Source organism: Streptomyces sp. NBC_00448 (assembly GCF_036014115.1).
GTDB lineage: Bacteria > Actinomycetota > Actinomycetes > Streptomycetales > Streptomycetaceae > Actinacidiphila.
This window is the reverse complement of record NZ_CP107913.1, coordinates 4739933-4852137: the sequence shown is the minus strand read 5'-3', so window position 1 is coordinate 4852137 and position 112205 is coordinate 4739933. Positions and strand designations below refer to the sequence as shown.

General features: G+C 73.4%; 107 protein-coding genes, 1 tRNA gene, 2 pseudogenes and 1 riboswitch (2 of these 111 running past the window's edge). Of the genes and pseudogenes, 52 read left to right on the top strand and 58 right to left on the bottom strand.

What is annotated here, in order from left to right; translation table 11 throughout:
• The 3 genes in view from OG370_RS20640 to OG370_RS20630 are tightly spaced (at most 55 nt apart) and all read left to right on the top strand, a layout consistent with a single transcriptional unit that may run on beyond the window.
• Positions 1-1368: the 3' portion of a sensor histidine kinase gene (locus OG370_RS20640; RefSeq protein ID WP_443060716.1), read on the top strand. Its footprint begins 543 nt before the window's first position; 1368 of the gene's 1911 nt are visible here — the last part of the coding sequence; its start codon lies off the left edge, out of view; its stop codon occupies positions 1366-1368.
• 55 nt (positions 1369-1423) lie between these two features.
• On the top strand, positions 1424-2872 hold the full coding sequence (locus OG370_RS20635; RefSeq protein WP_328466395.1) for a bifunctional glycosyltransferase family 2/GtrA family protein: 1449 nt from the start codon (positions 1424-1426) through the stop codon (positions 2870-2872).
• Positions 2869-5274: an ArnT family glycosyltransferase gene (locus OG370_RS20630; RefSeq protein WP_328466393.1), complete on the top strand. Its 2406-nt coding sequence runs from the start codon at positions 2869-2871 to the stop codon at positions 5272-5274. Before OG370_RS20635 ends, OG370_RS20630 begins: the two co-directional genes overlap by 4 nt.
• Before the next feature lie 98 nt (positions 5275-5372).
• Here OG370_RS20630 and OG370_RS20625 read toward each other — a convergent pair whose 3' ends face one another.
• The 3 genes from OG370_RS20625 to OG370_RS20615 all read right to left on the bottom strand — a co-directional run bounded on the left by OG370_RS20625 (position 5373) and on the right by OG370_RS20615 (position 8799).
• Positions 5373-5834 (bottom strand): PPOX class F420-dependent oxidoreductase, encoded by a 462-nt coding sequence (locus OG370_RS20625; protein ID WP_328466391.1) that lies wholly within the window; start codon positions 5832-5834, stop codon positions 5373-5375.
• Positions 5835-6035: 201 nt separating this feature from the next.
• Positions 6036-7625: an MDR family MFS transporter gene (locus OG370_RS20620; protein ID WP_443060715.1), complete on the bottom strand. Its 1590-nt coding sequence runs from the start codon at positions 7623-7625 to the stop codon at positions 6036-6038.
• Between the two features lie 235 nt (positions 7626-7860).
• Positions 7861-8799 (bottom strand): aldo/keto reductase, encoded by a 939-nt coding sequence (locus tag OG370_RS20615; protein ID WP_328466389.1) that lies wholly within the window; start codon positions 8797-8799, stop codon positions 7861-7863.
• A 60-nt stretch (positions 8800-8859) separates the two neighbouring features.
• On the opposite strand from OG370_RS20615, the gene OG370_RS20610 reads away from it, so the two are divergent.
• Complete coding sequence (locus OG370_RS20610; protein WP_328466387.1) at positions 8860-9057, top strand: hypothetical protein; 198 nt, start codon at positions 8860-8862, stop codon at positions 9055-9057.
• A 127-nt stretch (positions 9058-9184) separates the two neighbouring features.
• Here OG370_RS20610 and OG370_RS20605 read toward each other — a convergent pair whose 3' ends face one another.
• From OG370_RS20605 to OG370_RS20565, 8 genes are all read right to left on the bottom strand, one after another.
• Positions 9185-10045: an RNA polymerase sigma factor SigF gene (locus OG370_RS20605; RefSeq protein ID WP_328466385.1), complete on the bottom strand. Its 861-nt coding sequence runs from the start codon at positions 10043-10045 to the stop codon at positions 9185-9187.
• 167 nt (positions 10046-10212) lie between these two features.
• On the bottom strand, positions 10213-11049 hold the full coding sequence (locus tag OG370_RS20600) for an RNA polymerase sigma factor SigF (RefSeq protein ID WP_443060714.1): 837 nt from the start codon (positions 11047-11049) through the stop codon (positions 10213-10215).
• Positions 11050-11265: 216 nt separating this feature from the next.
• Positions 11266-11559, bottom strand: a complete 294-nt coding sequence (locus tag OG370_RS20595) for a Dabb family protein (RefSeq protein WP_328466381.1) — start codon at positions 11557-11559, stop codon at positions 11266-11268.
• Positions 11560-11587: 28 nt separating this feature from the next.
• A complete protein-coding gene (locus tag OG370_RS20590) occupies positions 11588-11929 on the bottom strand; it encodes a hypothetical protein (protein ID WP_328474904.1) in 342 nt (113 codons plus the stop codon).
• Positions 11930-12199: 270 nt separating this feature from the next.
• Positions 12200-12289 (bottom strand) — tRNA-Ser (locus tag OG370_RS20580).
• A 31-nt stretch (positions 12290-12320) separates the two neighbouring features.
• Complete coding sequence (locus OG370_RS20575) at positions 12321-12755, bottom strand: nucleoside deaminase (protein ID WP_328466379.1); 435 nt, start codon at positions 12753-12755, stop codon at positions 12321-12323.
• 50 nt (positions 12756-12805) lie between these two features.
• Positions 12806-13348, bottom strand: a complete 543-nt coding sequence (locus tag OG370_RS20570; RefSeq protein ID WP_328466377.1) for a tRNA adenosine deaminase-associated protein — start codon at positions 13346-13348, stop codon at positions 12806-12808.
• Positions 13349-13648: 300 nt separating this feature from the next.
• On the bottom strand, positions 13649-13864 hold the full coding sequence (locus OG370_RS20565; protein ID WP_328466375.1) for a hypothetical protein: 216 nt from the start codon (positions 13862-13864) through the stop codon (positions 13649-13651).
• Between the two features lie 139 nt (positions 13865-14003).
• On the opposite strand from OG370_RS20565, the gene upp reads away from it, so the two are divergent.
• Positions 14004-14639: a uracil phosphoribosyltransferase gene (gene upp, locus OG370_RS20560; protein WP_328466373.1), complete on the top strand. Its 636-nt coding sequence runs from the start codon at positions 14004-14006 to the stop codon at positions 14637-14639.
• A 284-nt stretch (positions 14640-14923) separates the two neighbouring features.
• On the opposite strand, the gene OG370_RS20555 is transcribed toward upp, so the two are convergent.
• Both OG370_RS20555 and OG370_RS20550 read right to left on the bottom strand, forming a co-directional pair.
• Positions 14924-15571 (bottom strand): LytR C-terminal domain-containing protein, encoded by a 648-nt coding sequence (locus tag OG370_RS20555; RefSeq protein WP_328466371.1) that lies wholly within the window; start codon positions 15569-15571, stop codon positions 14924-14926.
• 21 nt (positions 15572-15592) lie between these two features.
• Complete coding sequence (locus OG370_RS20550) at positions 15593-15889, bottom strand: type II toxin-antitoxin system VapB family antitoxin (RefSeq protein ID WP_328466369.1); 297 nt, start codon at positions 15887-15889, stop codon at positions 15593-15595.
• A gap of 184 nt (positions 15890-16073) precedes the next feature.
• On the opposite strand from OG370_RS20550, the gene OG370_RS20545 reads away from it, so the two are divergent.
• Positions 16074-17765 carry an FUSC family protein gene (locus OG370_RS20545; protein WP_443060713.1) on the top strand — a complete coding sequence of 564 codons (1692 nt, stop codon included), beginning with the start codon at positions 16074-16076 and terminating at the stop codon, positions 17763-17765.
• The gene (locus OG370_RS20540) at positions 17762-18292 is read left to right on the top strand and encodes a MarR family winged helix-turn-helix transcriptional regulator (protein ID WP_329367239.1); all 531 of its coding nucleotides are present in this window, start codon (positions 17762-17764) and stop codon (positions 18290-18292) included. The genes OG370_RS20545 and OG370_RS20540 overlap by 4 nt, the downstream gene beginning before the upstream one ends.
• A 48-nt stretch (positions 18293-18340) precedes the next feature.
• On the opposite strand, the gene OG370_RS20535 is transcribed toward OG370_RS20540, so the two are convergent.
• On the bottom strand, positions 18341-18733 hold the full coding sequence (locus tag OG370_RS20535) for a VOC family protein (RefSeq protein WP_328466366.1): 393 nt from the start codon (positions 18731-18733) through the stop codon (positions 18341-18343).
• Positions 18734-18906: 173 nt separating this feature from the next.
• On the opposite strand from OG370_RS20535, the gene OG370_RS20530 reads away from it, so the two are divergent.
• From OG370_RS20530 to OG370_RS20520, 3 genes are all read left to right on the top strand, one after another.
• The gene (locus tag OG370_RS20530; RefSeq protein ID WP_328466364.1) at positions 18907-20640 is read left to right on the top strand and encodes a SpoIIE family protein phosphatase; all 1734 of its coding nucleotides are present in this window, start codon (positions 18907-18909) and stop codon (positions 20638-20640) included.
• 117 nt (positions 20641-20757) lie between these two features.
• Positions 20758-21210, top strand: coding sequence for a J-domain-containing protein (locus OG370_RS20525; RefSeq protein WP_328466362.1), 453 nt, complete (start codon positions 20758-20760; stop codon positions 21208-21210).
• Positions 21211-21263: 53 nt separating this feature from the next.
• Positions 21264-21845, top strand: a complete 582-nt coding sequence (locus OG370_RS20520; protein WP_328466360.1) for a hypothetical protein — start codon at positions 21264-21266, stop codon at positions 21843-21845.
• Here OG370_RS20520 and OG370_RS20515 read toward each other — a convergent pair.
• Positions 21842-22879 carry a hypothetical protein gene (locus tag OG370_RS20515; RefSeq protein WP_328466358.1) on the bottom strand — a complete coding sequence of 346 codons (1038 nt, stop codon included), beginning with the start codon at positions 22877-22879 and terminating at the stop codon, positions 21842-21844. The genes OG370_RS20520 and OG370_RS20515 overlap by 4 nt on opposite strands.
• A gap of 318 nt (positions 22880-23197) precedes the next feature.
• On the opposite strand from OG370_RS20515, the gene OG370_RS20510 reads away from it, so the two are divergent.
• Positions 23198-23464, top strand: a complete 267-nt coding sequence (locus OG370_RS20510) for a hypothetical protein (protein WP_328466356.1) — start codon at positions 23198-23200, stop codon at positions 23462-23464.
• A gap of 124 nt (positions 23465-23588) precedes the next feature.
• On the opposite strand, the gene OG370_RS20505 is transcribed toward OG370_RS20510, so the two are convergent.
• A complete protein-coding gene (locus OG370_RS20505) occupies positions 23589-24089 on the bottom strand; it encodes a DUF5949 family protein (RefSeq protein ID WP_328466354.1) in 501 nt (166 codons plus the stop codon).
• Between the two features lie 294 nt (positions 24090-24383).
• On the opposite strand from OG370_RS20505, the gene OG370_RS20500 reads away from it, so the two are divergent.
• Together OG370_RS20500 and OG370_RS20495 are read left to right on the top strand one after the other, a co-directional pair.
• Entirely contained in the window at positions 24384-25040 is a 657-nt protein-coding gene (locus OG370_RS20500) for a hypothetical protein (protein WP_328466352.1), read from the top strand.
• 299 nt (positions 25041-25339) lie between these two features.
• Positions 25340-25624, top strand: coding sequence for a chaplin (locus OG370_RS20495; RefSeq protein WP_328466350.1), 285 nt, complete (start codon positions 25340-25342; stop codon positions 25622-25624).
• Between the two features lie 120 nt (positions 25625-25744).
• Here the strand turns inward: OG370_RS20495 and OG370_RS20490 are convergent, their stop codons facing one another.
• Both OG370_RS20490 and OG370_RS20485 read right to left on the bottom strand, forming a co-directional pair.
• Positions 25745-26596 (bottom strand): tyrosinase family protein, encoded by an 852-nt coding sequence (locus OG370_RS20490; RefSeq protein ID WP_328466348.1) that lies wholly within the window; start codon positions 26594-26596, stop codon positions 25745-25747.
• Between the two features lie 38 nt (positions 26597-26634).
• Positions 26635-27087 (bottom strand): tyrosinase family oxidase copper chaperone, encoded by a 453-nt coding sequence (locus OG370_RS20485; protein ID WP_328466346.1) that lies wholly within the window; start codon positions 27085-27087, stop codon positions 26635-26637.
• Between the two features lie 331 nt (positions 27088-27418).
• Here OG370_RS20485 and OG370_RS20480 point away from each other — a divergent pair, with 331 nt between their 5' ends.
• Positions 27419-28759 (top strand): glycoside hydrolase family 26 protein, encoded by a 1341-nt coding sequence (locus OG370_RS20480; protein WP_328466344.1) that lies wholly within the window; start codon positions 27419-27421, stop codon positions 28757-28759.
• 18 nt (positions 28760-28777) lie between these two features.
• Here OG370_RS20480 and OG370_RS20475 read toward each other — a convergent pair whose 3' ends face one another.
• The 8 genes and pseudogenes from OG370_RS20475 to OG370_RS20440 form a co-directional block, all read right to left on the bottom strand.
• On the bottom strand, positions 28778-30061 hold the full coding sequence (locus OG370_RS20475; RefSeq protein ID WP_328466342.1) for a GNAT family N-acetyltransferase: 1284 nt from the start codon (positions 30059-30061) through the stop codon (positions 28778-28780).
• Between the two features lie 2 nt (positions 30062-30063).
• Complete coding sequence (locus OG370_RS20470) at positions 30064-30762, bottom strand: lipopolysaccharide biosynthesis protein (RefSeq protein WP_328466340.1); 699 nt, start codon at positions 30760-30762, stop codon at positions 30064-30066.
• An 8-nt stretch (positions 30763-30770) separates the two neighbouring features.
• Positions 30771-32096 carry a glycosyltransferase gene (locus OG370_RS20465; protein WP_328466339.1) on the bottom strand — a complete coding sequence of 442 codons (1326 nt, stop codon included), beginning with the start codon at positions 32094-32096 and terminating at the stop codon, positions 30771-30773.
• Positions 32093-32875, bottom strand: coding sequence for a polysaccharide deacetylase family protein (locus tag OG370_RS20460; RefSeq protein ID WP_328466337.1), 783 nt, complete (start codon positions 32873-32875; stop codon positions 32093-32095). The genes OG370_RS20465 and OG370_RS20460 overlap by 4 nt, the downstream gene beginning before the upstream one ends.
• Positions 32872-34590 (bottom strand): lipid II flippase MurJ, encoded by a 1719-nt coding sequence (locus OG370_RS20455; RefSeq protein ID WP_328466335.1) that lies wholly within the window; start codon positions 34588-34590, stop codon positions 32872-32874. The genes OG370_RS20460 and OG370_RS20455 overlap by 4 nt, the downstream gene beginning before the upstream one ends.
• Positions 34587-35990 carry an O-antigen ligase family protein gene (locus OG370_RS20450; RefSeq protein ID WP_443060712.1) on the bottom strand — a complete coding sequence of 468 codons (1404 nt, stop codon included), beginning with the start codon at positions 35988-35990 and terminating at the stop codon, positions 34587-34589. The genes OG370_RS20455 and OG370_RS20450 overlap by 4 nt, the downstream gene beginning before the upstream one ends.
• Positions 35990-36796, bottom strand: a pseudogene (locus tag OG370_RS41515) (sugar transferase); the annotation flags it as partial. The gene OG370_RS20450 and the pseudogene OG370_RS41515, both read right to left, overlap by 1 nt.
• Before the next feature lie 1283 nt (positions 36797-38079).
• Positions 38080-39330: a glycosyltransferase gene (locus OG370_RS20440; RefSeq protein ID WP_328466331.1), complete on the bottom strand. Its 1251-nt coding sequence runs from the start codon at positions 39328-39330 to the stop codon at positions 38080-38082.
• Between the two features lie 443 nt (positions 39331-39773).
• Between OG370_RS20440 and OG370_RS20435 the strand changes: the two genes are divergently transcribed.
• From OG370_RS20435 to OG370_RS20395, 9 genes are all read left to right on the top strand, one after another.
• Positions 39774-40184, top strand: a complete 411-nt coding sequence (locus OG370_RS20435) for a rodlin (RefSeq protein WP_328466329.1) — start codon at positions 39774-39776, stop codon at positions 40182-40184.
• A gap of 369 nt (positions 40185-40553) precedes the next feature.
• The gene (locus OG370_RS20430; RefSeq protein ID WP_328466327.1) at positions 40554-40796 is read left to right on the top strand and encodes a chaplin; all 243 of its coding nucleotides are present in this window, start codon (positions 40554-40556) and stop codon (positions 40794-40796) included.
• Positions 40797-40933: 137 nt separating this feature from the next.
• Positions 40934-41413, top strand: a complete 480-nt coding sequence (locus OG370_RS20425; protein ID WP_328466325.1) for a chaplin — start codon at positions 40934-40936, stop codon at positions 41411-41413.
• Positions 41414-41767: 354 nt separating this feature from the next.
• The gene (locus tag OG370_RS20420; protein ID WP_328466323.1) at positions 41768-41986 is read left to right on the top strand and encodes a hypothetical protein; all 219 of its coding nucleotides are present in this window, start codon (positions 41768-41770) and stop codon (positions 41984-41986) included.
• A gap of 160 nt (positions 41987-42146) precedes the next feature.
• Entirely contained in the window at positions 42147-42557 is a 411-nt protein-coding gene (locus OG370_RS20415; RefSeq protein WP_328466321.1) for a rodlin, read from the top strand.
• A 153-nt stretch (positions 42558-42710) separates the two neighbouring features.
• Entirely contained in the window at positions 42711-43283 is a 573-nt protein-coding gene (locus OG370_RS20410) for a dihydrofolate reductase family protein (RefSeq protein ID WP_328466319.1), read from the top strand.
• Positions 43284-43461: 178 nt separating this feature from the next.
• Positions 43462-44691 (top strand): precorrin-6y C5,15-methyltransferase (decarboxylating) subunit CbiE, encoded by a 1230-nt coding sequence (cbiE, locus tag OG370_RS20405; protein ID WP_328474269.1) that lies wholly within the window; start codon positions 43462-43464, stop codon positions 44689-44691.
• Positions 44688-45431 (top strand): precorrin-4 C(11)-methyltransferase, encoded by a 744-nt coding sequence (gene cobM, locus OG370_RS20400; RefSeq protein WP_328466317.1) that lies wholly within the window; start codon positions 44688-44690, stop codon positions 45429-45431. Before cbiE ends, cobM begins: the two co-directional genes overlap by 4 nt.
• A gap of 393 nt (positions 45432-45824) precedes the next feature.
• Positions 45825-46685 (top strand): alpha/beta fold hydrolase, encoded by an 861-nt coding sequence (locus tag OG370_RS20395; RefSeq protein WP_328466315.1) that lies wholly within the window; start codon positions 45825-45827, stop codon positions 46683-46685.
• A 177-nt stretch (positions 46686-46862) separates the two neighbouring features.
• Here the strand turns inward: OG370_RS20395 and OG370_RS20390 are convergent, their stop codons facing one another.
• The 4 genes from OG370_RS20390 to OG370_RS20375 form a co-directional block, all read right to left on the bottom strand.
• Complete coding sequence (locus OG370_RS20390; protein WP_328466313.1) at positions 46863-47210, bottom strand: hypothetical protein; 348 nt, start codon at positions 47208-47210, stop codon at positions 46863-46865.
• A 152-nt stretch (positions 47211-47362) separates the two neighbouring features.
• On the bottom strand, positions 47363-47641 hold the full coding sequence (locus OG370_RS20385) for a hypothetical protein (protein ID WP_328466311.1): 279 nt from the start codon (positions 47639-47641) through the stop codon (positions 47363-47365).
• Positions 47642-47803: 162 nt separating this feature from the next.
• Positions 47804-48079, bottom strand: a complete 276-nt coding sequence (locus OG370_RS20380; RefSeq protein ID WP_328466309.1) for a hypothetical protein — start codon at positions 48077-48079, stop codon at positions 47804-47806.
• A 299-nt stretch (positions 48080-48378) separates the two neighbouring features.
• Positions 48379-48864: a hypothetical protein gene (locus OG370_RS20375; protein WP_328466307.1), complete on the bottom strand. Its 486-nt coding sequence runs from the start codon at positions 48862-48864 to the stop codon at positions 48379-48381.
• 988 nt (positions 48865-49852) lie between these two features.
• On the opposite strand from OG370_RS20375, the gene OG370_RS20370 reads away from it, so the two are divergent.
• On the top strand, positions 49853-50596 hold the full coding sequence (locus OG370_RS20370) for a cobalt-precorrin-6A reductase (protein WP_328466305.1): 744 nt from the start codon (positions 49853-49855) through the stop codon (positions 50594-50596).
• 27 nt (positions 50597-50623) lie between these two features.
• On the opposite strand, the gene OG370_RS20365 is transcribed toward OG370_RS20370, so the two are convergent.
• Genes OG370_RS20365 through cobG form a run of 3 tightly spaced genes read right to left on the bottom strand, consistent with a single transcriptional unit; the run spans position 50624 to position 54374 of the window.
• Positions 50624-52216, bottom strand: coding sequence for a precorrin-2 C(20)-methyltransferase (locus OG370_RS20365; protein WP_328466304.1), 1593 nt, complete (start codon positions 52214-52216; stop codon positions 50624-50626).
• On the bottom strand, positions 52213-52875 hold the full coding sequence (locus OG370_RS20360; protein ID WP_328466302.1) for a precorrin-8X methylmutase: 663 nt from the start codon (positions 52873-52875) through the stop codon (positions 52213-52215). The genes OG370_RS20365 and OG370_RS20360 overlap by 4 nt, the downstream gene beginning before the upstream one ends.
• 20 nt (positions 52876-52895) lie before the next feature.
• Positions 52896-54374: a precorrin-3B synthase gene (cobG, locus tag OG370_RS20355; RefSeq protein WP_328466300.1), complete on the bottom strand. Its 1479-nt coding sequence runs from the start codon at positions 54372-54374 to the stop codon at positions 52896-52898.
• Between the two features lie 94 nt (positions 54375-54468).
• A riboswitch (cobalamin riboswitch) is annotated at positions 54469-54576 on the top strand.
• A gap of 176 nt (positions 54577-54752) precedes the next feature.
• On the opposite strand from cobG, the gene cobN reads away from it, so the two are divergent.
• Complete coding sequence (gene cobN / locus OG370_RS20350) at positions 54753-58517, top strand: cobaltochelatase subunit CobN (RefSeq protein WP_328466298.1); 3765 nt, start codon at positions 54753-54755, stop codon at positions 58515-58517.
• A 77-nt stretch (positions 58518-58594) separates the two neighbouring features.
• On the top strand, positions 58595-59539 hold the full coding sequence (locus OG370_RS20345; protein WP_328474267.1) for a D-2-hydroxyacid dehydrogenase family protein: 945 nt from the start codon (positions 58595-58597) through the stop codon (positions 59537-59539).
• Between the two features lie 117 nt (positions 59540-59656).
• On the opposite strand, the gene OG370_RS20340 is transcribed toward OG370_RS20345, so the two are convergent.
• The 3 genes from OG370_RS20340 to OG370_RS20330 all read right to left on the bottom strand — a co-directional run bounded on the left by OG370_RS20340 (position 59657) and on the right by OG370_RS20330 (position 63830).
• A complete protein-coding gene (locus OG370_RS20340; protein ID WP_328466296.1) occupies positions 59657-60859 on the bottom strand; it encodes a S8 family peptidase in 1203 nt (400 codons plus the stop codon).
• A 280-nt stretch (positions 60860-61139) separates the two neighbouring features.
• Positions 61140-61697 (bottom strand): hypothetical protein, encoded by a 558-nt coding sequence (locus tag OG370_RS20335; protein ID WP_328466294.1) that lies wholly within the window; start codon positions 61695-61697, stop codon positions 61140-61142.
• Between the two features lie 246 nt (positions 61698-61943).
• A complete protein-coding gene (locus tag OG370_RS20330) occupies positions 61944-63830 on the bottom strand; it encodes a discoidin domain-containing protein (RefSeq protein WP_328466292.1) in 1887 nt (628 codons plus the stop codon).
• Between the two features lie 367 nt (positions 63831-64197).
• Between OG370_RS20330 and OG370_RS20325 the strand changes: the two genes are divergently transcribed.
• Positions 64198-64377: a hypothetical protein gene (locus OG370_RS20325; RefSeq protein ID WP_328466291.1), complete on the top strand. Its 180-nt coding sequence runs from the start codon at positions 64198-64200 to the stop codon at positions 64375-64377.
• Positions 64378-64449: 72 nt separating this feature from the next.
• On the opposite strand, the gene OG370_RS20320 is transcribed toward OG370_RS20325, so the two are convergent.
• A complete protein-coding gene (locus OG370_RS20320; RefSeq protein WP_328466290.1) occupies positions 64450-65445 on the bottom strand; it encodes an ArsR family transcriptional regulator in 996 nt (331 codons plus the stop codon).
• A 225-nt stretch (positions 65446-65670) separates the two neighbouring features.
• Here OG370_RS20320 and OG370_RS20315 point away from each other — a divergent pair, with 225 nt between their 5' ends.
• Positions 65671-66327: a hypothetical protein gene (locus tag OG370_RS20315; RefSeq protein ID WP_328466288.1), complete on the top strand. Its 657-nt coding sequence runs from the start codon at positions 65671-65673 to the stop codon at positions 66325-66327.
• 259 nt (positions 66328-66586) lie between these two features.
• Here the strand turns inward: OG370_RS20315 and OG370_RS20310 are convergent, their stop codons facing one another.
• Positions 66587-67231: an FMN-dependent NADH-azoreductase gene (locus tag OG370_RS20310; protein ID WP_328466286.1), complete on the bottom strand. Its 645-nt coding sequence runs from the start codon at positions 67229-67231 to the stop codon at positions 66587-66589.
• Positions 67232-67316: 85 nt separating this feature from the next.
• Here OG370_RS20310 and OG370_RS20305 point away from each other — a divergent pair.
• Positions 67317-67616 (top strand): annotated as a pseudogene (locus tag OG370_RS20305) (MarR family winged helix-turn-helix transcriptional regulator); the annotation flags it as partial.
• A 194-nt stretch (positions 67617-67810) separates the two neighbouring features.
• On the opposite strand, the gene OG370_RS20300 reads toward OG370_RS20305, so the two are convergent.
• Complete coding sequence (locus OG370_RS20300; protein WP_328466284.1) at positions 67811-68569, bottom strand: class I SAM-dependent methyltransferase; 759 nt, start codon at positions 68567-68569, stop codon at positions 67811-67813.
• 221 nt (positions 68570-68790) lie between these two features.
• Here OG370_RS20300 and OG370_RS20295 point away from each other — a divergent pair, with 221 nt between their 5' ends.
• Complete coding sequence (locus OG370_RS20295) at positions 68791-69948, top strand: glutathione-independent formaldehyde dehydrogenase (protein ID WP_328466282.1); 1158 nt, start codon at positions 68791-68793, stop codon at positions 69946-69948.
• A 657-nt stretch (positions 69949-70605) separates the two neighbouring features.
• Entirely contained in the window at positions 70606-71058 is a 453-nt protein-coding gene (locus tag OG370_RS20290) for a hypothetical protein (protein ID WP_328466280.1), read from the top strand.
• On the opposite strand, the gene OG370_RS20285 is transcribed toward OG370_RS20290, so the two are convergent.
• From OG370_RS20285 to OG370_RS20260, 6 genes are all read right to left on the bottom strand, one after another.
• Positions 71041-72126, bottom strand: coding sequence for an S-(hydroxymethyl)mycothiol dehydrogenase (locus OG370_RS20285; protein WP_328466278.1), 1086 nt, complete (start codon positions 72124-72126; stop codon positions 71041-71043). The genes OG370_RS20290 and OG370_RS20285 overlap by 18 nt on opposite strands.
• A 185-nt stretch (positions 72127-72311) precedes the next feature.
• A complete protein-coding gene (locus tag OG370_RS20280; RefSeq protein WP_328466276.1) occupies positions 72312-72557 on the bottom strand; it encodes an SCO5918 family protein in 246 nt (81 codons plus the stop codon).
• Between the two features lie 159 nt (positions 72558-72716).
• Positions 72717-73796 (bottom strand): fatty acid desaturase family protein, encoded by a 1080-nt coding sequence (locus tag OG370_RS20275; RefSeq protein ID WP_328466274.1) that lies wholly within the window; start codon positions 73794-73796, stop codon positions 72717-72719.
• Positions 73793-75442: a DEAD/DEAH box helicase gene (locus OG370_RS20270; protein WP_328466272.1), complete on the bottom strand. Its 1650-nt coding sequence runs from the start codon at positions 75440-75442 to the stop codon at positions 73793-73795. Before OG370_RS20270 ends, OG370_RS20275 begins: the two co-directional genes overlap by 4 nt.
• A 219-nt stretch (positions 75443-75661) precedes the next feature.
• Positions 75662-75865 carry a cold-shock protein gene (locus OG370_RS20265; RefSeq protein ID WP_010986199.1) on the bottom strand — a complete coding sequence of 68 codons (204 nt, stop codon included), beginning with the start codon at positions 75863-75865 and terminating at the stop codon, positions 75662-75664.
• A 302-nt stretch (positions 75866-76167) separates the two neighbouring features.
• Positions 76168-76938 carry a hypothetical protein gene (locus tag OG370_RS20260; protein WP_328466270.1) on the bottom strand — a complete coding sequence of 257 codons (771 nt, stop codon included), beginning with the start codon at positions 76936-76938 and terminating at the stop codon, positions 76168-76170.
• Positions 76939-77291: 353 nt separating this feature from the next.
• Between OG370_RS20260 and OG370_RS20255 the strand changes: the two genes are divergently transcribed.
• Together OG370_RS20255 and OG370_RS20250 are read left to right on the top strand one after the other, a co-directional pair.
• Entirely contained in the window at positions 77292-78092 is an 801-nt protein-coding gene (locus OG370_RS20255) for a hypothetical protein (protein ID WP_328466268.1), read from the top strand.
• The gene (locus OG370_RS20250) at positions 78089-78934 is read left to right on the top strand and encodes a class F sortase (RefSeq protein ID WP_328466266.1); all 846 of its coding nucleotides are present in this window, start codon (positions 78089-78091) and stop codon (positions 78932-78934) included. The genes OG370_RS20255 and OG370_RS20250 overlap by 4 nt, the downstream gene beginning before the upstream one ends.
• Positions 78935-78976: 42 nt before the next feature.
• On the opposite strand, the gene OG370_RS20245 is transcribed toward OG370_RS20250, so the two are convergent.
• Positions 78977-79954, bottom strand: a complete 978-nt coding sequence (locus tag OG370_RS20245; protein WP_328466264.1) for a D-alanyl-D-alanine carboxypeptidase family protein — start codon at positions 79952-79954, stop codon at positions 78977-78979.
• A gap of 209 nt (positions 79955-80163) precedes the next feature.
• Here OG370_RS20245 and OG370_RS20240 point away from each other — a divergent pair, with 209 nt between their 5' ends.
• The 3 genes from OG370_RS20240 (at position 80164) to OG370_RS20230 (ending at position 83109) form a co-directional block, all read left to right on the top strand.
• Positions 80164-80898 (top strand): alpha/beta fold hydrolase, encoded by a 735-nt coding sequence (locus OG370_RS20240; RefSeq protein ID WP_328466262.1) that lies wholly within the window; start codon positions 80164-80166, stop codon positions 80896-80898.
• 259 nt (positions 80899-81157) lie between these two features.
• Positions 81158-82249, top strand: a complete 1092-nt coding sequence (locus OG370_RS20235; protein WP_328466260.1) for an ATP-binding cassette domain-containing protein — start codon at positions 81158-81160, stop codon at positions 82247-82249.
• Positions 82246-83109, top strand: a complete 864-nt coding sequence (locus OG370_RS20230) for an ABC transporter permease (RefSeq protein ID WP_328466258.1) — start codon at positions 82246-82248, stop codon at positions 83107-83109. The genes OG370_RS20235 and OG370_RS20230 overlap by 4 nt, the downstream gene beginning before the upstream one ends.
• 92 nt (positions 83110-83201) lie before the next feature.
• Here the strand turns inward: OG370_RS20230 and OG370_RS20225 are convergent, their stop codons facing one another.
• Positions 83202-83570, bottom strand: a complete 369-nt coding sequence (locus OG370_RS20225) for a fluoride efflux transporter FluC (RefSeq protein WP_328474265.1) — start codon at positions 83568-83570, stop codon at positions 83202-83204.
• 2 nt (positions 83571-83572) lie between these two features.
• Positions 83573-84046 carry a fluoride efflux transporter FluC gene (locus OG370_RS20220; protein ID WP_328466256.1) on the bottom strand — a complete coding sequence of 158 codons (474 nt, stop codon included), beginning with the start codon at positions 84044-84046 and terminating at the stop codon, positions 83573-83575.
• Positions 84047-84257: 211 nt separating this feature from the next.
• Here OG370_RS20220 and OG370_RS20215 point away from each other — a divergent pair, with 211 nt between their 5' ends.
• The 11 genes from OG370_RS20215 (at position 84258) to OG370_RS20165 (ending at position 93993) form a co-directional block, all read left to right on the top strand.
• Positions 84258-85217: an urea transporter gene (locus tag OG370_RS20215; RefSeq protein WP_328466254.1), complete on the top strand. Its 960-nt coding sequence runs from the start codon at positions 84258-84260 to the stop codon at positions 85215-85217.
• Positions 85218-85268: 51 nt separating this feature from the next.
• Complete coding sequence (locus OG370_RS20210) at positions 85269-85574, top strand: urease subunit gamma (RefSeq protein WP_328466252.1); 306 nt, start codon at positions 85269-85271, stop codon at positions 85572-85574.
• A gap of 5 nt (positions 85575-85579) precedes the next feature.
• Positions 85580-86479, top strand: a complete 900-nt coding sequence (locus tag OG370_RS20205) for a sirohydrochlorin chelatase (RefSeq protein ID WP_328466250.1) — start codon at positions 85580-85582, stop codon at positions 86477-86479.
• Positions 86476-86931 carry an urease subunit beta gene (locus OG370_RS20200; protein WP_328466248.1) on the top strand — a complete coding sequence of 152 codons (456 nt, stop codon included), beginning with the start codon at positions 86476-86478 and terminating at the stop codon, positions 86929-86931. Before OG370_RS20205 ends, OG370_RS20200 begins: the two co-directional genes overlap by 4 nt.
• The gene (ureC, locus tag OG370_RS20195; protein WP_328466246.1) at positions 86931-88655 is read left to right on the top strand and encodes an urease subunit alpha; all 1725 of its coding nucleotides are present in this window, start codon (positions 86931-86933) and stop codon (positions 88653-88655) included. Before OG370_RS20200 ends, ureC begins: the two co-directional genes overlap by 1 nt.
• A 3-nt stretch (positions 88656-88658) precedes the next feature.
• Positions 88659-89477: an urease accessory protein UreF gene (locus tag OG370_RS20190; protein ID WP_328466244.1), complete on the top strand. Its 819-nt coding sequence runs from the start codon at positions 88659-88661 to the stop codon at positions 89475-89477.
• 61 nt (positions 89478-89538) lie between these two features.
• Positions 89539-90159 carry an urease accessory protein UreG gene (gene ureG, locus OG370_RS20185; protein WP_328466242.1) on the top strand — a complete coding sequence of 207 codons (621 nt, stop codon included), beginning with the start codon at positions 89539-89541 and terminating at the stop codon, positions 90157-90159.
• 1 nt (position 90160) lies between these two features.
• The gene (locus OG370_RS20180; protein ID WP_328466241.1) at positions 90161-91123 is read left to right on the top strand and encodes an urease accessory protein UreD; all 963 of its coding nucleotides are present in this window, start codon (positions 90161-90163) and stop codon (positions 91121-91123) included.
• 99 nt (positions 91124-91222) lie between these two features.
• Positions 91223-92572: an ammonium transporter gene (locus tag OG370_RS20175; RefSeq protein WP_328466239.1), complete on the top strand. Its 1350-nt coding sequence runs from the start codon at positions 91223-91225 to the stop codon at positions 92570-92572.
• A 160-nt stretch (positions 92573-92732) separates the two neighbouring features.
• Positions 92733-93275, top strand: a complete 543-nt coding sequence (locus OG370_RS20170; protein ID WP_328466237.1) for a hypothetical protein — start codon at positions 92733-92735, stop codon at positions 93273-93275.
• A 118-nt stretch (positions 93276-93393) separates the two neighbouring features.
• A complete protein-coding gene (locus tag OG370_RS20165; RefSeq protein ID WP_328466235.1) occupies positions 93394-93993 on the top strand; it encodes a hypothetical protein in 600 nt (199 codons plus the stop codon).
• A gap of 48 nt (positions 93994-94041) precedes the next feature.
• On the opposite strand, the gene OG370_RS20160 is transcribed toward OG370_RS20165, so the two are convergent.
• Complete coding sequence (locus OG370_RS20160) at positions 94042-94965, bottom strand: quinone oxidoreductase family protein (protein WP_328466233.1); 924 nt, start codon at positions 94963-94965, stop codon at positions 94042-94044.
• An 86-nt stretch (positions 94966-95051) separates the two neighbouring features.
• Between OG370_RS20160 and OG370_RS20155 the strand changes: the two genes are divergently transcribed.
• Positions 95052-95483, top strand: coding sequence for a MarR family winged helix-turn-helix transcriptional regulator (locus OG370_RS20155; protein ID WP_328466231.1), 432 nt, complete (start codon positions 95052-95054; stop codon positions 95481-95483).
• 433 nt (positions 95484-95916) lie between these two features.
• Entirely contained in the window at positions 95917-97839 is a 1923-nt protein-coding gene (locus OG370_RS20150; protein WP_443060876.1) for an ABC transporter ATP-binding protein, read from the top strand.
• Here OG370_RS20150 and OG370_RS20145 read toward each other — a convergent pair.
• A complete protein-coding gene (locus OG370_RS20145; protein ID WP_328466227.1) occupies positions 97818-99263 on the bottom strand; it encodes a hypothetical protein in 1446 nt (481 codons plus the stop codon). The two genes, OG370_RS20150 and OG370_RS20145, sit on opposite strands and share 22 nt — an antisense overlap.
• 148 nt (positions 99264-99411) lie before the next feature.
• The gene (locus OG370_RS20140; protein ID WP_328474263.1) at positions 99412-100269 is read right to left on the bottom strand and encodes an aldo/keto reductase; all 858 of its coding nucleotides are present in this window, start codon (positions 100267-100269) and stop codon (positions 99412-99414) included.
• A 420-nt stretch (positions 100270-100689) separates the two neighbouring features.
• Here OG370_RS20140 and OG370_RS20135 point away from each other — a divergent pair, with 420 nt between their 5' ends.
• Positions 100690-101616: a DUF5937 family protein gene (locus OG370_RS20135; protein ID WP_328466225.1), complete on the top strand. Its 927-nt coding sequence runs from the start codon at positions 100690-100692 to the stop codon at positions 101614-101616.
• A 111-nt stretch (positions 101617-101727) separates the two neighbouring features.
• Here the strand turns inward: OG370_RS20135 and katG are convergent, their stop codons facing one another.
• Positions 101728-103965: a catalase/peroxidase HPI gene (gene katG, locus OG370_RS20130; RefSeq protein WP_328466223.1), complete on the bottom strand. Its 2238-nt coding sequence runs from the start codon at positions 103963-103965 to the stop codon at positions 101728-101730.
• A 345-nt stretch (positions 103966-104310) separates the two neighbouring features.
• Between katG and OG370_RS20125 the strand changes: the two genes are divergently transcribed.
• A complete protein-coding gene (locus OG370_RS20125; protein ID WP_328466221.1) occupies positions 104311-104721 on the top strand; it encodes a Fur family transcriptional regulator in 411 nt (136 codons plus the stop codon).
• A 64-nt stretch (positions 104722-104785) separates the two neighbouring features.
• Here OG370_RS20125 and OG370_RS20120 read toward each other — a convergent pair whose 3' ends face one another.
• Both OG370_RS20120 and OG370_RS20115 read right to left on the bottom strand, forming a co-directional pair.
• Positions 104786-105895 carry a DNA polymerase III subunit beta family protein gene (locus OG370_RS20120; protein ID WP_328466219.1) on the bottom strand — a complete coding sequence of 370 codons (1110 nt, stop codon included), beginning with the start codon at positions 105893-105895 and terminating at the stop codon, positions 104786-104788.
• A gap of 82 nt (positions 105896-105977) precedes the next feature.
• Positions 105978-106751: a DUF4232 domain-containing protein gene (locus OG370_RS20115; protein WP_328466217.1), complete on the bottom strand. Its 774-nt coding sequence runs from the start codon at positions 106749-106751 to the stop codon at positions 105978-105980.
• Positions 106752-106926: 175 nt separating this feature from the next.
• Between OG370_RS20115 and OG370_RS20110 the strand changes: the two genes are divergently transcribed.
• Complete coding sequence (locus tag OG370_RS20110; protein ID WP_328466215.1) at positions 106927-108462, top strand: helix-turn-helix domain-containing protein; 1536 nt, start codon at positions 106927-106929, stop codon at positions 108460-108462.
• A 99-nt stretch (positions 108463-108561) separates the two neighbouring features.
• Here OG370_RS20110 and OG370_RS20105 read toward each other — a convergent pair whose 3' ends face one another.
• From OG370_RS20105 to OG370_RS20090, 4 genes are all read right to left on the bottom strand, one after another.
• Positions 108562-110742, bottom strand: coding sequence for an alpha-L-rhamnosidase-related protein (locus OG370_RS20105; protein ID WP_328466213.1), 2181 nt, complete (start codon positions 110740-110742; stop codon positions 108562-108564).
• 341 nt (positions 110743-111083) lie between these two features.
• On the bottom strand, positions 111084-111506 hold the full coding sequence (locus OG370_RS20100; protein WP_328466211.1) for a PIN domain nuclease: 423 nt from the start codon (positions 111504-111506) through the stop codon (positions 111084-111086).
• Positions 111503-111718: a type II toxin-antitoxin system VapB family antitoxin gene (locus OG370_RS20095; RefSeq protein ID WP_328466209.1), complete on the bottom strand. Its 216-nt coding sequence runs from the start codon at positions 111716-111718 to the stop codon at positions 111503-111505. The genes OG370_RS20100 and OG370_RS20095 overlap by 4 nt, the downstream gene beginning before the upstream one ends.
• A 93-nt stretch (positions 111719-111811) precedes the next feature.
• Positions 111812-112205, bottom strand: the final stretch of a protein-coding gene (locus tag OG370_RS20090) for a helix-turn-helix transcriptional regulator (protein WP_328466207.1). It continues 473 nt past the right edge of the window; 394 of the gene's 867 nt are visible here — the last part of the coding sequence; its start codon lies off the right edge, out of view; the stop codon is at positions 111812-111814.

The window sequence follows — 112205 nt, the reverse complement described above, 5'->3', positions numbered from 1 at the left end:
GTCAGCGCCACCAGCCCCAGCACCGGCCAGCTCGTCGCCGACGACCTCACCGCGAAGCAGGCCGCGGCCTTCGCCGGCGTGCCGCGCGACGGCAAGCCGCACAACGTGACCGTCCCCGGCCTCGGGGACTACCGGGTCGAGTCGGCCGCGCCCGCCGACGACGGCAGCACCATCCTGGTCGGCCTGAGCACCGCGGGCACCGAGGACACCCTGTCCACCCTCCTGTGGGTGGAGGTCTCGGTCGCCGCCGCCGGGCTCGTCGCGGCCGGGCTGGCCGGCGCCGCGCTGATGCGGATCGCCCTGCAACCCCTGCGCCGGGTCGCCGCCACGGCCACCCGGGTCTCCGAACTGCCGCTGCACCGCGGTGAGGTGGCCCCGCTGAGCCGGGTGCCGGAGTCGGACACCGACCCGCGCACCGAGTTCGGCCAGGTCGGCGCCGCCCTCAACCGGATGCTCGGGCACGTCGGTTCCGCGCTGCACGCCCGCCAGGAGAGCGAGACCCGGGTCCGGCGCTTCGTCGCCGACGCCAGCCACGAACTGCGCACCCCGCTCGCCTCCATCCGCGGCTACGCCGAGCTGACCCGCCGCGGCCAGGAGCCGGTCGGGCCCGACACCCGGCACGCGCTCGGCCGGATCGAGTCCGAGGCGGCCCGGATGACCACGCTCGTCGAGGACCTGCTGCTGCTGGCCCGGCTCGACGCGGGCCGCCCGGTCGACCGCACCGAGACCGACCTGTCCCCGCTGGTGGTGGACGCGGTCAGCGATGCCCGCGCGGCCGGCCGCGACCACGACTGGCGGCTGGAACTGCCCGACGAGCCCGCGACCGTGCACGGCGACGCGCCGCGCCTGCAGCAGGTGCTCACCAACCTCCTCGCCAACGCCCGCACCCACACCCCGCCCGGCACGACCATCACCGCGCGGGTGTCGCGCCGCCCGTCCGACGTCGTGCTCCAGGTCCAGGACGACGGCCCCGGCATCCCGCCCGAACTGCGCCGGCACGTCTTCGAGCGGTTCGCCCGCGGCGACGCCTCCCGCTCCCGCTCGGCGGGCAGCACGGGACTGGGCCTGGCCATCGTGCACTCGGTGGTCGCCGCGCACGGCGGCACCGTGGAGGTCGCGTCCGTCCCGGGCCGTACGGTCTTCACCGTCACGCTGCCCGCCACCGAGGTGCCCGCGAAGGGCGGAGCGCCGGGTTCGGGCGGACCGGAAGCGGGTGGGCCGGGTTCAGGTGTGCCGGGATCAGCCGTGCCCGGTCCGGCCGTATCGGCGCCGCCCGCAGCGGCCGTGCGGGGTGCCGTCGGGCCGCCCGCGCGCGCCTCACGGGGGACGCATGGCACGCACATCCCACCCGCACCAACGGACTCATAGGTGCCGCTCAGCCTCGACACATCACCATGACAGGACCGTTGTCGAGGCTCGTGGCATGCGAACCACTCTCGGCAATCTGCCCGCCCGTCGGCACCTGCCGGTCACGGGCGCAGTACATCCGTCCGACGCCGCGACCCGCCCGACCACCGGCGCACCACGCGTGCCCCCCGTGCCCGTCGCGCCGGTGCTCGACGTCGTCGTCCCCGTCTACAACGAGGAGGCCGGCCTCGGCCCCGGCGTGCGCCGGCTGCACGCGCACCTCGTCGACACGTTCCCGTACCCGTTCCGGATCACCATCGCGGACAACGCCAGCACCGACCGGACCCCCGCGATCGCCGCGCGGCTCGCCGCCGAGCTGCCCGAGGTCGAGTCGTTCCGGCTGGAGCAGAAGGGGCGCGGGCTGGCGCTGCGCACCGTGTGGACCGCCTCGGACGCGCCGGTGCTGGCGTACATGGACGTGGACCTGTCCACCGACCTCAACGCCCTGCTGCCGCTGGTCGCCCCGCTGATCTCCGGCCACTCCGACCTCGCGATCGGCTCGCGCCTCGCGCAGTCCTCGCGGGTGGTGCGCGGCGCCAAGCGGGAGTTCATCTCGCGTACCTACAACCTGATCCTGCGCGGCTCGCTCGCCGCGCACTTCTCCGACGCGCAGTGCGGCTTCAAGGCGATCCGCGCGGACGTCGCGCAGCGGCTGCTGCCGATGGTGGAGGACGCCGGCTGGTTCTTCGACACGGAGATGCTGGTGCTCGCCGAACGCGCCGGGCTGCGCATCCACGAGGTGCCGGTGGACTGGATCGACGACCCGAACAGCAGCGTGGACCTGGTGCGGACCGCCACCGCCGACCTGCGCGGCGTCTGGCGGGTCGGCCGGGCACTGGCCACCGGGCGGCTCGCGCTCGACCGGCTGCGCAGGCCGTTCGGGGAGGACCCGCGCGACCGCGAACTGCCGGGTGTGCCGCCCGGGTTGGCCCGCCAGCTGGTCGGGTTCTGCGCGATCGGCGTGCTGAGCACGGTCGTCTACCTCGCGCTGTACTTCCTCTTCCGCGGCGCGATGGACTCCCAACTCGCCAACGCGCTGGCCCTGTTGCTGTCCGCACTCGGCAACACCGCCGCCAACCGGCGGCTCACCTTCGGGGTGCGCGGCCCGGCCCGGGCGGTCCGCCACCAGGCCCAGGGGCTGGTGGTGTTCGCCATCGGCCTCGCGCTGACCAGCGGTTCGCTCGCCGCCCTGCACACCGCGGCGCCGCACCCCGCGCACCGCACCGAACTCGCCGTCCTGGTCGCGGCGAACCTCGCCGCCACCGTGCTGCGGTTCCTGCTCTTCCGCGCCTGGCTCTTCCCCGACCGCACCGACCAGTACGGCCGCGACGCCGGCACCGTCCCCGAGAGCCGCGCCGACTTGGCCGCCCCCGGCGACCACGATGGACGTGCCGACCGTGCAGGCCAGGCGGACTTCGACGACTTCGACGACCGCGACGACCACGACCTGAGGAGCGCCCGATGACCTCCCCGAGCGACGCACACGCGCTGGACGGCGTGGCCGGCCTGCCCGGTCCCGCACCCGGTCCTGTCGCCGCCCCCGGCGGCCCGCCTCACGCCATCGACGGACCCCCGGCCGACGGTCCGGCCGCCGACGGTCCGGTCACCGCGCAGCCGGCCCGCTCCACCGGCCGCCTGCTGCACCGCACTTGGCGCGGCCGCCCGGAGGACCCGACCTGGGCCCGCCCGGCCTTCCTCGCCCTGCTGGCCGCCACCCTGGTGCTCTACCTCTACGACCTGGGCGCCTCCGGATACGCCAACTCCTTCTACTCCGCCGCCGTCCAGGCGGGCAGCCAGAGCTGGAAGGCGTTCTTCTTCGGCTCCTCCGACGCGGCGAACTCGATCACCGTCGACAAGCCCCCCGCCGCGCTGTGGCCGATGGGCCTGTCGGTACGGCTGTTCGGCCTCGGCTCGTGGCAGATCCTCGTCCCCGAGGCGCTGATGGGCGTGGCCACCGTCGGCGTCCTGTACGCGGCGGTACGGCGGCGGTTCGGGCCCGGCGCGGGCCTGACCGCGGGCGCGGTGCTCGCGCTCACCCCGGTCGCCGCGCTGATGTTCCGCTTCAACAACCCTGACGCGCTGCTCGCGTTGCTCATGGTCACGGCGATCTACTGCGTGCTGCGCGCCATCGAGGACGCCCGTACCAAGTGGCTGCTGCTGGCCGGCGCCGTCTTCGGCTTCGCCTTCCTCACCAAGACCCTCCAGGCGTGGCTGATCCTGCCGCCGCTCGCCGTGGTCTACGCGGTCTGCGCGCCCACCCCGCTGCGCCGGCGCCTGCTCCAACTGCTGTACGCCGGGGGTGCGATGGTGCTCGCGGGCGGCTGGTGGGTGGCGATCGTCGAGCTGTGGCCGAAGTCCTCGCGGCCGTACATCGGCGGCTCCCAGGACAACAGCTTCCTGTCGCTGACCTTCGGGTACAACGGCTTCGGCCGGATCACCGGCGACGAGACCGGCAGCGTCGGCGGCGGCGGGGGAGGCGGCGCCGGCAACGGCGGCGGCATGTGGGGCGCGACCGGGATCGGCCGGCTCTTCAACTCCGAGATGGGCGGGCAGATCTCCTGGCTGCTGCCGGCCGCGTTCGTGATGCTGATCGCGGGGGTGTGGATCACCCGGAAGGCCCGCCGCACCTCGGCGACCCGGGCGGCGTTCCTGCTCTGGGGCGGCGCGCTGCTGATGACCTTCGCGACGTTCAGCTACATGTCCGGCATCTTCCACCAGTACTACAACATCGCGCTCGCGCCGTACATCGCGGCGCTGGTCGGGATGGGCGCCTCACTGCTGTGGCAGCGGCGGACCCACATCGCGGCCGCCTCGGTCCTGGCGGTCACGGTCGCGGGCACGTCCGTGTGGGCGTACACCCTGCTGCACCGCAGCCCCGACTGGCACCCGTGGCTGCGTACCGCGCTGGTCGTGGCCGGAGCGGTGGCCGCGCTGGCGCTGCTCGCGGGCGCGCTCCCGGGGATGGCCACCGCGCGGGCCGGCGCCCGGTTGACGGTGCTGTCGGCCGTGGTCGGTATCGCCGCGGTCCTGTGCGGACCGGTGGCGTACACCCTCGACACCGTGAGCACCGGGCACCAGGGGTCCATCGTGACCGCGGGGCCCTCCGTGCAGGGCGGCATGGGCGGGTTCCCCGGCGGGGGCGGCGGCGGCCGTGGCGGCATGGGCCGGATGGGCGGCACCCCGCCGACCGGCCCGCTCCCCGGCGGCGGTACGGGCGGTACGGGCGGTACGGGCGGTACGGGCGGTACGGGCGGTACGGGCGGTACGGGCGGCACCGGCGGAACCGGTGGGTTCGGCCAGGGTCAGGCGCCCGGTCAGGGCCAGGGTCAGGGCCAGGCGCCCGGCCAGGGGCAGAGCCAGGGCGGCCAGGGCCAGACACCCGGACAGGGCGGGTCCCAGGGCCAGTTGCCCGGGCAGGGCACGAACGGCTTCCCGGGCGGCATTACCGGCGAGTCCCGCTTCGGCGGCGGGAACGGCCGGGGCGGCGGAGGCGGCATGGGCGGCCTGCTCGACGGCGCCCAGGTCAGCTCCGCCATGAAGTCCCTGCTGCTGAAGAACGCCGGCGACTACACCTGGGTCGCGGCCGCCATCGGCTCGCAGAACCAGGCGAGCTACCAACTGGCCACCCAGAAGCCGGTGATGTCCATCGGCGGCTTCAACGGCTCCGACCCGTCACCCACCCTCGCCCAGTTCGAGAAGTACGTGGCCCAGGGCCGTATCCACTACTTCATCGGCGGCGGCGGCATGGGCGGTGGCTCGATGGGCGGCAGCAACGCGTCCTCCGCCATCAGCTCGTGGGTCGAGTCCCACTTCACCGCCAAGACCGTGGGCAGCACGACCGTCTACGACCTCACGGCGCCGAAGTAGGACGCCCGCAAGCCCGAGCCCGCGGACCGGTCCAGCCGGTCCGCGGGCTCACTGGTGCTGGTGCGTGCTCGTGCGCGTCCCTCGTCCTCGCCTCGTCCTCAGGCGAGGCGGGCCGGGAAGCCACCGGTCGCGATCGGCCCCCACCGCTCGGGGGTGATGCGGATGATGGACTTGCCCTGCCGGACCATGGCCTCGCGGTACTCCGCCCAGTCGGGGTGCTCGCCGGAGATGTTCCGGAAGTACTCCACCAGGGGTTCCACGGACTCGGGGATGTCCAGCACTTCGGCGCTGCCGTCGACCTGGACCCACGCGTCGCCGAAGGAGTCGGACAGCACGATCACGCTGACCCGCGGGTCGCGCTTGACGTTGCGGGCCTTGGCCCGCTCGGGGTAGGTCGAGATCACGATCCGCCCGGAGTCGTCGACCCCGCAGGTGAGCGGCGAGCCCTGCGGGCGGCCGTCCGCGCGGGTGGTGAGCAGGATGGCCTGGTGCCGCGGCCGGATGAACTCCAGCAGTTCGTCGAGGCCGACTTTGGTGGTGGTGGCGATGTTGGGAGCCATGACGGCACCTTACGTCGCCGCGCGGTGCGGTCCGTGAAGGAAGTGCGGGTCCCGGCGGCGGCCTCGGCCGTCCCCTGCTCCGGTCGCCGCCGGAACCCTGACCCGTGTCGTGCGTACCGGACCTCTCCGCTGCGGGTGCGGGCCGTACGACCGGGAGTTGTCGCCCCTGCCGGGGCGCTGTGCTGTGCGCTACCTGCTCGGTTACCCCGCCTGGCCGTCGCCCACCCGCGCCGGGGCGTCGGCGGTCTTCACGGCCTGCTGCAACCCGCTGCGGTCGCGCAGCGCCACCTCCTTGACGAAGACCACCAGCAGGAAGGCGATCAGCGCGAACGGGGCCGCGTACAGGAAGACGTCGCCGACGCCGTGGCCGTAGGCGCCCTCCACCACGCCGCGCACCGGCGCGGGCAGCTTGTCGACGTCGGGGATGCCACCGGAGCCGTCGGCCCCGGTGGCCTTGATGTGCAGCGCGGCCAGGCCGGTGGAGGTGAAGTGGGTGACCCGGTTGCCGAGCACCGCGCCGAGCGCGGTGACGCCGATCGCGCCGCCCAGCGAGCGGAAGAAGGTGACCAGCGAACTGGCCGAGCCGAGGTCGGCCGCCGTCACCTGGTTCTGCACGGCGAGCACCAGGTTCTGCATCATCATGCCGATGCCCAGGCCCAGCAGCGCCATGTAGAGCGCCACTTCGGGATACGCGGTGTCGTGGCGGATCGTGCCGAGCAGGGCGCAGCCCGCGGTGACCAGCAGGCCGCCGGCGACCAGGAAGACCTTCCAGCGGCCGGTGCGGGTGATGATCCGGCCGCTGACCATCGAGGCCACGAACAGCCCGCCGATCAGCGGGATGGTCATCAGCCCGGACACGGTCGGGGTCTTGCCGCGGGCGAGTTGGAAGTACTGGCTGAGGAACACGGTGCCCGCGAACATCGCCACGCCGACGAAGAGGCTGGCGAAGGAGGTGAGGGTGATCGTCGCGCTGCGGAACAGCCGCAGCGGCACGATCGGCTGGGCGGCCCGGGTCTCGACGAGGATGAAGACCAGGCCGAGCAGCAGCGCGAGCGGCACCATCACATAGGTCTGGGTGGACATCCACGGGTAGTTCTGGCCGCCCAGCGAGACCCACACCATCAGCAGCGACACGGCCGCGGTGATGAAGAAGGCGCCCGCCCAGTCGATCCGCACCTCCCGCTTGACCACCGGCAGGTGCAGCGTCTTCTGCAGTACCACCAGCGCGATGATCGCGAACGGCACCCCGACGTAGAAGCACCAGCGCCAGCCCAGTGCGGAGTCGACGATCACCCCGCCGACCAGCGGCCCGCCGACGGTGGCGACCGCGAAGGTGGCGCCGAGGTAGCCGCTGTACCGGCCGCGCTGCCGGGGCGAGATCATCGCCGCCATGATCACCTGGGTGAGCGCGGACAGCCCGCCCGCGCCGATGCCCTGCACCAGCCGGCAGGCGATCAGCATGCCCGGGCTGTTCGACAGCCCCGCGACCATCGACCCGGCCACGTAGATCACCAGCGCGAGCTGGATCAGCAGCTTCTTGCTGAACAGGTCGGAGAGCTTGCCCCAGATCGGCGTGGTCGCGGTGACCGCGAGCAGCGAGGCGGTGACCACCCAGGTGTACGCGCTCTGGCCGCCGCCGATGTCGGAGAGGATGCGCGGCAGGGCGTTGGAGACGATCGTCGACGACAGGATCGCCACGAACAGGCCGATCAGCAGACCGGACAGCGCCTCCATGATCTGGCGGTGCGACATGGGTGCGGACGTCTCGGCGGTCGGGGTGGGTGTCGCCATCGGCTCGGTTCGCCAGCCTTCCTCTTGGTTGCCTGAAGCAACCATAAGAGGAAATGGTTGTATGACACAAGTGCTGTGAGGCGACTGAGAGCAAGGTCACGACAGAGCAATCGCCCGCCCCCGTTGCGGGAGCGGGCGAAGGCTGGTGCGGGAAAGGCGTGCGGGAAGAGAAGGGCGCGGGAAGGCGTGCCTAAGGAGCGGCCGCCGTCAGAGGGTGGTCAGGACGACGTGGCGGTCAGGACGCGGCGGCGGTCAGCGCCGCCACCTCCGCGTCGGTGAGCTTCAACTCGGCCACGGCGGTCAGCGCCGGCACCTGCTCGGCCGTACGCGCGCTGGCGATCGGCGCGACCACCGTCGGCTGCGCGGCCAGCCAGGCCAGCGCGACCGTGCCGACCTCGGCGTCGTGGGCGGCGGCGATCTCGTCCAGCGCGGCCAGCACCTTCGGGCCGCTCTCCGTGTCGAGGAAGCCCGCGGCGCGCTCGGCGCGGGCGCTGTAGACCTCGGTGGCGCCCGAGCGGTACTTGCCGGTGAGGAAGCCGGAGGCGAGCCCGTAGTAAGGGGCGGTGGACAGGCCGCGAGCCGCCACCAGGTCGGCCAGCGGGCCCTCGAACTCGTCGCGCTCGACCAGGTTGTACTTGGGCTGGATGATTTCGTACCGCGCCAGGCCCTCGCGCTCGGAGAAGTCCAGCGAGGCGGCCAGCCGCTCGGCCGAGATGTTGGAGGCGCCGATCGCCCGGACCTTGCCCTCCTGCACGAGGGCGTCCAGCGCGGTGATGATCTCCTCGACCGGGACCTCGGGGTCGTCGCGGTGCGTGTAGTAGAGGTCGATGTGGTCGACGCCGAGTCGGCGCAGCGACGCCTCGGCGCCCTGCTTGATCGTGTCGGCCCGCAGCCCCTTGAAGTCCTGGTGGCTGCCGACCTTCGTGGCGATCACCACGTCGTCGCGGCGGCCGCGGCGGGCCAGCCACGCGCCGATGATCGTCTCCGACTCGCCACCGGAGTTGCCCGGCACCCAGGCCGAGTACACGTCCGCGGTGTCGATGAAGTCGCCGCCGTGCGCGGTGTACGCGTCGAGGACGGCGAAGGACTGCGCCTCGTCGGCCGTCCAGCCGAAGACATTGCCGCCGAGGGACAGGGGGAAGACGTCGAGCGCCGAGTTGCCGATGCGTGCCATGTGCTGATGCAACAGCCGGGGGGTGCGGGTTATTCCGCCGACACGCTAGGGTCAGGCGGCATGTCGAACTCCTCGCCCAACCCTGACAACAACTACGACCCGGCCGGCAGCACCCAGATGTTCCGCGCCTTCGTCGACGAGCAGCCGCCCGCCGTGCAGGTGCAGCGTGCCCAGGGCCGTAGCCGCGCGGGCCTGATCATCGGTGTGATCGTGGTCCTGGTGGTGATCGTGGGAGTGGTCGCACTCGCGATGAAGTAGCGGCGGGTCCGCCGGACATCCGGCGACCACTCCCCCTCCTACGCCTCGAATCCTCTGGTCGGCGTTCCTCCTCGCTCCCTGCGCGGTCGACCTCGTGCCGCGGTCGGCCACTCCGGGAGCTCGCTCGTCACGCCTCAGCGGTCAGTCCGACCCGCAGTTGGGCCAGCGTCCTCGTCAGCAGCCGGGAGACGTGCATCTGGGAGATCCCGACCTCCTCGCCGATCTGCGACTGCGTCATGTTCGCGAAGAACCGCAGCATGATGATCTGGCGTTCGCGCGGCGGCAGTTGGGCCAGCAGGGGCTTCAGCGACTCGCGGTACTCGACGCCTTCGAGGGCGCTGTCCTCGTATCCCAGCCGGTCGGCCAGGGTGCCCTCGCCGCCGTCGTCCTCGGGCGGCGGGGAGTCCAGGGAGCTGGCGGTGTAGGCGTTGCCGACCGCGAGCCCGTCGACCACGTCCTCCTCGGAGACGCCGAGGCAGCCGGCCAGTTCGGCGACGGTCGGCGAGCGGTCCAGCTTCTGGGACAGCTCGTCGCTCGCCTTGGTCAGCGCCAGCCGCAGCTCCTGCAACCGGCGCGGGACCCGCACCGACCACGACGTGTCGCGGAAGAACCGCTTCACCTCGCCGACGATGGTGGGCATCGCGAAGGTCGGGAACTCCACCCCGCGCTCGCAGTCGAACCGGTCGATCGCCTTGATCAGGCCGATCGTGCCGACCTGGACGATGTCCTCCATCGGTTCGTTGCGGCTGCGGAACCGGGCGGCGGCGTACCGCACCAGCGGGAGGTTCAGCTCGATGAGCGTGTCACGGACGTAGGTGCGGTCCGGACTGTCGACCGGTAGCTCCGCCAGCCGCAGGAAGAGCGAACGGGACAGCGTGCGGGTGTCGATGGCATCGCTGCGCACCGTGTCGTGCACAGCGTCATGCGGTACGTCAGCGTCGGTTGCGTCGGTACGAAGCACCTTGGGACTGCCCAACTGTACGGACATGCCACCCCCTTGAGGTCGCGGACGGGCGTCGCGAGCGACGGTTGTTCCTCCACTGGAATACCGGAGGTCCGGCCGTCACAAACGCGCTATCCGCAGAATGTCACATGTCGGCAACACGCTGTAGCGTCATGTCGACTTATCTGTGCAGGTGGCTTAATCCCGTTGGGTTACGCTTCGAGCTGGTTTGCGGACCGCAGTCGGGCGAAGCTGCGGGAGAGCAGACGGGACACGTGCATCTGCGAAACCCCCAGCTCCGCACTGATCTGCGACTGCGTCAGGTTGCCGAAGTAGCGCAGCAGCAGGATGCGCCGTTCGCGTTCGGGGAGTTGCACCAGCAGATGCCGGACCAGGTCGCGGTGCTCGACGCCGTTGAGCGCCGGGTCCTCGTAGCCGAGCCGGTCCAGCAGCCCGGGGGCGCCGTCGCCCTCCTGCGCGGCCTCCAGCGAGGTGGCGTGATAGGCGCGGCCCGCCTCCAGGCAGGCCAGCACCTCCTCCTCGGACAGCCGCAGCCGCTCGGCGATCTCCGCGGTGGTCGGGGAGCGGCCGTGCAGCACCGTCAGGTCCTCGATGGCGCCGCTGACCTGCACCCACAGCTCGTGCAGCCGGCGGGGCACATGCACGGTGCGCACGTTGTCGCGGAAGTAGCGCTTGATCTCGCCGACCACGGTGGGCATCGCGAAGGTCGGGAACTGCACCCCGCGCTCCGGGTCGAACCGGTCGATCGCGTTGATCAGGCCGATCGTGCCGACCTGGACCACGTCCTCCATGGGCTCGTTGCGGCTGCGGAAGCGGGCGGCGGCGTACCGCACCAGCGGCAGGTTCACCTCGATCAGCGCGGCCCGCACCCTGCTGTGCTCGGGCGTGCCCGGCTCCAGGTCCACGATCTGCTCGAAGAGCACCTGGGTCAGCGCCCGCGCGTCGGCCGCGTTGCTGTTCGGCGTCCGCGTCCTGGCACGCGGATACGTCGTCGCTGGCGTTGACGCCGTTCGGGCCGACACCGGCACACCACACCCCTTATCGGTCCACTCCAGCCTGCTGCGACTGCAGCATCCGGCGAACATCCGTCAAAACGTCGGGCAAAGCGGTCATAGCATCACAATTCATGTGTGCTTTGTGCAAGCACCGCATATTGCCGTGTTGTACGAACGGGCCGCGCGTGGACCGGCACGGCGAAGCCCCCCACCGCGGACGGCGAGGGGCTGCTGCGAATGGGTGTGCGATCAGATCTCGTAGTCGGCGACGACCCAGGTGGCGAAGCTCGACCACGGCGCGACCGCTGCCTTGTGCGCGGGGTGTTCGAGATAGCGCACCAGCGCGTCGGGGTCCGGGACGGAGGAGTTGATCGCGAAGTCGTAGGCGATCGGCCGGTCCGACACGTTCCAGCCGCACTCCCAGGAGGCCACCTCGGGTATCCGGCCGCCGAGTTCGGCGAACCCGCGAGCGCCCGCGGCCACCCGCTCCTCGTCCCGGCTGACGCCCTCGTTCAGCTTGAACAGCACCAGATGACGGATCATCGCCACTCCTCGCCTTGCCCCACGGCCGTCAGTTGGCCAGGTCGTGCATGAACTGCCCGATGCTCTTGGCAGCGTTCGAAATCCCGACGAACCCTACCTGCACAAGGTCGGCCGCCCGAGCCGGCTGGTCGATGATCGTATAGAGCACGAAGATCACCAGCACGATGGTGGCGATCTTCCTCGCCTGCGCCATGCTCCTTGGCCTCCCCAGCAGCGACTCGGCACCAGCGGTCACAAGTGTGCAATCGCCGAATTCTATCCGCCGTACGGAGTAACCAGACGACCGGACAGCATCATCATCCGCAAAAACGATGATGATTGCGAGGCTTTGACGGCCGTGCGGACGGGAGGTCTTGCGATGGCCGGACACGCGGGAACGGGACCGGGGGAGAACGCGAGGGGCGGGGGCGTGGCGCTCACCAGGGCCGCGCAGCGCGGTGAGGTGACCGCGCCGGGGCTTTTGCCGGAACGGCGTCAGGTCGGCATGCGAGCCGCGGCGTTGAGCCTGCTGGGCTCCGGCCCCGACGTGGACGACGTGGTGCAGGACGCGGCTGGGGCGGAGCGGCCACTTCGGGCACCTGGGGGAACACGGCGAACGGGACCGCCTCCACAAGGGAGGCGGTCCCGTTCGTCCAGCTCATGGCGGTAGCGGTGGGATTTGAACCCACGGAGGAGTTGCCCCCTCACACGCTTTCGAGGCGTGCTCCTTAGGCCGCTCGGACACGCTACCGAGAGAGAGCTTAGCCCACGGGGAGCCGTGGTCAGAAATCGTTTGGGCGGAAGAAGCGGGTGAGGAGGGTCGCGCTCGGGGCGGGCAGCACCTCGGCGATCACCTCGGGGCGGTGGTTGAGGCGGCGGTCGCGGACCATGTCCCACAGGGAACCGGCCGCGCCCGCCTTCGGATCGGGGGCGCCGTAGACCACCCGCTCCAGCCGGGCCAGCACGATGGCGCCCGCGCACATGGTGCACGGCTCCAAGGTCACCACCAGGGTGCAGTCGGTCAGCCGCCACCGGCCCAGCGCGGCCGCCGCGCGGCGGACGGCGAGCACCTCGGCGTGGGCGGTCGGATCGCCGGTCGCCTCGCGCTCGTTGTGCGCACGGGACAGCACCGAGCCGTCGGGGGCCAGCACGACCGCGCCCACCGGTACGTCACCGGTGAGCGGGGCGTGCTCGGCCTCCGCCAGGGCGATCCGCATGGCGGGCGCCCAGGGGTCGCGCAGGACGTCGGGTTCGGCGCCGGTGTCGGTCAGCGGACGGCCTCCAGCACGTCGGCCGCCCCCAGCGCGTCGGCGATCTCGCCCAGGGCCTCGCCGGTCAGGGCGCCGTCCCCGCTCAACGCGAGCAGTTCGGTGGCGCTCATTCCCAGGTCGGCCAGCAGGTCGGTCTCGCCGAGCGGGCCGGTCGGCACATGGTCCTCGGAGGAGCCGACCACGGCGTCCTCGTCGGTGTCGCCGTCCTCGGTGCCGTCGAGGTCGACAAGGTCGTCGAGGTCGTCCGCGTTCTCCGGGTCACGGCCCAGCACCTCGTCGGTGAGCAGGATCTCTCCGTACGAGCTGCGGGCAGCGGCCGCCGCGTCTGACACATAGATTCTGGGGTCCTCTTCACCGTCGACGCGGATGACGCCGAACCAGGCGTCCTCCTGCTCGATGAAGACCAGAACCGTTTCCTCCTCGTCGCCGGCCGTACGAGCCAGGTCGCTCAGGTCGGCGAGGGTTTCCACATCGTCGAGATCGGGTTCGCTCGCTTGCCAACCGTCCTCGGTGCGCGCGAGCAGTGCGGCGAAGTACACCGTGACTCTCCCACAGGTCTCAGGCCGTCCGGACCGGGTGGGCCCACTTGCGGTTCATGAGGGTTCATGACGGTCCCACCCACTCGGCATCGTGGCAGAAACAAGGGCGTCGCGAAGGGTCTTCGACACCGCGACGTGCCAGGACTTGGTCACTTCTCGGGAAAAACGCGATCTTGGCGGACCCCCGACCGGCCGCAGCGGTCACCCGACCGCTCCACATGGTGACGTTGCGCACATCGAGCCAGCGGGCGCGGGGCGCCTCGGCGGACGCCCGCGGACCACCCTCCGGCCACGCGCGGATCACCAACGGAAGGTGCGCATCCGCATCTGCTGGCGCATCCGCGCCGCCCGGGCCCGCCGGGGCTGGACCCGGTCGCGCAGTTCCTTCGCCTCGTCCAGCTCGCGCAGGAACGCGGCCCGCTTGTGGCGCCGTTCCCGCTCCCGTTCGTGCTGGGCCTGCGGAACGGTCCGCTCACCGCGTGCGCCGCCGCTGCCGCGGCCCGTCGTGTCCGGCATGGGTGCCACCGTCCCCGCGTCTGTGTCGCGATTCCTCGGGAACCTTCCCCCGAAGGTGCGGTTTACCCGTGCCCGCGCGCAGAGGGCGAGGGTGAGGAAGGCGGGGCGCCGGTCGGAGGGCGCCGGATACAGTCCTCCCATGCGTCTCCATGTTGTCGACCATCCGCTGGTCGCGCACAAGCTCACCGCGCTGCGCGACGAGCGCACCGACTCGCCCACCTTCCGCCGGCTCGCCGACGAACTCGTCACCCTGCTCGCTTACGAGGCGACCCGTGACGTGCGCACCGAACAGGTCGACATCGTCACTCCGGTCGCGCCCACCACCGGGGTGCGGCTGTCCCACCCCCGGCCCCTGGTGGTGCCGATCCTGCGCGCGGGGCTCGGCATGCTCGACGGCATGGTCCGGCTGCTGCCCACCGCGGAGGTCGGCTTCCTCGGCATGGTCCGCGACGAGAACACCCTCCAGGCCCAGACGTACGCCACCCGCCTGCCCGAGGACCTGTCCGGCCGTCAGGCGTACGTAGTCGACCCGATGCTGGCCACCGGCGGCACCCTGGTCGCCGCGATACGGCTGCTGATCGAGCGCGGGGCCGACGACGTCACCGCCCTCTGCCTGCTCGCCGCCCCCGAGGGCGTCGAACTGATGGAGCGTGAACTCGCGGGCAAGCCCGTCACCGTGGTCACCGCCGCGGTCGACGAGCGGCTCAACGACCAAGGGTTCATCGTCCCCGGCCTCGGCGACGCGGGCGACCGCCTCTACGGCACGATCGGCTAGCCGCCGCGGCCGAGCGGACCCTCCCGGGTGCCCCAGTCCTGCCGGTTCAGGGACCACCTGCCGGAGGGGGCTGGTTGCGCCGTGCCGTCGTGGTGTCGGTCTGTTCCCGGCCGCAGGCCGGTGGCGCGCCGCTGGATTTTGCCCGGGTGCTCCCGGGGCAAGCACGGTGGGAGCAGCACATACTCAGGGGCGCGGGGAACTCCCCCAGAGGGGGTGCCCCCAGCGACCAGCCCCGGACCGCAAGGTCCCGCGAACGGCAGGACGGGGCAGCCGGGTGGATCTGCTCAGTTCTTGGGGCTGCACGTCGGCTTGGGCGCCGGCGGATTCGCCGCGACAACCCGCGCCTCCGCCGCCTGCGTAGGCGTCGCCAGCTTCGCGAAGGCGTTGCCGATGAGCACGTCGACCGTCGCCCCCTTCCGCTTGGGGTCGATCTTCACGGCGGAGCCGACCATCTGCGTACCCGCCTCGCGGGCGGCGGCCTCCCCGGCCGGCCCGGAGATGATCAGCGCGGACTGCGTGATCTTCGCGTTGTACTCGTCGGGCGCGTTCCCGAACTTCGACACCTTGAAGCCGCGGCCGGCGAGCTGGTCCGCGGTGGACTTCGCGAGCCCGCCGCGCGTGGTCGCGTTGAGGACGTTCATCGTCACCTGCGTCGGCTTCGGCAGGGCGATCGGCTTGCCGGTGGCCACCGGAGCGGCTGCGGGCGAGCAGGACGGATGGCTGGGCGCGGCGTTCGCCTTGGCGTCCTTGCTGTCGCCGCTGAAGACATGGAAGAGCTGCAGGGCCCCCCAGCTGAAGAGGCCGAGTACGACAACCGCGGCGATCAGGGCGGCCACGAATCGGCCGCGCCGCCTGGGCGGACGCATACGCGGATACGAGTTACCCGTTACCCGGTACTTCCCGCCCATCCCGGAGGGGGTCAGCATGCTCATGAGCGCAGCGTAAGCGGATTGTCAGTCCATCTCCAGGACCCGGGCGTGCAGCACTTGCCGCTGCTGGAGCGCCGCGCGCACGGCGCGGTGCAGCCCGTCCTCCAGATAGAGGTCGCCCTGCCACTTCACGACGTGTGCGAACAGGTCCCCGTAGAAGGTGGAGTCCTCCGCCAGGAGTGTCTCCAGGTCGAGCTGTCCCTTGGTGGTCACCAACTGGTCCAGTCGCACGGGACGCGGGGCGACGTCCGCCCACTCGCGCGTGCTGACCCGGCCGTGGTCCGGGTACGGCTTCCCGTTTCCGATGCGCTTGAAGATCACACGGAAAGCCTACCGGCCCGGCTTGTCCGGGCGCAGCCACGCCGCAGGGATGGCACGGGACCGAAAGGCCCATAGCCGTACGAAAGGTCGCCGGACCTGGTTCCGCCGACCGGGTGAGGGCTGCCGCGCCCGCGGGCGCGGCAGCCATTTAGTTTTCGAGTAAAACACTTGGTAAGCTTGTTGTATGAACGGCGCCACCCCCACCCCCCGCTCGCACCGGCCGCGCAGGCTCCCCACCGCCGGTGTGCTGCGCCTGGGCAGGACGTCGGACATCTGGTTCAAGCCCGCCACCAGCGCGGTGATCGCCTCGGCGATCCCCAACGTCGTCCTGCTCTGCCTGGGCCGACTGGATCTGGCGATGTACACGATGGCCGGCTCGCTCTGCGCCACGTACGCGCACAACCGGCCGTATGCCGGCCGCGCCAGGACGCTGATCGGCGTCGTCCTCGGCATGGTCGGCTGCCTCGCGGTCGCCCTCGTCGTCGCCTCGCTCACCGACAGCGTCATGGTGCTGATCACCGTCGGCGCGCTGCTCGCCGCGCTGCAGAAGCTGCTCTGCGATGCCACCAGGATCGGCCCGCCCGCCCATGTGATCTTCGCGTTCATCAGTTCGGCGGCCCTGTTCGCGCCCCAGACCATCGGCCAGGTCCCCGGCCACATCGGCCTCGCCCTGGCATCGGCGGCCCTCGCCTACCTGGTGAGCATGGCCCCCGGGCTGGTCCGCCCGCAGGGCCCCGAGCGCCGCGCGGTACGCGGCGCGCTCCGGGCGGCGGCACGGTACGCGGGACTCCCGGCGGGTGACCCGGAGGCGGGGCCGGCCCGTGCGAACGCGGCCGCCGCCATCCAGACCGGCTGGCAGAACCTGACGGTCAGCGGCCGGCGCACCGAGGACCGGCGGGCCCTGGAACGCCTGCTGATCCACGCCGAGGTCGCGCTCTCCGCACCCACCCCCGCCGACCCCGCCCTCCTCAGCGGCTGGGCCGCCCGGCTGCGCGGCACCGGCCCCGTCCCGCGCCCGGCCGGTCAGGCCGACGACACCGAACTCCTCGGCATCGAGACCGAGCTCGCCGTCTCCGCGCCCTCCCTCTGGCAGCGGCTGCGGCCGGGCGGTGCGCTCTTCCCGGTCGCCGTCCGCACCTTCCTCGGCTGTGCGCTGGCCGGCTACGCCTCCTTCGGCCTCGGCGTCGGACGCCCCTACTGGGCCATCGTCACCGCCGCCGCCGTCTCCCAGGCCAACGTCACCCAGTCCTGGCGCCGCAGCATCCAGCGGGTCGTCGGCAACCTGATCGGGGTCCTGGTCTTCGCCGCCGTGGTCCCGCTCACCCACACCGGCCCGACCGCCCTGGTGCTGGTCGCCCTGGCGTTCAACTTCGGCGCCGAGGCCCTCATGCCCCGCAACTACTGGCTGGGCAGCATCTGCGTGACGCCGATGGCGCTGCTGGTCGTCGAGTTCGCCGGGCGACGGCCGGTCGGTGAGCTCCTCACCGACCGGGTCCTCGACACCCTGGTCGGCGCCGTCGTCGGGGTGCTGGTCAGCATGGCCGTGGTCACCCGCCGCCCAGCCCACCAGCTGCGGACGGCGCTGGTCGGCGCCCGTACCGCGCAGCGGCAGGCACGGTCCGCGCTCGCCGCCCCGGCCCGCGGGACCCTGGAGGCCGCCGGACGGCGGCTGGCCTTCGCCCTGATCGAGCTGCGCCAGGCCAGGGACATCGCGGCCGGCGAGTGGTGGCAGTCCCCGCTGCCCGAGCAGGAGGTGCTGGACGTGGAGCGGGACGGACACCGTACGCTCGCCGAGACGGTACGCGCGCAGGGGCTCGTGCAGGGGCTGGGGGCCGGCGGCACCGCGACCGGTACCGGAGGGAGTGCGGCGGCATGACGGCAGCGAGCGAGGGCGGGCCGGCCGACGACACCGTGGCCGTGGTGGTCCGCCAGTGGCAGACCGTCCGCCCCGACCTGGACACCGCTCCGATGGAGGTCATCGGCCGGATCAACCGCTGCGCCGCGCTCCTCCAGCAGGCCGAGGACGCCCCGCTGCGCCGGGTCGGCCTGACCCGGGCCGAGTTCGACCTGCTCAGCACCCTGCGGCGGACCGGGCGCGAACTGACCCCCGGCGAGCTGGCCCGGGAGACCTTCTCCTCGGGCGCGGCCGTGACCAAGCGGCTGAAGCTGCTCGGCGAGCGCGGCTGGGTGGAGCGCCGCAGTGACACCAGGGACCGCAGGGTCGCCCGGGTACGGCTCACCCGCAGCGGCGGCGAGCTGATCGACTCGGTCGTGCCCGACCAGCTGCGCTACGAGCGGGTCGCGCTCTCCGGCCTCCCGGACGGCGACCAGCGGCAGGTCGCCGCGCTCCTCGCCGAGCTGCTGGTCCAGCTGGAGGGACGGCTCGGGGTGCCCCCGGGCTGACCCGGGTGGCTCCGGGCCCGGTGACGGCTCCGGCTCGGGCCCCGGTCGTCAGAGTCCGGGCCGGTACCGCAGCGGATGGTCGGCCGGGACCTCCACCAGGACGATGCGGTGGCCGTCGGGGTCGGTGATCCACATCTCGATCAGCCCCCAGGGCTCCTGGCGCGGCTCCCGCACGATCTCGGCGCCCCGGGCCCGCAGCTCCCGGTGGGCGGCCTCGACATCGGGAACCTGGAGCCAGAGGCGCAGGGTGTCCGCGGGGGCGGCGTCGCAGCGCCCGGACACCTCCAGGAAGCCGCCGCCGAGGAAGTAGACCGTGCCCCGCTCGGGGCCCTCGCCGAACTCCCGGTACACCTCCAGGCCCAGGACGTCGCCGTAGAAGCGGCGGGAGCGGTCCGGGTCGGCGGGCCGCAGAAGGGTCCGGCTGCTGAGTACATGCACCATGCCGCCACCCTAGAGACCGGTATGCCGGAGAGCCGTACGCCGCGGGCACCCGCGCGGAACCGTATACCGAGGGCACCGCGCCGGGCCCCTCTCCGTACGCACCCCCTTGAATCGCCGATCCGGCGACCTGCGGGCAGGGTGGAGCTACGACCCGACCCGGAGGAGGGACGCCGATGCAGCCCGACGTTCCGGAGCCCGGCAGTGCGGTGTGGCAGATGCTGCTGGACGGCACGCAGGCGGGTGTGGCGCTGCTCGACCCCGATCTGCGGTACCTGTACGTGAACCCGGCGCTGGCGCTGATGAACGGGGTGGAGGTCGACGCGCACGTCGGGCGGCGGATCGCCGAGGTGGTGCCCGGGGTCGATGTCGACGAGGCGATGATGCGCGCGGTGCTGGCGGACGGCCGGCCGCGCGAGCTGGACTCCAGCGGCCAGACCAGGGCGGACTCCGCGCACGCCCGGCGGCACTGGCGCGGCAGTTGCCACCGGGTCCTGGACGGCGGGCGGGTGCTGGGCCTGGGCCTGGTGCTGATGGAGGTGAGCGCGGACCGGGAGACGCGGCGGGAGTTGGAACGGGCCAGGGAGCGGCTGCTCGTGCTGGACGCGGCGGCGATGCGGATCGGCTCCACGCTGGAGATGGAGCAGACCTGCGAGGAACTGGCGGACCTGCTGGTCGAGGTGCTCGCGGACATGGCGACGGTGGAGATGCTGTCCAGCGGGACCCGGGACGGCCGCCGGCCGCCGCCGGACGGCACGGTACGGCTGCGCCGGTCCGCGATGAGCGCCCGCCCCGCACTGCGCGAGGTGGCGCCGAGCTTCGGCGCGCCCGGCAAGTACGTCGACTACCAGCCCGGCTCGGCGATCCCGCGCTGCCTGGAGACGGGCCGCCCGATCGTGATGAACCTGCTGCCCGACGAGGAGCTGAGCAGGTCCGCGCCGAACGCCGAGCGGGCCGCGGCCTACCGGGCGGCGGGCATCCACTCCGGGCTGATCGTGCCGCTGGCCGCGCGCGGCCGGCAGATCGGCACGGTGACGATGATCAGGGCCGGGTCGTCGCCCGGTTTCGACGACGAGGACGTGGCCGTCGCCCGCGCGCTCGCCGAGCGGGCCGCGATCAGTCTGGACAACGCCCGCCGCTACACCCGGGAGCACGGCATCGCGGTCGAGTTGCAGCGCGCGCTGCTGGCCGCGCCGAGCACCCCCAACCCGCGGGTCGACGTCGCCACCCGCTACCTTCCGGCGGGCGCCAACGACCTCGTCGGCGGCGACTGGTTCGACACGCTGGCGCTGCCCGGCGGGCTGACGCTGCTGGCGATGGGCGACGTGATGGGCCACGGGGTCGGCGCGGCGGTCGAGATGAGCCACTACCGGTCCATGCTGCGGGTCGGCGCCGGCGAGGGGGACGCGCCGGACCGGGTGCTGAGCCGGATCGACCGGCTGCTGGCGGCCGGGGGCGCGGAGCGGCCCGCGACCTGCCTGCTGGGGATCGCCGATCCGCTGCGGGGCGCCGCGTGGTTCGCCAGCGCCGGCCACCTGCCGCCCGCGGTGATCGCCCCCGACGGCAGCGTGACGCTGCTGGACGTGCCGCCCGGCCCGCCGCTGGGCGCGGACCTCGGCGGGGAGTACGACACGGTGTACGCGCCCTGGCCGCCCGGGCACACGCTGCTGCTGTACACCGACGGGCTGGTGGAGCGGCGCGGCGAGGACATCGACGTGTCGCTGGGCCGGCTGGCGGGGTTGCGGCTGCCGCACGCGGGGGACTCCCCGACGCAGCCAGGGGGAGGGTCGTTGGACGCGCTGCTGGCGCGGGTGGTGCACCGGCTCGCGCCGGCCGTGGCCGAGGACGACGTGGCGCTGCTGGCCGCGCGGGCGGTGCCGGGACACGGGCCGAGGACGGAGAGGTCGTAAGGCCCGTATTCCTGGAGGCCACCCCTTACCGCGCGGCCAAGTGGGCTTGTTAGCCTCGAAGGTGCACGCCGTTGGTGCCCGGCGACCCCGAGTCGAGGCGTATCGAGGAGTGGACGCATGACCGAACGCAAGCCGCCAGGAGTCTCCTTCGAGACCTGGGCCGACCGGCAGATCCGCGAGGCGGAGGAGCGCGGCGACTTCGCGAACCTGCCCGGCCGCGGGAAGCCGCTCGCCTCGCTGAACACCCCCTACGACGAACTGTGGTGGGTCAAGGGCAAGATGCAGCGCGAAGGACTGTCGTTCCTGCCGCCGTCGCTGGTGCTGCGCAAGGAGGCCGAGGACGCGATCGCCGCCGTCGCCGAGGCGCGCTCCGAGCAGCGGGTGCGGCAGATCATCGCGGCCGTCAACGAGAAGATCGAGGCCGCGATCCGCCGCCCGCCGCAGGGACCGCCGCTGAACCTGCGCCCGTTCGACGTCGAGCAGGTCGTGGCCGAGTGGCGCGAGCGCCGCGCGGGCGAAGGAGGCACGGGCGACGGGGGTACGGGCGACGGGCGGGGGCCCGCGGACTGAGCCCGGCGGACGGGGTGTTCCGGCTGCCCGTACCGCCCTGATAGGCATGGCCCGTGCGATTCGACGCGGTACCCAAGCCGCCGCCCGTCGAGGCCAGACCGCGGGACGACCGCGGCTATCCCGTGCCCGCGATCACCCCGTGGCAGGACGAGCGGCCGCAGTTCGCGCTCACCGACCACGAGCGCAGCGCCGACTGCGCCCGGCAGCGGCTGTGTTCGGTGTGCGGCACCCGCATGCCGCGCGGCACCGTATGGCGGGTGGTGGGCGCCGCCGAGGCCGAGGCGATCGCCGACGCGCGCGCGGCCGGCCGCCCGTACCGCAACCTCGCGCCGACCACCGAGGGCCCCGGGCACCGGGCGTGCATGCTCTACGCCTCGATGGTCTGCCCCTACCTGGCCCGCCCCAACGCCCGCCGCGGCACGGACGCCGAGCGCCCCGACGACATGACGGCGCATGTCGTACGGGGCGCGGTGCGCGGGGTGCTGGGCGCGGTGGTCGGCTTCGCGGAGTACGAGTTCGCGGTCACCGGGGCCCGGACCCTCTTCCGCTTCCTGGACGTGGTGGAGTTCCTGCCGCACGAGACGGCCGACACCCACCTGGCCGCGCTGCGGGCCGAACTGGGCTCGCCGGCTTAGGAGTTCCGGAAGGCCGGCAACCCCCGGTAGCCGGAGATCCGCTGCGGGGTGCCGGAGCCGTCGGTGCGGACCTCGACGATGCCGTCCGGGGTGCGGGCGGCGATCAGGTCGCCGGTGGGCGCGAACGCCGGCTCGGTGTAGTCCGTGGTGGCGTGCGGGGTGAGGTCCTTGTACGCCGGACCGCTGTCCGTGGACTCCTCCAGGAACAGGTGGTCGTGGCCGTCCACGGAGCGGACGAAGGTGATGGCCTCGTCGTCGGCCTGCGACATCGCCGGTTCGGAGCCGTCGGTGAGCGCCGAGCCCTGCTGCCGGAGGTTGTCGTCGCGGATGTAGACCTTGCCGCTGTCGGCGTTGGCGTAGGCCGCGGCGCCGGCCGTGCCCGCGTTCGGCCAGACGTTGCCGGTGGTCGGCAGCGGGTCGGGGTGCTCGCCGGCCATCTGGTTGAGGCTGATCGGCCGCGGGGTGCCGCCGGTGGCGGGGACGCTCTCCAGCTTCGTGGTGGAGCCCGACCGCACGGCGAACATCAGGTTGTCCAGCGCGGGCATGCCGTCGGCGGGGTCCGACTTGCGGGTCTGCCAGGTCGGGTGCGACCAGGTCTGCCCGCCGGGGTTCTTCGCCGCGATCACCCGGCCGGTGCCGTCGGGGTTGCTCACCGCGAGGTCGCCGTCGCCGTCCACGAACGCGGCCCGGCGGCCGTCCGGGGACCAGGCGAGGTCGCGCACCAGGGTGCCGAAGTCGACGCGGGTGCCGTTCATGACGACGTAGCGGCTGCCGTCGCTGATGGTCAGGCCGTTGTGCGCGGTGCCGTTGAGCGGCGAGTCGGAGGTGACCGGCTTCGCGGTGACGGTCGGGTTCCCGGTTCCGCCGGTTCCGCTGCTGGTGGTCGCGGGCGGGGTGGTGCCGTCCGCGGTGGGGTCGTCGGGGCCGCATCCCGTCAGCAGCAGGGCGGCGCCCGCGGTGAGGCCCGCGGTCAGGGCGACGGCGGTGGCGGTACGGCGGCTACGGCCGCGGCTGCGGCGAGTGGACGCGGGCATCTCGGTTCCCCCATGAACGATGAGACGGTGCGGCGGTGGTGTGCGAACCGCTGTGAGGGCAGCGTGACAAGCCAACGTCGCCGCGCTGTGCGGTAGTTGTCACGGCCCGGCAACACCGCGGCGCGCCGTGTCCCTCCCGTCTCGCGGGTCGCCGGGGCCCCTCCGCTGTCACCCCCGCCTTCCACCGTTCACCGCCGCGCGGCCGGATGCGGCCGGACGGGTGCGACGCTCCACCTGAGCGGGTGAACGCGGTGGACGGGGGCTGACGGTGGGCGTCCCGGGCGTGCCCTGCGGGCGGGCTCGGACGTTGTACCGGCCATGAACGTATTCCGCATCCTCACCACCGCCGCGGCCGGCTCCTTCGTGCTCGCTGCCGCCGCAGCGCCCGTCGTACAGGCCGCCGACCTCAGCTCCACCCTCTCGAGCACCGCGGTGACCGCCTCCGACACCGGAGTGCAGGCCGGCAGCGTCGCCAGCGGGGTGGTCCAGCAGTCCGGGGTCGGCCCGAAGGTCGCCGCCGTGCAGAAGGCCGTCAAGGCCGGGTCCGACGCGGTGAGCGCGGGCAACCAGCTGGTCAACGGCTGACCGTCGCCCGCAGCTCCGCCCGGGTGGCAGCTCCGCCCGGGTGGCACCGCCACCTCACCGCGAACCTCGTACGATCCGCGAGGAAAAGGGGCGCCCCCTTCGGGGCGCCCCTTTGCGTGGCCGCTCAGCCGCGCAGGCTGCCCACCGGAACCGTGAAGTGGGCCGCGCTGCCCAGCACCTCCTCGTCGGCGGCGAACGCGCGCAGCTCCTCCTCGGTGACCTCGGTGCCCGGGACCGCCTCGGGCCACGGGCGGCTGGCCAGGATCACGTAGACCGACGTGCGGGCGCGGGCCGCGGCCGTCCACTGCTCCGGCACCGGGCAGGTCACCTTCAGGTAAGGCATCGTCAGCACCGCCTTGCCGCCCTCCACGAGCAGCCCCACCTTCACCTTCGGAGCCTGCGCGACGTCCAGGATCGCGCCGCCCACCGGCAACCCGATCTCCTCGGCTGCCTCGAGCACCGCCTCCTGCCCGGCCGCCGGGCCGTCCACCCCGTCGCCGAGGGAGTAGGCCAGCAGGAACGGGGTGTCCTGGCCGTCCTCGTGGCTGCCGGCCCACGGGATCACCACGAGGGTGCCCAGCCGGCTCTGGAGTGACGACGCGGACGCGGTATTGGTCTGGCTCATGGGCCGGACCCTAACGGGCTACCGGCCCCGCACCCCGCCGATGTCACCTCAGCGGGGGACCCCCGGGCACAGGATTCGCCCGTTCGTGGAGCGGTCCGCCCCGGGCGCGCACCCCAACGGAGTATCCCGGCCGGGTGGTGGGCGAATCGCCGAACCCCCCGCGTTCGCAGTCGACTTGCGCCGGTGTCGGGTCGTGGGCCCCGAGGCCGCGAGGACGTTTCGGTTGCGGGAGCAGGTGCCGCTTTCCACGGTGGTCGAGGTAGCAGACTTGCCCCCACGAAGGGAAAACGTTCCATGCACAGCCACCGCACCACCGGTCTGGTCGTCTCCGCCGCGCTCGTCGCCGCTCTTGCGGGCGGCGCCGTCGGCACCGCGTCCGCCGAAGCCCCGCACCACCACGCCGCCGCCCAGCCCACGGCACCCAAGGCGCAGGCCGACGCGGCCGCGGTGCTCGCCCAGGCCAAGACGCTCGGCAACCTGGGCGGCGTGCTCGCCCCGGTCACGACGCTGGTCCAGGACGCGCTCGCCACGCCGGTCTCGAAGGACAAGGTGGCCTCGGACGCGACCGCCGCGACGGCCGCGATCGCCGCGGCGAAGAAGGCCCTCCCGGCGACCCCGGCCACCCCCAACGCCCCGGCCGCGCCCAACGCTCCCGCCGCGCCCAACGGTTCGGCCGCCGCCACCCGGGCGGTGCACCCGCGGGCCGCCGCCGATGTGCAGGCCGACGCCCTGGCCGCGCTCCAGACCGCCGTGGACTCCCTGAGCAAGGCCGTCGCCTCCGGCGACGCGACCGGCGCGCTCGCCGCAGGCACCGCGGTCGTCACCGGCCTGGTCAACGTCGCCGTCGCCACCGTGCTCGGCGGCGGTCTGCCCGCGCCCAACCTGCCGGGGCTGCCGGCCCTCCCCTCGCTGCCGTCCACTCCCACGCTCCCCACCACCCCGACCCTGTGACCCCACGCCCGGCCCTCCCGCCGCGCTGACCGCACACACCCGGCCCGCCGTCCGTCCTCGTCAAAAGGAACGGGCCGCGGGCCGCGTGTGTGCCCGCCCCCGCGCCAATTCACCTCCTCGGCGTATTACGCGGGCGGCGCGCCCCAATTCCCGCGCCGGCCGCGCTTCCACCGCGAGGAACCCTCACCGATTCGGCCCAACCTGCGTGACCATTCCCGGTCCCCGACCGTTGCCCAAGGCGTCAAAAGCCGCAGCGTTGCGGCAATTCTCATCTCGTATGACGTCTCAGGGAGATCTTGATGTCGCGTATCGCGAAGGCCGCGGCCCTCACCGCCGCCGCAGGTGCCGCGCTGGCCGCTGGTGCGGGTGTGGCTTCGGCCGACGCCGGTGCCGGAGCCGCTGCGGTCGGTTCGCCGGGTGTCGTGTCCGGCAACGTCGTCCAGGTGCCCGTGCACGTTCCGGTCAACCTCTGCGGCAACACCGTGGACGTCATCGGCCTGCTCAACCCGACGTTCGGCAACCAGTGCGAGAACGACTCCTCGCACGGTGACAGCACCGGGGGCAACGGCGGCGGCCAGTACTGAGTTCCTCGCACCGCCGTACGGCCTCCGCCTCCGCACGAGGCGGGGGCCGTACGCGTGATGCGGCAGGTGCGGCAGGTGCGGCAGGTGCGGCCAGGGGCACACCTGGCGCGCCCCGGGCCGTCACTCGTAGGTGTAGTACTTGCGGTGGTCCAGTACCACCGACGGCTTCACGTTGAACGGGGGCATCGGCTCGGTGAGGCTGATCACCCGGCCGTGCTCGGGGTCGCCGGCGCTCAGCGGCTTGGCCGGCAGGAAGCCGGACTTCGGGTGCAGCCGCTGCCAGCGGGTCCAGATCAGGTCGATGAAGGCGTGGTGCAGCCAGAAGATCGGGTCGTTCGGCGAGGACCCGCCGGTCATGTGCCCGCCGACCCACTGGTGCACCCGGTTGTGCAGGTAGCCGCCCTTGGCGTCGCTGACCACCCACCCCTCCATCTTGTTGCGCAGCCCCTGCGTGCTCGGCGCGGAGTTCCACGGCGCGGTGTCGTACGTCGCGATCTTCAGCGCGTCATCGACCTCGGCGGCGGTCGGCAGCACGATCGGCCGGTCCGGGCGGCCCATGTCGCGGGTCAGATACTTCTCCCGCGTGACACCGAAGGTGATCGGCCAGTTGCCGCCCTGGTAGGCGAACGGGCCGGTCATCACCTGCCCGTCGCTGGAGCGGCCGTTGCCGCCCATGAAGTCCGCTTCCCACAGTGCCGACGTCTCGGAGCGGTCCACGGTCCAGTCCCAGTACGGGATGGTGACGTCGGGGTCGATCATCCGCAGTTCGTGCTCGAAGACCAGCAGGAACTGCCGGTGCCAGGGGAAGAACGTCGGGGCCATGTGCGCCACCCGCAGCCCGGTCTCGCCGTCCGCGCTGAAGTACTGGGTGTGGAGTTTGACGTATTTGTCGTACCCGCCGTTCCGCTTGAGCTGCAGCACGGCCTGCACGAAGCGCGAGCGCTGGTCGCTGGTCAGATTCCGCTGGTTCATCCGGGTGTACACAGGTGCGGTCCCTCGACGCTCGGCGGTCAGTGATGGTGCGCGGCGGCCGCGTCGGCCAGCTCGGCGCTCCCGATGACGTCGACCGCGCCCCGGGCGGTGGCCAGCGGCGTCGGATACGGCTGGAAGTGGTTGGCCATGCTGACGAAGCTGCCGTCGTACCGGCGCATGGCGCCCAGCGGACGCCCGTCGACCAGCAGCAGCAGGCCGCTGGGATCGCCCGAGGGGAAGCCCTGGATGCGGCGGCCGCGGTAGACCTCGTCGAACAGCGGCGAAGCCACCTCGTCCAGCAGGGAATCCGATCCGTCGCCGTCCGCCCCCGGTACGGCCCCCTTCCCGTCCTGCCCGCCGGCGCCCTGCGCGGCGGCGGCGCGCGAGGTCGGCTGCCCGGCGGCGAGCATCGGACGCAGCCCGGCCGCGGTGCCCGACACGGCGGCCGCGGCGATCAGCCCCGTCCTGAGCACTCTTCTGCGTGACGGCATGCCCGGCTCCTCTCGTCGGCACTCGGCCGCGGCTCATCTTGCCCCGTGCGGCGGGGAATCCCGGGATCGCGGCCGGTGGACGGCAACGACGATCCGGAAATTCACCTGACCGGGTGATATCGCCAGCGGCTCCCGGACGCTTTTGACGGATGAGAGGATTCCTTTGTGGGCAAGGGAGTTCGGGGAGGAGGGCGAGAGAACAGGCCCACCCGAAGTCCGCGGCACGGTCACGACCGAGCTGCCGAATCCGCGTGCGCCATTTATTCGTACGTTATGACTGACGGTCAGGCGGTGCTTCCGGTGCGCCTTTGCCGTCGAACGAGGAGTGGCCATGGCCGAGCGACACCACTGGTGGGTGCGGGGGAGCGTCGCGGCGGCCACGGCCGCGGTGCTGCTGTCCGGGGTGGCGGCGACCGCGCTCGGCGACGACTCCGCCGGGCGGCTGCTCGGTCTGCCCGCCCACGGGAACCCGGTGGCCGTCCCCCTGCCGTCCGCGTCGGGCACGGCGACCCGCACCCCTTCCGTCCCGACGGGCGCACCCGCGGCCTCGGCCGGTGGGCTGCCGCCGATGGGCGCCTTCACCGACTCCGGCAGCAAGGGCGTCCAGAGCCTCGGCGGGCTGGAGAACTGGCTCGGCGGCACCCAGGTGAACGTCGGCCACACCTACCTGCCGGGCGACAACTGGGACAGCATCGAGGGCGACGACGACCTGCTCCAGCCGTGGGCCGCGTGGACCCGCGCCGAGCCCGGCCGGCTGTTCGTGCTCAACGTGCCGATGCAGGCCGACAACGAGGGCCACGTCTCCGACGACCAGGTGCGCGACCTGATCGAGCAGGGCGCGAGCGGCGCCTTCGACGCGCACTTCACCAAGCTCGCCCGGCGGCTGGTCCGGCTCGGCGTCCCCGACACCGTGATCGTGCTCGGCTGGGAGATGAACGGCACCACCTACACCCACCGCTGCGGCCCGGACCCCGCGGGCTGGAAGGCGTACTGGAACCGGGTTGTCACCGCCATGCGCGCCGTGCCCGGCCAGCACTTCCGCTTCGACTTCGCCCCCAACCGCGGCCGGGACGCGATCGCCTGGACCGCGTGCTACCCCGGCGACTCCACCGTCGACGTCATCGGCATGGACTCCTACGACCAGCCGCCCGGCACCGACTTCCACGAGCAGGTCACCGAGCCGTACGGCCTCCAGGCCCAGGTCGACTTCGCCGCCGCGCACCGGAAGGCGATCTCCTACCCGGAGTGGGGCCTGTTCAGGAACGGCGACGACGCCGACTACATGAGCCTGATGCTCACCTGGATCATCACCCACCACCCGCTCTACCAGACGATCACCGACTACTGCCCGCACGGCGTCTGGCAGTGCGACCAGAACCCCAACGCGTCGAAGGTGTACCGGGCGCTGCTCTTCGGCCGGAAGATCGCCACACCCGCGTCCGCGGCCCCCGGCCCGGCCCCCACCCATGGCACCGGTTCCACCGGCACCGCGCCCACGTCCCTGCCCGTCGAGACCTGCGTGCCGATGCCGCTCAGCGAGGTGATGAAGCAGTCCTACGCCAGCGGGCAGGTGTGCGTACGGCTCAAGCCGCGCAGATCGGCGCCGGCTGCCCCCGCGGCTCCCGCTCCGCCCGCGGCCACCCCGTCCCCCGGGCCGACCAGCGCGCTGTGAGGCGGTCCGGCGGGCGGCCTACCGCCGGCGCCTGCGGCGTACCTCCCGCAGCCGGGCCCGGGCCGCGGTCAGGGCCCGGCGGGCCAGGAGGGACGGCAGGGCGCGGCGGGTGCCCAGCAGGAGCCGGGAGTTGGGGGCCGAGAGCGGGCGCCAGTGGGCTTTGTGCGGTTCGGCGCCCCGCATCATGCTGAGGACGGGGCGGTCGCCGGCCGTGGTGAGGCGGGCGCCGTGCCGCATCAGCAGGGTGTTGAGGTCGACCTTCGCCGAGTGCAGGGCGGCGAAGTCGGCGCCGTAGAGGTAGCCGCCGGCCAGGGTCGGTGACAGGACGGTGAGGTTCGCGGCGACCACCTCGCCGCCGATCCGGAACTCGGTGAGCCGGGCCTCGCCGGACTCGGTCATCCGGGCGCAGGCGCGGCCGAGATGGGCGGCGAAGCGGGGGCGCAGGTGCTCGGGGGTGACGCCCCGGCCCTCCCACTGGGCGGTGTGCAGCCGCAGTATCGTGCCGATGGCGGCGGGCACGTCGGCGGCGGGCACGTCGTGTTCCTCGATGCCCGAGGCGTCGATCTTGCGCAGATGGGCGCGGATGCGCTGGCCGCGCGAGCTGCCCACCCGGGCGATCAGGCCGGTCATGGGCCCGCCGGGCAGCTCCAGGCACTCGGAGTCGGCGAGCCGCCGCTTGGGGCCGGGCCACCGGGCGTACACCCGCTCGGCCGCCGCGCCCGCCGGCACCTCGCGCAGGTCCACGACCCCGCCCCGGGCGGCCCGGCGCATCCCGAGGACGAGGGCGGCGGCCACCGGGTCGCCGCGCCGGGCGCCGTCACTCGTACGGTCCGCGCGGTCCTCGCCGCGTTCGGCGTCCGCGTCGGTGTCTGCTCCCGCGGTGCCGGGGGCGATGAGCACGTCGGAGTAGTCCGTGATGGCGCCGCCGAGCGGCACGAGCGCGGGCAGCGGGCGGTAGGTGCGCATCAGCGCGACCGCGCCCACCAACTCGCCCTCCCGGCGGCCCTCTTCACTGCCGCCGTTCCCGCCGCGCCGGACCAGGACGACCCGCAGCCGTCCCCGCCGCCCGTACGACAGCCACCAGGAGTGCAGCCAGGCGTGGCTCTGGAACGGGGTGGCGCGCGGGCAACCGCGGTGCAGCCGGGTCCACTCGGGCGCGAGCGCGGCGAACTCGTCGGGGTCGCGGCAGATGCGCACGGCGAGTGTGCCGAGCGGGTCGGGCGCACCGGCCGCGTCCGCCGCGCTTCTGGGGTGCGGCGGGCGGGCGGCGGCCGGCGGCGCCGCGGTGTCGGGGCCTTCCACCGTCACACCGCCGCCCGCTCGGGCCGGGGCTCGGACGAGGACGGCGAAGCGGAGGCGGACGGGGCGGCGGACGGCGACGGGAGCGGGGTGCGGGCCGGGTGGGCGGCGTCCTCCTCGCGCCTGGGCCGGACCAGGAGGACGAGCGCGCCGAGCAGCCCGCCCGCGCTCGCGCCGACCGCGCCGGACAGCGCCGCCGACGGGGAGGACGGCGCGGCGGGCGCGGCGGCGGGCGAGAAGAGGAGCAGGCGGACGCCGGTGCTGTCCGCGTCGCGGTTGCCGGTGGCGGCCAGCGAGCGGGCCACACCGTTGGCGATGGAGGCGGCGGTGCCGGCCTTGGACGAGCTGCCGGTGACCGAGATCATCGGGGCGTCCGGCGACGTCGCCGCCTGGACATGGCTCTTCAGGTCCCCGGCGGCGGTGTGGGTGGCGGCCTGCGCGCCGGCCAGCACCGCGGAGCCGGTGACGATCCGGCCGTACGCCTGGGCGAAGCCGAGCGCGGTCGGCGAGTCGGTGCCCTGCCGCGGTACGACCATCACGTAACTGGTCGCGGCGTACTGCGGGGTGGCCACCAGGCCGTACCCGATGCCGCCGAGCAGGCCGATGCCGATGCCGAGCGGCAGGGGCAGCCAGCGCGGCACCGCGCGTCGCGGCGTGCGCCGCCCGCGGTCCTGCGGGTCGTTGATGTCGTCCGTGCGGGTCACGGTGTGTCTCACTTCTGCGCGGGTGTCGGGGTGGTGGGTTCGGCGGCGGCGCCGGGTACGGTGCCGGGCGCCTGCCGGGAGGCCGGCGGGGCGGCCTGCTGCGCGGGCGGTTGCGGAACCGGCGCCGCCGCCTGCGGCGAGACCGGCTGCGCGGCCTGTTGCGAGACCGGCCGCGGCGCCGGCTGGGTCCCGGCGGCCCGGGCCGGGCGCGGTACGGTCGCGGCCGGACCGGACCCGCGCCGCCGCAGGCCCCGCCGCTCGCCCGCCTGCGCGTAGAGCGCCATGACGCGCTGCGCGGTGCGGGCGATGTGGTAGTACTCGACCGCCGCGGGAGCGGGCAGCCGGCGCGGCCCCGCGCGGTGCTCCGCGGCCAGGGCGGCGGGCAGTTCGCCGAGGTCGATCCGGCAGGCGCCGGGCGCGTCCTCGGCCGGCACGTCCTCCACGGCGGGGCAGGCCGTGTAGAGCGCGGGCAGTCCGGCGGCCAGCGCCTCGACCACCGCGAGCCCGAACGCCTCCTCGGCGGAGACCGAGACGAACAGGTCCATCGCGGCGAGCAGTCCGGGCACCTCCGGGCCGCTGGAGTCGGCGACGTGCACCCGGTGCTGGAGGTTCAGGTGGTGCACGAGCCGCAGCAGCGGCACCCGTTCGGGGCCGTCGCCGGCGAGCAGCAGATGCACGTCCGGGACCTCGGCGACCGCCCGGATCAGCGCGTCGAACCGCTTGCCGGGCACCTGCCGCCCCACCCCGCCGACCACGTACGCGCCGACGGGGATACGAAGCCGGGTCCTGGCCTCGGCGCGCACCTCGGGGTCGAAGCGGAACCGGTCCGGGTCGATGCCGTTGGGCGCGAGGTGCACCCGCGCCTCCGGCACGCCCCAGTACACCAGCCGTTCCGCGACGGTCGCCGAGACCGCGAGGGTGCCGTGGCCGAGCCGCTCGGTGGCCCGGTACAGGGTGCGGGTGCCCAGTCCCAGCGGCCGGCCCTCGATCTGGGTGGCGCCCAGCGAGTGCTCGGTGGCCACGACGGTGTGCACCCCGGCCAGCCGCGCGGCGATCCGCCCGTAGACGCAGGCCCGGTACAGGTGGGTGTGCACCACGTCGTAGTGGCCGGACCGGATGAAGCGGGTGAGGCGGGGGAGCACGCCGACATCGCGGTTGCCGGTCATCCGCAGGTCGTGCACCCGCACGCCGTCGGCGCGGATCGCGTCGGCCACCGGGCCGGGGTCGGTGAGCGTGGCCACCTCGCACTTGGCGTCCAGGTGCCGCAGCAGCAACCGGAGTTGCTGCTCGGCGCCGCCGACGTTGAGGCCGGTGATGACGTGCAGGACCTTCATGCGTCGCCTCCTTGTGGCACGGCGGGGAGGGTGGCGAGCTCGGCTCGCCGCATCCGGTGCAGCAGCCGTTTGGCATGCAGCCGGGGGGAGTTGTCGGCCTGGCCGACGTAGGTGCGCGGCAGGGCGTGGCCGCAGGCGACCGGCCCGGGGTCGACCGCGCAGGCGTAGTCGTATCCGGCTCGCCGGGTGGCGAGCGCGGTGCGCGGGTCGACCGCGCCGTAGGGGTGGCAGAAGCCCGCCGGGACGGTGCCGGTGATGTCGGTCAACAGGCTTCTGCTCTCGGTCAGTTCGAGGTCGAGATCGGCGTCGTCCAGAGCGGTCAGGTCACGGTGCAGCAGGCCGTGCGAGCCGATCTCCATGCCGGCGGTGTGCGCGGCGCGGATGCCGTCGGCGGTCAGCAGCGGCTTGCGCGGGCCGTCCGGGTCCCAGGCGTTGGTGCCGCCGAGCCGGCCGGGCAGCACGAACACGGTGGCGGTGTGGCCGTGCGCGCGCAGCAGCGGCACCGCCTCGGTGAGGAAGTCGGCGTAGCCGTCGTCGAAGGTCAGCCCGACCAGCCGGCCGGCCCGGCCGCGGGCGCGGGCGGCGAGCAACTGCCGCATGCCGACGCCGGTCAGGCCGCGCCGCCGCAGCCAGCGCAGTTGTCCGGCGAGCCGCTCCGGGGTCACCGTGACCAGGTACGGGTCGCCGGCCCGGCGGTCGCCCACCGAGTGGTACATCAGCGTCCAGGGTGCCCGGCGGCCGGCGTGGACGCCCGCGGGGGCAAGGAGGTCAGCGGTCATGGGCGGCCCTTCCGTGTGACGGTGGCGAGAAGGTACGGGACTTCGGGCACCCGGGCGGCGAGCGCGGCGCCGGCGAACACCACCGGCACCGCCACCGCGCAGGCGGCCGCGGCCACCGCCGGGTCCGGCAGCCGGTGCGCCAGCGCCCAGCCGGCGGCCGTGGCGCACAGCGCGGCCAGCGCGATCCGCCCGATCCTGGGCGCCACGGCGGCGACCCGGACGGCGACGGTGTGCGCGCCCAGGCCCCGCAGCAGCAGGGCGGCGGTCACGGTGATGCCCAGCGCGTTGCCGGCCGCGATGCCGTACGCGCCCCACGGCCCGACCGCGGCGGCGTCCGCGGCCGCGGTTACCGCCAGCCCCAGCCCCATCGCGGCGGCCGGGTACCAGGTCGGGCCCGCCGCCGAGAAGTACGGCCGGACCAGCGCCCCGACCAGGCTCTGGCCGAGCAGGCCGAGCGCGTAGACCCGCATCACCGTGGCGGTGTCCGCGGTGTCGACGGCGGTGAACTCACCTCGCTGGAAGAGGACTTCGGTGATCTGCGGGGCGCAGGCGATGACGTAGGAGGTGCCGAGCAGCACCACCAGGCAGGCGAGCGCGAGGTCGCGCTCGACCCGGCGCCTGGCCTGCTCGCGGTCGCCGTCGGCCAGCGCCCGTGACAGCACCGGGAAGGTGACCGTCACGATCATCACCGACAGCGCCATCGGCAACTGGGCGACCTTCTCCGCGTAGTTGAGGTGCGAGATGGCGCCCGCGGGCAGCGGGGCGGCGAAGAACCGCTCGACCAGCACCTGCGCCTGGCGGCTGAGCGTGAAGACGATGACCGGCGCGAGCAGCGCCAGGCCGAGCGGGTTGTCCGGGCGCGGCCCGGCCGGACCGACCGGCGTGGACCGCAACACCCGCAGGAAGGAAGGCAGCTGCGCCGCGATCATCAGCACGCCGCCGACCGCGACCCCGGCGGCGGCCGCCCGCACCCCGAACCTGCCGTGCAGGGCGAAGAGCACGGCGACGATGCCGGTGTTGTACGCCACGTAGATCGCGGCGGGCGCGACGAAGCGGCGGTGCGCGCGCAGCGCGGCGCTGAGGTAGCCGGCGATGCCGAAGGTGAGGACGGTCAGCGCGGTCAGCCGGGTGCAGGCCACCGCCGTGGTCGGGTCGGCGATGCCGGGGGCGAGCACGTGTACGACCCAGGGGGCGCCCGCCGCGAGCGCCGCGGTCAGCAGCGCCAGGGCGGCGAGCAGGCGCGGCAGGGTGCCGCGGATCAGGGCGTGCGGGCCCTCGCCGCGGGCGAGGGCGGCGCTGAACGCGGGCACCATCAGCAGGGCCATCGCGTCCTCGATCAGGACGGTCGCCGCGATCTCGGGGATGGTCCACGCGACGAGGAACGCGTCGCTCTCCGCGCCCGCGCCGAAGAGGTGGGCGATGCCCTGGTCGCGGACGAGGCCGAGGACGGAGCCCGCGATGCTCAGTCCCGCGGTGGCCGCGGCGGCGTGGGCCATCCGGGAGGAGGGTTCCCGGGCCGTGCCCGGGTCGCGCGGCCGGGGCGGCGGTACGTCGATCGGCTCGGGCGGGGGCGCCCACACGTCGGGGGGTTCGGTGCCGGCGTACGCCAATGCGGCCGGCGGGCAGGCGGCTTCGGGTGCGTCGGCCGGGTGGGTCCAGACGTCCTGAGGGGTGCCCCGGGTGCCTTTGACGAACCCTGCTTCCCTGTCGTTCATCGGGCGGGCTCGTCCGTGGAGTTGAGCGACCACCAGGCGGTGAGGCCGAGCAGGACGGCGGTGAGGGGGGTGGAGGGGCCGCCGATGTCGGCGTAGAGGAAGTCGACGGCCTGCCAGAGGAGGAGGCCGACGGCGGCGAGGCCGGGGGCGACGGCGGTGCGGGCACGGAAGGCGCCGCGGGCACGGAAGGCGCGCCGGGCGCGGTGCAGGCGGGCGGCGCCGCAGGCCAGGAGGGCCGCCCAGGAGCCGGTGAGCAGGCCGCAGCCGATCAGGCCCTGCTCGGAGAGGGCGAGCAGGTACATGTTGTGCGGCGAGAGCAGGGGCTCGCGGGTGAAGGTCTGCCCGGCTCCTGCGGTGTCGCTGCCGGAGTCGAGGGCGAGCGAGGCGTGGGAGTCGCGCTCGTCGGGGAAGCGCTTGAGGCCGACCCCGGTGGCGGGGTGCTCGCGCCACATGGACAGCGCCGCCGACCAGAGGGTGTAGCGGTCGGTGACGGACTGGTCGGGCGCGTCGGTGACCTGCGTGATGCTGGCGAGCCGCTGGGTGATCAGCTGGGAGCCGACGCCGACCCCGCCGACCAGCAGCACCGCACAGGCGGCGAGCACCGCGAAGACGCGTACCGCCTGCCGCCATCCGGCGAGCAGGGTCATCGCGGCCAGCGCGAGCGCGGTGGCGATCCACGTGCCGCGGCTGAAGGAGACGGTGAGCGGCACCAGGAGCAGGGCCGCGCACACCGCCGCCCCGGTGCGGACCGCGCGGCGGCCGGGCGCGAGGGCGTAGCCGACCGAGATGACCAGCCCGTACGCGACGACCGTGGCCATGCCCATGATGTCGGAGGGCCCGAACGTGCCGACCGCGCGGATGTCCTCGCCCTGGTACGAGGCCCCGGTCGCGGTGGCGTACTGCCACACGCCGATCCCGCCCTGGACCAGGGCGAGGGCGACCACCGCGCCCGCGACCACGGCGAAGTCGCGCCGGTCGCGCAGCAGGAGCACGAGCGCGGCGGGCACGAGAACGAACACCTGGGCGTAGCGTACGAATCCGGTCACGCTGGCGCCGGGGTCGGGCGAGGCGATCGCGGCGACCGCGAAGCCGACGACGGGCGCGCCGAGGACGATCGCCGCGGCCGGGCTGAGCAGGCGCCGCCGGTCGCGCAACAGGCGTACGGCGCAGGCGAGTACGAGCACGGCGGAGGCCGCGTCGGCCGGTGTGACCTTGCCGGAGGTGCTGACGTTGCCCGGGGCGACGGGCGCGGCCAGCAGCGCGATGGTGGCGACGGCGGGCATCAGGTGCGCGTACGACGCGAAATGACGCAGCGTCAGTTGGTGTCTTGCGGCGCCGTCGTGGCGGCCGGCGGGACCGGCGCCGCGGGTGCGGCCGGACGGCGCGAGGGTCAGGGTCATCAGCTACCGCCGAACCGGAAGAGCGAGGCCGCGGTGCGGACGAGGATCGCGACGTCCTGCCACAGCGACCAGCTCTCGATGTAGTGGTTGTCGAACCTGGCCCGGTCCGGGATGGAGGTGTCGCCGCGCAGACCGTTCACCTGGGCGAGGCCGGTGATCCCGGCGGGCATCCGGTGCCGGTCCTGGTAGCCGGGCAGCTCGGCGCTGAACTTCTGCACGTAGAAAGGGCGTTCGGGGCGCGGACCGACCATGCTCATGTCGCCGCGCAACACGTTCCACAGCTGCGGCAGTTCGTCGAGCGAGGTGCGGCGCAGCAGCCGGCCGATGCTGCTGGTGCGGCTGTCGTGCGCCACGCTCCACAAGGTCGCGGCCTCGTGGTCGTCGGCGGGGCGCAGGGTGCGGAACTTCAGTAGGGTGAACGGCCGTCCGCCGAGACCGATCCGCTCCTGCCGGAACAGCACGCCGGGGCCGTCCGCGAGGCGCACGGTCAGCGCGCAGCCGGCCAGGATCGGGGCCGCCGCGGTCAGCGCGAGCCCGGCGAGCACGATGTCCAGCGCCCGCTTGCCGTAAGGCCGTTGCCGGGGCCGGACGGTGAACGGGCGGTAGGCGTAGCCCCACAGATGGGTCGGCTCGACCCGCCCGGCCCCGGCCGGTCCGCTGCCGGGCAGCAGTCTGTCCTGGTCGGCCTGCCAGATCCGGCAGCGCCGCGCGGCCAGCAGCGCGACGGCCTCCGCCGTGGCGGGCCCGGCCGGCCCGACCACGACCACGTGCCGTACCGCGTCGCGCACGGCGACCCGGGCGATGTCCGCGGCGGTGGTCACGGCGAGGCGCGGGATCGACGCGAGGGCGGTGCCGGTGTCGGCGGTGCTCGGGTCGGGTGTGCCGTGGGTGGTGACCGGGACGGTGTCCTGGACGGTGAGTGGGACGGATGGCGAGGCCGGGGGGTGCGGCGGGACGTCCGCGCAGGCGCCGGCCGGACCGAACGAGGCCGTCTCCAGGGTGGGTTCGGCGCCGAGGGACGCGAAATCGGCTGCGGTGAGGCCGTGTTCGCCGGGCCCGCCGTGGTCCGCCGGGGTGGCGATGACCACCGGGGCGAGGCCGTACTCGGGGTGGGCGCACAGCGTCGCGGCAAGCTGCTCGGCCGCGTTCGGGGCGCCGATGACGAGGGTCGGGGCGGGCGCGCGGCGGGCGCGGGTGCGGTGCAGGCGATGGACGAGGGCGCGCAGGGCGACGGCCGCGCAGCCGGTCAGAGCGGTGGCGTCGAGGAGTTCGGGCCAGCTCAGCGCGCCGTGCGGCTCGGTCGCGGCGGTCGCGGCGGCGGCCAGGCCCCAGCCGAGCACCGTGCCCAGCGCGATGGCGGGCACCTCGTCCAGCGCGGTGGGTGTGAGCCCCGGCCGGTAGAGGCCGGCTCTTCGGTGGGCGGCCAGCAGCACGCACAGCAGCACGGCGGGCAGCACGGGCGCGCCGAAGGGCCCGACCGCGCAGAGCCCGACCAGCCCGGCGAGGCAGTCCGCCGCGGCGAGCGCGCCACCCGGCGACAGCAGCCGTTCGGCGCTCGACGGCCTTTCCGGCGAGGCGGGTTCGGCCACGCGTCCGGGGGCGGCGGGGTGCCGGCCGGGGGCCGCGTCGGGCCCGGGCCACGTGCCGGCGGCGGGCCGGATCTGCGGCTGGGGGACGACCACCCGCAGGTCGGTGTCGGCGGTACGGTCGGCTCCCGCGGTCTGCCACCTGCCCGGGTCCGTCGCCGTCTGACCCGTCTGACCCGTCTGACCCGGCTGGGCTGCCTGAGCTGCCTTGGCGATCCGGCCGGTTCGGGCCGTCCGGATCGCCGTGCGGCCGTTCCCGGACCCGGCCTGCCCGGGTCCGGCCGGTGCGGTGGAAGGGGCGAAGTCGCCGAAGGGGGCGCCGGGTCCGGCCGGGGCACCATAACCCCCGCGGTATCCCGCGTCGCCGTATGCCGTATCGCCGTACGCCGTGTCGCCGTACGCCGCGTCGCCGTACGGTGGCAGGCCGGTCTCGGGCCAGGGGGGCGGGGCGGCGGCCTCGGGGGTGGCGGAGTGGTCCGGGGTCGAGGGGCGGTTCACGCGGTTCACCGGGCGGGCACCTCGACCTCGCGGTCCGGGTGGGTGGCCGGGGAGGTCGCGCCGGGCCGCGCCGGGTGCGGTACGAGGGCCGTGTAGAGCGCGCCGACGGCCGCCGAGGACACGCGTGCGTCGTGGTGCGCGCGGACGTGGGCGAGGGCCCGCAGGCCGGCGGCGGTACGGGTCGCCGGGTCGGTGAGCAGCCGCAGCAACGCGGCAGCGAGCGCCGCCGGTTCGCCCGGCGGCACGACGCACAGCTCGGTGTCGGCGGCCGGCACGCTCTCCCGGGCGCCGTCGACGTCGGTGGCCACCACCGGCCGCGCGCACGCCATCGCCTCCAGCGGCGCCAGCGCCATCCCCTCCCACCGGGAGGGCTGCACCACGACGTCGGCGGCCTGGTACCAGGGCAGCGGGTCGGCCGCGTTCCCGGCGAACAGCACACCCGGCGGCGCGTCGCCCACCAGCCGCTGCCGGTCCGGGCCGTCGCCGACCAGCACCAGCCGGGCGGCGGGCAGCCGCGCGGTCACCACGGGCCACGCCCGCAGCAGGACGTCCTGTCCCTTCTGCGGGCACAACCGCCCGACGCAGACCGCCACGGGCGCGTCGGCGCCGAGGTCCGCGAGCGCGGGCAGCGCCTCCCGCGCGGAGGCCGGCCGCAGCGGCGGCCGGAAGTGCTCGGTGTCGATGCCGTTGGGCACCACCGCCCACGCGGCGCGCACCCCGTGCCGGACCCCTGAGTCGCGCTCGGCGCCGCTGACGCACAGCACGCGGTGCGTCCAGCGGGTGGCGGCGCGTTCCCAGCGCAGCACCGCCCAGGCGGTCGGGCCGGACACCGCGTCATAGGACCAGGCGTGCGGCTGGAAGACGGTGGGGACACGGCCCCGGGCCGCCAGCCGGCCGGCCAGCCCCGCCTTGGAGCTGTGCAGGTGCAGCAGGTCGGGGCCGACCGCGCGGATCACCCGGGCGAGGGACCGTACCTCGGTGGGCAGCGAGCGGCCGGGCGCACGGCGGGCGGGCCAGGCCACCACCTCGGCGCCACCGTCGGCGGCGGCCGGTCCGAGGCCGCCGCCGGGCGGGCAGGCCACCACGACCCGTGCGCCCCGCGCGGCCTGCGCGCGCACCAGGTCGGCGACGACACGGGCCACCCCGCCGTCCACCGGCTGCGCGACGTGCAGCACCGTCAGCCCCTCGAGCCGGGCTTCCCCGGCCGCTGCGGTCCCCGTCGTCAACGGGGCCTGGTCGTCATGGTCTTGCGGCATCGCGCGCCGTTCCCTCTCTCCGGGACCCGGGGAAGTCCGAAGTCCGGTCGGTACCACGGCCCGGCGATCGGCTCCGGCGGATCGCCCGGAGCGCTGGACCAACCTTGATCAACGGGCCGCGTGCACTCAACGAATGCGGTGCCTGTCAGGTAATCGCTCTGAATTCTCACAGCACGGTCGCAGACGACCCCGGGTAACTCGCGCAGGACGCGCGGCGCCGCCGGCAGTCGCTCTGAGCTGGCCGTTTCTTATGACCATCGGATTTCACCCACGCGACGGGGTGTCAGCATCGGAGATCGGCAATCACCCTTGTGAGGGAATGCGTCCCGCACGGTGACCGGGGCGATCCGTTCGGGTGAAGGTTCATTACCAACCGGCTGTCGCGCTGTTGATCAGACTGGCCCTGGTACCGGGGCCACCCTCTCTTCCCAGAAGGACCTATCGTGATCAAGAAGATCCTCGCCACGGCCGCCGTCGCGGCCTCGCTCGCGGGTGTCTCCGCGACGGTCGCCCCCGGCGCGATGGCCATCGGCGACGACCACGGCACCACCACCGCCAACGGCAACGGCTCCGAGCAGAACTACGGCAACACCTACACCAGCGGTGTGATGAGCCCGTCGTTCGCGCTGATCCAGGGTTCGCTCAACAAGCCCTGCATCGCCCTGCCGGCCAAGGCGAACCTCGGCTCGCTCATCGGTGTCGTGCCGGTCAGCGTCCAGGACCTCAACGTGCTGACGTCGCCGCAGAACCAGCAGTGCACCGAGAACTCCACCCAGTCGCAGGGTGACGAACCGCTCTCGCACATCCTGGACGGCCTGCCGATCCTGTCCGGCAACGGCGCGGCCAACCACTGATCGGCGCGCTTACGCCGCCGACCTGATCGCGACCCGCTTACGACCGGTTCATGACCGGCTCGCTCCGGCCTTGTTCGGTCGTGTACGGCCCCGGCCCCCGATGTCTCCGTCGGGCGGACCGGGGCCGTCGCCGTGGGGAAAAGCGAACGGCCCGGGCGGAATGGGGGCGGCGCGGGTTTCCGGGATTTCGGTGAGTTACACCGCCCATTCGGGTGGATAGTGTGCCCCGGTGGCGATCGGGGAGTTTCCTCGACACCAGGGCGGTCGTTGGTCCGGTCGGCAGCGGTGTGCTCGGGCGTGGAATTGCCCGGCGGGCCGTCACGAAAGCCGTGGCGGTGCACGACGCCGTTTCCGGAAAAGGAGTCCACCGTGAAGTACTCGAAGGTCGCAGCGGTCGCCGCCGGCACCCTGATGGCAGCCGGTGCCGCCGTCCCCGCGTTCGCCAGCTCCGGTGCCGGCGCCGTCGCCGCCGGCTCGCCGGGCGTGCTGTCGGGCAACGTCGTCCAGGTCCCGGTGCACGTGCCGGTCAACCTGTGCGGCAACACCGTCAACGTGATCGCGCTGCTGAACCCCTCGTTCGGCAACACGTGCGTCAACGCCGACAGCCACTGACGTCTGCCTGACGGGTCGTGACAGCGCCCTGATCAGGTACCGCCCCGGAGTGCAGCACGGATGACCGCTCCGGGGCGTCTGTCGGGGCCGCGGAAGAGCCGCGCGCCTCTTGAGTAGCAATGCGGAAAGAAGAGTCGATGCGACAGATCCTGAGCCGGAGCCTGCTCACCGTTGCTGCCGCGGGCAGTGTCCTGGCCGTGACGGGAGGTGCTGCCCACGCCGATGCGGGCGGCGACAGCACCGCGGCCGGTTCGCCCGGCATCCTGTCGGGCAACTCGGTGGACATCCCGGTGCACGCGCCCATCAACGCGTGCGGCAACACCGTGGACGCGGCCGGGCTGCTGAACCCGGCGTTCGGCAACTCCTGCCGCAACGACGCGTCCCCTGCGCCCACCACCCCCTCGCCCCAGGCGCCGCCGCGCACCGAGAAGGTCCCCCCCGTGTCCCCGGCCAAGCCTGTCGTGGTGCACCAGCGGCTGGCGGAGACCGGGCTGGACAACCGCGAGCTCGGCATCGCGGGAGCGGCCGGAGCCGCTTTGCTCATGGGTGGAGCGCTGCTGTACCGACGCTCCCACGCGGCCTCGAAGGCGGCGCGCGCCACGGCCCTGACGCGCTGAAACCGTTCCGGCGGCGTATCGAGGAATGTGCCCCGGAAAGGTGATTGATAGCAGGACTGCGCCGTTGTTCTGCACGTACGGGTGATTGTCGGCCGATGCAGTGTGATTTCCGTTGCCTGCGGATCGGCGTGGTCGTTGTACACGGCGCCGGACTTCGGCGTCCGACGGTGTCCCGCGGCACTCGCCCTCCCCAGGGCCGGGGCCGCTGGCTCTCGGCTTAGGAAAGGGTGACAAGTGAAGTACTCAAAGGTTGCGGCGGCAGTGGCCGGATCGGTGATGGCGGCCGGAATGGCCGCACCCGCCTTTGCCGAGGGCGCCAACGGCGCCCCCGTCTCTGTGGGCAACATGTCGACGATGCCCACGAGCATCAACGGCGGTGTCGACCAGGCGCTGAACGAGCAGCCGCTGCAGAAGATCGCCGACGCGACGCCCGTCGGCTCCGCCCTGCAGACGGCGCAGAACGGCACCGACATCGCGGGTTCCGCGCTGTCCGGGCTGGCCAAAGCCACCGGAGGGCTGCCCGCCGGTTCGCTGCTCGGCGGGCTGCCGACGAACGGCCTGCCGCTCGGCTGACGCCGCTCACCTGCTGCCTTCCCGACTTTTCCGTCCTTTCCGCTCGCCCGACTTATCCCCCGTCGGAGTGAAAGGCCGGAACCAAACCTCGTTGAGGCAGTTGATCAGATTGCTCCAGACCTTCCAGAACAGTGCACCAAGCACCTAAAAAAGGACAAAAATGATCAAGAAGATGCTTGCCGGTGCTGCTCTCGCCGCGTCCGTCGTCGCCGTCGGTGCCACCGCCGCCCCGCAGGCCATGGCCATCGGCAACGATGAGGGCACCACCACGGTGAACGGCAACGGCGCCGAGCAGGCGTACGGCAACACCCAGACCGGCGGCACCCAGAGCCCGCAGATCGGCCTGGTCCAGGGCACCCTGAACAAGCCCTGCCTCGGCGTGCCGGTGAAGGCCAACGTCGGCTCGCTGATCGGCCTCATCCCGGTCACCGTCCAGGACGTCAACGTGCTGACCTCGCCGCAGAACCAGCAGTGCACCGAGAACTCCACCCAGGCGCAGGGCGACGAGCCGCTCTCGCACGTGCTCAGCAACATCCCGGTGCTCTCCGGCAACGGTGTGGCCAACCACTGAGCCACCCCCGGCCGCTCCCCGGCCATCGGCCGGTGACGCTCGCCCCGCGAGCCGAACCGGCCTGCTCCACCCCGCACGGGCCGCCGGCCTTCCCCCCTCGCCGGCGGCCCGTCGGCATGCCCCGCTGTCAGTGCCCGCCGCTACGGTGAGGCGATGCCCAGGACGACGTACTTCACCGCGACGAGCATCGACGGCAGGATCGTGGACGAGGCCGGCTCGCTCGACTGGCTCTTCACGGCCGACCACGGCGGGGAGGGCGGGGCCCGTTTCCCCGTGTTCTTCGAGACCGTGGGCGCCTTCGCCCTCGGCGCCACCACCTACGAGTGGATGCTGGAGCACGAGGAGATGCTGCGGCGGCCCGAGAAGTGGCGCAGCTGGTACGGCGACACGCCGTGCTGGGTGTTCACCCACCGGGAGCTGCCGGCCGTGCCCGGCATCGACATCACCTTCGTGCGCGGCGACGTCCGGCCGGTCCACGACGCGATGGCCGCGGCCGCCGGCGACCGTACGATCTGGCTGGTCGGCGGCGGCGAGCTGGCGGGGCAGTTCGCCGACGCGGGAGTGCTGGACGAGCTGGTGCTCGGCGTCGCACCGGTCATCCTGACCGGCGGCGCCCCGCTGCTGCCGCGTCGGCTGGAGTCGGACCGGCTCACCCTGACCGCGGTCGAGCAGTTCGGCCAGTTCGCCTACCTCACCTACGGCCTCGGGCCGCAGCCGAGGGCGTAGCCGCAGGCAGGACCGCGTGGGGCATCGCGGGCGGAAGCGCAGGTGCTCCTGGCGGCGGACCGTGGGGCCGCGGGCCCGGTGCACCCGGCGGGCCGGGGTCCGCGGCAGGTCGGTAAGGTCCTGCTGACCTGCCGCTTCCCCGACCCGAGGTGTCCGCGTGAGCTCCGCCCCCACCCCGGTGACCGTCGTCGGCATCGGCGCCGACGGCTGGGACGGGCTGCCCGAGGCGTCCCGTGCCGCGCTGCGCGCCGCGCACACGCTGATCGGCGGCCCGCGCCAACTCGACCTGCTGCCACCGGAGTGCGCCGGGCAGCGGGTGCCGTGGCCCTCGCCGCTGCGGCCCGCCGTGCCCGCGCTGCTCGCCGCGCACGCCGGCCGCGCGATCGCCGTGCTGGCCAGCGGCGACCCGTTCTTCCACGGCATCGGCCGGGCCCTGGCGGAGGTGCTCGGCGCGGACGCGCTGCGGGTGCTGCCGCACCCCTCGTCGGTCTCCTACGCCTGCGCCCGGCTCGGCTGGCCGGTCGAGGACACCGCGGTGGTCACGCTCGTCGGCCGCCCGGCGGCGGCCCTGGCCGCGGCCTTGCACCACGGCCGCCGGCTGATCGTGCTCAGCGCGGGCGCCGCCACCCCCGGCGAGGTCGCCGCGCTGCTGCGCGACCGCGGCTTCGGGCCCAGCCGGCTGCGGGTGCTGGAGCAACTGGGCGGCGCCCGCGAGCGCGTCGCGGCCGACGGCACCGCCGACGGCTGGGCGCACGCACCCGGCGACCCGCTCAACGTCGTCGCCGTCGAGTGCCGCCGCGCCCCGGACGCGCGGCGGCTCGGCGCGGTGCCCGGGCTGCCGGACGAGAGCTACGACCACGACGGGCAGCTCACCAAGCGCCATGTCCGCGCCGTCACGCTGGCCGCGCTCGCCCCCGCGCCCGGCGAACTGCTCTGGGACGTCGGCGGCGGCTCCGGCTCGATCGCGATCGAGTGGATGCGTACGCACCCCTCCTGCCGCGCGGTCGGTGTCGAGCGCGATCCGGTACGGGCCGCCCGGATCACCGCCAACGCCGCACGGCTCGGGGTGCCCGCGCTGCGGGTCGTCACCGGCGCAGCGCCCGCCGCACTGGCCGAACTCCCGTCTCCCGACGCGGTCTTCGTCGGCGGCGGCCTCACCGCGCCCGGCCTCCTCGACGCCTGCTGGGACGCGCTCCCCGCGGGGGGCCGGCTCGTGGCCAACACCGTCACCCTGGAGTCCGAGGCGCTGCTCGCCGCCCACTACCGCCGCCGCGGCGGCGACCTCGTACGGCTCTCCGTCGCCCACGCCGCACCCGTCGGCGCCTTCACCGGCTGGCGTCAGGCGATGCCGGTCACCCAGTGGTCGGTGGTCAAGCCGGCCGATCCAGCAGAAGCGGAAGACGAATGACCGTCTACTTCATCGGCGCCGGGCCCGGCGCCGCCGACCTCATCACGGTGCGCGGTGCGCGGCTGCTCGCCTCGTGCCGGGTCTGCCTGTACGCCGGGAGCCTGGTGCCGCGCGAGCTGCTCGCCGACTGCCCCGCAGGGGCCGAACTCGTCGACACCGCGCGGATGGATCTCGACGGGATCACCGAGGCGCTGGTGCGGGCGCACCGCGACGGCCACGACGTGGCGCGGCTGCACTCCGGGGACCCGTCGGTGTTCAGCGCGGTGGCCGAGCAGATGCGCCGGCTCGACGCGGCCGGGGTGCCGTACGAAGTGGTGCCCGGGGTGCCCGCGTTCGCCGCGGCCGCTGCCGCGCTCAAGCGGGAGTTGACGGTGCCGGCGGTCGGGCAGACGGTGATCCTCACGAGGGTGGCGCAGCGGGCCACGCCCATGCCGCCCGGCGAGGACCTGCCGACCCTCGCCCGCAGCGGCGCCCTGCTCGTCCTGCACCTCGCAGCCGGCTACGTCGACCGTGTCGTCGCCGAGTTGACGCCGCACTACGGTGCTCAATGCCCGGCCGCGGTCGTGGCATTCGCCAGCCGCCCCGACGAGGTGGTGCTGCGCGGCACCCTCGGCGGCATCGCGGAACAGGTCCGCGACGCGGAAATCCGCCGGACCGCCGTCATCATCGTAGGCCGCACCCTGGCAGCCGAGTCCTTCCTCGACAGCCACCTCTACTCCACGGCCCGCGTCCGCGACTGAGCGGCGGGCGAGATCGGCCGCCCCCGCGGCGAAGCAGATTGCCGCGGCGGCCGGTTCGGCGCGACGGGCGCGGGGGAATTGCCGATGGTGATCGGCGGCGATCCCGAGTTGCCCCACCTCGTAAAAAGCTCCCGATTGCCGACCGTCCGGGAAATGGCCGAGTACAGGACGGGCAAAAGTCCGGATCGCATGGGCGGGTTCCGACACGCCCACCGTGGGTGAGATTGGGCTCTCCATGCTTCAAAGGGTGGATCATGGTGTTCAGTTCCCCATTCTTCGCGCGCGCTCGGAGACATTATGCGCTCTGACATCAGCACGTCACAGGACACATCTGTGCCGGTTCCCCGCCCTGACTCCGGGGCACCTGCCCAAGCGCAGTCGGAGGAAAGGACGTTGGTCTTCGAGGGATTTGCGTATCACTGCCGCATTGTTCGTCAGGACAACCCCCGGACGGAACCGCTGGTGCTGCTGGGCGGTTCGGCGCAGAACCGCTTCGCGTGGCTGCGGCACCAGAAGTGGCTGGCCGAATGCAGTACGATCATCACCGTGGACCTGCCCGGTTACGGCAGTGCGGATTTCCTCCCCGCCAGCTACGGGATGGATTTCCTTGCCGACTGCGTGCACCACATGATGCAGGAACTGGCCATTCACCGGGCCAATGTCATCGGCAGCTGTTTCGGCGGGGCCATCGCTCTGCGATACGCCCAGCACTACTCCGACCGCTTGGTGAAGTTGGGCTTGGTCGGGATGACCACGGCCATCCCGGCGCACTACTCCTCCGCTGTCCCGCGGTGGGCGCGCATGCTCGAACTCGGCGACCGGGCGCAGATCGCCTCCGAGCTGGTCGAGCAGTTCATGTCTCCTCCCGGAACCGGTGTGGTCTACAAGCACCAGGCGGTCTCGCGATTGCTCTACGGGCAGTTCATGGCGCAGTCCGAGGATGACATCAACAAGTCGGTGGAGCACAACGCACGGTTGATGACCCACGACTGGTACCGGGACGAGCCGGTTCCCGCCGTGCCGATCCTGGTGTGCACCGGTGAGTACGACACACTCTGCACACCGGAGATGGGCCGTGAAGTCGCTGCAGCCCTTCCGCGGGCCGCTTTCACCACCATCAAATACGCCGACCATCTGGCCCCGGTCGAGCGGATCTCGGAGTTCTCCGACCTGATCACCAGGTTCTGCACCGACCAGCAACTCACCGGTCTTTCGTACACCAACCCGATCGAGTGGCTGGGCAGGACCGCGTGACCGTGTTCGACCTGCGGTCTGAGGCGCACGCGAAGCGCAGCACGCGCTGAGGCGGGGTGCACGACAGATGGCCGGGCCCGGGGACGATCCGGGTCCGGCCATCTGTCGACGGGGACGCAGTGGACGGGTTTCGGCCCGCCGCGCCTCATCCGTGGGGGCGGCGGGTGCCCGCCTTGGCTAGCGTGAGATGTCGGGTGCTTTGTATCCCTTGGGTGCCGGCGCATGGTTGGAGCAGTCGACGACCGCCCCGATCTGCGTCGTCCCCGGCTGCCCCACCGCGACTTGCGGTGTCTGGGGCTCCTGACGCGACACGTTGGTGCAGTCCTGCTGCTGCTGCAGGTGATAGGTGCCGTCTTTGCTGGTGTACGTGTTCTCGGATTTGGTGACGCAGGTGTCGTTCCCCTGAGCGTCACGCGTGCAGTTGGTGGACGGCCCCGCGGCAACGGCATGGCCGATACCCACGCAAGCCAACGAGAGGCCACCCACGAGCACCGAGAGGGCCGCGCTCTTCGTGTGTTTGAACATGTGCCGTGTTCCTTCGCGGTCGGTGTCACACTCGGACCAGCACCGGTGTCCGGTCTCAACTGATCTCCGTGAGGATGGGCCCCGGCGCCCGAGGGGCCAGGGTTCGGCCGTGGATTCCGGGACCCATCTGGTACCTACTGGGCTGGATTGGCTCAGAAGGCGCTGTTGCTGCAGCCCATGCTCGAGCCGAGCTGGGTGCTCTGGGCGCCCGGGTTGCCTTCGCCGCCCAGGGCGTTGCCCAGCACGCCGTTGAGGATGCCGACCTCGCCGAGGACGTCGAGGTTCAGGTCGTGCGACTTGCACGAGGTGCTCTGCTGCACGTCGAACTTGTTCCCGCCGGGGTTGTCGGACGCGGCGGCGGAGCCGATGCCGACGAGGCCGAAGGTACCGAGCATGGCGGCCACGGCGACCGCCTTGTAGATCTTGTGCATGTCATGCTCCAGGTTTTGGGTCAGGCACGGTTGACGATGCGCGGTGCGATGGCCCTGTCAGGGGCCCCGACGCGCACCGGTACTTCTGACGGGACGCATGAAAGCGGCGGGCCGTGATGGTGGGGCCCGCCGCGTCCATGGGTTCAGCTACTCCGGCAGCGCTCAGAAAGCGCTGTTGTTGCAGCCCATGGTCGAGCCGAGGCTGGTGGCCTGGGCGCCCGGGTTGCCCTCGCCGTTCAGCGCGTTGCCCAGCAGGCCGTTGAGGACGCCGACCTCGCCGAGGACGTCGAGGTTCAGGTCGTGCGACTTGCACGAGGTGCTCTGCGACACCTGGTACTCGCTGCCACCGTGGTCGCCGGCAAAGGCGGCACCGGCGCCGGCGAAGCCGATGGTGCCGAGCACGGCGGCCACGACGGCTGCCTTCTGGATCATGCGCATGTCTGTTTCCTTCGTGTGGTTGATCGGATACTCTCCGTGATCGACTCACGGTGTGATGAAGATAAGCACTGGATGCCGTGAGCCGTGAGAGGCACGTGAGGTGGCCAACCGGTTCTTCGGGGGCCATTCGGTCGAAGCGGAGTGCCCAACACCGTTCGCAGTGAGGGCAGTTGGGCCTCAGTGGTCGCTTGAGTGACGCGCCGCCCGGAACAACCTGATCGGCTCAGCCCGCAGGGTGTTCGGACTCGAAGGGCCGTCCCCTGGAGAGCGCAACGGAGACGGTCCCGTGGGTCTGTTCCCTACTTGTCGAAGGCGTTGTTCACCTGGGTGCAGGTGTCGCCCTGGGTCTTGGAGTCGCCCAGGAGGGCGATCGGGATGTTCGCCTGGAGCACCGTCTGCGGGCTGCACTCCTGGTACGGACGGAAGAGGTTGTTCTGCTCCTGCGGCGCCTCCTGGGGGGCGGCCTGCGGGGCTCCGAGGGGCAGGGCCTGCGGGAGCGTGACGGTCGGCGACAGCTGGGGGGCGACCTGGGGAGAGACCTGCGTCCCTTGCGGGGCCGGCGCGCTCTGGGGGGCCTGCTGACCCTGGGGGGCCTGCTGCATGCCCTGGGGAGCCTGCTGACCCTGCGCCTCTTGCGGGGCCTGCTGCATGCCGCCCTGGGGGGCCTGCTGGGCCTGCGTCTCCTGCGGGGTTTGCTGACCCTGCGTCCCTTGGGGAGGCAGTTGGCCCTGCGTGTCGGCGAAACTGACGCCCGCGCCAATGGCGGAAAGGCTGCCGACTGCCATGGCGACGACTGCCAGTTGCTGGAGTTTGCGCATATCCCTGATCCTTCAATTGACGCACGGGGTCGATTACCTACCGTGACTGAGTGAAGGCTAGCAGTAGCCATCGATTCGGTCGGCCAGCCCGATCAACCGGGCGGTCCTCGTCCACAACTGGGCGGCGCGGGTGGGAGAGCCGGGCGGCAAGTCCACGCCTGCGCCGAATCCGACGGCGCGCATCTGCGGGGCCGGTGCCGGGAGCGATGTGCCAGGTTCAGCAGCCCGGTGACGCATCGGCGGCACTGGTTGACCCGATCGCGATTCCACCGCCGACGACGCGCCCCGCTTACGGGGTATTTCGCTTCTCTGCGCTTCACTCGTTCGTGTCATACGGCACGGGCGGATCGTCGCCGGGTGCCCTTTGTCGGTGTCAGGAGTGCGAATTCCGGTACCGGACCTGGGGGTTCGCGCGGCGAGACGTTCGGCAACGGAACGGCGTTCGCCCGCAACCCCGTTGACCTGCGGCGCGCCGTCCGGCGGCCGTAGCAGGGAGGGTGGGGAGCTGTGGCGGCAGGCCGGTTCTGGACGGTTCTGGACGGTCGTTCGGCTGAGATCGATGTTGTCGTCACCAAGGTCGACCAGTTCCGTCGACATGGTGGGCATGGGCGTTATGCGCTTTCCCGGGCCGGGGTGGTGATCGACCGGCTCGACGGCAAATCGGAGGGCGCCTTCCTGCCCGGCTTTGGAAGCTCAGTAGGAGCTTCGGGGAGATTTCCGGAGATTCTCCGGCCGGCGGCCTGCCATCTTCACCAGCCGCGCGTTCGACTCGGCGACCGGCTGGAACGAGCGGAATGGCGTGAGCAGTTACCGGAATTCCCGCCCGTGCGCGGTCGGCACCGGGAGCACCTGCCGGCGGGTGGGCCGTCGACCGTCAGGGTGGGGTGGGCCGGGGGAAATGTTTCACGTGGAACGTACGATGCGGGGTCGAGGGGCTGGTGGGAAGGGGTGCGGTGTGCGGCATGTGCTGGTTCTCGGGGGGACCGCTGAGGCGAGGGAACTCGCGGGGGTGCTGGTCGCGATGGGCACCGTGCGGGTGACGTCGTCGCTGGCCGGCCGGGTGGCGGCCCCCCGCCTACCGCAGGGGACCGTGAGGATCGGCGGGTTCGGCGGGACCGAGGGGATGACGCGGTGGCTGCGCGACCATTCCGTGGACGCGCTGGTCGACGCCACGCACCCGTTCGCCGAGACGATCAGCGCGCACGCGGCGGAGGCCGCCGCACGCACCGGGGTGCCGCTGCTGGCGCTGCGCCGACCCGGGTGGACACCGGGCCCCGGAGACCGCTGGCATCCGGCGGCCTCCCTCGCGCAGGCCGCCGAGATGCTGCCCGGCATCGCCTCCAGGGTGTTCCTGACCACCGGACGCACCGGGCTCGCCGCGTTCGCCGGGCTGGACGACCTGTGGTTCCTGGTGCGGTCGGTGGACCCGCCGGAAGGGGTGGTGCCGCGCCGGATGGAGGTGCTGCTGGACCGGGGGCCGTACACGGTGGAGGGGGAGCGGGCGGTGCTGCGGGAACACCGGATCGGGGTGGTGGTGACGAAGGACAGCGGGGGTGCGGCCACGGCCGCGAAGCTGGTGGCCGCGCGGGAGGCGGGGTTGCCGGTGGTGGTGGTGCGCCGGCCGCGGGGGGTGGTGGGGGTGGAGGTCGCGGAGGACGTGGAGCGGGCGGCGCGGTGGGTGCGGGAGCGGATGGGCTGAGCGCACGGCGGCGGGAGGTGGGTGCGGTCAGCTCCGGGGGTAGGTGCGCGGTGTCCAGACCACCTGCTCGCCGTCGCCGCGCACCACGGTCCTGGTCTGGGTGGAGCCGACGATGAGCAGGGTGCGCATGTCGACCTCCGCGGGTTCCAGATCGGCGAGGCGGACGATCCGGACCTGCTCGCCCGGGCCGCCGACGTCACGGGCGACCACCACGGGGGTGTCGGGAGAGCGGTGCTCCAGCAGGAGTTCGCGTGCCTTGGCCACCTGCCAGGTCCGGCTCTTCGACCCCGGGTTGTACAGCGCGAGCACCAGGTCGGCGGAAGCAGCAGCGCGCAGCCGTTCGGCGATGACCTCCCACGGCTTGAGCCGGTCGGACAGGGAGACCGCCGCGTAGTCGTGGCCGAGCGGGGCACCGACCCGCGCGGCGGCGGCGTTCGCCGCGGTCACGCCGGGCAGCACCCGTATCGGCACGTCCCGGTACGGCGGTTGCGACGCGGCCTCCACCACGGCGGTGGCCATCGCGAACACCCCCGGGTCGCCGCCGGACACCACAGCCACCCGCCGCCCCCTGCGGGCGAGTTCCAGCGCGAACTGGGCGCGCTCGGCCTCCACCCGGTTGTCGCTGCCGTGCCGCAGCTGTCCGGCCCTGACCGGCACCCGGTCCAGGTAGGTGGTGTAGCCGACCAGGTCGTCCGCCGCGGCCAGCGCGCCGCGCGTCTCGGGGGTCAGCCACAGCGGCCCGGCCGGCCCGGTGCCGACGACCACGACATGCCCGACGCCTTCGGCCGCCGCCTCCTCGGCCCGCTCCTGCCGGGGCACCGCCGCGCCACCCCGGCTCGGCAGCACCGCCATCGCGAAGTACGGCACCGACTCCGGGTCCACCTCGGCCAGTTCCGCGATCCGCTCGCCCGCCATCGTGGCCCGCTCGACGTAGCGCGCCTCCGCCAGCCGCCCCGACCGCTTCAGCGCCCGCCGCACCGCCGGGAACGTACGGCCCAGCTTCAGCACCACCGCGGTGTCCGCCGCCGCCAGCCGCGCGGCCAGCTCCTCCTCCGGCAGCGTGCCGGGCAGCACCGTCAGCGACTCCTCGCCCTCCACCAGCGGCGCCCCCAGCCGCGCGGCCGCGCCCGCCATCGACGTCACCCCGGGCACGACCTCCGTCGGGTACCGCCCGGCCAGCCGCTTGTGCATGTGCATGTACGACCCGAAGAAGAGCGGGTCGCCCTCCGCCAGCACCGCGACGCTGCGCCCCGCGTCCAGGTGCGCCGCCAGCCGCGCCGCCGCCTGCTCGTAGAACTCCTCCATCGCGCCCTGGTAGCCGCCGGGATGGTCGGTCGTCTCCGTCGTCACCGGGTAGACCAGCTGCTCCTCGATCTGCCCGTCGCGCAGGTGCGCCGCCGCTATCCCCCGGGCGATCGACCGGCCGTGCCGCGCGCTGTGGTACGCCACGACGTCGGCCGCCGCGATCACCTCCACGGCCCGCAGGGTCATCAACTTCGGGTCGCCGGGCCCGAGACCGACCCCGTACAGCCGCCCCACGCCCGAACCGGCACCGCTGCCGGAAGCGTGCGGGCCCTCGGGGGCGGTGGCGTCGTGCTCCGCGGAAAGGCGGCTGCTCATTCTTCCTCGCTCGCGATCGCGTTGAGTGCGGCTGCCGCGATGGCGCTGCCGCCGCGCCTGCCGTGGACGACCAGGTGGTCGAGGGCCGACGGGTGGGTGGTCAGGGCCTGCTTGGACTCGGCGGCACCGACGAAGCCGACCGGGACGCCGATGACGGCGGCCGGCCGCGGGGCGCCGTCGGCGACGAGTTCGAGCAGCCGGAACAGCGCGGTGGGCGCGTTGCCGATGGCGACGACGGCGCCGTCGAGCCGGTCGCGCCACAGCTCCAGCGCCGCCGCGGTGCGGGTGGTGCCGAGTTCGGCGGCGAGCGCGGGCACCGACGGGTCGCCGAGCGTGCAGATCACCTCGTTGTCCGCGGGCAGCCGCTTGCGGGTCACCCCGCTGGCGACCATCGCCGCGTCGCACAGCACGGGCGCCCCCGCCCGCAGCGCCGCCCGGGCCCGGGCCACCACGCCGGGGCTGTACGCGAGGTCGGCCACCAGGTCGACCATCCCGCAGGCGTGGATCATCCGCACCGCGACCTGGCTGACGTCCGCGGGCAGCCCGCCGAGGTCCGCCTCGGCGCGGATCGTGGCGAAGGAGCGGCGGTAGATGGCCGCGCCGTCCTTCTCGTACTCGTACGCGTACGGGTTCGCGGAGCCCGGGGGGACCGGGGGCACAGGAGGCACGGTGGTCTCGCTCATTCGATCGGCGCGCCGCGGCGCGCGGCCGCCACGGTGGCGGCGAGGTCGGAGGGTCGGGGGTGGGCGCTGCGTGGCGGGGCGCCGGTACGGAACAGGTCCACACGGTAGCCGCCGGAGGTGGCGACGACGTCGACGCGGTCGCCGGTGCGGGGGCGGCCGCAGCCGCGGGAGCAGCCGGACCAGTGGACGGGGAGGGGGCGGGCGGGGGTGGGGCCGTCCCCGGGTTCTCCGCTCCCGGAGGTGGGGCGGACGGGCTCGCCGTCCCCGGGAGCGGGGTGGACGAAGGCCGCCGCGTCCGCGCGTACGTCGGCGAGGGACTTCGCGCATCCGGGCCGCCCGGCGCACGCGCTCACGCCGACCCACGGCGAGGCGGTGTCCGTCACCAGTCCGGCCGCCGCGAGGGTGGCCAGCTCCTCCTGGACGCGGTCGGCGGGCACCCCGGGGACGACGGCGCCGCGCCACGGGGTGAGCCGCAGGTGCGCGGCCGGGGTGCGGGCGGCAAGCGCGGTCAGGGCACGCCACTGGGTGGTGGTGAGGCGGCCGAGGGGAGCGAGGACGGAGAGGGCGAGGGGGCCGCCGGGGGTGTCCGGGTGCGGGATCGGGCCGAGCGCGGGGGAGGCGGTGGGTGGGGTGGGTGCGGCTTTCCCCCGGGTGGCGTCGGGGGAGGCGGAGGGCGGGGCCGGCTCGGTGGCCAGAGGCTCGGGAAGGCGGTCGGCGAGGGCGGCGGTGAGGGCCCCGCCGCGGTCGGGCAGGTCGGCCACCCGCCACGCGGTGGGCTCGCCGCCGTCGGGCGCGGCCGACGTGACGAACGCCTCCGCGGCGAGCAGCGCGGCCCGGGGCGCGTCGGCGGCGGGAAGGCGGAGGGCCGGGTTGCGGCCGACCCGCAGCAGCGCGGTCCCGTCCGGTGCCGCGCGCAGCGTCACGTCGGGCGCCAGGGCCGCGACGTCGCCGCGCCCGTCGTCGAGGGCGAAGAGGAACCGCCCGGACAGCGCCGCGGCCGTCTCGCTGCCGCACAGCAGCCCGTCGAGCGCCCGCAGCCACTCCCCGACGTCCAGGTGCCCCCGCCCGTCGAGGCCGGACAGCGGCGAGGCCACGATGTTCCGTATCCGCTCGTGTGCCGCCGACGGCAGCAGCCCGGCCGCGCCGAGCAGTTGGGCCATGTCCGCCCCGCAGGCCGCGCCCAGGCCGCGCAGTTGGACGTTGCCGCGCGAAGTGAGATGGACATCACCGTCGCCGAACCGCCGCGCCGCCTCGCCCAACCGCTCCGCCTGCGCCGCGGTGAGCACTCCGCCGGGGATGCGGACACGGGCCAGCGCGCCGTCGTCCGCCGGGTGCAGCCGCAGCGCCCCCGGGCAGGCGTCCGCCCGGTTCCGCGGCTGTCCGGCGCCCTCGCGCACCTGCGCGTTTCCGTCCGCCGGACATGCCTCGGCGGCCGGCCGGGGCGGCCGGCGGGGCTGGTCGGGGGCGGTGGACATGGCGGCGAGCATACCGACCGTGCCACAAATCGGATGAACTGCTGAACGGCTACGGCGCTTACTATGCTCCCCGTGCGGACCTTCCGGTTCGCCATCGCCGCAGACGGCGACAGGGGAGGAAGCCCGGTGCGAATCCGGCGCGGTCCCGCCACTGTGAACTTGACCACCGGGTGCCTCCGGCGGTCGAGCGAGCCAGGAACTCCCGCCGTCCGACACTGCCCGGGGCGCGGACACCCCGAGGAAGGGTTTGCCGTGACCGTTACGGGTCCTCCCGAGTTGCCCCGTTCTGCCGGTTCCAGGACCACCTCTCCGGCGAGCGAGGGGCCGCCCCTTGCCGACGCGTCTTCGTCCGCCGGTGCGCCTGGGCTGAGCGCGCAGTTGCCCGCGGCCCTCAGCGACCCGCGGGGTCAGGGGCACCGCGAAAGCGTTCTGCTGCTGAGCACTTCCGACACGGATCTGCTGAGCGCGCGGGCGGCGGGCGGGCCGGCGCCGTATCGCTTCGCGAACCCGACCCGCCTCGCCCTGGAAGACCTGCCGGGGCTGCTGGAGGGCGCCGGCCTGGTCGTCGTACGCCTGCTCGGCGGCCTGCGGGCGTGGCAGGAGGGGCTGGACGCGCTGCTGGCCACCGGCCTCCCCGTGGTCGTACTGAGCGGTGAACAGGCCCCGGACGCCCAGCTGATGGCGGCCTCCACGGTGCCGGTGGGCCTCGCCGCCGAGGCGCACGCGTACCTCGCGCACGGCGGGCCCGCCAACCTGGAGCAGCTCGCCCGCTTCCTGTCCGACACGGTGCTGCTCACCGGCCACGGCTTCGACCCGCCCGCGCCCGCGCCGTCCTGGGGCCCGCTGGAGCGCACGGCCGCCGAGACGTCCGCGCAGGCCCCCGCCGTCGCCGTGCTCTACTACCGCGCCCACCACATGAGCGGGAACACCGGCTTCGTCGCGGCCCTGTGCGACGCGATCGAGGCGGGCGGCGGCCGCGCGCTGCCGTACTTCGTCGCCTCCCTGCGCACCCCCGAGCCCGAACTCGTCGCCGAACTGGCCGCCGCCGACGTGATCGTCACCACCGTGCTCGCGGCCGGCGGCACCCGGCCCGCCGAGGCGTCCGCGGGCGGCGACGACGACGCGTGGGACGCGGGCGCGCTCACCGGCCTGGACGTGCCGGTGCTCCAGGCGCTCTGCCTGACCGGCTCGCGCGCCGCCTGGCTGGCGAGCGACGAGGGCGTCTCGCCGCTGGACGCGGCCACCCAGATCGCGGTGCCGGAGTTCGACGGGCGGCTGATCACCGTCCCGTTCTCGTTCAAGGAGGTCGACGCCGACGGCCTGCCCGCGTACGTCGCCGACCCCGAACGCGCCGCCCGGGTGGCCGGTATCGCCGTACGGCACGCCCGGCTGCGCCACATACCCGCCGCCGACAAGCGCCTCGCCCTGGTGCTCTCCGCCTACCCGACCAAGCACTCCCGCATCGGCAACGCGGTCGGCCTCGACACCCCCGCCAGCGCGATGGTCCTGCTGCGCCGGCTGCGCGAGGAGGGCTACGACTTCGGCCCCGACCCGGTCCCGGGCCTGGACACCGGCCTGGACACCGGGCCGGCACCGGCGAACGCCCCCGACCGCACCCCCGGCGACCCTCACCCTGGCGACGACCTGGAACGTACGCCCGACCCCGCTCCCCACTCCGGCGACGCCCTCATCCGCGCCCTCATCGACGCCGGCGGCCACGACCAGGACTGGCTCACCGAGGAGCAACTGGCCAGCAACCCGGTACGGGTCCCCGCCGCCGACTACCGCCGCTGGTACGCCACCTTGCCGCAGGAGTTGCGCGCCGCGGTGGAGCGGCACTGGGGCCCGCCGCCCGGCGAGCTCTTCGTGGACCGCAGCCGCAACCCCGAGGGCGACATCGTGCTCGCCGCGCTCCGGCACGGGAACCTGCTGATCCTCATCCAGCCGCCGCGCGGCTTCGGCGAGAACCCGATCGCGATCTACCACGACCCCGACCTGCCGCCCTCGCACCACTACCTGGCGGCGTACCACTGGATCTCCGCCCCGGCCGCGGACGGCGGGTTCGGCGCCGACGCGATGATCCACCTCGGCAAGCACGGCAACCTGGAGTGGCTGCCCGGCAAGAACGCCGGGCTCTCCGCCGCCTGCGGCCCGGACGCGGTGCTCGGCGACCTGCCGCTGATCTACCCGTTCCTGGTCAACGACCCGGGCGAGGGCACCCAGGCCAAGCGCCGCGCGCACGCCACCCTCATCGACCACCTCGTGCCGCCGATGGCCCGCGCCGACTCCTACGGCGACATCGCCCGCCTCGAACAGCTGATGGACGAGCACGCCCAGATCGCCGCGATGGACCCGGCGAAGCTGCCCGCCATCCGCGCCCAGATCTGGACCCTGATCCAGGCCGCCCGCCTCGACCACGACCTCGGCCTGGACGACCGCCCCGACGACGAGGGCTTCGACGACTTCCTGCTGCACGTCGACGGCTGGCTGTGCGAGATCAAGGACGCCCAGATCCGCGACGGCCTGCACGTCCTCGGCCAGGCCCCGGCCGGCACCGACCGGGTCAACCTGGTGCTGGCGATCCTGCGGGCCCGGCAGATCTGGGGCGGCACCGCGGCCCTGCCCGGGCTGCGCGAGGCCCTCGGCCTGGACGAGTCCGCCGCCACCCGCACCGCCGCCGACGCCGTCGAGGAGCGCGCCCGCGCCCTGGTCCAGGCGATGGAGGACGCCGGCTGGGACCCGGCCGCCGTGCCCGCGGCCACCGCCGGGTACGGCGAACAGGCCGCCGCCGTCATGGAGTTCGCCGCTCGCGAGGTGGCGCCCCGGCTCGCCGCGACCACCGACGAACTCGACCGCACCGTGCATGCCCTGGCGGGCGGCTTCGTACCCGCCGGGCCGTCCGGCTCGCCGCTGCGCGGCCTGGTCAACGTGCTGCCCACCGGCCGCAACTTCTACTCCGTGGACCCCAAGGCGGTGCCCTCCCGGCTCGCCTGGGAGACCGGACAGGCCCTCGCCGACTCCCTGCTGACCCGCTACCGCACCGACAACGGCGACTGGCCCGCCTCCGTCGGGCTGTCCCTGTGGGGCACCTCCGCGATGCGCACCGCGGGCGACGACATCGCCGAGGCGCTCGCCCTGCTCGGCATCCGCCCGGTGTGGGACGACGCCTCCCGCCGCGTCACCGGCCTGGAGCCCGTGCCGCTGGACGAGCTCGGCCGCCCCCGGATCGACGTCACCCTGCGCATCTCGGGCTTCTTCCGGGACGCCTTCCCGCACACCGTCGCCCTCCTGGACGACGCGGTCCGGCTGGCCGCCTCCCTCGACGAGCCCGACGACCGCAACCACGTCCGCGCCCACACCCGCGCCGACCTCGCCGAACACGGCGACGAGCGCCGCGCCACCACCCGCATCTTCGGCTCCCGGCCGGGCACGTACGGCGCCGGGCTGCTCCAGCTCATCGACTCCCGAGACTGGCGCACCGACGCCGACCTCGCCGAGGTCTACACCGTGTGGGGCGGGTACGCCTACGGCCGGGGCCTGGACGGCCGGGCGGCCCGCGGCGAGATGGAGACCGCCTACCGCCGGATCGCCGTCGCCGCGAAGAACACCGACACCCGCGAGCACGACATCGCCGACTCCGACGACTACTTCCAGTACCACGGCGGCATGGTCGCCGCGGTCCGGGCGCTGCGCGGCACCGCCCCCGAGGCGTACATCGGCGACTCCACCCGCCCCGAGACCGTCCGCACCCGCACCCTGGTCGAGGAGACCTCCCGGGTCTTCCGCGCCCGCGTGGTCAACCCGCGCTGGATCGAGGCGATGCGCCGGCACGGCTACAAGGGCGCCTTCGAACTCGCCGCCACCGTCGACTACCTGTTCGGCTACGACGCGACCACCGGCGTCGTCGCCGACTGGATGTACGACAAGATCACCGAGGCGTACGTCCTCGACCCCGCCAACCGCGCCTTCCTCCAGGACGCCAACCCCTGGGCCCTGCACGGCATCGCCGAACGCCTGCTGGAGGCCGAGTCCCGCGGCATGTGGGCCGAGCCCGACCCCGCGGTGCTCGCCGAACTGCGCCAGGTCTACCTGGACACCGAGGGCGACCTCGAAGGCGGCGACGCGGAGGACAGCGCGGGGTAGGCCCCAGAGAGCGCGGTCGTAGGATCGCCGCAGCCAGGAGACCCCAGGAGACCCACCCAGGAGGAGCCGCCGTGCCGATGCGTGTCGCCGTACTGGACGACTACCAGCAGGTCGCCGAGTCGCTGGCCGACTGGTCCGGGCGGCTGCCCGGGGCCGAGACGGTCTTCTTCCCCGGGCACCTCGCCGACCGTGACGAACTGGTCGCCGCCCTGGAGCCGTTCGACGTGGTGGTGGCGATGCGCGAGCGCACCGCCTTCCCGCGCGAGGTGCTGCGGCGGCTGCCCCGGCTGCGGCTGCTGGTCACCACCGGCATGCGCAACGCGGCCGTCGACGTGGCCGCGGCCGCCGAGTTCGGCGTGCTGGTCAGCGGCACCCGCACCCATCCGACCGGCACCGCCGAGCTGACCTGGGCGATGATCCTCGGCCTGGTCCGCCAGGTCGCCGCCGACGACGCCGCGATCCGGGCCGGCGGCTGGCAGCAGCGGATCGCGCCGGACCTGGCGGGCGACGTGCTGGGCGTCGTCGGCCTCGGCCGGCTGGGCGCCCAAGTGGCCGCGGTGGGAGCCGCCTTCGGGATGGACGTGGTCGCCTGGAGCCCGAACCTCACCGCGGAGCGCGCGGCCGAGAGCGGCGCCCGGCTGGTCGCGAAGGACGAGCTGTTCGCCACCGCGAAGGTCGTCACCGTGCACATGGTGCTCGCCGACGGCACCCGCGGCCTCGTCGGCGACGCCGAACTCGGCGCCATGCGCCCGGACGCGTACCTCGTCAACACCTCGCGGTTCGGGCTGATCGACGAGGACGCGCTGCGCCGGGCCCTCGCCACGGACCGCCCGGCCGGCGTCGGCCTGGACGTCTACGACACCGAGCCGCTGCCCGACGGCCACTGGCTGCGTGCGGCGCCCCGCACCCTGCTCTCCCCGCACATGGGCTACGTGACCGACACGACGTACCGGATCTTCTACACCGACGCCGTCGAGGACATCGAGGCGTGGCGGGCGGGCGCGCCCGTACGGACCCTCTGATCAGGAAGGGCTCTCGGGCCTTCGGGCCTTCGGGCCTTCGGGCCTTCCGGCCGTACGGGCGCGCCGCCGTCGTACCCGGTCTCCTACCGGGTCCTACCGGGTCCTACCGGGTGGTGCCTACAGGCCGCCGGTGAACAGCAGCCGGTTCGGGGAGTTGTGCTCGACCGTCAGCACGCCCTCGGTGCTGCTGTCGACCAGCGCGGCCTTGACCTGCTCGGCGGTCGCCGACGGGTGCTCGGTCTTGTAGAGCAGTGCGGCGCCGGCCACGTGCGGGCTGGCCATCGACGTGCCGCTCTTGGCGACGCTGCCGCCGCCGAGCTTCGCCGAGATGATGTCCTGGCCGGGCGCGAAGAGCGCCACGCAGGTGCCGTAGTTGCTGAAGCCGGTCTCGTCGTCGGCGCGGTCGGTCGCGCCCACCGCCAGTGCCTGGCCGGCGCTCGCCGGGGAGGCCCCGCAGCTGTCTTTGGTGTCGTTGCCGGCCGCGACCACCGGCAGCACCCCGCTGTCGGCCAGCGCGTCTACGGCCGAGTTGAGTGCCGGGGAGTAGTCGCCGCCGAGCGAGGCGTTGAGCACCGCGGGCTGCTGGGCGTTCTTCGCCACCCAGTCGAACCCGGCGATCACCTCGGCGTCACTGCCGCTGCCGTTGCAGTCCAGCACGCGCACGCTCACCAGCGTCGCCTTGGGCGCGACGCCGAACGTGGCGCCGCCGACGGTGCCCGCGACATGCGTGCCGTGGCCGTGGCAGTCCTGGCCGTCCTGGCCGTCGCCGACCGCGTCGAACCCGGGTACCGCGCGGTCGCCGAACTCGCGGTGCCCGAAGTCGATCCCGGTGTCCATGATGTACGCGGTGCCGCCGGCGCCGGTCCCGACGGTGCTGAACTCGTCGTCCAGCGGCAGGTTGTGCTGGTCGATCCGGTCCAGGCCCCAACTGGTGGCCGTGGCCCGGCTGTGCGGCCCGCTGACCGTGAGGTCGGAGCCGGTGACCCGGCCGTTCTGCTCGACCGCCGTGACACCCGGGGTGTCGCGCACGGTGTCGAGCTGGGAGGCGGTCAGCGCGGCCGCGAAGCCGTGCAGCACCTTGTCGTAGCTGAACAGCGGCCTGATGCCCAGGGTGCGGACCTCGCCGGTGAGGTTCACGCCCTTGTCGAGGGTCACGATGTACTGGCCGGGCACCGCGTCGCCGGAGGCGGCGATCAGCGGGGCGGGGGCGGGCCTGGCCGGCCCCGGCAGGGGCGCCGCCGCGGCGGACGCGGCGGACGGCAGGACGGCCAGGGGTGCGAGGAGGAGGGCGGCGGACAGGCCGCGCGCGAACAGGCGCATTCGGTCTCCGTGGGGTGGGGGGTTCGGTGGGGGAACCGCAGGGGCCACGAGGGCCACGGCGGCTACCGGGATACGGAGCTTCGGAGCTGCTGAATTGCTGAGCGACTGAGCTGCTGGGCTGCTGGGCTTCTGGAGCGGCGCGAACGTCCACACGCGGAACGAGAGCGCGTCCGGCGGGCGCCACCACCACCCACCACCATCCGCCGCGACCGGGGCCGCCTCCCACCCCGACACACCTGCCGCGCTTCCGCGTCAGCCGATCGGGCGCCACGACCGCCCGTCAGGGCATGCCCGCGGCCGACAGCAGCTCACGGGCGCCGGCCGTGTCGATCGACTCGGCCAGTTCGCGCAGCGCGCTGCGGTCGGGGAGCAGCCCGGCGGTGTGGGCGCGCCGGGCGCCGCGGTCGAGCTCGTGCCACAGGAACGGGTTGGCGAGCAGCACCCGCACCTCCACCGACACGCGCCCGCCGAACGCGTCGCGCAGCACCACCCGGCGGTCTATCTCCCCCAGGAACCGCGCCGACACCAGGTAGTCCGTGTGCACGCGCCGCCTGCGCACCAGCCCGCGCACCTCCAGCCAGCCGTCGCCCGCCGTGGTGCGCGCCGGCAGCAGGATCGCGAACAGCGCCGTCGAGAGCACCCCGCACGCCGCGAGCCGCAGCATGTCCAGCGTGCCGTCCCACCCGTCCATCACCAGCGCCACGGCCAGCACCGTCGCGGCCGCGCCGTACGCGCTCCACAGCCGCCCGGCCCACGCGCGATCGGCCGCGACCGCGGGGCCGTCCGCTCCGCCGATCCGCGCCCGGGGTACCGCGCCGGAGTGCTCACCGTGTCCCATGCCCCAGACGCTAGGTTTCGGCCGGGCTCGCGAGCCCTTCCTTGACGCCCCCCTGACGCCCGGCGCGCCCTTCCTGGCACCCCCTTTACGCCCCCATGGCCGCGCCCGGGGCTGGGCGCGGCCGGAACGGTGCTTCCGGCTGCGGACGGAGGAGCCGTGCGGGCCGGTCCTGACAGCCCGGCCCGCACGGCTCAGTGGAAGGGGCGCCCTGGTGCGGCGGGGAGTTGGCACCAGGGCGCGTCCGGATCAGCTGCCGTAGACCTGGAACTCCCAGAGGGAGTACCCGTACTGCGTGGCCCGCTGCGTGCCGTACAGGCGCACGTAGCGGCCCGATCCGGTCACCGGCAACGTCTGCTCGCCGCCGGTCCCGCTGGTGGTGGAGTAGACCGACGTCCAGTTCTGGCCGTCGGGCGAGGTCTGGATCTGGAACGCCGTCGCGTACGCGGGTTCCCAGTCGAGCTTCACCTGGCTGATCGTGTGCGTGGCGCCGAGGTCGACCTGGAGCCACTGCGGGTCGGAGAAGCCGCTCGACCAGCGGGTGCCGGTGTCGCCGTCGACCGCGGCGGACGCCGGGAAGCTCGCGTTCTCCGTGGAGGAGGCGGTGGCCGTCTTGCCCTGGGACAGCAGCGTGGCCGTGCCGCCGCCCGGGTTGCCGCCGTCCGACGGCGTGCCGTACAGCGCCAACTCGTAGAGCGAGTCGCCGTACTGGCTCGCTCTCGCGGTCGCGTAGACCCGCACGTAGCGCGCCGTGGTGTTCAGCGCGGTGTCCTGGAGGTCCTGCGGGCTGTTGTTGTTGGTGTAGACGGTGGTCCAGTTCTGGCCGTCGGCGGACACCTGTAGCTGGTAGGCCGATGCCGCGGCCGCCTCCCAGGTGAGGCTCGCGTGCGTGAGGGCGTAGGACTGGCCGAGGTCGACCTGGACCCACTGCGGGTCGGAGAAGCCGCTCGACCAGCGGGTGGAGATGTCGCCGTCGGTCGCGTTGGACGCCGGGAAGTCCGCGCTCTCGTTCGAGGAGGACGTGGTCGGCTTGCCCTGCGCGATGTTCGGGCCGAGGTCGCCGGCGGCCGGCTTGTTGTAGACGGCCACGTAGTCGATGTTCATCTGGCCGCCGGACGCGGTCGCGGCGGTCGGGCCGCCGCCGAAGGCGCCAGGGAAGGCGCCGCCGATCGCCAGGTCGAAGATCACGTAGTAGCTGTGGTCGACGGCGTTGGCCCAGGTGGTGGCGTCCACCTGGCTGGAGTTGATGGTGAAGTACTCGGCGCCGTCGAGGTAGTAGCGGATCTGCTCGGGCGACGTCGAGCGGTCGATCTCCACCGCGTAGGTGTGGTACCCGGTCTGGCAGCCCGCGCAGGCGCGCTCACCGGAACCGATGCCGGTCGACTCGTTGCACGGCCCGCCGGGGCTCACCCCGCAGTGCAGCGTGCCGAACACCGAGCTGCGGGCGTTGATGTCCTCCATGATGTCGACCTCGCCGGAGCCCGGCCAGCCGACACCGACCCGCAGCGGCGAGCCCAGCATCCAGAACGCCGGCCAGTAGCCCGCGCCGCTGGTGGTGTCGAGGTTCGGCTGCTGGATCGACGCCTGGACGCGCACCACGCCGCCCGGCCGCGCGCCGAACCCGTCCGCCTGCGTCTCCACCCGGCCGGAGGTCCAGCCGGAGTTGGGGTCGGTGCCGTCGTGCAGCGCCTTCAGCACCAGGTGGCCGTTGCCGTCGTGGTAGACGTTGGAGGTGCTGTTGGTCGTGGTCTCGATCTCGCCGGTGCCGAAGTTCGCGCCGGCGCCGTCGTCGTAGCGCCAGGTGCCGGTGTCCAGCGCGGAGTTGGCGGCGCCGTTGAAGTCGTCGCTCCAGGTGGTGCTGAACCCGGCCGGCGCGGCCGGCACGTCGGAGGGTGCCGCGGCGGGCTTGGCTGCGGCCGCCTTCGCCGCCTTCGCCGCCGGCGCGGCCTTCGCGGCCGTGCTCGTGTTCGCGTTGGCGCCCGTGGTGGCCATCGCGGACGGCGAACCGGCCAGGGCGAGGCCGGTGAACGCCGCGACCGCGGCGATCAGCCCGACCACGGCGCGGCCGCCGCGTATCCCGTGCCGTGCACCGCCTCGACGGCGCGGTGGTGGTACGCGCGTTTCTGGGGTGGACATGCTGTCCTCCCTCTCCTTCTCCTGTGGGGGGTTGTGGGGGGTCGTGCGCGTTGCCGGTCGGAGAGAACCCGGCAGTGCCTGAGAGCGCTCTCAGGCACACCCAGGAGAATCGGCCCTGGCTCCGAGCGGTGTCAAGAGAACGGCAACGTTTACGGAGTCGAGCCGCGCGGCTGCCCGGAATCCGTCGGGTGCCGGTCACCCGGAAGTCGTTGGCGCGAGCGGCCCGGAAGCCGTCGGCGCGGGCGGCCCGGATCGGCGCGGGGCACGCGGATCGGCCTGGGCTCGGCGGGACGGCGGTTCCGGGCGGGGCCGTACGGTGGTGGCGGGCGGGCGGCGCGGGCAGCGGGCCGTCCCGGGGCCGGCCCCCATGGGGCGGAGCAGTGCCGCCGACACCTTCGGGCACAACGGGAGCAACCGCTGTCTCGCCTGGGCGGACCCGGCCCGCGGTCTGGTCTTGGTCCACCTCACCGACCTGCTCACCGGCGGCCACGAAGGAGCCCACCACCAAAGTGCGGTCAGCGACGCCGTACATGCCGCGTGCGCGTGATCGGCCCGGGTGCTCGGCCTCGGCTGTTCCCCCGTGCGGGCGGAGGGACTTGGGGCGGCGGCGCCCCACGGGTCAGGGTGCCAAAAGGAGTTGGGCGCCCAAGGGGGTGAGGGTGTGGTGGACGGCGCGGCCGGTGCGATGGGTGGCGAGCAGGCCGGCGTCGCGCAGGACGCTCGCGTGTTTGGAGGCGGAGGCCGCCGACAGGCCCGCGCGTGCGGCGAGTTGGTTGGTGGAGGCGCCGTCGGCGGCGACCTGGAGGACGGCGGCGCGGCTGTGCCCGAGGAGGGCGGCCAGCGCGGTGCGGCGGTCGTCGGGCAGGGCGAGGTGGGTGAAGAGGGCGGGCCGGGCGCCGCCGCCGAAGACCTCGTAGTAGAGGGTGGGTTGCTCGTCGGCGGGGTCGCAGGGCACGTACGTGCTGAACGCGCCCGGCGCCAGGACGAGGCCGCGTCCGCCGAGCCGGTACTCGTCGCCGTCGCCGTGCCCGACGAGTTCCAGCACCGGCGGCCGCCAGCGCATCCGCGGGTGGAGGCCGCGCAGCACGGACTCGACGCCGCCGTCCAGGAGTTGGCGGCTGCGCACGGCGCGGTCGGCGGCGAGCGCGGCGGCCAGCCCTTCGCGGTACGGGGCGACCGCCACGCGGTGGTAGGCGCGTACGGCGGCGGCGAGGCGCGCGGTCTCGTGCGGACGGGCGTCGGCGAGGTCGCGGACCGTCCGGGGCGGCAGGTCGCGGTGGCGCGCGATGTAGTCGATGTCCGCCCGCAGCGACTGCCGGGGCGTCGCCCGTAACCGCTCCAACTCCTCGTCCAGCGTGCGCAGTCCGGCGTACGGCCGCAGGAAGCGGGGCACGGGGTGGGACGGCGCGGTCGGCGCCAGCTCGGCGAACGGGTCGTACCCGCCGTCGGTCGAGGCCCGCAGCCCGGCCCGTACGGTGCGGCGCCACAGGTCGAGGCCGGGCGAGGGCGGTCCGTGGCCGAGCCGGTAGACGCTGAGGCTGGTCATCGCCAGCGGGCTCGGCGCGGGTGCCAGCCGGGTGCGGGCCAGATCGTCCAGCGTGAAGTGGATTCGCATGATGCCCGCCTCCCCGCCCGACCCGGCCGCGTCATTTCGGGCAGGATCGAAAAGTCTTCCCTCACGTCCTTTGTACACGCCACGCTGAGCGGGCGCGGCGCTTCCGTTCGTCTGGGTTTACGGGGGGCGAACGGACGTGCCGGGCACGGGATTCGGCGACCCCGCGGCGGATGACGGCGATCGGACGACGTCGTAGCGGACGACGGGACGGGAGGAGGCGGCGCGATGGGCATCAGCGGGCGAAGGGGTGTACGCGGCGGGCGGTGGGGGTGGCGGATCGGGGTCGCCGCCACGGTGACGGGTGCGGTCGCCGTACTGCTCGGCGGACCCGCGAGTGCGAGTGCGAGTGGGTACGGGGACGGGGACGCGTACGCGGACGGGGCCGTCGTGGCCGATGCGGGTCAGGCCGCCGTGTTTCCGCTGTCCCCGGCGCCGCCGCCCGGCCTGCACGGTCCGGTCGTCACGCACCCGGTGCAGGAGCCGTTCGACTACCCGGCGGGCGAGGTCTGCGCGTTCCCCTCGCACGCGGACTTCCCGGTCGCCGACCTGACGCTGAAGACCTGGACCGACGACGCGGGCGACCCGGTGTTCGCGATCGAGAGCGGCCCGCTGCTGATGCGGACCACCAACCTCGCCACCGGCCGTTCCGTGGTCAGCGACATCTCCGGCACCGGTGTGATCACCTACCCGGCGCCAGGTGTCAGCGTGCTCAGCGGCAACGACTGGTCCGCCGGCTTCCACACCGCCGACCACCCCCACAACCGGTGGATCGTCGCCCACGGCTTCATGTCGGTGCGGATCGCCCCCGCCGGTGGCCGCACCAGCCACACCCTGCTCGCACTCCACGGCCCGGCGGACGACCTCTGCAAAACCCTCGCCTGACCCGGCCCCGACAGCGGCGGCCGGCCACAACAGGGGCGCGGGGAACCGCGCGGCCGACCCACGGCGGCCGTCGGTCCGGACGCAGGCCGCGGGGGCCGGGCCTGCGGCCCGGTTCCCCGAGCCGCCCGGTTCCCCGAGCCGCGCGGGAGGCGCACCGGCGTGGGGCGCCTCCCCACCGGCAGGTGGTCCCGGGTGCCAGGGGCGCGAGGCACCCGGGAGGGTCTGTTCGGACCGCTCCGCGGCACCCGGGAGGGTCCGGTCAGACCGCTACCGGCGACTTCCACAGGTCGTCGATCGCGGCCTCGGCCGCCGCCAGGCTCTCCTCGGCCTGCGGCACCAGCTCGGCCATCGCCGGGTTGCTCCCGGCAAGCGTCAGCTCCGCGGTGATGAAGCGCGGCTCCAGGCCGGTCAGCGACAGACCGTGCGGGAGCCAGGGCTCGGCGTGGTCCCAGCCCTCGCGGGGCGTGCCGGCGCCGTAGCCGCCGCCGCGGGACGCGAGCACCACCATCTCGCGCCCGCCGAGCAGCGGTGCCATCGTCTCGCCGTCCACCGAGAGCCCCGGCGCGATGAGGTGGTCGACCCAGGTCTTGACGCCGCTGGGGGCGCCGAAGTTGTAGAGCGGCAGGCCGAGCAGGACGGTGTCGGCCGCCTTGACCTCGCCGACGATCTCCTCGCTCAGCGCCCAGGCGGCGGCCTGCTCGGGAGTGCGGTCGGCCGCGGGAACGGCGCCGGAGTGCACGGTGGCGGGGACCAGGTGGGGCAGCGGGTGTGCGCCGAGGTCCCGGTGGGTGACGGTCCCGGCCGGGTGGGCCGCGCGCCAGACGGCGGCGGCGCGCGCGGTCAGCTTGCGGCTGACGGACCGCTCGCCCTGGATGCTCGCGTCGATGTGCAGGAGGTGAGGCATGTCGTTGACCTTCCACAGATGGTTTGTGTAGCACCAACGATTTATAGCACGCCACCATTCCCGGCGGACTGGGTAGACTCGGGGAATGGCCTCTCTGCCCGTGCTGAACCAGCCGCCGAGGCGGTCCGGAGCGCTGCTCGACCAGCTCGCGCGGCGGATGCGGCTGCGCGGGGAGTCCGTGCTGGCGCCGCTCGGGCTGCGGCCGCGCCACCTGGTGGCGCTCACGGTCCTGCGGGACCTGCACGGCAGCACCCAGCAGGCGCTGTCCTCGACCCTGATGCTGGACCGGGCCAACGTCGTCGGGCTGCTCAACGAACTGGAGGCCGACGGCCTGGTGGAGCGGCACCGCTCACCGGAGGACCGGCGCCGCCACATCGTCAGCCTCACCGACCCGGGCATCCGGCGGCTGGCCGCGGCCGAGTTCGCGCTGGCCGGCGCCGAGGACGACGTCCTGGGCGCACTCGACCCCGCGCAGCGCGAGACGCTGTACGAACTGCTGCGGATCGCCGCGGCCGGCCGGCCCGCCCCCGACCGGGTGGAGGCGCTCGGCGGCCTGAGCGCGGACGAGGCCGCGCAGGGTCAGCTCGCGGGCTCCCCCGGCGCCGGGCCCGGGTCCTGCCTCACCGACGACGACGCGTGCCTCGCGGCATCCGACCTCTGCGGCTCCGACGCAGGCTCCCGCTCCGACTCCCGTTCCGGCGCCGACTCCTCCCGCGACGGCTCCGCCACCACCGCGCTGCCCAGCGACATCGCGCCGACGAAGCGCGGCGCGCCCTCCTCGTAGAACACGTCCAGCTCGGTCAGCGTGAAGCCCGCGCCGGTCAGCAGGTCCGGGATCGGGCGGGTGAGCCGGCAGCCGCCGGCCAGCCGGCGCTGGAACGGTTCGAGCCGCCGCTGCCAGCGCCGTACCTCCGCGTCGGGCGCGAGGCCGTGCTCCACGAACCGCAGGGTGCCGCCCGGCCGCAGCACGCGCCGTACCTCCCGCAGGGCGGCGTACGGGTCCGGGATCGTGCACAGCGTCCAGGTGGAGACGGCCGCGTCGAAGGTCGCGTCGGCGTACGGCAGCGCCTGCCCGTCCTGGCCCGAGCGCAGCACTGGTACGGACGAGGCCCGCACCCGGCCGCCGGCCAGCCGCCAGCCGGTGTCGGAGGGCTCCACGGCGTCCACCCGGGTCACGGCGGGCGGGTAGAAGGGCACATTGCGCCCCGAGCCGAAGCCGATCTCCACCACCGCGCCGGTGAGTTGCGCGCAGACCCGGCGGCGCAGCACCGCGGCCTGCCGTGATCCGCAGGCGGCGTCGACCAGCCGCGGCAGCACCCGCTCCGAGTAGACGCCCATGGCCGCCGCCCCCTTGTGACGCTCCTCCCGCCAGTCTCGCACCGTGACGGCGCCGCCGGACCCCTTCGACGCCCGCGTCGTCCGTGCGTTTCCCGCCACGACGACGACGTGCGCGCCCCGCCCCGCCCCGCCGGCCGCCGCACCGGCCTCCGCGCGCCCCGGCACCGTTTTGAGTTGCCCGCCCGCGGGTGTTCGCTGGAAGGACCACGGAGGTGGTGAACATGAAGGCTGTCGTCTACCAGAAACCCTTCTCCGTCGCGGTCGCCGATGTCGACACCCCCGGCATCCAGCACCCCAACGACGTGATCGTCCGCGTCACGTCCACCGCGATCTGCGGATCGGACCTGCACATGTACGAGGGCCGCACCGCGGCCGAGGCCGGCATCGTCTTCGGCCACGAGAACCTGGGCATCGTCGAGGAGATCGGTTCGGGCGTCGCGTCTCTGGCGGTCGGGGACCGCGTGGTCATGCCGTTCAACGTGGCCTGCGGCTTCTGCAAGAACTGCCTGGCCGGCAACACCGGTTTCTGCCTCACGGTGAACCCGGGGTTCGCCGGCGGCGCGTACGGCTACGTGGCCATGGGGCCGTACCTCGGCGGGCAGGCCGAGCACCTACGGGTGCCGTTCGCCGACTTCAACTGCCTCAAGCTGCCGCCGGGCGAGCAGTTCGAGACCGACTTCGTGCTGCTCGCCGACATTTTCCCGACCGGCTACCACGGCTGCGAACTGGCCGAGGTCTCCCCCGGCGAGTCCGTCGCGGTCTACGGTGCCGGCCCGGTCGGGCTGATGGCCGCCTACTCGGCGCTGCTGCGCGGCGCGGCCAGGGTCTTCGTGGTCGACCGGGTGCCCGAGCGGCTGGCCAAGGCCGACACGATCGGCGCGGTGCCGATCGACTTCACGCAGAGCGATCCGGCCGGGCAGATCCGTGACCACACCGACGGCGAGGGCACCGACAAGGGCATCGACGCGGTCGGCTACCAGGCACAGGGCCACGACGACGGCCGCGACACCGGCCACGAGGAGCCCGCGAGCGTGCTCAACTCCCTGGTCGAGACGGTCCGTCCGACCGGCAGGCTGGGCATCCCCGGCCTCTACGTGCCGTCCGACCCCGGCGGCCCCGACGAGCACGCCCGCCACGGCCAACTGCTCGTCTCGATCGGCAAGATGTTCGAGAAGGGGCAGCGGATGGGCACCGGGCAGTGCAACGTCAAGCAGTACAACCGCCAGTTGCGCGACCTGATCACCGCGGGCCGGGCCCGCCCCAGCTTCGTGGTCAGCCACGAACTCCCCCTGGAGCAGGCCCCCATGGCCTACGAGAAGTTCGACCAACGGGTGGAGGGCTACACCAAGGTCGTCCTCCACCCCGCCCTCGCCGCCTGACCCCCACCCCACCCGGTCCCCGGGCCGGCCACCACCCGTTGACGGCCCGGGGCCACCGACGTCAAACCCAGCGCACCCCGCACTGACCGAATCGACGTGGCTCTATACTCCCGCTTGGCAGTTGCCGACATCGGTCCGGGGGGAACCATGGCACAGCGACCGGGTATGCGTCAGCGCATCGGCGAGCCGCGCGGCGGATCAGGCACGACACCCGCGACAGAGGTCACGGCCCGGTGAGTTTCCACGGGTTCGACACCGCACAGATCCGCGTGATGGCAGCGCGGATGAAGAAGATCAGTCCTGAAGCCCGTTCCCTGCATGCGGAATTGGGGCGGGTGCTGACTGAGGCGGAACTGTAGCTGGGCGGAAGACCCGCAACCACCAGCCCACTGCTGCAGCCGCTGGTCGGCCAGATCCTGCCGCTGTTGACGCACGGCTTGCCCGGCTCCCTCGCCGGCGAACTCACCGACACCGCGGGTTCGGCGACCGGGTGCGGTTCGCCGGCTGCGAGATGTGCTTCACCGAGGTGGTGGCCGGCTCAAGGGACGGGTACGTGGCTCTCACGATCGAATCGCTGCAGGGCGGGACTCCAGGTGACGGCGCCGGGGACGACTGCGCGGGTCCGCGGTGAGCGGGCTCGGTCGGCGTGGCCGTCGGATGGCGGTCGTCGTGGCCGCGGTGCTGACCGGGGTCCTGGCGGTGGTGCTGGTCGCGCTGGTGCACGAGGTGCACGACTCCCGGAACGCCGAGAAGAAGCCGCCCCCGCTGGTGGCGCACGCGGCGGATGTGCTGCGGGTGCCCGTGACGGTCGGCGGCAATCCGTCGGTGCCCTCTCACTATCTGCGGCTGTCCGACGGGCGGGTGGTGGCGGTGAACGCGGTGACCCGGGCGTGGTTCGGGGCGACTCCAGGGGACCGGCAGGCGAAGGTGATCGTGGGGTCGGACGGGAAGCCGTCGTCGGCCGGCTGGCGGATGGTCTCGGCCGGCGACAGCTTCACCGGGTTCGGCGCCCGCTTCACGGTGCTGCGGGTGTGGCGGATGCCGAACCGGGACAACGACGCGGTGGATCTGCGGATCGACCCGGTGGGCGGGTCAGAGCACGACTACTGAGCGGAGGACGTCGCCGTCGCGCATGCGGGTGAAGGCTTGTTCGACGTCGGGGAGTTCGATGGTCTCGGTGACGAACGCGTCGAGGTCGAGGCGGCCTTGGAGGTAGAGGTCGATCAGCATCGGGAAGTCGCGTGAGGGCAGGCAGTCGCCGTACCAGGAGGACTTCAGGGCGCCGCCGCGGCCGAAGACGTCGAGCAGGGGGAGTTCGAGCTTCATCTCCGGGGTGGGCACGCCGACCAGGACCACCGTGCCGGCCAGGTCCCGTGCGTAGAAGGCCTGCTGGTACGTCTCGGGGCGGCCGACCGCCTCGATCACCACGTCGGCACCGAAGCCTCCGGTCAGCTCGCGGATCGCCTCGACCGGTTCGCTGGTGCGGGAGTTGACGGTGTGGGTGGCGCCCAGGCGGTGCGCGGTGGCGAGCTTGCGGTCGTCGACGTCCACCGCGATGATCCGCGCGGCGCCCGCCAGCCGGGCGCCGACCACCGCGGCGTTGCCCACCCCGCCGCAGCCGATCACCGCGACCGAGTCGCCCCGGCCCACGCCACCGGTGTTGAGGGCCGCGCCGAGCCCGGCCATCACCCCGCAGCCCAGCAGCCCCGCGGCGGCGGGGGAGGCCGCCGGATCGACCTTCGTGCACTGCCCGGCGGCCACCAGCGTCTTGTCGGCGAACGCGCCGATGCCCAGCGCGGGCGACAGCTCGGTGCCGTCGAGCAGCGTCATCTTCTGCCGGGCGTTGTGCGTGTCGAAGCAGTACCAGGGCCGGCCGCGCCGGCACGCCCGGCAGTTCCCGCAGACCGCGCGCCAGTTGAGCACCACGAAGTCCCCGGGCTCGACCTCGGTCACCCCGGCGCCGACCGACTCGACCACACCGGCCGCCTCATGGCCGAGCAGATACGGGAAGTCGTCCCCGATGCCGCCCTCCCGGTAGTGCAGGTCGGTGTGGCACACCCCGCACGCCTGCACCGCGACCACGGCCTCACCCGGCCCCGGGTCCGGTACGACGATCGTCTCGACGCCGACCGGGCCGCCCTTGCTCCGCGCCACCACACCCCGCACCTGCTGCACCACGGCATCCACCTCTCTGCGTCTGGGACGACCTCGCATTGTCCCGGGATGCGGGGCGCCGCGCGACCAGCCACGCAGCGCCCGCGCTCGCCGGAGACAGGAACCTGGAACAAGAACCGGTACGGAAACCGGTACGGGAACGGGGCGACCGCGCGCCGGCCGCCCCGTACCGAACCGGCGCTCCCGAACTAGCCGGCCGTGGTGCTGTGCAACGGGAACCCGAGCGCCTGCATCGCCCGCTCCACTTCGCCCGCGTTGAAGTCGCGCCGGTCCTGGCGGGTGAGAGCCGCGCCGACCTGCATCAGCGGGTAGCGGACCCCGCCGATGTCGACGGAACTGCCGGTGACGGGCTCAGGAGTGACCCCGCTCATCACCTGCTCCACCTCGGAGGGGTGGAAGTAGAAGTGGTGGCGGGCGATGGTGACGCGCATCATGCCTCGACAGGGGGAGAGGGGACAGGGCCGAAAACTCCACACTCTCATGTTTCCGGCAGGGGGCATACCTGCTGTTCGACCGCCCCGGACCGCCCCGGCCGGCGCCGTGGAAGGCGTCGTCCGAGGCAGGTCCGGGACCAGGTCCGGGACCAGGTCCGGTCAGGTGGTGGTCCCGGCCCGCAGCGGCGCGCCGACGTCGTGCAGATGGCGCAGCGCCTGGGCGTAGGAGGAGATCAGCCCGCTCTCCGCGTAGGCGATGCCCAGTTCCGCGCAGTACGCCTTCACTATCGGCTGGGCGCGCCGCAGGTGCGGCGTGGGCATGCTCGGGAAGAGGTGGTGCTCGATCTGGTAGTTCAGCCCGCCGAGCGCGATGTCGGTCAGTCGCCCGCCGCGCACGTTGCGCGAGGTGAGCACCTGGCGGCGCAGGAAGTCGGGCCGGTCCTTGCCGGTCAGCGTCGGCATGCCCTTGTGGTTGGGCGCGAAGGTGCAGCCCATGTAGACGCCGAACACCGCCTGGTGGACGGCGACGAACGCCAGCGCCTGGAGCGGGGTGAGGATCAGCAGCAGCGCCGTGATGTACGCGGCGATGTGCACGCCGAGCAGCACCGCCTCCAGGGTGCGCTGCTTGTACGCGGGCCGGAACAGCGCCCGCACCCCGGCCACGTGCAGGTTCATGCCTTCGAGGGTGAGCAGCGGGAAGAACCAGTACGCCTGGCGGCCGCCGATCCAGCGGGCCACGCCGCGGGCGTTACGGGCCTGGCCCTGCGACCAGACCAGGATGTCCGGGCTGACGTCCGGGTCCAGTTCCTCGTGGTTGGGGTTGGCGTGGTGGCGGGTGTGCTTGTCCTGCCACCAGCCGTAGCTCATGCCGACGCAGAGGTTGCCCGCGATGCGGCCGGCGGCCTCGCTGGGCCGGCGCAGCCGGAACACCTGGCGGTGGGCTATGTCGTGGGCGACCAGCGCGATCTGGGAGAAGAGCACCCCCAGCACGCCGCCGATCGCCAGCTGCCACCAGGTGTGGCCGAGCATCGCGAACGCCGTCCACGCGCCGATGTACAGCGCGGCGACGCCGCCGATCCGGGCCACGTAGTAGCCGGGGCGGCGCTTCATCAGGCCGGAGTCGGTGATCCGCCGGGAGAGCGCGGAGAAGTCGCTTCCCTCGCAGGGCGCGCCGTCGTCGGCGGCCTTGTCGGGGAGCGGTGCGGCGGTGGCGAGCGCGGCCGCCGCGGCGGGCCTCATGCGGCGCGCCCGCGGGGTTGCGCGGTGCGGGCGCCGCCGGAGCGGGTGCCCCCTGAGCGGGAGCCGCCCGAGCGTCCGGCGGAGGTCCCCGCCGAGCCGCCGGCGGAACTGCCCGCCCCGCCGCGGCCGGAGCCGCCGCCCGTGCGTGCGGCGTTGCCGCCGCTGCGGCCCGCGCCGCCCCGGCCGGAACCCGCGCCGGAGGCGCCGCCCGCCCGTGGCCTGCGCCTGCTGCCGCCGCGTCCGGTGGAGGTGCCGGAGGCGTGCGCCGCCGGCACCGGTGCGGCGATGGTGACCGGCACCCCGGAGGGCACCCGGGCACCGGTGATCCGGGCCAGTTCCTCGTCACCGGAGTGCACCCTCGCGGTACGCGGGGTGATCCGGGCCTTGGCCATCAGCCGTTCCATGTCGCGGCGCTGGTCGGACAGCACCAGCGTCACGACGCTGCCGGACGCGCCCGCGCGGGCGGTACGGCCGCCGCGGTGCAGGTAGTCCTTGTGGTCGGCCGGCGGATCGACGTTGACCACCAGGTCGAGGTCGTCGATGTGGATGCCGCGCGCGGCGACGTTGGTGGCCACCAGCGCGGTCACCTCGCCGTTCTTGAACTGGGTGAGGGTACGGGTGCGCTGCGGCTGGGACTTCCCGCCGTGCAGCGCGGCCGCCCGTACGCCGCTGGCCAGCAGGGTCTTGGCGAGCCGGTCCACGGCGCGCTTGCTGTCCAGGAAGAGCAGCACCCGGCCCTCGCGGGCGGCGATCCGCACGGTGGCGTCGCGCTTGTCCTCGCTGGTCACGTGGAGCACGTGGTGCTCCATGGTGGCGACGGCACCGGCCGACGGGTCCACCGCGTGCACCACCGGGTCGGACAGGAACCGGCGGACGAGGGTGTCCACGTTGCGGTCGAGGGTCGCGGAGAACAGCATCCGCTGGCTGCCCGGAACCACCTGGTTCAGCACCGCGGTGACCTGGGGCAGGAAGCCCATGTCGGCCATCTGGTCGGCCTCGTCGAGCACGGTGATGACGACCCGGTCGAGCCGGCAGTCGCCGCGCTCCACCAGGTCCCGCAGCCGGCCCGGGGTGGCGACGACGATCTCCGCGCCGCCGCGCAGCGCCGCGGCCTGGCGGCTGATCGACAGCCCGCCGACGACCGTGGCCAGCCGCAGGCGCAGCGCCCTCGCGTACGGGGTGAGCGCGTCGGTGACCTGCTGGGCGAGTTCGCGGGTGGGCACGAGCACCAGCGCGAGCGGCTGGCGCGGCTCGGCGCGCTGCCCGGCGGTGCGGGCCAGCATGGCCAGCCCGAAGGCGAGGGTCTTGCCGGAGCCGGTGCGGCCCCGGCCGAGGACGTCGCGGCCGGCCAGCGAGCTGGGCAGCGTCGCGCCCTGGATCGGGAACGGCACGGTGACGCCCTGCCGGGTCAGCTCCTCCGTCAGCGCGGCGGGCATGTCCAGCTCGGCGAAGGTGCTCGCGGCCGGCGGGGCCGGGGTGACCGTGGTGTAGACCGATTCCTCGGAGCCGGTGTCGGCGGGGCGTCCGCCGGAACGGCCGGAGCCGCGGGAGGCGCCGGGGCGGCCGCCGCCCTGCTGGGGGCCGCGCGGCTTGCGCCGGGCGCGGGCCGGACCGCCCGAATAGGACTGGCGATTTCTTTCAGGCATGCGTGAAGCCTTCCTCGAAGGCGGCGCGTGCCGAAAAAGACTCCGCAAAAGGTGACATCAGGCGGAGACCCGCAGAACGAGCCGGAGAGATGAACAGCGGAGGAGGTGAACTGCGGTGGAACGGAAAACGTCCATCCGTCCGGGATTCGCACCCAGGTACGGAAAAGCCGGGCCCCGCGCCCAAAGTAGCGGGACCCGGCTCGAGTACTACTCGTCCGATCAGGCCGGGACGATGTTCTCCGCCTGCGGGCCCTTCTGGCCCTGCGTGACGTCGAAGGTGACCTTCTGGCCTTCCTGGAGCTCACGGAAGCCCTGGGTGGCGATGTTCGAGTAGTGGGCGAAGACGTCGGCGCCGCCGCCGTCCTGCTCGATGAAGCCGAAGCCCTTTTCCGCGTTGAACCACTTAACGGTACCGGTTGCCATGTCTAACTTCCTCTGATGGTGCAGTTCCCGAACTCGCACTTTACGAGCCAGGTGTCGCTGCAATGACCCCATCTGGAGGCCGGAAAACAAAATGCGCCCGAGGGTCACATCCCGTCAGGCGCACACAGAGTTCATGGGTACCACAACCGCAACAATTAAACGGTAGCACACCTGCGGCGAAGCGCGCAGTACCGCAGCCGTGCCGCAGCCGTGCCGCAGCCGTGCCGCAGGCGTACCCAGCCGTGCCGCGGCCGGGTGAGCTGGCAGAACGTGATCGTCGGGCCGGCGCGCCCGCCCGACGATCAGTGCCGCTGCTGGGCCTTCATCACGTCCCGCATCGCCGCGACCAGCGCGCTGCGGTACCGGCTCAGGTCGTCGGGGCTCGCCGGGCGGCCGCGCAACGAGTTCGCCACGGCCGGGTCGGGGGCGAGGTCGTTGAAGCCGGTCAGGGTGAGCGAGAAGACGGCACCACCGTGCAGCACCCGCAGCTCCTCCGTCTGCGTGCTGATGGTCAGCAGATACGCCTCGTCGCCGAGGCCCGGGACGGCGGTGTCGTGCTCGGCCGGGGTGAGGTCGCCGGTGTCGAGGCCGCGCTGGTCCTCGAACTCGGCCCGCGGGTCGGTGCGCTTGTGCAGGTCGATGGTGACGAACACCTGGTACCTGCTGGTGACGGCGCCGGGGGTGCGGGCCCCGACCGACAGGGTGCAGTGGATCTGGTCGAGCGCGGGGCCGAGGTGGGCGGCGGCCGGGGTCACCGCCTCGGTGCCGGTGGCCTTGAGCGCGGCGGTGAGCGCTGCGAGGCCGTCGCCCGCGCAGGGGCTGGCGCCGAGCGTGTAGCCGTGCAGGTCGGGCCCGGCGCGGCGGTGGTCGTCGTACAGGTGCAGGCCGGCCGTCCACAGCGCGGACGTGACCGCGAGGCCGCCGAGCCCCCAGGTCCAGTGCCGCCGCGGCGGGAAGCGGAACCGGGAGCGGCCGCGGGTGCCGCAGGTGCCGTCGGCGTCGTCGGCGTCGTCGGCGATCACGTCGGGTCCGGGCTCCTCGGAGCCGCCGGTCAGTTCCGGCTCGGTGATCACGGCGTCCCTCCTCTCTCCTCGTCTCCTCGCGAACGGCCCGCCGGTGTGTGTATGCCCCGGCCGCGCCGTCCGGACCGACTTCCATGGCGTTGTTCGGTGTCGAGGGCCCCGCGGGTTGCCCGGTGGCGCCTCCCCGTGGCGGCAGGGGGATCGCTCGGGAGACCGGCCACCGGCCGGTGGCTCGTCAACTCGCCCCAGGGGCCCGGTTCCACGGGTCCCGCCGGGACCGCGCTTCGCACATACGGACCAACCCGCGGAGCACACCGCTCCGAATGGCTGGGTGGAGAGTCCCTCCACCCAGCGCGCCGGTGCGCAGCCGGCCCGGTGGTTCCGGCCCGAGCGAAGGACACACCATGCAGCACACCAGCGCACGCGTACTGACGGCGATAGCGGTGGCCGCGGTCCCGCTGGCACTCCCGGCGGCGGCGTGGGCGGCGCCCGCCTCGCCCGACGTCCCGTGGGTGAGCTACCAGGCGACGCTGGACCCGGTCACCGCCAACCACGTGACCGGCAGCGGCACCGCGATGGTCCAACTCTCCGGCAACACCGCGAAGATCACCGTGACCGCGTCCGGACTGGTCGGCGGCGCCTCCCGGCACGCGATGCACCTCCACGTGGACGGCGGCGGGGTCTGCCCGAAGCCGAGCGAGGCCAAGCAGCACAACGGGCACAGCTCCACCGACGTCGCCGACGCGATGAAGGACTACGGCATGATCGGCACGTCGCTGACCACCAGCGGCGACAGTTCGGCCAAGAGCGCGCTGGCCGTCACCCGTTTCCCGTCCGGCTCGACCGTCCACTACAGCCGCACGCTGGAGGTCAGCGACGACGTCGCGGCCAACCTGAAGTCCGGCAAGGCGGTTCTGGTCGTCCACGGCATCGACTACAACGGCAACGGCACGTACGACGACGTGCTCGGAGCCAGCGAACTGGACAAGTCGCTGCCCGCGGAGGCCACCGACCCGGCGCTGTGCGGCGCGTTCACGACCTCGCAGATGACCACGATGCCCGGCGGTGGCGCGGACACCGGCGACGGCGCCACCCAGCACGGCCGCACCGACACGGGGATGGTCGCCGGCGGCAGCGCCGCGGCCCTGCTCGGCCTCGGGGTCGGCGGCTACGCGCTGCGCCGCCGGAACACCGCGGGCCGATGAACGACGACCCGGCGGGAGCGGCGGGCTCCGCGGACCCCGCGCGCGCCGGCCGTCCGGAAGGTCCGGACGGTCCGGCGTCCGCGGGCCCCGGCGCTCCGGCCGGCCCGGACGACCCGATCGGCCCCGCTCACAAGGAAGTCGAGGACGCGGGCCCGGGGCGTACGCGGAACTCGCGCCGTACGGCGGCCTTGCTGGTCGCCTTCGCGGTGGCCTGCGTCGCCACCGGCGTGACGGTGATCCTGGCCGGCGCCGGTGGCGGTGCGAAGCCGCCGCCGCAGGCGGGCCCGGCCGCCGCCGGCACCATGCCGGGGATGCCCGGCATGCCGCACGTGACCGCCTCGGGAGTGCCCGCGCCGACCACCGCCGCCGGCACCCCGGCCGCCGGCGGCGCGCTGCCCGCGTCCCGCCCGACCGGACTGGACATCCCCGCGATCGGCGTCCACTCCGACCTGCTCGACCTGGGCCTGAACAAGAACGGCACCCTGGAGGTGCCGGGCAAGCCGCTCCAGGCCGGCTGGTACCGCAACTCGCCGGCGCCCGGCCAGGTCGGCCCGTCCGTCATCCTCGGCCACGTGGACTCGTACGCCACCGGCCCGGCGGTCTTCTACCGGCTCGGCGCGCTCCGCCCGCACGAGCGGATCACGGTGACCCGCGCCGACCGCAAGACGGCTGTCTTCACGATCGACGCGCTCCGCTCGTACGAGAAGAGGACCTTCCCGACCCTCGACGTGTACGGAAACACGTCCGACCCCGAGCTGCGCCTGATCACGTGCGGCGACTGGAACGCCCGCACGCACGGCTACGACGGGAACACGGTCGTCTTCGCGCATCTGCTGAAGTGACGGTCCGCCGGTTCGGCTCGGTTCGGGTCGGGCCGGGTCAGGTCACTTCTTGAAGGCGTAGTCCATCAGCTTCTTCGCGTCCGAGGTGCGCGCGGACACCGAGGAGGAGGAGAGCACCGTGCCGATCACGGTCTTCTTGCCGCGGGTGGCGGCGAAGACGAGGCAGTAGCCGGCCTCGGGGCCCGAGCCGGTCTTGACGCCGATGGTGCCGGAGTAGGTGCCCAGCAGGGTGTTGGTGTTGGTCCAGGACATGTAGCGGTAGCCGCCGGACTTGGTGGTGACCTTCTGCTTGGTCGACTTGGTCTTCACGACCGTGCGGAAGGTCGAGTACTTCATCGCGTTGCTCGCGAGCTTCGTCAGGTCGCGCGGCGTCGAGTAGTTCTTGCCGTTGCCTATGCCGTCGAAGGAGTCGAAGTGGGTGTTCTTCAGACCGAGCGACTTGGCGGTGGAGTTCATCGTGCCGATGAAGGACTTCACCCGGGCGGCCCGGGTGGAGCCGGTGCCGAACTTGTCGGCGAGCGCGTAGGCGGCGTCGCAGCCGGACGGCAGCATCAGACCGTAGAGCAGCTGCCGGACGGTGATCTTGTCCCCGACGATCAGGTGCGCGGACGACGCGCCCTTGGAGACGATGTAGTCGCTGTACGCCTTCTGCACGGTCACCTTGGCGTCCAGGTTGAGGTGCTTGTTGGCCAGGACCACCCGGGCGGTCATGATCTTGGTGGTCGAGCCGGTGGAGCGGCGGGTGTCGGCGGCCTTGGTGAAGAGGGTGGCGCCGGTGCCGTTGTTCATGACGTAGCCGCCCTTGGCGACGATCGACGGAGCCTTGGGCGCGGCCTTCGCGGCGGTCTTGGCTGCCGTGGCGGTCTTGGCCGCGGTGGTCGCGGCGCTCTTCGCGGTGGCGGGCGCGGCCTGCGGGGTGGCCTGGGCCGCGGGGGCGGCGAGCGCGCCCGCCGCGAGGAGGGCGGCGGCGGTGACCGCCGCGGCCGAGACCCGGCGGATGCCGCTGATGTCGGTTCTCACTACTGCTCCAGATGTTCGTGGGGCGGCGTGCGGAAGTGCCGCTCTGAGGAGAGACGTTGGGCGAGGCCCAACGGTGCGTCCTCGCAGGCAATATTTTCTGATATTCCGTTTGATTGGTACCCGGGGGGCCGGGTTTCCGCGGGTACGGCAGACTCCTGCGGTGGCCCCGCGGTTCGCGGCGCGCGACGGGTGCGGTGAGGAGGGTGGGCGTGACGGAGCGGGGCGAAGAGCGGCTCGTGATACGGCGGTTGCCTCCGGCGGCCGTCGGGGCGGCCCTGCTGCTGCACGGCGGCTACGAGCGGGACACCCGCGCGCCGTCCCGGCTGAACGTCCCCGCCCTGCGGATGCGGCCGTTCGCCACCGCCGTGGCCCGGGCCGCCGGGGGCCGGGGCGTGGCCGTCGCCGAGGTCCGCTACCGGTACCGGGGTTGGAACGGCGGGCGGGCCGACGCCGCGCGGGACGCCGCCGAGGCGGTCGAGCGGCTGGCGGCGCTGACCGGCGGAGCGCCGACCGTGCTGATCGGCCACTCCATGGGCGGGCGGGCCGCGCTGCGTGCGGCCGGCGCCGCGGACGTGGCCGGCGTGGTCGCCCTCGCGCCCTGGTGCCCGCCGGGCGAACCCGTCGCCCAACTCGCCCACCGTCGCCTGGTCTTCGCGCACGCCACCGCCGACCGCGTCACCTCGCCCGCCGAGTCGCTGCGCATGGCGGCCGATGCCCGCGCGGCCGGCGCCCAGGTGGCCCGGTACGAACTGCCCGGCGGCGACCACGCGATGCTCCGCCGGATGCGGGCGTGGCACCGCTTCGCGGCCCTCGGTGCCGCCGCCCTGCTCGGCCTCGCACCCGTGCCGGCCGAGATGGCCGCTGCCTTCGCTCGCCACCCCGGCGACCCGGACGGCCTCGCCCTCCCGCTGCCCCGGGCCGCGTCGCCGCGCTCGTTGCGGTGAGCCGTGGGCCGTGGGCCGTGACCAGAAGGGCCCGCCGGTTCGCGGCGCCCCGCACGCGCTGCACCTGCCGTACCACGGAGAGCGACGGGAGCCCGCTCGCCACCGTCACCCCGTCCGCGTAGCCGCCGGAGGGCCGAGCACCCGGGGCCGGGCGCCGTCCAGGCCGCCCCGCCCGGTCCGCCGCCCCTCTGCGGTCCTGCCCGCCCGGAGCAAGAATGGAGGTGGAGGCAGTTCCGCTATGCCCGATCGAGGTGGTCCCGTGGACCAGGCAGCCATCAGCGTCTCCGGCCTCAGCAAGCAGTTCGGTTCCGTCCAGGCACTGGACTCCGTGGACTTCGACGTCGAGCCCGGCACCGTTTTCGGCCTGCTGGGCCCCAACGGAGCGGGCAAGAGCACCGCGATCCGCATCCTGACCACGATCGTGCGCCCCAGCAGCGGGCGCGCCGAGGTGCTGGGGCACGATGTCGTCAGCGAAGCCGTCACCGTCCGGAACCTGATCGGGCTGGCCGGGCAGTACGCGGCGGTGGACAAGAACCTCACCGGCCGGGAGAACCTGCGGCTGATCGGCCGCCTCACCCACGTCCGCCGCTCCCGGATCAAGCGGCGCGCGGGCGAACTGCTGGAGCGCTTCGACCTGACCGCGGCCGGCGACCGCCCCGCGCGCACCTACTCCGGCGGTATGCGCCGGCGGCTGGACGTCGCCGCCGCGCTCGTCCCCGACCCGCCGGTGCTCTTCCTCGACGAGCCGACCACCGGCCTCGACCCGCAGAGCCGTATCGCGCTGTGGGAGATGATCCGCCAGCTGGTGGCCGACGGGACGACCGTGCTGCTGACCACCCAGTACCTGGAGGAGGCGGACCAACTCGCCGAACGTGTCGTCGTCATCGACCACGGCCGGGCCATCGCCGACGGCACCCCCGCGCTGCTCAAGGCCGACCTGGGCAACACGGTCATCGAGCTCGACATGGGCGAGCCCGGCCGGGCCGTTCGGGCCGCGGAGGCGCTGCGCGACCGGGTGCCCGAGCCGCCCGACATCGACGGCGTACGGCTCCGGCTGGTCTCGCGGGAAGGGTCCCGGCCGCTGCTCGGGGTGCTGCGCACGCTGGACGAGCGCGACCTGGTGCCCGCCGCCGTCGCGGTCAGGGAACCCAGCCTCGACGATGTCTTCCTGCAGTTGACCGGGCACCTCAGCGGTCCCGCGTCGCCCTCGGAAGGCGCGGACCCGCCCGTCGACGGTGATCCGTCGTCCGACGGCGGTGGGTCTCGCGGCGACGATCCTCCCCGCGGCGACGAGCCTCGCGGGGGTCCGCCTCCCGGCGGCGGCGCCTCCTCCGCGGGCGCGGCGTCGTGACCGGGGCCGCCGCCTTGCGCCGCTACGCCGGCCGCGGAGAGGCGGACACCGGCGGCGCCCTGTCGCCCGGCCCGCCCAGCCGGCCGCTGTCGCGCCTGACCCGCACCGCCCAGGACGGCCTGGCGGTCGCCTGGCGGAACCTGATCGGGCTGCGCCGGGTGCCCCGGCTGCTGGTGTTCTCCACCATCCAGCCGCTGGTCTTCGTGCTGATGTTCCGCTACGTCTTCGGCGGGGTCGTCTCCCCCGCGCTGCACGGGGTCAGCTACGTCGACTTCCTGATCCCGGGCATCTTCGTGCAGACCGCCGTCTTCGGCGCCATGAACACCGCGATCGGCCTGGCCACGGACATGCAGACCGGGCTGATGGAGCGGTTCCGGTCGCTGCCGATGGCCAGATCGGCGGTGCTGGTCGGCCGGACCCTGGCGGACCTGGTGCGGAACGTCTTCGTCGTGGCGCTGATGACGGCGGTGGGCTTCGCCATCGGCTTCCGCATCCACGCCGGGGTGCCGGCCTTCCTCTGCGGAATCCTGCTGGTGCTGGCCTTCGGGTTCGCGATGTCCTGGATCTTCGCGGTGGTCGGCATGGCGGTCGGCGACCCGGAGACCGCACAGGCCGCGGCCTTTCCCGTCCTCGCCCCGCTGGTCTTCGCCTCCGCGGCCTTCATCCCGGTCAACACCATGCCCGGCTGGCTCCAGGCGTTCGCCCAGCACCAGCCGGTGTCCCGTACCGCCGAGGCGGTCCGCGCCCTGGTGCTCGGCGGGCCGACCGTCAACGACGTCTGGCAGGCGCTCGCCTGGGACGCGGGCATCGTCGCGGTCTTCGCGCCGCTCGGCGTGTGGCTCTACCGCAGGGCGGTATGACGTCGCGGCGCCCCTTCCGGGCCGCCGACCCGCGCCCGTACCCCCTCCGAGCCGCGCCCGTAAGCTCCTCCGACCCGCGCCCGCCCCCGTCCTCAGAACGCCGCGGCCGCCGCCCCGGCGAAGGACAGCCCCACGCCCGTCCCCACGGTGAGCAGCAGGTAGGCCGCCGCGGTGACCAGTCGACGCTTGGAGGTGAGCGTCAGCAGCTCGTACGAGAACGTCGACCACGTGGACAGCGCGCCGCAGAAGCCCGCGCCGAGCAGGTAGGTGCGTTCGGGGGTGAGGTGGGCGCCCATGCCGGTGCGCACCACGTAGCCGAGCAGCAGCGCGGCGGCGGAGTTGGCGGCGAAGGTGCCCAGCGGGAAACCGCTGGACAGGCGGTGGTTCGCCTCGGCGCCCAGCAGATAGCGGATCGGCGCGCCCACGAGCGCGCCGGCCACCACGAGCAGCCAGTCGGCCACCGTCATCGCCCGCCACCTCCCGTGGCCCGCACGCGGGTCAGGAGTGCCCGGGTGCCGAGCGCGCCCACTGTCACCGCGGTCAGCGCAGCCGCCGGCGTCAGCAGCAGGTCCCCCACCGCGTAGCCGGGCTGCCCGCGGTGGAAGAGCAGCCGCACGTTGTCGGTGTAGTGGGAGAACGACGTGAAGCCGCCGAGCACCCCGGTGCCGAGCAGCGGGCTGATCAGCCGGGGCGCGTTCGGGAACCCGAACTTGACGGTCGCCATGAGGATGCCCATCAGCAGGCAGCCCGTCGTGTTGACCAGCAGGATCGTCCAGGGGAAGTCCGGCGGCTGGTAGTCCGGCCACAGCCGTTCGGCGCCGAGCCGCGCGCACGCGCCCGCGGCCCCGCCGACCGCGACGGCGGCCACCACCGGCACCTGGGCTCCCGGGTGGTGGTCCGGGTGGTCACGGCGGCTCATGGCGATCTTGTGCGGCATTCCGCCACATTGGCAGGTTCTTCCCGCCGACTTGCCACGCCTTCGCGTGGGGCGACGCGTTTTTGGTCCGAGCGGGTGTGATCCCGCGGCCGCTCCGAGCAGGCAGCCCATTCGACGTAAAGATTCTGCCAAGCTGCTCCCGCAGTCCCCGCCCACTTCCCTCCGGAATGCCCGGTCGTATTCCGGTATTCCGCCGACGCTGGGATTTCCCTTGTCCATCGCAGAACCCGATTTCCTCCGGAGGATCGAGAGAAAACAGCCGCACGGTTTTCTCGTCGCGAGCGTGCGCGGTGTGGGCCAGGTCGATCTCCAACCCTGTATCTGGACCGGCGTGCTCATCCTGGCCGGGCTGTGGGCCGCGGGCTGGCGGATCGGGTTGTTCGCGACGATCGGCACGCTGATGTCGACCGCCACCGCCCATCTCGCCGGGGTCGACCGGTCGAACATCGCGCTCGGTCTGCAGGGCTACTGCGGATGCCTCACCGGGGTCGCCCTCGTCACCTCGCTGGGCGCCCACACGTCCACCTACGCGCTCGCCGTCGTCGGCGCGATCATGTGCACCGTGCTGATGGGCGCGCTCACCGTCCTGTTCAAGCCGTACGGCCTCACGGCGCTCACCGCACCGTTCTGCCTGGTCTCCGGGATCATGGTGGTCGGGGCGTCGTCCTTCAGCCGGGTCTGGCACGGCGCGGCCCCCTCGGGCTTCAGCACCACGGGAAGCACCTCGCTGTCCTGGAGCGAGCTGTGGCACGCCTTCTTCACCAACGTGTCGCAGGTCTTCCTGGTGGACAAGTGGTACGTCGGCCTCATCATGCTGGTCGGCCTGGCCTGCGCCGGAGTCCGCGTGCTGCTGTGGACGGTGGCCGGCAGCGTCGTGGGCATCCTCGCCGCATGGGCCCTGGGCGCGCCGGCGTCGTCCATCGCCAACGGCATCTACGGCTACAACGCCGTCCTCGTCGCCATCGCCATGGGTGCGGTCCTCCTCGCCGCGACGGTGTGGAACGGCGGGTACACCCTCGTCGCCGCCGCGGTCACCACGAGTCTCACGGCGGCGTTGACGGCGATCTTCAAGACGTTCGGCGGCCACACCTTCACCTGGCCGTTCATCCTCACCACATGGGCGTTCATGGCGGCTGTCCCGGTGCTGACCCGATTTCGGCCGGCCGACTGACCGTCCGCCGACCCGCCTTTCCCTGCTGGACTCCCCGAGGAAGGTAACGACGTGAATCTCGCCCCTCGCGAGGTAGACAAACTGCTGGTGTACGTGGTGGCCGATCTGGCACGGAAACGCCAGAGCCGCGGTCTCAAGCTGAATTACAGCGAGTCCGTGGCGCTGATCACCGAGGCGATTCTGGAAGCCGCCCGGGACGGCAAGAGCGTGGCCGACTGCATGGAACTCGGCCGGCACGTCGTCGGAGAGGACGACACCATGCCGGGCGTGCGCGACATGCTCGGGCTGCTCCAGGTCGAGGCGTCCTTCGTGGACGGCACCAAACTGGTGTCCTGCCACGACCCCATCGGCGGCTGACCGCGGTGTCGGAGCGCTGCCGGGTGGTCGCCGTCCGCGGGCACGAGGCCGGGTCCGGGCAGGAGTTGTCGGAGTCGGCCGGGCCCGAGGTGCCGGTGGTCGGCAGCGGTCGGGAACTGTTCCGGTGCGTCTCGCGGCTGCGCGGCCAGGGCGAGCAGGTGTGCGTCGTCCCCATGACGCTGGGCCGGCACCCGGACCTCGTCGCGGACACCGCCCGTACCCTGCGGGCGCTTCCGGCCGGCGAGCGGCACGGCACGGTGCTCGCCGAGCCGTTCGGGACCTCGCAGCACCTGGTCGCCTGGCTGCGGGCGGCGGCGGGCCGGATTCCCGCGGACAGCGCCCTGTTGCTCACCGCGCCGTCCGGGGACCCGTTCGACGACGCCGAGTTGTACCGGCTCGGCAGCCTGGTCGGCCGGCACGGCGGTCACGAACTGGTCGAGGTCGCGTTCCTCGGGGGCACGCCCGATCCGGGCGAGGGCGTACGCCGCTGCGCGCTGCTCGGCGCCTCCGCCGTGACGCTGCTGCCCGCCGCTTTCGTGCCGCCCGAGATCCCCGGCGACGCCCGGGTGCCGGTCCACCGGCACGGCCCGCTGCTCTCCCCGGCGGCGCTGGCCCGGGTGCTCGCCGAGCGGGTCGCCGACGCCCGCCACCGGTGGACCGAGCACGGTGACGACGGCGTCGCCGCCGCGCTGGGCTACGCCGACGACCACGGCTACGCCCATACCCACGGCCCCGGCGGAATCGGCCACGAGCACGGCCACGAGCCCGGCGGAATCGGCCACGAGCACGGCCACGAGCACGCGCACGAGCACGGCCACCCCCACGCGCACCCGCGTCAGCACCCACCGGCGCCTCACCATCCGCCCGCCCCTGGTGCGGGCCAAGTCAACAGGAGTACGGCATGACGCCCCGTCAGAAGTACCTGTACGGCGAAGGTCCGATCGAGATCAACGCCGGCCGCCGCACGGTCAAGCTCTCCGTCAGCAACACCGGTGACCGGCCGGTCCAGGTCGGTTCGCACTACCACTTCTTCGAGGTGAACTCGGCGCTGCTGTTCGACCGGCAGCAGGCGCTCGGCATGCACCTCAACATCGCGGCCGGCACCGCCGTACGCATCGAGCCCGGCGACACGCGGGAGGTCGAGTTGTGCGAGTACGCCGGCACCGGCCGCCTCGTGGGCTTCAGCGGGCTGCTCAACGGCAGCACCGCCTCCCACCCGGTCAGGGTCGAGGCGGTGCGCAAGGCGATCGAGCGCGGCTACCAGGGCGCCCAGGAGTCGGCCGGGGCCGACTCCGGTGCCGCCGGGACACCCCCGAAGCCCACCAAGAAGTCCCAGCAGAAGAAGGGTTCGCACTGATGCCGATCCTGCCCCGCAAGCAGTACACCGACATGTTCGGGCCGACCGTCGGTGACCGCTTCCACCTGGCGGACACCAATCTCGTCGTCGAGGTCGAAAAGGACTTCAGCGAGGGCCAGTACGGCGACGAGGTCCTCTACGGCGGCGGCAAGACCATGCGGGACGGCATGGCCTCCGACCCGCAGGCGACCTCCGCCCAGGGGGCGCTCGACACCGTCATCACCAACGTCGTGGTCATCGACCCGATCGTCGGAGTCGTCAAGTGCGACATCGGCATCAAGGACGGGATGATCGCGGGCATCGGCAAGTCGGGCAACCCGCAGACCCAGAACAACGTCCACCCCGACCTGGTCATCGGGCCCGGCACCGAGGCCATCGCCGGCGAGCACCTCATCGCCACCGCGGGCGCCATCGACAGCCATGTGCACCTGATCGCCCCGCAGCAGGCCGAGCAGGCCCTCACCAACGGCATCACCACCCTGATCGGCGGCGGCACCGGGCCGTCCGACGGCACGAACGGCACCACCTGCACCCCCGGCCCGTACAACATCGCGCGGCTGCTGCAGGCGGCCGAGGGCCTGCCGGTGAACCTCGGCATCATGGCCAAGGGCAACGGCAGCCTGCCGGAGGCGCTCAACGAGCAGATCGTCGCCGGCGCGTGCGCGCTGAAGGTCCACGAGGACTGGGGCGCCACCCCCGCGGTGATCGACAACGCGCTCAACGTGGCCGACCGGCACGACGTGCAGGTGGCGATCCACACCGACAGCCTCAACGAGTCCGGCTTCTTCGAGGACACCCGCTCGGCGATCGACGGCCGCACCATCCACACCTTCCACAGCGAGGGCGCCGGCGGCGGTCACGCCCCGGACATCATGCGGGTCGCGGGCGAGCCCAACATCCTGCCCTCCTCGACCAACCCGACACTGCCGTACACCCGGAACTCCGTGGACGAGCTGCTGGACATGGTGATGGTCTGCCACCACCTCAGCCGCGACATCCCCGAGGACGTCTCGTTCGCCGACAGCCGGGTCAGGGCCGAGACGATCGCCGCCGAGACGGTCCTGCACGACCTCGGCGTGATCAGCATGTTCTCCTCCGACTCCCAGGCGATGGGCCGGGTCGGGGAGTCGGTCACCCGCGCCTTCCAGACCGCGCACCACTGCAAGGACCAGTTCGGCCCGCTCGACGGCGACTCCGAGCGCAACGACAACCAGCGGGTGCTGCGCTACCTGGCGAAGCTCACCATCAACCCGGCGATCGCCACCGGCATCTCGGACCACATCGGCTCGATCGAGAAGGGCAAGATCGCCGACATCGTGCTCTGGCCGATCCACTCCTTCGCCGCCAAGCCGAAGATGGTGATCAAGGGCGGCATCATCTCCTGGGCCCAGATGGGCGACCCCAACGCCTCGCTGCCGACGCCCCAACCGGTGATCTACCGGCCGATGTTCGGGCAGTACGGCAAGGCGCTGCCGTCCACGCACGTCACCTTCATGTCGCAGGCCGGCATCGCCGCCGGGGTCCCGGCGGAACTGGGCCTGCGGCGCAAGATCCTGCCGGTCGGCCGTACCCGCACCATCGGTAAGCACAACATGGTGCGCAACAGCGAGCTGCCGGACATCAGGATCGACCCGGAGACGTTCAAGGTCACCCTCAACGGCAAGGTCGCGACCATCGATCCGGCCGCCGAGCTGCCCCTCAACCACCTGTTCTTCCTGGTCTAGGGCATGTACCGCGACGAGCAGGGCGGCTCCGGGCCGGCGTCCACCACCGCCGGCCCGCGGTCGCCCGAGTCCGGACCCGCGCCGGAGTCCGGCTTCTCGCCCGAGTCCGAGTCCGAGTCCGAGTCCTCGCCCGAGCCGGGGATCGGCTCGCTGCTGGTCAGCCTCCAGCTGACCGACTCCGCCTTCCCGAGCGGCTTCTACACGCTGTCGCACACGCTCGAAGGCTTCGCCCAGGCCAAGGAGGTCGACGCCGACAGCCTGCCGGCGCTCCTGCACGGCCTGCTGCTGCACGCGGTCGGCCCGGCCGACGCCACCGCGCTCGCGCTGGCCCACCGGGCGACCGCCGCGGGCGACCCGGAGACGGTGGTCCGGATCGACGAGTACCTGTTCGCCACCAAGCTGGGCCGGGAGATGCGGCTCGCGTCCACCCGGACCGGCCGCCAACTGCTGGACCTGGCCCGGGAGGTCTTCGACCACCCGGAGATCGGCGCGCACTTCGAGCGGGTCCGCGGCGGTGCGGCGCCCGGCACGCAGGCGGTGGCCGCCGGGATCATCTACGCGGCGGCGGGCGTGCCGCTGCGCCAGGCCGTCGTCTCCGACCTGTTCGCGTTCTGCGCGAGCTTCGCGGGCGCGGCCCTGCGGCTGCGGCTGACCGACCACCGCAAGGCGCAACTGCTGCTGCGGCGGGCCGCGCCCGTCATCGAAGCCGCCGCACAGGCCGCGATGCGCCGCGAACTCGCCGACGTCGGGGCGACCGCCTTCGCCTCGGACGTCATGTCGGGCCGCCACGAACGGGCCGAGGCACGGCTCTTCGCGAGCTGACCGGCCCTCACCCGCCGGCGCCCACCGCCGGCAACGCCCACCACACACTCCAGGGAGCACCGTGAACGACAACGTCCTGCGGATCGGCATCGGCGGACCCGTGGGGTCGGGGAAGACCGCGCTCATCGAGGCGCTGGTGCCGGTGCTGATCGCCCGCGGCCACCACCCCTCGGTGATCACCAACGACATCTACACCCAGGAGGACGCGCAGCACGTCCGCCGCACCCTCGACGGCATCCTGGCGCCCGAGCGCGTCGTCGGCGTGGAGACGGGCGCCTGCCCGCACACCGCCGTACGCGACGACCCGACCATGAACCTCGCGGCCGGCGCCGAGATGCTGGAGCGCTTCCCCGACACCGACATGCTCTTCTTCGAGTCCGGCGGCGACAACCTCACGCTGACCTTCAGCCCCGCGCTGGTCGACCTGTTCCTGTTCGTGCTGGACACCGCCGAGGGCGAGAAGATGCCCCGCAAGCGCGGCCCCGGCATCACCGACTCGGACCTGCTGGTGATCAACAAGATCGACATCGCGCAGTACGTCAGGACCGACATCGGCGTGATGGAGGCCGACGCCCACCGGGTCCGCGAGAACCGCCCGGTCGTGCTGACCGACTGCCTCACCGGGGTCGGCATCGACGACATCGCCGGGTACCTGGAGTCCCGCCGCAAGGTGCTGGTCTGACGTGCGGGGCGCCCCGGCCCGTCCCCGTCCCGACCGGCTCGCCCCCGGCTACTACAGCGCGGCCCGGGTCCCGCCCGAGGTGGTCGGCCCGCCGGGCGCGCCCGACACGCTGCCCGCCGGCTCGGCGGCCAAGGTCGGCATCCTCGACCTGGCCTTCGCGGTGCGGGGCGGCCGCACCGAACTCGTCGAGCGCTACCAGAAGACGCCGCTGCAGATCATGCGGCCGCTGTGGATCGACCCCGAACTGCCCGGCATGAGCTACGTCTACCTGATGGCCACCGGCGGCGGCATCGTGCAGGCCGACCGCTACCGGATGGACTTCCGCTGCGGCCCCGGCACCCAGGTGCACCTGACCACCCAGGCGGCGAGCAAGGTGTTCAGGACGGAGTACGACTACGCGACCCAGCTCGTCCGGCTGACCGCGGAGGCCGGCAGCTACGTGGAGTACCTGCCCGACCCGGTGATCCCGTTCCGGGACTCCCGGTTCTACCAGCGCACCGAGGTCACCGTGGCCCCCGGCGCGACGCTCCTGCTCGGGGACACTCTGACCGCGGGCCGGCTCGCCCGGGGCGAGCGCCACCAGTACCGGGCGTTCGCCGCCGACCTGGTGGTGGCCCGGCCGGACGGCACGCTGCTGGCGATCGACACGCTCCGGCTGACCTCCGGCCGGGACGGCGACATGCCCGGCGGCGGTCCCGCGGTCTTCGCCGGCGCCGACCACGTCTCGTCGTTCTTCGTGGTCACCGACCTGCGGCCGGCCGCCGAGATCGCCGACACCCTGCACGGGGCGCTGGCCGGGCTCGGGGTCCGGTACGGCGCCAGCGTGCTGCCGCGGGACTGCGGCGCCTGGGTCCGGCTGCTGGACAGCGACCCGATCAGGGTCGCCGCGGCCCGTACCGCCGTGTGGCACCGCGTGCGCGAGCTGCTCACCGGCCGGCCGGCCCCCGATCTGCGCAAGGCGTAGCGACGGTACGGGCCGCGGCGACGGTCCGCGCGCGGCACAGCCCCCATCCGACGATCCGCACCCCGCCCCCTGTGAGGTATCCCCCGTGAGGTATCCCCTGTGAACGTCGCTCCCGCGCCGATGCCGCCCGCCTACGACTCCGGTGACACCGCGTGGCTGCTGGCCGCCACCGCCATGGTGCTGCTCATGACGCCGGGGCTGGCGTTCTTCTACGGCGGCATGGTGCGCACCCGGCACATCCTGATGATGATCAAGATGAGCTTCGCCGCGCTCTGCTTCGGCACGCTCGTCTGGTGGGCGATCGGCTACACCCTGGCGTTCGGGCCGGACGTCGGCGGGGTGGGGCTCATCGGGAACGTGGACCACGCGTTCATGCGCGGCATCGGGCTGACCACGCTGAGCGGGCACATCCCCACGTATGTCTTCAGCACCTTCCAGATGGGCTTCGCGATCATCACGGTCGCCCTGATCAGCGGCTCCATCGCCGACCGGGCCACCATGAGGGGCTGGCTGGTCTTCGTGGTGCTGTGGCTGCTCATCGTCTACGTGCCGCTGGCCCACTGGGTGTTCGACCCGGACGGCTGGATCGTGCGGCACCTGGGCGCGCTCGACTTCGCGGGCGGCCTGCCGGTGGAGCTCAATTCCGGGGTCTCCGGGCTCGCGGTCGCGCTGGTGCTGCGCGCGCCGCGCGACTTCGCCCGCCGGGAGGAGCGGCCCAACAACATCCCGCTGGTGGTGGTCGGCGTCGCCCTGCTGTGGTTCGGCTGGTTCGGCTTCAACTCCGGCTCGGCGCTGACCGACCAGGGCGCGGCGGCCGGCGCGTTCATCAACACCCAGCTGGGCGCGGCGGCCGCGATGGTGACCTGGCCGCTGGTCGAGAAGTGGCGCACGGGCAACGTCTCCACCACGGGCGTGGTCTCCGCCGCGGTCGCCGGCATGGTCGCGATCACGCCCGCCTGCGGCGAGATCAACACCCTCGGCGCGGTCATCACCGGTCTGGTCGCGGGCGCGGTGTGCGCCTTCGCCATCACCCTCAAGTTCCGTTTCAACGTCGACGACACGCTCGACGTGGTCGGGGTGCACGGGGTCGGCGGGCTGATCGGCCTGATCATGGTGGGGCTCCTCGCCACCGCGCGGGTCAGCGGCAAGAAGGGCCTGTTCTACGGCGGCGGAGGGGGGCTCCTGGGCCGCCAGGTCGTGGCGATCCTCGCCGTCATGGCGTTCTCCTTCCTCCTCACCTGGATCATCGCGAAGGCGGTCGACCTGACCGTCGGGTTCCGCGCCGCGGAGGAGTACGAGAAGGTCCCCGGGCAGGACCGGGAACGCGCGTACGACTTCCAGACCGCCGAGCGGCTCGGCGCCCTGGTCTCCGGCAGGCCGGTCTCCAGCAACGACGAACTCGTGCGGCAGATCGCCACGTTGCTGCGGGCCCGGAAGGAGTCCGACTGAACGGGCCGGGCGGAGGGGTGCGCGCGTGGCCGCGTGGGCCGGGTGCGCGGGTGGGCCGTGGGCCCGGCGGTCGGGTGGTCCGGGGCCGGCGGTCGCGCCGGGCGGGCGGATCGGCGGGGGCGGCCACGAGGCCGGGCGCGCGGGTTGGCATGATGCCTAAATGAGCCGAAACCGCCGAACCGCCTTCCGGTCGTCCCGAGCCTCACGCGCCACCCGGGCGATCGCGGTCGCGGCGGCCCTCACCGCGTTCGCCACGGCCTGCACGCACTCCTCCGGCACGTCCCACGCGGCGCCGTCGCAGGCCCCGACGACGGACACGCCCGGGCAGGTCACCGTGCACGAGGCCGACGTCGATCTGACCATCACCGACGCCGTCGCCCACCTCGACAGCGCGGGCAACGGCACCCTGACGATGGCGGTCCGCAACGACAGCGGGGTGCCCGAGCACCTCGACATGGTGGGCACCCCGGACGCGGGTCGCGGTGCCATCGCCGGCGCCGGCAAGAGCGGCGCCCCCGGCTCCCTGATGGACGCGGGGATCTACCTGCCCGACGGCACCACGGTGACCTTCGGCGGCACCGGCCCGACCGTCACCTTCAGCGCGGTGCACGGCGTCACCGCCGCGCACACGCTGCCGCTGATGCTCCAGTTCGGCGTGGCCCGCCTGGTCCACCTCTCCGCCCGCGTGGTCACGACCGGCTGATCCGCGGGTCGCCGGGTCCCGCGGGGTGCCGGGTCCGCTGATCACCAGAAGGTGCCGGCGGTTCGTGGAAGGCCTGAGGTGTTGGACGGCGGGTGCGCGGTGGTGCGAAGCTCGCGTCATGACTGAGAGCCTGCGGCCGCCCCCCGAGGGGCTGTTGCTCGCCGCGGCCGCGGCGAGACAGGGCCTGTCCGGGCGGATGGTCGCCGCGCGGACCGAGGTGAGCGCGGCGGTCGCGAAGAAGCTGGGCTACTCCAAGCGGAAGCTGAGCGAGCCGTGGTGGCGCTGCATCGTCAAGGGCTTCCAGTCGGTGAACCGGACGAAGGTGGCGTACCGCGGCACCGGTGAGACCGTGGCCCGCTTCGCCCACGCGGTGGGGGCGACCGCCGAGGACCTGACGGCCGCCGGCCGCGCCGACGCCGCCGACGCGGTCCGTGCACTCGCGGCCGCGCTCGCACTGGAGGAGAAGGAGCGGCGCGACACCGCCGCCGCCCGCCGGATCTCCGGCAATCCCGCGCGGGTCGAGGAGCGCTGGCTGATGCTGGAGCCGGTGCTGCGTCAGGCGCCCGTCGGCCTCGACCCCTCCGAGCGGGACGACCTGCGCGGCCGGATCGACGGCCTGCTCACGGAGAGCCCCCAGTGGCAGCCGGTGGACGGGGACGAGGACGCCCCGCCCCCGCGCGCCGCCGCCGCGCAGCGGAAGCGCACGAAGCGGGGATAGCGCGGGCAGCGGACCGGGCCCAGAGCCCGTCACGTGACGGCGATGGCGCTAGGGGATCAGAACCACCTTGCCGAGGTTGCGGCGCTGCTCGATGAGGGCGTGCGCCCGGGCCGCTTCGGCGAGCGGGATCTCCTCGTGCACCGCGGTGCGCAGCGTGCCCGCGTCGCGCAGTTGCCAGAGCTCGCGCAGCCAGCGGCCGTACAGCTCCGGTCGGCCGACGGCGACGGCTCTCATCTGGAAGCCGATCACCGAGGCGCCGCGGGCCAGGAGTTCGTACGCCTCCACGGTGCCGCCGCCCGAGCTGAAGGCCACCAGCCGGCCGCCCGTCGCCAGGGTCCGCACGGCGGGGCCGAGCAGGTCGCCGCCGACGCCGTCGAGGATCGCGTCGAACGGGCCGCCCCAGTCGGCGTCTTCGTACCGTACGACCTCGTCGGCGCCCATGCCGCGGACGAAGTCGGCCTTGCTCGCGCTGCTGACGGCGGCGACCACGTGTCCGGCGCCGCCGGCCCTGGCGTACTGGAGGGCGAGCGTGCCCACCGCACTGGCCGCCGCCGTGACCAGGACCGACTCGCCCGGCGCGACCCGCGCGGCCTCGTACGCGCCGCGTGCGACCAGCCCGCTGCGGACCAGCGCGACCGCCTCCACGGCGCTCGCGCCGTCCGGCACCCGGGACGCCATCGCGGAGTCGAGGACCGCGTACTCCGCGTAGGCGTCGGCGAAGCACAGCCCGGTCACGCGCTCTCCGACGCTGAAACCCGTGGCTCCCGCGCCGACGGCGACGACCTCTCCGGCGACCTCGCCGCCGAGCGGAACGGGCTCGGCGCTCTCCCGGAGCCTGCGCACGGTGGGCAGGGTCACCCCGATCGCCTCGACCCGGACCAGCACCTCTCCGGCTCCCGCCCCGGGGCGCTCGGCCTCCTCGGCGGACAGCACCTCGGACCCGCCGTTCACTTCATGGCGCATGCGCAGCAATGGACTCCCCGATCCGCTTCGTTGGGCATCCCAACGATAGGAGATTGTCGTTGGGGAGTCCAATGAATTCTGGGTAGGCTCGGTCCATGACGTCCGCCCTCGCGCACATCCAGTCCCTGCCGACCTGGCTGGTCGGTCGTGTCGCGGCGCGGGGCAGAGGGCTGGTCGCCGAGGCGATCGCCGCGGAGGGGCTGAAGCTGATGCAGCACGCGGTGCTGGCCGCGACCGCCGAGTACGGCCCCGTCGCTCAGGCCGACCTGGGGCGCCGGCTCGCGGTCGACCCCAAGGACATGGTCGGCATCCTCAACCACCTCCAGGAGGCGGGGCTCGTCGAGCGCGCCCCGGACCCCGCCGACCGCCGCAAGAACGCGGTCACCGTCACCGCCGAGGGCGAGGCCGTCCTCGCGCGCTGCGCGGTGCTGGCCGAGGCGGCCAACGCCGAACTGCTGGCACCCCTCGGCCCGGCCGACCAGCGCCGGTTGACGGCTCTGCTGACCCGGCTCCACGAGGCGCCGTGAGCGAGTCGGGTCCGCCGGAAGGGGCGTGACCCGGGCGGGGCGGCGGGGTGTGCGGCGGGGTGTGCTGCCCGGCGATCCCCGGCGGTGATCTTCCGCGGCGGTTGCGGTGGCGGTGGCGCGCTGGGCGATGGAACGCGCCGGGGTGGAAGCGCCTGGGCGTACGCCGCTCGGTGGCGGGTGCGCCCGCGCGCCGGGGGGTGTTTCGGCGTCGTCCGGGTGTGTGGGCGGGGCCGGGGGCAGACTGGTGGGCCGGATCGCAGGGCGGAGGGGGACCCCGATGACCGAGCCGTCACCCGGGGCCAAGGCCGTGCCGCCGTCGCACGGCTCCGCGGGAGAACCGCCGGGCGGCGGCACGGCGTCCGATGCGGACACCGAGGCCGGCAACGGCACCGCGGCGCCGTCCGAGCAGCCTCCGGAACCTCCGTCCGAGCAGATGCGGTGGGAGATCCCCGGCGGCCGGCTGCTCGACGCCGGCCACGCCATCACCCTGCGCGCGATGGCCCGCCGGCTGCCCCAACTGATCAGCCGGGCGCTGCGGATGGCCTGGCAGGTGGACCGCGGGGCGGTGACCGCGCTGCTGGTCTGCCAGGTGCTCTCCGGCGTGCTGGAGGCCGTCGGCCTGCTCGCCGTCACCGGCACCATCACCGCCGTGATCGCGTCGGGTCACATCACCGAACGCCTGCACCAGGCCGTGCCGTCGATCGTGTTGCTCGCCTCGGCGGCGGGCATCCGGGCGGTGCTGGGCATCGCGGTCGGCGGTCTGTCCACCCGGCTGGCACCGCGGATCGCCCGTGAGGCGGAGCTGCGGCTGCTGGACGCGGCGACCCACGCGGAACTGACGGCGTACGACCACCCCGGGTACAACGACCGCTGGGACGCGGCCGATCGCGGTGTCGAGGTCTCCCAGGACCTGCTGAACCAGTCGCAGAACATCCTCGCCGCGGCCGCCTCGCTGGTCGCCGCGGCCGCCGTACTGACCTCCGTGCACCCGCTGTTGCTGCCGCTGCTGCTGCTCGCGGCACTTCCGCAGGCGGTCGCCGGGGTGCGGGCCGCCCGTCTGAACTACCTCGCCTCGCTGGACACCATGGGCGACCGGCGCCTGCTCGGGCTGTTGCGCTGGCACCTGGTCGACAAGGACAACGCCGACCAGATCCGCTCCGGCACCATGGCCGACTTCCTGCTCGGCAAGTACCGCGCCGCCGGCGCCCGGGTGGACGCCGCCACCGACCGCGCGGCCTGGCAGGCGGCCAAGACCTCGCTGATCGGCAGCGTCGTCGGGGGGCTCGCGGCCGGCGCGGTCTGGGCGGCGCTGATCGCCCTGATCGGCACCGGCCGGATCTCCGTCGCCTCCGCCGGCACCGCGACCTTCGCGCTGCGGTCGGTGGCGTCGGGGCTGCACGGCATCGTCGGTTACGGCGCGATCATCTTCCGCACCGGCATGTACCTCGACGACTGGTCCGGCTTCCTCGACGAGGCCGGCGGCCACCGCATCCGGCGCGGCGCGGCCGTGCCCACCGGACCGGTGACCGTACGCGCCGAGCACGTCGACTACACCTACCCGGACGCCGACGGGCCGTCCCTGCGCGATGTCACCCTTGAGGTGCGCCGTGGCGAAGTCCTCGCCCTGGTGGGGGAGAACGGCTCCGGCAAGACGACGCTCAGCAAGCTGCTCGCCGCCCTCTACCTCCCCACGGCGGGCGCCGTGACCTGGGACGGCGCCGACACCGACACCCTTGACGCGCAGGCGGCTTGGCGCCGGGTCGCGGTCGTGCCGCAGGACTACGCGCAGTGGCCGCTGACCGCCCGGGAGAACATCACCCTGGGCCAGGCGGTGCCGGGCGACGGGGCGTCGGACGCCGACGCCGCCGTGCACAACGCCGCCCGCGCCTCGGGCGCCGACGACGTGGTGGCCGCGCTGCGCTCCGGCCTCGACACCCTGCTCGCCCGCGAGTGGTGGGGCGGCCAGGAACTGTCCGGCGGCCAGTGGCAACGCGTCGCCCTGGCCCGGGCGTTCCACCGCCGGGCGGGCCTGCTCGTGCTGGACGAGCCGACCGCCGCCCTCGACCCCCGCGCCGAACACCGCATCTTCACCGGGCTGCGCGCGCTCGCCGCCGACCGCGCCGTGGTCCTGGTCACCCACCGCCTGGCCAACGTCACCGTCGCGGACAAGATCGCCGTCCTCGACAAGGGCCGCCTCGTCCAGTACGGCACCTTCCCCCAACTCCGCGACGCCCCGGGCCTCTTCCACGACCTCTGGGTCCTCCAGAACGACCGCACCCCCCTCCTCCCCACCCAGTCCGCGGCGTCACCCGGTGAAGAGGCGTCCGCCGGGGGTCAGTTGGGGGAGAGGCGGTAGAGGGACGCGGCGCCCGGGGGGAGGGTGACGGCGAGGGTGGGGGAGGCGGGGACGGGGGTGTAGGCGGCGGTCGCGGGGGTGAAGCCCGCGACGGTCTTGACCTGGGCCGGGTCGACGCGGATCTGGAGGGAGGCGGGGGCGTCGGGGTCGCGGTTGACGACGAGGAGGTGGCGGGTGCCGTCGTCGGCGGCGCCCGGGGCCGGCTTGAAGAGCCCGAGGACGGCGGCGTCGCCGGTGACCGCGGTGAGGCGGTCGCCCGGGGTGAACGCGGTGGTGCCGGGCGGCAGCGGGGTGTCGTTGGCGTGCTGCACGGACTCCGAGACCAGCGGCTTGAGTTGGCGGCCGACGGGCTGGAGCCAGCCGGTGTTCAGCGCGGTGGCGGCGTCGTAGAGGGGGGTGCGCTCGCCGTCGGTGGTGATGAGCGCCTGGGTGTAACCCTCGCCGCGGGCCGGGTCGGGGGTCCAGTAGGTGAAGTACTGGATGCCCTTGCAGCCGTACGCCAGGCTGATGTTGACCTGCCACGCCAACTGCGAGGCGGTGGGCACCCGGTGGTTGTTGTAGCCGGTCGACTGGATGTAGGTCCACGCGGGCAGGCCGGACTTCAGCGACGCGGCGCGGACGATCGCCCAGGTGTCGAAGTAGTCGATGTCGATCCCGTCGGTGAGGATCGGGTAGCGGTCGAAGGAGATCAGCGCGGGCTTGACCGTGTCGAGGTAGCTCTGCACGAAGTCGGCGTAGGTCGCGCCGTTGCCGCGGTTGATGTTGGCGTACGGCAGCAGGGCCGGCGCGGTCTTGCGGACGATGCCGGTCAGCGCGCCGACGTTGGGGAACCGGGCGCGAGCGGGCTCGTCGTAGACGCTGAGGCCCGCCAGCGACGGGTGGTTCGCGTAGCTGCCCAGCGAGGAGCGCACCCAGGAGGCGGCGTCGGCCGTGGTGATCGACGACGGCACGGTGCGGTCGTCGGTGATCGTCAGGTACTGGGCGATCGCCTCGATCCGCGGGTCGCCCGCGACCACCACCTTCAGCCCGACCTGGTCCGCCATGCCCAGCGCGTAGCCCGCGCTGCGCGCGTCGAACTGGTAGTTGCCGGTGATCAGGAAGGTGAACCCGGCGTCCGTGATCTCCCGGTAGCGGGCGAGCGTCGTCTCGTACGGGTGCGGCGGCCAGAACAGGCCGATCGGGAAGTCCGGTCCCCCGGTGAGCGGCAGGTCCGCGCTCACGGCGTCCAGCGGCGCGTCCGCCGGTCCCGACGCGCCCGCACCGCTCCTGGTGGCCGGGATACCGCCCAGGCCCGCCGCGTCCGCCCGGCCGGCCGCCAACCCACCGGCCGCGAGCACCCCGGCACCCAGCCCGGCCGCCTGCAGCAGCGCCCGCCGGTTCACCCCGCGAGCCGATCCGTACGACGAGAGCTCCTGCTCCGGCATGCTCCACCCACTTCACTCGGAACCCGCGACCGACGACAGACACCCGCCCCGCCATCATGCAGACCCCGACCCCCGATATCCGCGCCGCCACGCCCCATTCGTCCGGTATGCCGTGCGCGGCCGGGGGCGGCCGGTCGGCGCGACCGCGTCACCGGCGTACCGCGTCGAGGCGGGCCACCTCCGCCGGGGTGAGGCGCAGCGCGCTCGCGGCGAGGTTCTCGGCGAGGTGGCGGGGGTCGCCGGTGCCGGGGATGGCGAGGACGTGCGGGCCGTGCTGAAGGGTCCAGGCGAGCCGGACCTGCGCGGGGGTCGCGCCGTGCGCGCGGGCGACGGCGCGCACGTCCTCGCTCTCGGTGCCACCCGCGCCCGCCTGGCCGCCGGCGCCGGCGATCGCGTAGAACGGCACGTAGGCGACCCCCTGCTCGCCGCAGGCCCGGACGAAGTCGCGCTGCTCGGGTGCCGAGCCGACGCCGTACGCGTTCTGCACGCAGACCACCGGTGCGATCGCCCGGGCCTCGGCGAGCTGCGCGGGGTGGACGTTGGAGACGCCGAGGTGGCGGATGAGGCCCGCGGCGCGCAACTCGGCCAAGGCGCCGAAGCGTTCGGCGATCGAGTCGGTGCCGACGATCCGCAGGTTCACCACGTCGAGGTGGTCGCGGCCGAGTTGCCGCAGGTTCTCCTCGACCTGGCCGCGCAACTGCCCGGGCCCGGCGTGCGGCTGCCACCGGCCGGACGGGTCGCGGCCGGGACCGACCTTGGTGGTGAGGACGAGGCCGTCGGGGTAGGGCGCGAGCGCGGCGTTGATCAGCTCGTTCGCCGAGCGCAGCGGCGAGAAGTAGAAGGCGGCGGTGTCGATGTGGTTCACGCCGAGCTCGACCGCTCGGCGCAGCACGCGGATCGCCTGGCCGCGGTCGCGGGGCGCCGATCCGGCCGCGAACGCCTCGCCGGTCTGGGGCAGCCGCATCGCGCCGAACCCGATCCGGTGGACGGGAAGGTCGCCGAGCACCCAGGTGCCGGACGCGTCCGCGGTGACCGGTCGGGTGCGGGCGTCCCCGGGGCCGGCGGCGGTCGTACGGCCGGTGCCGGCGGTCCTGGCAGTCCTGGAAGTCCTGGCGGTGCTGTCGGTCCTGTCGGTCCTGGAAGTGGCGGGTCCCGCGGCTGCCGGCTCCCCGGTCCCGCCCGCCGCCGGACCGGGCTCCCCTGCCGGCGCCGCGGAAAGCGCCGGATCTGCCGGGCCTGCCGGACGTTCCGGATTCGCTTCCGCGCTGCCCGAGGCCGTGTTCTTCGAGGTCATGCCGGCATGCTCGCCGCGCACTAGGCTCGGTGCCAACGATTAAGGAATACCGAAATCCTGGAGGCCCCGATTCCCGCGGAACTGGCGTTCTCGACCAGCGATCTGGCGCAGACGCGGTTCGCCGTCTCGCCGATGTGGGAGGTCGGCACCAGCTTCCGGCTGCTGCGCTCGCGCGCGGCGCACGCCGTGCACCAGCCGTGGATCGACCAGGTGCGGCCGCGGATGGCCGCCGCCGGACTGGACCGCGGCCGGCTGGCCGAACTCATCCCGCCCGAGGCGCCGGACGACTACGTTCCGGACTTCCTCAACCCCGCGCCCGCCGGCCCCGCCCCCACCCTCGCTGCGGAACTGGCCCGGGTCCTCGCGGCCCCCGCCGCCCAGGTCCGCCACGACCTCGACCGGCTCCGCGAGGCGCCTGGCGGTCTCGGCCCGCGCGCCCGCGCCCTGCACGCCGAACCGCGCGCCCAACTCCCAGCGCTTGCCGAGGAGATCACCGCCTACTGGGAGGTGGCGCTGGCTCCCTACTGGGCCCGGGTCCGCGCGGTGCTCGACGCCGACATCTTCCACCGCGCCCGCCAGGTCGCCGAGCACGGCGCGGCCGCGCTGCTCAACGACCTTCACCCCTCGGTGAGTTGGAACGACAGCGCGCTACGGCTCGGCCGCCGCCGGCGGGCCCTCGCCCGGAACACCGCGGGCGCGGGGCTGCTGCTGATCCCCTCCGCCTTCACCGGTCCGGGCCCCCTCACCCTCGTGCGGCCCCCGGACCCGCCCCAACTGGCTTACCCGGCAAGGGGCGTCGGCACCCTGTGGGCATCCCGCCCGGTGGTCCGGGGCGACGCGCTCGCCGCCGTACTCGGCCGGTCGAAGGCGCTGCTGCTCGCCGAACTCGACTCCCCCGCCTCCACCACCGAACTCGCCGCCCGTACCGGCCTGTCGGCCCCCGCCGTCTCCCAGCACCTCACCGCGCTGCGCGACGCGGGCCTCACCACCGCCCACCGCACCGGCCGCAGCGTCCTGTACGCCCGCACCGCGACGGCCGAATCCCTCCTGGCCCCCTGAGTCCTGGCCCCTGAGTCGTGGCCCCTGAGCGCCGGGCGCCGAAACGGCGCGGACCGCGCCCGGGCCATGGCCCGGGCGCGGTCCGCGCGTTCGGCAGTGCGGAGCGGTCGCTCAGGCGAGGTCGAACCGGTCGAGGTCCATCACCTTGGTCCACGCCGCGACGAAGTCCGTGACGAACTTCTGCTTCGCGTCGTCGCTCGCGTACACCTCGGCCAGCGCGCGCAGCTCGGAGTTCGAGCCGAACACGAGGTCGGCACGGGTGCCGGTCCACTTGACCGCGCCGGTGGCGTCGTCGTGGGCCTCGAAGGTGGTCGAGTCCTCGGAGGCCGGCGTCCACGTGGTGCCCAGGTCGAGCAGGTTGACGAAGAAGTCGTTCGTCAGGGTGCCCGGGGCGTCGGTGAGCACACCGAGCTTCGAACCGTCGTGGTTGGCGCCCAGCACGCGCAGGCCGCCGACCAGGACGGTGGTCTCCGGAGCGGTGAGCGTGAGCAGGTTGGCCCGGTCGAGCAGCAGGTACTCGGCACCCAGCCGGTTGCCCTTGCCGACGTAGTTGCGGAAGCCGTCGGCGCCCGGCTCCAGCGCGGCGAACGACTCCGCGTCGGTGTGCTCGTCGGTCGCGTCGACCCGGCCGGCGGTGAAGGGCACCTCGATCGCGTGCCCGCCGTCCTTGGCGGCCTTCTCGACCGCCGCGGCGCCGCCGAGCACGATCAGGTCGGCCAGCGACACCTTCTTCGCACCGGAGGAGGCGTTGAACTCCTGCTGGACGCCTTCCAGGGCGCGCAGCACCGTGGCCAGCTCGTCCGGGTTGTTGACCTCCCAGCCGCGCTGCGGCTCCAGGCGGACCCGGGCGCCGTTGGCGCCGCCGCGCTTGTCGCTGCCCCGGTAGGTCGAGGCCGACGCCCAGGCGGCGGAGACCAGTTGCGGGACGGTCAGGCCGGTGCCGAGGATCTTCGCCTTGAGCGCGGTGACGTCCGCGGCGTCGATCGCCTCGTAGTCCGCCGTGGGCAGCGGGTCCTGCCACAGCAGGGTCTCCGCGGGCACTTCCGGGCCGAGCAGCAGCGACTTCGGGCCCATGTCGCGGTGGGTCAGCTTGTACCAGGCACGGGCGAACGCGTCCGCGAACTCCGCCGGGTTCTCGTGGAAGCGGCGGGAGATCGGCTCGTAGACCGGGTCGAAGCGCAGCGCCAGGTCGGTGGTGAGCATCGACGGCGCGATCTTCTTCGAGGCGTCGTGGGCGTGCGGGACGGTGCCCTCGCCGGCGCCGTCCTTCGGCTTCCACTGGTTGGCGCCGGCCGGGCTCTTGGTGAGCTCCCACTCGTAGCCGAAGAGGTTGTCGAAGAAGCCGTTGCTCCACCGGGTGGGCGTGCTGGTCCAGGTCACCTCCAGGCCGGAGGTGATGGCGTCGGCGCCCTTCCCGGTGCCGTAGCTGTTCTTCCAGCCCAGGCCCTGCGCCTCGATCGGCGCGGCCTCGGGGTCGTCGCCGACGGCGTCGGCCGGGCCGGCGCCGTGGGTCTTGCCGAAGGTGTGGCCGCCCGCGATCAGCGCCACGGTCTCCTCGTCGTTCATCGCCATCCGGCGGAACGTCTCACGGATGTCGCGGGCCGCGGCGATCGGGTCCGGGTTGCCGTTGGGGCCCTCGGGGTTGACGTAGATCAGGCCCATCTGGACGGCGCCGAGCGGGTTCTCCAGCTCGCGGTCGCCGGTGTAGCGCCGGTCGTCGAGCCAGGTGGTCTCCGGGCCCCAGTAGACGTCCTCCTCCGGCTCCCAGACGTCCTCGCGGCCGCCGGCGAACCCGAAGGTCTCCAGGCCCATCGACTCCAGCGCCACGTTGCCGGCGAGGATCAGCAGGTCGGCCCAGGACAGGCTCTGGCCGTACTTCTTCTTCACCGGCCACAGCAGGCGGCGGGCCTTGTCCAGGTTCCCGTTGTCCGGCCAGCTGTTGAGCGGGGCGAAGCGCTGCTGCCCGGCGCCGGCACCGCCGCGGCCGTCGCTGATCCGGTACGTGCCCGCGCTGTGCCAGGCCATCCGGATCATGAACGGGCCGTAGTTGCCGAAGTCGGCCGGCCACCAGTCCTGCGAAGTGGTGAGCACCTCGGCGACGTCCTGCTTGACGGCCGCGAGGTCGAGGGTGCCGAACGCCGCGGCGTAGTCGAAGTCCTCGCCGAGCGGGTTGGCCACGGCGGGGTTCTTGGCGAGGATCTTCAGGTTGAGCCGGTCCGGCCACCAGCCGCGGTTCCCGCCGCCCTGGGTCGGGTGCGGGGCGCGGTCGTGCGCGACCGGGCAGCCTCCCGCGCCCTCCGTCTTGGCGTCCACGACGATCGCGTCGTTGTTGTGGGTGTTGTCAGACATGGAAATCCTTCCGGACCTGGCGGATCACGGTGCTCAGGCACTGCGGGCGGTGGAGGAGCCGGGGGAGGCGGGACAGGGGAGCTGCGGAGCGCCCGGCGGAGCCGGAACGGCCCGGAAACCGCGGGTGAGCGGCTCGACGTCTGTGTCTCCTGCTCCTGCTCATGCTCCTGCCGTGGCGGCGTCTCCTGCCGTACAGGGCGCTTCCTGGCCCTTGGCTGTCGCCGGAACCGATCCTACGATGGACGCAGTCCAAGTCAAGAAGGGGCCCAAGGGCATATCCGGTCAAATTCCGGACGCTCACTGGTAAACTGCGGTCATTCCGCGATCCCGAATAGGTGAACCGACATGAGCGACCTGGTGGAGCGACTGCGGGCCCGCGGCTGGCGGATGACCTCCCAGCGGCGTGTCGTCGCGCAGGTCCTCGACGGCGACCACGTGCACCTCACCGCCGACGAGGTGCACGCCCGAGCCATCGCCCGCCTGCCCGAGATCTCGCGGGCGACGGTCTACAACACGCTCGGCGAGCTGGTCTCCCTCGGTGAGGTGATCGAGGTCGCCACCGACGGCCGCGCCAAGCGGTACGACCCGAACGCGCACCACCCGCACCAGCACCTGGTGTGCGCCGGCTGCGGCACCGTGCGCGACGTCCACCCCACCGGCGACCCGCTCGCCGCGCTCCCGGTCGAGGAGCGCTTCGGCTTCACCGTCTCCGCCGCCGAGGTCACCTACCGCGGGCTCTGCCCGGACTGCACGTAGCCGGACGCGCGGCTGTACGCAGCGGCCCGGCCGTACGCTCAGTTCTCCAGGCGGAGCCGTACGCTCAGTTCTCCAGGCGGACGGGCATCAGCACCGAGAAGGTGTCGTCGGTGTCGGCCCGCCGGATCGCCAGGGGCGCCGTGGGGGCGCCGAACTCCAGCACCAGCCGGTCGCCGGCCGCCGCTTCCAGGGCGTCCAGCAGGTATCGGCGGTTGACGGCGACCCGGCCCGGATCGTCGTCGCCGTCCGCGCAGACGGTCACCGCGGAGCCGTCCCCGGTCACCTTGAGGAGGCTCAGCTCCGCCCCCGCGCCCTGTCCCCCTCGCTCGCCCGCCGGCGCCTCGCCGGCGCGCACCGGGCCGGTTTCCACCGCCCGGCGGAAGGCCGGGGCGTCGAGGGGGACGCGGGTGCCCGCCGGCAGCCGGACCAGTCGGCGGTAGTCGGGGAAGCCGTGGCCGAGACACTCGCCGGCCGCCTGGCGGCCCCCGGCTTCCAGGGCCACCTCGTCGCCGTCCAGGGTGAGTTCGACCTCTCCCGCGGCGGGCAGCAGCGCGCGCATCGCGTCGGCGAGCGGGGAGGGCACCACGAACCGGGCGGGCGGCCCGTCCTGAGCGGTGACGACGGCCCGCGCGACGGCCAGCCGGTAGCGGTCGGTGGCCACGGTGTGCAGCGCCCCGTCCTCGACGTCGACCAGCACGCCGCCGAGCACGGGAAGGTCGGGGTCGGTGCCGGCGGCGAAGCGGACTGCGTCCAGCGCGGCGGCCAGGGCGGGTGCGGCGACGGTGAGGCGGAGGGCCGTGGTGCGGAGCGGAGCCATGGGGTTCTCCCTGCGGTCGAGGAGCGCGCGGACCGTGGACAGCTCGCCGCGGGCCTCGGCCAGGCCCCGCTCCAGCCGGCGCACCTGCGCCCGGAGCAACCCCCGCACCAGGTCGGTGTCCGCACCGGACCAGCCGGCCAGCACCAGCCGGATGTCCGCCAGCGGCATACCGGTCCGGCGCAGCCGTGCCAGCAGTCGCGCCTCGTCGAGCTGCTCCGGGTCGTACCAGCGGTAGCCGCTGACCGGGTCCACCCGGGCCGGGGGCAGCACGCCCGCGCCGTCGTAGAACCGCAGGGCGCTCACGCTCAGTCCGCTGTCCCGGGCCATCTCGCCGATGCTGCGCATCTCGCTCTCCACTTCTGGAACTGTCGACCCTCGACATGGTCGAGGGTCAACCACGGCCGGCCGGAGCGAGGGCGGCACGCCGCGCGTCGCGCCGTCAGGGCCTGGTGTCCGCGCTCCGCATGGACGTGACCGCGTCCGCGACGGTGTTCTCGTACAGGCCCAGCTTCGGCTTGAGCACGGGCGAGCCCGAGCCGAGCCGGAAGTTGACGGTGTCGGCGTTCGGCATGTGGTCGCCGTTCGCCAGGACGTTCAGCTCGTCGATGCCGTCCACGGTCCCGGAGGTCGCGCCGCTGGGGTCGAGGTCGACGACCGCGTAGGCGGTCCGCCCGGCGTATATCGGGAAGGCCGGTGCGCCGCCGAGGCCGCCCGGGACGAGCGGCTTGACGGCCCGGCTGCCGTCCGCGGCGTGCGAGTCGTCCAGAGAGACCAGCGGGAAGTAGCTCAGGCCGCAGGAGCGGGTGCCGGTGTTGCGGACCTCGATCACCCGCTGGGTGGGCGCCGAGTCGCGGCGGGTCACGGTCACCCGCACCTGGCCCGCCGTGCAGGGGTGCGCGTAGGCGTAGCTGTCGCTGGTGGCCGAGCCGCCGCCCGAGGTGCTGCCGCCGGTGCCGCCGGAGTTGCCGGAGCCGGTCGAGCTCTTCGAGCCGCCCGAGCCGCCGGAGGAGGAGCCGCCGGACGTCGACCGGCCCGAGGGGGAGGCGGCGGGCGCGGAGGCCGACTCCTTGCCACCCGAGGCGACGGAAGCGGCACTCGCCTGCTGCGAGGGAGTCGCGTCACTCGCGGAGGTGGAACCGGACTGGCAGGCGGCGAGGCCGAGGGCGCTGACGAGGAGGACCGCGGAGGAGGTCAGGACGGATTTCACGTTCACGGTGGCATGCCTTCGCTGTGAGTGGTCGAGCGGTGGGATGCCGTAACTCTGCGCCGTGCCGCGTCCCGTGTTCGACGGTCTGGCCACAGTTGAGGACGCTGGAACGGTTCCACCCCCCTGAGCTGCGAGAATGGCGCTTCCTGGAATGTCGGCCCGGGACGAGCAAGAGGGCGGAATGAGCACATATGTCGAGGAGTTCGCGAGTCGGCTGCGCGAACTGAAGCAACAGTCGGGGCGTACGTACGGTGCGCTCGCCGCCCGGACGCACGTGAGCACCTCCACCCTGCACCGCTACTGCAACGGCGCCGCGGTCCCCACCGAGTACGGCCCCGTGGAGCGGTTCGCGCGGCTGTGCGGTGCGGGTCCGGAGGAACTGGTGGCGCTGCACCAGCTGTGGCTGCTGGCGAGCGCGGAGCGGCGCCGCGAGCAGTACCGCACGTCTGCCGCGCCGACCGGGCCGGAGCCGACCGGGCCGGAGCCGACCGGGCCGGAGCCGACCGGGCCGGAGCCGACCGGGCCGGAGCCGGCGGCGGCCGGATCGGCGGCGGCCGGATCGGCCGCACCCGTCGACGTCCCACCGGCCGGCGCGGACGAGGCGGCGCCTCCGGATGCGGAAGGGCCCGGCGATGCGGGCGCGGACGGCGCGGGGGTGGACGGCGCGTCGCAAGTCGTGGGGCCCGGCGCCACGGGAGCGGGCATATCGGTGCCGCCCCCGCCCGCCGCCCCTGGTCCGACCGAGGCGCCCGGTCCGCCCGAAGTACCCGAGTTGCCGGACCTGGCCGAGCCGCCCGAGGCCGGCGGCGAGCCCTCCTCGTCCTGGCGGCGCCGGACCAGGGTCGCGGTGGGAGCCGCCGCCGCGATGGCCGCGGTGCTTCCGCTGGTGCTGCACTCCGCGCACGGCGCCGACCGCGGCGCTTCCGCCGCCTCGCGCCCGCGGACCACGGCCGCGGCCGTCGTCGGCGCCCCCGCAGCGACCACCTCGACCACCGCGCCGGCGAGCCCCGCCCCCACCACGACGGGGTCCGGCCGGAAGGCCGGCGCGCCCTCCCGATCCACCGCACCCACCACGCCGCCGGCGGCGGGCAGCTCGTCACCACCGGTCCAGGTGACCGTGCTGTCGGACAACTGGGACACCCAGTGCGGCCAGTGGTTCCTGCTGCGGCAGCCGCCGGGCAAGGTCCCGCCCCCGCCGTCACTCCAGCAGGACGACGCGTGGGCCGGCGCGCTCGGCGGCGTACCGGCCGGGGACCTGCGGCTCCAGGTGACCGCGCAGAGCGTGTCCGGGCAGCCGGTGGTGCTGCACGCGCTGTACGTGCGCGTCGTCAGCAGCACGGCCGCGCCGAAGGGTAACGGCTACACCCCCGGCTCGGGATGCGGCGGCGGCCTCGAACCGGCGTCCTTCTCCGTCGACCTCGACACGACCGCTCCCCGAGCCCGCCCGGTGCGCGGCTACGTGGACGACGGCTCGACGCCCGTGCTGTCCACCTTCCCTTTCCAGATCGCCCGCGACTCGCAGGTCCTCGACGTGGACGCGCACACCTCGGACCGCGACGTCAGCTGGTACCTGGAACTCCTCTGGAGCTGCGGCGACCGCCAGGGCACGCTGCGGGTCGACGACCACGGCAAGCCCTTCCGCACGGTGGGACTGAAGAACGACCCCACCTACTTCTACGACGGCAGCGCCTGGTCGCCGTCGTCCCCGCAGAGCTGACCACGCCGAGGGCCGGCCGATCGCGCACCCGCGACCGGCCGGCCCTGACATCACCAGGCGGGACATCTCACCCGGCGCCCGATCTCCGGGTGTGCGACCTCACAGGGTGTGGGACGTCAGCGTGTGGTGGCCCGGGCCGACATGGCCCACGCGGACGGTGGTGCCGTCGGCGCCGACCTGCGCGCCGCCCACCGCCCGGGTGCCGTTCCAGACCGTACGGCCGTCGAGTTCGACCCGGACCTTGTGCCCGCCGGTCGGGACGGCGAGTTCGCCGACGGTGCCGCGCGGGGCGGTGGCGGTCAGCGTGAAGCCGTGCGCGGAGGACCGCCAGGAGGCGGTGATGGCGCCGTGCGGGGTCGGGACGCTGCCCTGCGCCCAGGTCAGGCCGCCGGGGGCGGGCACGATCGAGTAGCCGGAGAAGCCGGCCGCGGTCGGCTGGACGCCCAGCACCTGGGTGGTCAGCGAGATCGTCGGACCGGCCGCCCAGCCGTGCGCGAGGCTGGTGAACTGCGCGATACCGGGGTCGCCGTCGAGGTTCGCCTTCTCCCACAGCGTGCTGCCGGGGTCCTCGCTGAGCTGGTGGCCCCAGAAGGTCCGCATGAGCTGGAGCGCCTGCTGCTGCTCGGCGCCGCTGGGGTCGGGCACGTCCAGGCGCGCGCTCGCCTCGAAGCCGCTGGGCAGCGGCTCGTAGAAGGGCTGGATGGAGGCGTTGGGGGTGCTGGGCGAGACGGTCAGCGAGCCGTAGGTGCTCCAGTTGTTCTTCCGCAGGTAGTCCATGGCCTGCGCGGACCGGTCGCTGTTCGCGATGCCGGTGAGCACGGCGGCGGCGTTGGCGTCCTGCGGGTACGCGGTCGGGATCTCGGTGGAGAGTCGGTAGGCGCCGGTCGAGGCGTCCCACAGCTGGGAGTTGATCGCGTCCTTCACGTCGGTGGCGCGGCCGGCGTAGGTACGGGCGCCGGCGGCGTCACCGCGGGAGGTGGCCAGCGCCGCCATCTCGTCGAGGTTCCGCTTGTACAGCGCGTTGACGTACGTCTCGTGACCGCAGTCGCTGTAGCCGTAGTGGCCGCAGGAGTTGGCGCTCGCGAAGGAGATCAGCCCGGTGCCGTCCTGGGTGCGGACCGACTCCAGCCAGGCCATCGCCTTGGTCAACTGGGGCCACCACTTGGCCAGATACGCCTGGTCGCCGGTGTAGAGCCAGTGCTCGTAGTGGTTGTACACGAACCAGGTGACGTACTCGCCGTAGGTGCGGATCTCGTCCTGGTTGTGCGGGCCGACCAGGCTCTCGGCGGGCATGTAGCCGTCGGGGAGCTGCTGGGAGGCGAGCGAGGAGAGCGAGTTGTCGACGGCGGGCACGTCGTCGGTGCTGAGGTAGGTGACCGGGGCCTGGATGGCGAGGTCGCCCTGCCAGACCACCCGGTCGCGCTTGGCGCCGTCGAAGATGACCTCCTGCCCGGGGTCGGCCCCGGGCACCTGCGCGTCGGAGTGGTCGGCCTCGCCGGTCTGGTAGGGCCAGCTCTTGGCCGTGTCCGACATCCAGGTGTCCAGCTGGACGGTGTACGCGCCGCTGTACCAGATCTTGTTCAGCTCGTTGTCGCTGGACAGGAACCAGCCCTGGTACGCGGCGGGGTCGGACTGCTTGGGCGCCGCCGAGAAGTCGAGGGAGACCGCGCCGAGGTCGACCCAGCCGGGGCCGTCGAGGAAGACGGTGGCGTAGCGGAAGCCGCCGCGCAACTGGCTGTCGGTGAGGGTGGCCGGGAGCTGGGCCGGGTCGAGGGTGAAGGTGTGGCTGTCGGCGTCGTAGGTGTAGGGCTGGCCGGGGTAGCCGTTCCAGATGTTGGCGGTGTCGCAGCCGGGAGCGACCGCGTCCTCGTCGTTGTTGCTCTGTGCCGGGGATGCCGCGAACTGCTTCGACTCGCTGAAGCACACATGCAGTTGGGGCGGGGTCTTCGACGCACCGGCCACCCGTATCCGGATCTTGCCGCCCACGTCCTTGCCGAAGTCCAGGGTCACCAGAGGTGATTGGGTGCGGTCGCCGGAACTGGTCAGCCGCAGCGGCTTGTTGCCCTTGCCGAGCAGCGCCTTCGGGTCGCCCTGGACGGAGCCGCCCCGGGCCGAGACCGAGGACACCGAGACCGGATCGACGACGTGGCCTTGGGGCGCGAGGACGTAGGGCCGCCAGTCCCCCTGCCGCGGCTGGTAACCGGTGTCGGTCCACGGGTTCTTCGCCGTGTGCGCGCCGCCGTGTGCGGGCTGCGCCACCGCCGCGTTCACCGTCAGCATGCTGATCACAGTGACGCCGGCCGACACCGCGGCCAGCGCTCCTCTGTGCCTCGATAGGTGGATCATGGCCCCTCTTCCCGTTCCACACGCGTGACGGCGGTATGGCGCCCGCTGGTACGGCCCCACCGCCCACGATCCCGACTGAGACGATTCAATCCGCCAGCGCACGCTAGCCCCGGGGCTGCGTTCAATCAACAGTTCAACCAGGAATGATCTGCGCCGACGGGTGCGGCGGGTGTGAGCCGGGGGCGGCCGGGCCGATTGAAAGCTTCAAGTAGCGGGCTCCGCGGAGGGCGCACGAAGGGCGTTACGGCGTGCCTGTCGCTGGTAGGGCGCCGTGCTCACTTTCCAGCGTCGGGGCCGTACCACTGGAGGGGCTGTCCGGTGACGCCGGCGATGCACTCGAAGTCATGGTCGCGGTGGAGGAGGGTCAGCCCCTGGAGTTCGGCGGTCGCGGCGACCAGCAGGTCCACGGCACCGGCGCTGCGGTGCTGCCCCTTCCTGGTGAGCAGTTCCTGGACGCGCCAGGCCCTGCTGTAGGCCCGGTCGTCCACCGGTACCCAGCCGAAGAGCAGCCGCATGTCCTCGATGCCACGGGTGCGGTGCTCCGCGGAGCGCGCGCTGTAGAAGAACTCCAGTTCCGTGATCGGGCAGGTCGCGATGAGTCCTGCCGACGCAGCCTCGTCCCAGCCGTACTGCTCGGCGTCTCCCCGCAGGAAGCGGGCCAGGGCGCTGGTGTCGATCAGGAATCGCGCTGCGCTCACCGCCGGTAGTTCCTCTTGTCTTCGAAGAGGTCGAGGTCGAAGCCGCCCTGATTCGCCGAGCCCCGCAGCCGGGTCAGCGCCAGGGCGCGCCGGCGGTTGTCCAGCACCTCGCGCAGCGCGGTGTTGACGGTGTCCTTCTTCGTGTTCGTGCCCAGGGCCTGTGCGACGTCGGCCAGCAGTTCGTCATCGAGATCGATCACGGTTCGACTCACGTGGCACCTCCTCTGATATCAAAGATGAGATCGAGTATACATCGATCTATGCATAGCCGCTTCCTGTCACCGGCTCCCGGGGGCGGCGCCGGGTCAGGCCGCGTCGTGCTCATCGGCGTCGGCCGACAGGGCGCGCAGCGCCTTCTGGGTGGGGGAGTCCGGCTCGGCCGCGTAGAGCAGGAGGGTCAACTCGTCGTCCGGCGGCGGCATGCGCATCGCCTGGAACTGCAACTCCAGCAGGCCGTGCCGGGGATCGATGACGCGCTTGACGCCGTACGTCTTCTCCTCGACCTCCTGCGACTCCCAGAGCCGGGCGAACTCCGGGCTGCTTTCTAGGAGTTCGCCGACCACGTGGCACAGCCGCACGCTGTCCGGGAAGCGGCCGGCCTCGGCGCGGAGCACGGCGACGATCTCGCGGCGGACCTGCGCGACCTCCGGGTGACTGGCCTCGACGTCCGCGCGGAGGAACATCTGCTTGGCGATGTTG

Excerpts from the sequence above, each read along its gene's own strand:
- OG370_RS20635 (WP_328466395.1), top strand. The coding sequence starts at position 1,424 with ATGCGAACCACTCTCGGCAATCTGCCCGCCCGTCGGCACCTGCCGGTC.
- OG370_RS20630 (WP_328466393.1), top strand. The coding sequence starts at position 2,869 with ATGACCTCCCCGAGCGACGCACACGCGCTGGACGGCGTGGCCGGCCTG.
- OG370_RS20625 (WP_328466391.1), bottom strand. The coding sequence starts at position 5,834 with ATGGCTCCCAACATCGCCACCACCACCAAAGTCGGCCTCGACGAACTG.
- OG370_RS20620 (WP_443060715.1), bottom strand. The coding sequence starts at position 7,625 with ATGGCGACACCCACCCCGACCGCCGAGACGTCCGCACCCATGTCGCAC.
- OG370_RS20615 (WP_328466389.1), bottom strand. The coding sequence starts at position 8,799 with ATGGCACGCATCGGCAACTCGGCGCTCGACGTCTTCCCCCTGTCCCTC.
- OG370_RS20610 (WP_328466387.1), top strand. The coding sequence starts at position 8,860 with ATGTCGAACTCCTCGCCCAACCCTGACAACAACTACGACCCGGCCGGC.
- OG370_RS20605 (WP_328466385.1), bottom strand. The coding sequence starts at position 10,045 with ATGTCCGTACAGTTGGGCAGTCCCAAGGTGCTTCGTACCGACGCAACC.
- OG370_RS20595 (WP_328466381.1), bottom strand. The coding sequence starts at position 11,559 with ATGATCCGTCATCTGGTGCTGTTCAAGCTGAACGAGGGCGTCAGCCGG.
- OG370_RS20575 (WP_328466379.1), bottom strand. The coding sequence starts at position 12,755 with ATGCGGATCGCCCTGGCGGAGGCCGAGCACGCCCCGCTCACCGGTGAC.
- OG370_RS20565 (WP_328466375.1), bottom strand. The coding sequence starts at position 13,864 with ATGCCGGACACGACGGGCCGCGGCAGCGGCGGCGCACGCGGTGAGCGG.
- upp (WP_328466373.1), top strand. The coding sequence starts at position 14,004 with ATGCGTCTCCATGTTGTCGACCATCCGCTGGTCGCGCACAAGCTCACC.
- OG370_RS20555 (WP_328466371.1), bottom strand. The coding sequence starts at position 15,571 with ATGAGCATGCTGACCCCCTCCGGGATGGGCGGGAAGTACCGGGTAACG.
- OG370_RS20545 (WP_443060713.1), top strand. The coding sequence starts at position 16,074 with ATGAACGGCGCCACCCCCACCCCCCGCTCGCACCGGCCGCGCAGGCTC.
- OG370_RS20540 (WP_329367239.1), top strand. The coding sequence starts at position 17,762 with ATGACGGCAGCGAGCGAGGGCGGGCCGGCCGACGACACCGTGGCCGTG.
- OG370_RS20535 (WP_328466366.1), bottom strand. The coding sequence starts at position 18,733 with ATGGTGCATGTACTCAGCAGCCGGACCCTTCTGCGGCCCGCCGACCCG.
- OG370_RS20530 (WP_328466364.1), top strand. The coding sequence starts at position 18,907 with ATGCAGCCCGACGTTCCGGAGCCCGGCAGTGCGGTGTGGCAGATGCTG.
- OG370_RS20525 (WP_328466362.1), top strand. The coding sequence starts at position 20,758 with ATGACCGAACGCAAGCCGCCAGGAGTCTCCTTCGAGACCTGGGCCGAC.
- OG370_RS20515 (WP_328466358.1), bottom strand. The coding sequence starts at position 22,879 with ATGCCCGCGTCCACTCGCCGCAGCCGCGGCCGTAGCCGCCGTACCGCC.
- OG370_RS20510 (WP_328466356.1), top strand. The coding sequence starts at position 23,198 with ATGAACGTATTCCGCATCCTCACCACCGCCGCGGCCGGCTCCTTCGTG.
- OG370_RS20505 (WP_328466354.1), bottom strand. The coding sequence starts at position 24,089 with ATGAGCCAGACCAATACCGCGTCCGCGTCGTCACTCCAGAGCCGGCTG.
- OG370_RS20500 (WP_328466352.1), top strand. The coding sequence starts at position 24,384 with ATGCACAGCCACCGCACCACCGGTCTGGTCGTCTCCGCCGCGCTCGTC.
- OG370_RS20495 (WP_328466350.1), top strand. The coding sequence starts at position 25,340 with ATGTCGCGTATCGCGAAGGCCGCGGCCCTCACCGCCGCCGCAGGTGCC.
- OG370_RS20490 (WP_328466348.1), bottom strand. The coding sequence starts at position 26,596 with ATGAACCAGCGGAATCTGACCAGCGACCAGCGCTCGCGCTTCGTGCAG.
- OG370_RS20485 (WP_328466346.1), bottom strand. The coding sequence starts at position 27,087 with ATGCCGTCACGCAGAAGAGTGCTCAGGACGGGGCTGATCGCCGCGGCC.
- OG370_RS20480 (WP_328466344.1), top strand. The coding sequence starts at position 27,419 with ATGGCCGAGCGACACCACTGGTGGGTGCGGGGGAGCGTCGCGGCGGCC.
- OG370_RS20465 (WP_328466339.1), bottom strand. The coding sequence starts at position 32,096 with ATGAAGGTCCTGCACGTCATCACCGGCCTCAACGTCGGCGGCGCCGAG.
- OG370_RS20460 (WP_328466337.1), bottom strand. The coding sequence starts at position 32,875 with ATGACCGCTGACCTCCTTGCCCCCGCGGGCGTCCACGCCGGCCGCCGG.
- OG370_RS20455 (WP_328466335.1), bottom strand. The coding sequence starts at position 34,590 with ATGAACGACAGGGAAGCAGGGTTCGTCAAAGGCACCCGGGGCACCCCT.
- OG370_RS20450 (WP_443060712.1), bottom strand. The coding sequence starts at position 35,990 with ATGACCCTGACCCTCGCGCCGTCCGGCCGCACCCGCGGCGCCGGTCCC.
- OG370_RS20440 (WP_328466331.1), bottom strand. The coding sequence starts at position 39,330 with ATGCCGCAAGACCATGACGACCAGGCCCCGTTGACGACGGGGACCGCA.
- OG370_RS20425 (WP_328466325.1), top strand. The coding sequence starts at position 40,934 with ATGCGACAGATCCTGAGCCGGAGCCTGCTCACCGTTGCTGCCGCGGGC.
- OG370_RS20420 (WP_328466323.1), top strand. The coding sequence starts at position 41,768 with ATGCCCACGAGCATCAACGGCGGTGTCGACCAGGCGCTGAACGAGCAG.
- OG370_RS20415 (WP_328466321.1), top strand. The coding sequence starts at position 42,147 with ATGATCAAGAAGATGCTTGCCGGTGCTGCTCTCGCCGCGTCCGTCGTC.
- OG370_RS20410 (WP_328466319.1), top strand. The coding sequence starts at position 42,711 with ATGCCCAGGACGACGTACTTCACCGCGACGAGCATCGACGGCAGGATC.
- cobM (WP_328466317.1), top strand. The coding sequence starts at position 44,688 with ATGACCGTCTACTTCATCGGCGCCGGGCCCGGCGCCGCCGACCTCATC.
- OG370_RS20390 (WP_328466313.1), bottom strand. The coding sequence starts at position 47,210 with ATGTTCAAACACACGAAGAGCGCGGCCCTCTCGGTGCTCGTGGGTGGC.
- OG370_RS20385 (WP_328466311.1), bottom strand. The coding sequence starts at position 47,641 with ATGCACAAGATCTACAAGGCGGTCGCCGTGGCCGCCATGCTCGGTACC.
- OG370_RS20380 (WP_328466309.1), bottom strand. The coding sequence starts at position 48,079 with ATGCGCATGATCCAGAAGGCAGCCGTCGTGGCCGCCGTGCTCGGCACC.
- OG370_RS20375 (WP_328466307.1), bottom strand. The coding sequence starts at position 48,864 with ATGGCAGTCGGCAGCCTTTCCGCCATTGGCGCGGGCGTCAGTTTCGCC.
- OG370_RS20365 (WP_328466304.1), bottom strand. The coding sequence starts at position 52,216 with ATGAGCAGCCGCCTTTCCGCGGAGCACGACGCCACCGCCCCCGAGGGC.
- cobG (WP_328466300.1), bottom strand. The coding sequence starts at position 54,374 with ATGTCCACCGCCCCCGACCAGCCCCGCCGGCCGCCCCGGCCGGCCGCC.
- OG370_RS20345 (WP_328474267.1), top strand. The coding sequence starts at position 58,595 with ATGCGTGTCGCCGTACTGGACGACTACCAGCAGGTCGCCGAGTCGCTG.
- OG370_RS20340 (WP_328466296.1), bottom strand. The coding sequence starts at position 60,859 with ATGCGCCTGTTCGCGCGCGGCCTGTCCGCCGCCCTCCTCCTCGCACCC.
- OG370_RS20335 (WP_328466294.1), bottom strand. The coding sequence starts at position 61,697 with ATGGGACACGGTGAGCACTCCGGCGCGGTACCCCGGGCGCGGATCGGC.
- OG370_RS20330 (WP_328466292.1), bottom strand. The coding sequence starts at position 63,830 with ATGTCCACCCCAGAAACGCGCGTACCACCACCGCGCCGTCGAGGCGGT.
- OG370_RS20325 (WP_328466291.1), top strand. The coding sequence starts at position 64,198 with ATGGGGCGGAGCAGTGCCGCCGACACCTTCGGGCACAACGGGAGCAAC.
- OG370_RS20320 (WP_328466290.1), bottom strand. The coding sequence starts at position 65,445 with ATGCGAATCCACTTCACGCTGGACGATCTGGCCCGCACCCGGCTGGCA.
- OG370_RS20315 (WP_328466288.1), top strand. The coding sequence starts at position 65,671 with ATGGGCATCAGCGGGCGAAGGGGTGTACGCGGCGGGCGGTGGGGGTGG.
- OG370_RS20310 (WP_328466286.1), bottom strand. The coding sequence starts at position 67,231 with ATGCCTCACCTCCTGCACATCGACGCGAGCATCCAGGGCGAGCGGTCC.
- OG370_RS20300 (WP_328466284.1), bottom strand. The coding sequence starts at position 68,569 with ATGGGCGTCTACTCGGAGCGGGTGCTGCCGCGGCTGGTCGACGCCGCC.
- OG370_RS20295 (WP_328466282.1), top strand. The coding sequence starts at position 68,791 with ATGAAGGCTGTCGTCTACCAGAAACCCTTCTCCGTCGCGGTCGCCGAT.
- OG370_RS20290 (WP_328466280.1), top strand. The coding sequence starts at position 70,606 with ATGGCGGTCGTCGTGGCCGCGGTGCTGACCGGGGTCCTGGCGGTGGTG.
- OG370_RS20280 (WP_328466276.1), bottom strand. The coding sequence starts at position 72,557 with ATGATGCGCGTCACCATCGCCCGCCACCACTTCTACTTCCACCCCTCC.
- OG370_RS20275 (WP_328466274.1), bottom strand. The coding sequence starts at position 73,796 with ATGAGGCCCGCCGCGGCGGCCGCGCTCGCCACCGCCGCACCGCTCCCC.
- OG370_RS20270 (WP_328466272.1), bottom strand. The coding sequence starts at position 75,442 with ATGCCTGAAAGAAATCGCCAGTCCTATTCGGGCGGTCCGGCCCGCGCC.
- OG370_RS20265 (WP_010986199.1), bottom strand. The coding sequence starts at position 75,865 with ATGGCAACCGGTACCGTTAAGTGGTTCAACGCGGAAAAGGGCTTCGGC.
- OG370_RS20255 (WP_328466268.1), top strand. The coding sequence starts at position 77,292 with ATGCAGCACACCAGCGCACGCGTACTGACGGCGATAGCGGTGGCCGCG.
- OG370_RS20250 (WP_328466266.1), top strand. The coding sequence starts at position 78,089 with ATGAACGACGACCCGGCGGGAGCGGCGGGCTCCGCGGACCCCGCGCGC.
- OG370_RS20220 (WP_328466256.1), bottom strand. The coding sequence starts at position 84,046 with ATGCCGCACAAGATCGCCATGAGCCGCCGTGACCACCCGGACCACCAC.
- OG370_RS20200 (WP_328466248.1), top strand. The coding sequence starts at position 86,476 with ATGACGCCCCGTCAGAAGTACCTGTACGGCGAAGGTCCGATCGAGATC.
- ureC (WP_328466246.1), top strand. The coding sequence starts at position 86,931 with ATGCCGATCCTGCCCCGCAAGCAGTACACCGACATGTTCGGGCCGACC.
- OG370_RS20190 (WP_328466244.1), top strand. The coding sequence starts at position 88,659 with ATGTACCGCGACGAGCAGGGCGGCTCCGGGCCGGCGTCCACCACCGCC.
- OG370_RS20170 (WP_328466237.1), top strand. The coding sequence starts at position 92,733 with ATGAGCCGAAACCGCCGAACCGCCTTCCGGTCGTCCCGAGCCTCACGC.
- OG370_RS20165 (WP_328466235.1), top strand. The coding sequence starts at position 93,394 with ATGACTGAGAGCCTGCGGCCGCCCCCCGAGGGGCTGTTGCTCGCCGCG.
- OG370_RS20155 (WP_328466231.1), top strand. The coding sequence starts at position 95,052 with ATGACGTCCGCCCTCGCGCACATCCAGTCCCTGCCGACCTGGCTGGTC.
- OG370_RS20150 (WP_443060876.1), top strand. The coding sequence starts at position 95,917 with ATGCGGTGGGAGATCCCCGGCGGCCGGCTGCTCGACGCCGGCCACGCC.
- OG370_RS20145 (WP_328466227.1), bottom strand. The coding sequence starts at position 99,263 with ATGCCGGAGCAGGAGCTCTCGTCGTACGGATCGGCTCGCGGGGTGAAC.
- OG370_RS20135 (WP_328466225.1), top strand. The coding sequence starts at position 100,690 with ATGTGGGAGGTCGGCACCAGCTTCCGGCTGCTGCGCTCGCGCGCGGCG.
- katG (WP_328466223.1), bottom strand. The coding sequence starts at position 103,965 with ATGTCTGACAACACCCACAACAACGACGCGATCGTCGTGGACGCCAAG.
- OG370_RS20125 (WP_328466221.1), top strand. The coding sequence starts at position 104,311 with ATGAGCGACCTGGTGGAGCGACTGCGGGCCCGCGGCTGGCGGATGACC.
- OG370_RS20110 (WP_328466215.1), top strand. The coding sequence starts at position 106,927 with ATGAGCACATATGTCGAGGAGTTCGCGAGTCGGCTGCGCGAACTGAAG.
- OG370_RS20105 (WP_328466213.1), bottom strand. The coding sequence starts at position 110,742 with ATGCTGACGGTGAACGCGGCGGTGGCGCAGCCCGCACACGGCGGCGCG.